Raw genomic sequence first — 112,427 nt, 5'->3', positions numbered from 1 at the left:
CGGCCGCGGCCTTCAAGCCCGCCGTTGACGCCGGCGTCAAGCTCGTCGTGATGACCACCCCGCCGAAGGACTACAAGTCCGGGCAGCAGATCGTCGGCATCGTCACCGCCGACCTGACCGCGTTCGGCAAGGCCAACGCGGAGATGCTCGGCAAGGCGCTCGGCGGCAAGGGCAAGGTCGGCTACGTCTACCACGACGCCGACTTCTGGTTCACCAACCAGCGGGACAAGGCGTTCAAGGACTGGCTGGGCTACCTCTACCCGGACATCGAGATCGTCGAGGAGGCCGGGTTCTCCGACCCGGCGCGCACCGAGGACATCGCCACCGCGATGCTGACCCGCCACGCCGACCTCAAGGGCGTCTACGTCGCCTGGGCCACCGCCGCCGAGGGCGTGCTCGCCGCGACCCGGCAGCAGGGCCGCACCGACGTCAAGATCGTCACGAACGACCTGGAGGCGAACCTCGCCGCCGACATGGTCAAGGGCGGCAACGTCGCCGGCATCGTCGCCAACGGCTCGACCCGCCTCGGCGAGAACCTGGGCATCGTCGCCGCGTACGGCCTGCTCGGCAAGAAGGCCCCGGAGCTGGTCGTCGGATCGCCGATGGCCGCCACCAAGGACAACATCGCCGACGCCTGGCGCGACGACTACGGCCAGGAGCCCCCGGCCGAGGTGCTCGGCAACTGACGCCGGGCGGCGAGGTCCGGGGCCTCCCCGAACGGGCCCCGGACCTCGCCGGACGCGACCCGGCCCACCGCCGGGTCCGCGACCACCGCGAGACGAGAGGAAGAAACACATGGGGTACGTCCAGACAGTCCTCGGACCGGTGTCTCCCGAGTCGCTCGGGCGGGTGCTGAGTCACGAGCACCTCGGCGCGCTGGTGCCCGGGCCGTGGCTGTCCGGCGGCGCCGCCGACGACCGCGCGGACCTCGCCGCCGGGGCCGTACGCGACCTGCCCGAGCTGGGCTTCGGCACGATCGTGGACCTGTCCCCGTACGAGGTCGTGGGGCACGACGTGACCCTGCTGCGCGAGGTGGCCCGGCGTACCGGCCTGCACGTGGTCGCCGGATCGGCGATCTACCTGGAGCCGTACTCGCCCGGCTGGGCGCTCTCCGCGAGCGTCGACGAGATGCGGGAACGCTTCGTCGCCGACGCCACGATCGGCGTCGGGGACACCGGCATCAAGGTCGGCATCTTCGGCGAGCAGGCCACCGGCCTGAACGAGATCACCGCGCACGAGGAGAAGTGCCTGCGCGCCGCCGCTCGCGCGGCCGTCGCCACCGGCCTTGCGCTGAACACGCACACCACGCACGGCACCATGGCGCTGGAGCAGGTCGAGATCCTGCGCGAGGAGAAGATGGACCCCTCCCGCGTCGTCATCGGCCACCTGGACATCAACCCCGACCCGGACTACCTGCGGGCGGTGCTGGCGACCGGCGTCAACATCGCCTTCGACACGCTCGGCAAGCAGTTCTGGGACTTCGTGCTCGCCCCGCTGCCGGAGAACCCGCCGGAGGGCGAGTTCGGCAAGCGGGCGTACCACCGGCCCGACCGCGCCCGGCTCGACATGCTCGCCGGGCTGGTCCGGGACGGTTACGCCGACCGGATCCTGCTCTCGATGGACCTGACCGGCGCGGAGGCGTACCTGAACCCGCGCACGCACGGCCGGCTCGGGTACTCCTACCTGGGCCGCGAGATCGTGCCGGGTCTCGCCCGACTCGGTGTGCCGCAGGAGGCGATCGACCAGATGCTGGCGGTCAACCCGGCCCGACTCCTCACGGTCGGCTGATGGCCGCGCATCCGCATCCGTCCGGCCACGTCGCCGGCGTCGACCTCGGCGGCACCAAGCTGCGGGCCGCGCTGGCGAACCTCGACGGACGCGTCGTGAGCGAGAAGGTGCAGCCGACCGACCCCCGGGGCGGGGTGGCGGTGGCCGCGCAGATCGACACGCTGCTGCGCGAGCTGGCCGCCCGGGCCGGTGTCGACTGGTCCGACGTCCGGGCCAGCGCGATCGGCCTGCCCGGCGTCCCCGACCCGTCGACCGGCGCCATCGAGCTGTCGCCGAACGTCTCCGACCTCGAAGCCCTCGACGTCCGGGCCGAGCTGACGCGCCGCCTGGGGCATCCGGTCGTGCTGGACAACGACGTCAACATGGCCGCCGCCGGGGAGCGGTGGCTGGGCAGCGGGCGTACCCACCGGCACTTCGTGTTCGTGGCGGTCGGCACCGGAGTCGGCATGGGCATCGTGTCGAACGGTGAGCTGGTCCGCGGCGCGCGCGGCGCGGCGGGGGAGATCTCCTACCTGCCGTTGGGCACCGACCCGTTCGACCCGGGCAACCAGGTGAAGGGCGCGCTGGAGGAAGCTGTCGCCGGCGCCGCCCTCGCCGCCCGCTACCGGGCGGTCAGCGGCGAGCAGGCGAGCGTGCCCGACGTCTTCGACCGGGCCGCGGCCGGCGATCCGCTCGCCCTGGCGGCCATCGACGAGGAGGCCCGGCTGATCGCGCTGGCCGTCGCCGCGGTCACCGCCGTCCTGGACCCGGAGGCGGTGATCCTGGGCGGCGGCATCGGCTCCCGGATCGAGCTCGTCGAGCCGGTCCGGCGCTGGGTCGCCGCGCTGAGCGCGGACGTCCCGTTGATCAAGACCAGCCAGCTCGGCGACCGGGCCGGCCTGCTCGGCGCCATCGCGGTCGCCCGCCAGGAGGCCGGCGTCCACGCCGGCGGGCCGGCGGACCGGAGCACCTCTTTCCAGACAGCGGAGGGACGATAGATGACCCACACCGATGCGGCGGTGAAGACCAGCGCCGTCCCGGCCTGGCGCCGGATCAACTGGCGCGACTACGTGGTCTACATCGGCTTCGCGGTCGTGTTCCTGTTCTTCGCCATCACCCAGGGCGGCAACGGCTTCCTGACCACGAGCAACCTCACGAACATCGTCATCCAGACCGCGCCCATCACGATCATGGCGGTCGGGCTGGTGTTCGTGCTCGCCGCCGGCGAGATCGACCTGTCGATCGGCTCGGTCGTCGCGCTCTCCGCGCTGGTCGGCGCGGTGACGTTGCGCGAGACCGACAGCATGCTGCTGGGCGTGGCCGCCGGTCTCGCCGCCGGCGCGGCGGTCGGCCTGGTCAACGGCGTCTTCGTCACCCTCGTCCGGCTGCCCTCCTTCCTGGTCACGCTCGCCACCATGGGCGCGGTGGCCGGCCTGGCCCGCGAGGTCACCGGCCTGCAGTCGGTGCCGGTCAGCAACGACGCGTTCCTGTCCTTCTTCGGCCAGGGCGAGATCTTCGGCATCCCCGGGCTGGTGCTCTGGTCGGTGGCGGCGGCGGTGGTCGGATACCTGGTGCTGCGGCAGACCCGCTACGGCGCGCACACGCTCGCGATCGGCGACAACGTGGCAGCGGCGCGGGTCAGCGGCATCAAGGTGATCCGCGTCAAGATCATGGTGCTGATGGGCAGCGCGATGTGCGCCGCCCTGGCCGGCCTGCTGTACGCCGGGCGCCTCCAGGGCGCCCGCTACACCCTCGGCGAGGCCGACCTGATGTCCGTGATCGCCGCCGTGATCGTGGGCGGGACCAGCCTCTTCGGCGGCAAGGGCTCGATCATCGGCGCGGTGCTGGGCAGCCTGCTGATGGGCATGCTCAACAACGGCCTGATCCTGGCCGGACTGTCCGTGTCCCAGCAGATGATGGCGCGCGGCGTGATCATCCTGGTGGCCGTCTCCCTCTCGCTGCGCGAGCGGCGAAGCTGACCCGGAAGGAAGCAACCGCATGTTTCTGGACCTGCTGAGACGCCGCAACCCGGGCCTGCTGGCCGCCGCCGCGAGCCTGCACGCCAGTGGCGACCTGCCGGCCAACTGCTACGCGCTGGACCTGGACACGGTCGCGGCCAACGCCGCCGCCATCCGGAGCGAGGCGGACCGGTTCGGGCTCTCGGTCTACGCGATGACCAAGCAGGTCGGGCGCAACCCCGACTTCTGCCGGACGGTCCGCGACGCGGGCATCACCGAGGCGGTCGGCGTCGACCTGCAGTGCGCGCTCGCCGACCGGCACGGCGGGCTCGGCATCGGTCACCTCGGCCACCTGGTGCAGATTCCCCGGCACGAGGCCGCGGTCGCCGCCGCGCTCGCGCCCGCGTACTGGACGGTCTTCAACGACACCAAGGCCGCCGAGGCGGCGGCCGCGAGCGCGGCGGCCGGGCGGGAGCAGGCGCTGCTCGCCCGGATCGCGGCGCCCGGCGACCGCTTCTACCGGGGCCACGAGGGCGGCTGGGCGGCCGACGAGATCGTCGCGGTCGCCGACCGGCTCGACGCCCTTCCCGGCGCCCGGTTCGCCGGTGTCACCAGCTTCCCGACCCAGTTGTTCGACACGGCCGCCGGACGGGTGGTCCCAACGCCCAACCTCGGCACCCTGCAACGCGCCGCCGCCGCGCTGCGCGCCGCCGGGCGGTCGCACGTCGAGATCAACGCCCCGGGTACGACGTCGACGGCGATCCTGGCGACGCTGGCCGAGGCGGGCGTGACGCAGGTCGAGCCCGGCCACGGGCTCACCGGCACGACGCCCTGGCACGCGGTGACCGACCTGGTCGAGGAGCCCGCCGTGCTCTACGTCAGCGAGGTGTCCCACCTGTGGGACGGCCGGGCGTACGTCTTCGGCGGCGGCCTCTACGTCGACCCGGTGCTCGGCCTGGGCGGCACCCGGGCGCTGATCGTGCCCCGGGGCGGCGGTCTCGACGACGCGTACCTGGTCGACGTGGAGATGCCGGCACCGGAGGCGATCGACTACTACGCGATGGCCGACGTCACCGCGGCGCCGGGGTGCGCTCCGGGTGACACGGTCCTGTTCGGCTTCCGGCCGCAGGCGTTCGTCACCCGGGCGCTGACCGCCGGCGTGACCGGCGTCCGGTCCGGCGCCCCCGCCGTGGCCGGGGTGTACGCGGCCGACGGCTCGGCGCCGATCGGGCTGGACGACCTCGCCGCGGGCGACGGCCCCGGCAACCAGGCGGCTCGCAGCGCAGGGAGGGCATGATGAGCACCGTCACCCACAAGGACGACGCGACCCGGGCGGGCGCCCCGCCGCTGCGGCTGAGCGGCATCCGCAAGCAGTTCGGCGGCGTCGTCGCGATCGAGCGCTTCGACCTGGAACTGGCCGCCGGGGAGATCACCGCCCTGGTCGGCGACAACGGCGCAGGCAAGTCCACCCTCGTGAAGATCATCTCCGGCGTGTACCAGCCCACCGAGGGTGAGCTGGAGATGCACGGGCGGCCGGTGACGTTCCGGGACGCCTCCGACGCCCGCCGGCAGGGCGTCGAGGTGGTCTACCAGGACCTGGCGCTGGCCGACTCGCAGCCGGTCTACATGAACATGTTCCTGGGCCGGGAACTCACCCGTGGCCCGCTGCGTCTGCTCGACCGGCGCCGGATGGCCCGGGAGACCCAGGAGCTGGTGGACGCGCTGGACGTGCGCATTCCCAGCGCGAAGGCGACGATCCGGGACCTGTCCGGCGGCCAGCGGCAGGCGGTGGCGATCTGCCGTGCCACCCACTGGGCCAGCGGCCTGGTGCTGATGGACGAGCCGACAGCGGCGCTGGGCGTGGCCGAGACCGCCAAGGTGGAGCAGCTGATCCTGCGGCTGCGGGAGCGGGGCGCCGCCGTGCTCGTCGTCAGCCACAACCTGGACCAGGTGTTCCGGATCGCGGACCGGGTGGCGGTGTTGCGCCGGGGACGCCAGGTCGGCGTCCGCGGCATCACCGAGACGAGCCGCAACGAGATCGTGTCCATGATCACCGGCGCCTCCGAGGAGACCGCCCGCCCCTGAACCGCGCGGACCACCGCGCGCACGATGACCCCGGGTGTCCCTCCCGGGGTCATCGGCGTTCCGCGTCCTGTTCCCCTCCCGCCGATGGTGCGCTCGCGGTCCCTCCGAGGTCCCGCTCGGGGCTTTTGCCGGGGCGGCAACCCCCATGATCGACGCCGATGCGGGGCAGGTCTCGCGTAACGGTCGTGTGAACTTGTGTGAACGCCATTTCGTGCGTTGTCCCGCAGTTCGGGAGCGTTACCAAGCCGAGTCCGTGAGGGAGCGGTGAACGCCGTTCACCCTATTGTTCACTGCTGCTAAATCCGGTAGAACTCCTGATAGGTCCGCTGCTCGGGCCATCTGCCTCGTGCTTCTAGGAGGACTTCTCATGGCTCGTTCACCCCGTCCGGGCGCCTCCTCGCCCGCGCTCTCCCGCCGCGGCGTCCTGCAGCTGGGAGGCAGCGTCGCGCTCCTCTTCGCCACCAGCGCCTGCGCCGCGGACAGCGGCGACAAGTCCAAGGACGGCAAGTCCGACGGCGCCGCCGCCAAGACGCTGCGCATCGCCGTCTCCAGCTACCTGTCGAGCTGGGACCAGGACTTCGTCGGCTTCGACCTGACCGCTCTGATGCTCTACAAGAACGTCTTCCCGTACCTGATCGACTACGGCGTCACCAACGCCGCCGGCAGCCAGATCCTCGACACCCAGAACATCACCCCCACGTTCGCCGAGTCCTTCGAGCCCGACGCCGAACAGAAGGTGTGGACGCTCAAGCTGCGCCGCGGCGTGAAGTTCGCCAGCGGCAACGAGATGAAGGCCGCGGACGTGAAGTGGTCGAAGGACCGCGCGTTCGCCGCCCAGGCCAATGTCGCCGGGGTCTACCGCACCATCGGCCTGACCAGCGCCGACCAGGTCAAGGTCGTCGACGACTACACGGTGGAGTTCCACCAGGCGTTCCCCAGCGCTCTCACCCGGCAGATCCAGGCGATCTCGCTGTACGTCTTCGACTCGGTCGAGGCGAAGAAGCGCGCCAGCGCCAGTGACCCCTGGGCCAAGGAGTGGTTCGCGAAGAACCCGCCGACCGGCGGCTACTTCAACGTCGCCAAGGCCACCCAGGGCCAGGAGATCGAACTCAGCGCGAACACCGACTACCCCGGCCCGGACCCGGCCAAGACGCCGACCATCCGGATCTCGGTCGTGCCGGCCGCGTCCAACCAGCGACTCCAGCTGCAGGCCGGTGACATCGACATCGCGCTGGGCATCAGCCAGCGCGACATCCAGGACCTCAAGAAGGCCCCGGGTATCAAGGTCATCTCGGCGGCCAGCAACCGCCAGGTCGCGATCCAGATGTCGGTCACCGCCGCGCCGTTCAACGACGTGAACGTGCGCAAGGCGCTCGCCTACGCGGTGCCCTACGAGCAGATCATCAACAACGTGTACGGCGGCGACGCCCGCGCGGCCAAGAGCCCGGTCCCGCTGGACATGGCCGGGTACGACGAGAGCGGCTACCCGTTCACCTACGACCTGGACAAGGCGAAGGCCGCCATGGCCGCCGCCGGCCGGGCGTCGCTCGACTCCGAGCTGGTCTTCGAGGCCGACAACGAGGAGCAGCAGAAGATCGCCGTCCAGGTGCAGAGCGAGGCGGCCAAGGCGGGCATCCGGCTCAAGCTCACCCCGCTGGACCCGGCCACCCTGGGCGAGCGGCGGGCGAAGAAGAACATCCCGCTGCAGGTCACCTCCGGGCAGCTCTGGGTGGACGACGTCGAGTACCTGCTCGCCACGAGCCTCGTCAAGGGCGCCAACCTCAACTACTCCAACTACAGCAACCCGGAGATCGAGCAGATCTACGAGAAGTCGCACACCACTGTCGACACGGCCGCCCGCAACGCGCTCTGGAAGCGGGTCCAGGAGATCCTCGCCGCCGACGTGCCGTGGGTGGTCATCTGCCAGCCCAACTTCAACCTGCCCGTCCGGGAAGCCGTCGCCGGCTGGGTGCAGCCGATGGACGGCCTCGCCCGCCTGCGCTACCTGAGCGCGTCGGCCTAGGAACGTCAACCGCCCATGCGAATCTTCCGCTTCGTCGTCAGGCGACTGCTCCAGCTGATCCCCGTTCTGCTCGGAGTGGTCGTCCTGGCGTTCCTCCTGGTCCGGGTGCTGCCGGGCGATCCCGTCCGCAGCATCCTCGGGCAGAACGCCACCGAGGAGGACGCCGCCGCCGCCCGGGCCCGCTTCGGGCTGGACCAGTCACTGTGGCAGCAGTTCCTCGACTACCTCAAGGGACTGTTCACCGGTGACTTCGGGACCTCCATCCAGAGCGGCAACTCCGTGGGCTCGGAGATGGCGCTGCGGGTGGGGCCGACCCTGGAACTCGTCGTCATCTCCGTGACCATCGCGCTCGTGGTGGCGACACTGCTGGGCATCTGGTCGGCCAAGCGGGCCAACCGGGTCGGTGACCACAGCGCGCGGATGTTCGCCCTGGTCGGCAACTCGATCCCCGAGTTCTGGCTCGGTCTGGTGCTGGTGCTGGTCGGCTACAGCGTCCTCGGCTGGTTCCCGGCGCCGAACGGGCGGGTCGACCCGGACACGGACCTGACCCCCCTCACCGGGGCGGATCTCATCGACGCCGTGCTCACCGCGAACGGCCCGGCGATCGCCTCCGCCGCGGCGTACCTGGTGCTACCCGTGCTGACCCTCGTGGTCGGCGTGGTCGCGCCGCTGTTGCGCAGCGTCCGGGCCTCCGCGCTGGAGGTGCTGCACTCGGAGTCGTACGCCGCGGCGAAGGCGCACGGGCTGCGCGAGCGGACCCTGCACTACGGCTACCTGCTGCGGGCGACGCTGGTCCGGCTGCCGTCGCTGGCGGCGCTGGTTTTCGGCACGGCGATCGGCTCCACAGTCCTCGTCGAGTACGTGTTCTCGTGGCAGGGCTTCGGCCAGTGGGCCCTGCGCGGCCTGCTCTACCGGGACTACCCGGTGGTTCAGGCGTCGGTGCTGGTCATCGCGCTGTGCTACGTGCTGGTGTTCCTCATCGCCGACGTGGTCCACGCGATCCTCGACCCGAGAGTGAGGCTCTGATGGCCGAGTTGCGCTCCGCCGTCGGCGGCGACTCCGCGCAGACGCCGGTGGTCGTCGCCGGCGGCGACCGGGACAGCCGGTTCGCCCGCCGCATGATCATCGTCGGTGCGACCATCCTGTCGGTGGTCGCGCTGGTGGCGGTGTTCGCGCCGCTGCTGAGCCCGTGGGGCGAGACCGAGATCGACCCGGCGAACACCCTGGTGGCGCCGGGCGGCAACCACCTGCTCGGCACCGACGGCAACGGCATGGACATCTGGAGCCGGGTGCTCTACGCCGCCCGGCTCGACCTGGGCATCGCCCTGGCCGCGGTCGCGCTCGCGGTCGTCGTGGGCACGCTGCTCGGCCTGGTCGCCGGCTACTTCGGCGGCTGGCTCGACGACGTGCTGATGCGGGTGGTCGACATCTTCCAGTCGTTCCCCACGTTCATCCTGGCGCTGGCGGTGGCCGCGCTGCTCGGCAACGGCACGATCAACCTGATCATCACGATCGCGGCGGTGAACGCGCCGGCGTACGCCCGGCTGGTCCGCGCCGAGGTGCGGTCGCTGCGGGAACTGCCGTTCGTGGACGCCGCGATCACCTCCGGGGCGTCGCCGGCGGGCGTGCTCTGGCGGCACCTGCTGCCCAACAGCCTCACTCCGGTCCGGGTGATCGCGCCGCTGAACTGCGGCTGGGCGATGCTCACCCTGGCCGGGCTCTCCTTCCTCGGCCTGGGCGTGAGCATCCCCGAGGCGGAGTGGGGCGCCATGATCAGCCTGGGCGCCGCGGACGTGGTCGGCGGCCGTTGGTGGACCTCGGTCCCACCCGGCCTGGCACTGTTCGTCTGCGTCCTGGGGTTCAGCCTGCTCGGCGAAGGCCTGCAGGACCGCGCCAACGCGAAGCGGCGGTGACCATGCTGTCGATCGAGAACCTCTCGGTGACCATCCGGCGACCCGGCCGGCAGGTGGCCGCGCTCAGCGGCGTCACCTTCGCCGTACGCCCCGGCGAGGTCGTCGGCCTGGTCGGGGAGAGCGGCGGCGGCAAGAGCATGGTGGCCCGCGCCATCGTGGGGCTGCTGCCCGGCGGCTCGCACGCCACCGGCCGGGTGCTGTTCGGCGACTCCGACGTGCTGCGCATGGACGACGCCGCGCTCGCCGCGCACCGCGGGCGCGGGGTGGCGATCTGCTTCCAGAACCCGCGCGGCGCGCTCAGCCCCACCCGGACCATCGGCAAGCAGCTCGTCGACCGGCTCGCCACCCACCAGGACATGTCCGGCGACCGGGCCCGGGAGGCGGCGCGCGAGCTGTTCGAGGCGGTCGGCATCCGCAGCCCGCAGCGACGGCTCGACGCGTACGCCCACGAGCTGTCCGGCGGCATGGCCCAGCGGGTGATGATCTCGCTGGCCACCGGCTGCGCCCCGGACCTGCTGATCGCCGACGAGCCGACCACCGGCCTGGACGTGACGCTGACCCGGGAGATCCTGCGCCAGTTCCGGCACGCCGCCGACACCGACGGCCGGGGCGTGCTGCTGATCTCGCACGACCTCGCCTCGATCGCCGAGGTCTGCGACCGCGTGGTGGTGCTCTACGCCGGCACGGTGGTGGAGAGCGGCCCGGCCGCGCAGGTGCTGCGGGAGCCCGCACACCCGTACACCCGGGCGCTGCTGCGGTCGGTGCCGGACGTCGGCGGCCGGCCGGTCGTCGCCACCCCCGGCGCCATGCCCCTGCTCACCCAGGCGCCGGAGAACTGCCCGTTCGTCGCCCGCTGCGCGCACGCCGACCGCACCTGCTCGTCCCGGCGGCCGGGCACCCAGCCGATTCCCGGCGGCCGCGACTGGTCGCTGGCCTGCTTCCACCCGCAGACCCGGCCGCTCGACGCCGACGTGCCGTCCGCGCCGCACACGCCGGCCGGCGCCCAGCCGGCCGACGCCGGCCCGAAGCCCGCCGTGCTGGAGATCGAGGACGCGCACGTCGTCTATCGCAGCCGGTTCGGCTCCGGCGGGCACCACGCGCTGCGTGGCGTCACGCTGCGGCTCGCGCCGGGTGAGACGCTGGGCGTGGTGGGCGAGAGCGGCTGCGGCAAGAGCACGCTGGCCAAGCTCGTCATGGGCCTGGTCGCGCCCACGTCCGGCACTGTCACAGTCGCCGGCCAGGCCCTGGTCAAGCAGCCGGGCCGGCCCCGCCCACGCGGCCGGGCGCTGCGCCGGGCCCGGACCCGCGCCCAGCTGGTGTTCCAGGACCCCATCGGCTCGCTGAGCCCGCGCCGGCCCGTCGGCGACTCCATCGCCGAGCCGCTGCGGGCCGCGGGCCTGTCCCCGGCGGAACGCGTCGAGCGCGTCGCCGCCGTGCTGGACCGGATGGAGCTGGACCGCTCGATCCTGCAGCGGTACCCGCACGAGCTGTCCGGCGGCCAGGCCCAGCGCATCGGCATCGCCCGCGCGCTGGTGGGCGAACCGGACCTGATCGTCTTCGACGAGCCGACCTCGGCCCTGGACGTCACCGTCCAGGCGCAGATCCTCGACGTGATCGCCGACGTGGCGGCCGACGCGGACCGCGCCTCGGTCTTCATCTCCCACGACCTGGCGACCGTGCGCGGCTTCGCCGACCGCGTCGTGGTGCTCTACCTCGGCCAGGTGGTCGAGGAGGGTCCGGTGGACGTCGTCTTCGACACGCCCCGGCACCCGTACACCCGCGCGCTGCTGGGCAGCGCCCCCCGCCTCGGCGGGACGGCCGGGTCCGACGGCGAAGCCGTCGAGCTGGTCAAGGACCTGGAGGAAGCCGACGCCGCAACCGGGTGCCCACTGGCCGCCCGGTGCCCGTTCGTCACCGACCGGTGCCGATCGGAGCAGCAGGAGCTTCAGTCGTACGGCGAGAGCCGGGCCGCCTGCTGGCGCGTTCCCGAGCTTCCCGCCCTCATCGGAAGGCAGGCTGTCACGCCATGACCCGTCGCCCCATCCGGCTCGCTGTCGACATCGGCGGGACCTTCGTGGACGCCATGGAACTCGACACGCGCACCAACCGGGTCCGCTTCCGCAAGGCGGCGACGACCCCGGCCCGGCCCGCGGACGGTGTCCTCAACGCGATCACCGCGCTCGGCACCGACCTGTCCGAGGTGGAGCTGTTCATCCACGGCACCACGCTCGGCCTCAACGCGGTGCTGGAACGCCGTGGTGGCCGCACCGGCATCATCACCAACGAGGGCTTCCGGGACATCTTCCTGATCGGTCGCGGCAACGTGCCGTCGGACCACATGTACAACTTCCAGTACCAGCGGCCGGAGAGCCTGGTGCAGCGCCGCTTCACCGCCGGGGTGCGGGGCCGGCTCGACTACCGCGGCCGGGTGGTGGAGCCGCTGGACCCGGACAGCGTCCGGGAGGCCGCCCGCGCGCTCGTGGTGGACCAGCAGGTCACCTCGATCGCCATCTGCTTCCTGCACTCGTTCCTCGACCCGAGCCACGAGCGCGAGGCCGCGCGTCTGATCCACGAGGAGTTCCCCGAGGTCAGCCTGTCGCTGTCGACGGACATCGTGCGCGAGTACCGGGAGTACGAGCGGACCAGCACCACGGTGCTGGAGGCGTACATCCGGCCGATCTTCGAGCGGTACGTGGACGAGCTGGAGGCCGGCCTGGCCGAGCGGGGCTTCTCCGGGCGCTTCCTGATCATGCGCTCCGGTGGCGGCTCGATGACCAGCGCGGTCGCCAAGACCGCCCCCACCCACACCGTGCTGTCCGGTCCGGCCGGCGGCATCGTCGGCGCCGCCTACGTCGCCTCCGAGCTGGGCCGCGACAACGTGCTCACGTTCGACATCGGCGGCACCTCGCTGGACGCCTGCGTGATCGAGCGGGGCAACCCGGTCGCCGCGTACGAGGCGCAGCTGGAGCACTTCCCGCTGCTCATCCCGACGTACGACATCCGGACCATCGGCGCCGGCGGCGGCTCGATCGCCTGGCTGGACCACGGCCTGCTCAAGGTCGGCCCGCAGAGCGCCGGGGCAGACCCGGGACCGGTCTGCTACGGCCGGGGCGGCACCAAGCCCACTGTCACCGACGCGGCGGTGGTGCTCGGCTACATGGACCCGGAGCGCTTCCTCGCCGGCACCATGGGGCTGCGCGACGCCGAGGCGCGCGCCGCGATCCAGGAGCAGCTCGCCGACCCGCTCGGCCTCACCGTGGAGAACGCGGCGGCCGGCGTGTTCGACGTGCTGCTGGCCCGCACCGTCGGCGCGGTCCGGCAGATCACCGTCGAGCGGGGTCACGACCCCCGGCAGTTCGCGCTGCTCGCGTTCGGCGGCGCCGGGCCGCTGCTGGCCCCGCTGCTGGCCCGCGAGATGGGCATCGGCGAGGTGATCGTGCCGTTCGCGCCGTCCGGCTTCTCCGCCTGGGGCATGCTCTCGGCCGACATCGTCAACGACTTCAGCCGTACCGTGATGGCCACGCTCGACGACGCCGACCTGGCGGAGCTGGAGCAGCTGTTCAAGGCGGTCGAGGCCGAGGCGGTCGCGTCGCTGGTGGCGCAGGGCGTACCGGCCGGCGAGGCGGTGCTGGAGCGGCAGTTCGAGCTGCGCTACCTCGGCCAGGAGCACAGCCTCATGGTCACCGTCGGGCGCGAGCTGGACCGCGACGCGATCCGCGCCGCGTTCGACGAGACGCACCGCGCCCGCTACGGCCACACCATGGGCAACCCGCTGCAGATCCTCAACCTGCGGGTGCGCGGCATCGGGCGCACCGACCGGCCCGAGCTGCAGACCCTGCCGCGCGGCGACGGCGACCCGTCGCAGGCGCTGCTGACGCACCGCGACGCCTACGACTTCGGGCAGCACGCGGTGGTGCCCTTCGCGGTCTACGACCGCGCCCGCCTGGAGCCGGGCGACACCTTCGACGGACCGGCGCTGATCGACGAGGGCACCTCCACCACTGTGGTGCCCAGCGGCCAGCGCGTCACCGTCGACGACCACGGATACCTGCTCGTCACCCTGGAGGAAGCCGCATGACCACGCTGGACGGAGCCCAGGTCGAGGTCGTTCGCAGCTATCTGCTGTCGGCCGCGGAGGAGATGCGGGCCACCCTCATCCGTACCTCGTTCAACCCGGTCATCTACGAGGTGCACGACTTCGGCCTGTCGATGTACGACGCCGACCTGCGGCTGGTCGCCGAGGCCACCGGCCTGACGTTCTTCCTCGGCGCGAACGACTTCTCGCTGCGCAAGGGCGTGGAGTACGTGGGCCGGGAGAACCTGCACCGTGGTGACGTGGTGCTGCTCAACTACCCGTACTGGAACGCGGCGCACGCGTACGACGCGACGCTGTTCGCGCCGGTGTTCCGGCCGGACGAGGCCGACCCCGACGCGGACGGCGACCTGGTCGGCTTCCTCTGCGTCCGCGCGCACTGGATGGACCTGGGCGCCAAGGACCCCGGTTACGTGCTGGACTCGACCGACATGCACCAGGAAGGGCTGATCTTCCCGGGCACCAAGGTCGTCTCCCGGGGCGAGCCGGTGCGCGAGATCCACGAGCTGATCCGCTTCAACTCGCGGATGCCCGACGCGGTGCTGGGTGACCTGCACGCGCAGATCGCCGCGCTGCGCACCGGCGAGCGCCGGATGCTGGAGATCATCGAGAAGTTCGGCCGGACCACTGTGGACCAGGCGATCGACCGCATCATCGCCGACGGCGAGGCCCGCGCCCGCGCGGCGCTGGCGACGCTGCCGCAGGGCACCTGGACCGCCGAGGACTGGGTGGACGACGACGGCATCACCGACGATCCGGTCAAGATGCGCGCCACGGTGACCATCGCCGACGGGCGCTTCATCGTCGACTTCGCCGGCTCGGCGCCGGCCACCCGCGGCCCGATCAACATGCCGTTCGGCGCGACCGAGGCGATCTGCAAGGTCGTGCTGAAGTCGCTCACCTCCCGCGACGAGCCGTCGAACGCCGGCACCGTCGCGCCGCTGGAGGTGCGGGCCGAGCCGGGCACGCTGTTCCACGCCGTCTACCCGCAGCCGACGTTCACGCTCTGGACCGGCATCGTCGCGGTGGAGCTGATCCTCAAGGCGCTGGCGCAGGGCATGCCGGACCTGCTGCCGGCCTCCTCCGGCGGCGACGTGCCGGGGTTCATGATGGTCGGCCTGCACCCGGATACCGGCAAGATGTTCGCGGTCAGCAACAACGACCTGGTGGGCTGGGGCGGCACCGCGCAGCACGACGGCATGGACGCCGCCACCCACGTCTCCGGCAGCACCGGCCGGGGCACCCCGATCGAGGTCATGGAGGCCAAGACCGGGATGTTCTTCGAGCGCTGGGAGATCCGCGCCGACTCCGGCGGCGCCGGCCGGTTCCGGGGCGGCTGCGGCCTGCGCCGCGACATCCGCTTCCTGACCCCGGGCGAGTTCCTCACCGTGATCAAGAAGACCAAGAGCGCGCCGTGGGCGCTCGACGGCGGCGAGCAGCCGGAGCCGAACCAGATCGTGGTGTTCCCGGGCACCGACCGCGAGCACCGGGTGAGCACCAAGCGCACGACGGTGGCCGCGGGCGACCGGGTCACGCTGCTGACCGCCGGTGGCGGCGGGCACGGCGACCCGCGCAGCCGCGACCCGGAGGCGGTGCGGCGGGACGTGGCCGAGGGCTACGTCTCCCGGGAGGCGGCCCGGGACGTCTACGGAGTGGACGTCGATGGGTGAGCCGACGGTCGACGGGGCAACCGTCGAGGTCGTCCGCAGCCATCTCGTCTCGGCCGCCGAGGAGATGCGGGCCGCGCTCGTGCGCACCGCGTTCAACCCGGTGATCTACGAGGTGTACGACTTCGGCATCTCCATCTACGACCGGCAGTTGCGGCTGGTCGCGGAGTCGACGGGGTTGTCCCGCTTCCTCGGCGCCAACGACTACTCCCTGCGCAAGGGCGTGGAGTACGTCGGCCGGGAGAACCTGCGCCGCGGCGACGTGGTGCTGCTGAACTACCCGTACTGGAACGCGGCGCACACGTACGACGCGACGATGTTCGCGCCGGTCGTGCTGCCCGGCAGCGAGGAGCTGATCGGCTACCTGTGCATCCGGGCGCACTGGATGGACCTGGGCGCCAAGGATCCCGGGTACGTGCTCGACTCCACGGACATGCACCAGGAGGGGATCATCTTCCCCGGCACGAAGGTGTACGACCGGGGCGAGCCGGTGCGCGAGATCCACGAGCTGATCCGGTTCAACTCGCGGATGCCGGAGCTGGTCATCGGTGACCTCAACGCGCAGATCGCCGCGCTGCGTACCGGCGAGCGGCGGATGACCGAGCTGTACCGCGAGTACGGCACGGCCGTGGTGGACGCGGTCGTCGACCGGGTGATCGACGTCGCCGCGCAGCGCGCCGGTGAGGCGGTGGCCGCGCTGCCGCAGGGCAGCTGGACCGCCGAGGACTGGCTCGACGACGACGGCGTCACCGACGAGCCGATCCTCATGCGGGTCACGGTCACAGTCGCCGACGGCGAGTTCACAGTGGACTTCGCCGGCTCGTCGCCGGCGGTGCCCGGGCCGGTGAACCTGCCGCTGGGCGCCACCATCGCCACCTGCCGGGTCGCGTTCAAGGGCGTCACCACCCCGCACGAGCAGACGAACGCCGGGCACTTCGCGCCGCTTCGGGTACGCGCCGAGCCCGGCACGCTGTTCCACGCGCAGTACCCGGCCGCCACGTTCACCCAGTGGACCGGCACCGTCGCGCTGGAGCTGATCCTCAAGGCGCTGGCGCAGGGCATGCCGGACCGGCTGGCCGCCTCCTCCGGCGGCGACGTGCCGGGGTTCATGATGGTCGGCCGCCACCCGGACACCGGCGACATGTTCGCCGTCAGCAACAACGACCCGGTCGGCTGGGGCGGCACGCCCCGGCACGACGGGATCGGACCGGCGAACCACCTGTGCCAGACCCAGGCGCGCAACACGCCCGTCGAGGTGCTGGAGTCGAAGACCGGGATGTTCTTCGAGCGGGTGGAGATCCGTACCGACTCCGGTGGCGCGGGCCGGTTCCGGGGCGGCTGCGGCCTGCGGCGGGACATCCGGTTCGTGACGCCCGGCGAGTTCCTGACGGTGATCAAGAAGACGAAGAGCGCGCCGTGGGCGCTGGCCGGCGGCGCACAACCGGAGCCGAACCAGGTGGTCGTCTTTCCGGGCACGGACCGGGAGCACCGGGTGAGCACCCGGCGGACCGCTGTGGCGGTGGGGGACCGGGTCACGCTGCTGACCGCCGGTGGCGGCGGGCACGGTGACCCGGGGAGTCGGGATCCAGAGGCGGTGCGACGGGACGTGGCCGAGGGCTACGTCTCCGCCCGGGCCGCCCGAGACGTTTATGGAGTGATCGCGTGAGTGCCGCCTATTCGCCCGAGCAGCCGAGCATGCTGCTCGGCAACTGCACAGTGCTGGACGCCCGAGTGGTGGACGGCATGGCGCCCGTGACCGGCGCCGGGGTGTGGGTCCGGGGTGACCGGATCGCCGCCGTCGGCCCGTACGCCGAGGTGGCCGCGCAGGCGCGCGCCGCCGGCCGGCTGACCGAGGTGGACCTCGACGGCGCGTACGTGACGCCGGGCCTGGTCAACATGCACACCCACTTCTCGCTGTCGCTGCCCGGCTCCGGGGGCGACAACGTCAAGGGGATGGGCCCGTACGACCTGGCGCACTACATGGCCGACGGCGCGCGGCGCACGCTGCACGCCGGTGTGACCACGGTGCGCTGCGTGGCGGAGAAGGACCACGCCGACTTCGCGTTGCGGCGGGCGGTCAACGCCGGGCGCGTGCCGGGTCCGCGCATCTACACGGCCGGCCGGGCGCTGGTGTGCACCGGCGGGCACGGGCACGAGAGCAACGACACGCTGGAGTGCGACGGCCCGGTGGGCTTCCGGCACGGCGTACGCAGCCAGATCAAGGCCGGCGCGGACCTGATCAAGGTGATGATCTCGGGCGGCATCGCCGGTGAGCACGAGAGCATCCACACGCCGCAGCTGTTCGCCGACGAGATGACCGCGGTGATCGAGACGGCGCACGCGTGGGGCCGCAAGGTGACAGCGCACGCCGGGCCCGCCGAGGTGATCGGCGCGGCCGTGGAGCTGGGTCTGGACTGCGTGGAGCACGGCTACCAGCTCACCCCGCAGGTCGCGGCGCGGATGGCCGAGCGCGGCACGGCGCTCGTGCCGACGCTGCTGGTGACCCGCTGCAAGGAGTTCTTCGACGAGCTGGGCGTGCCGGAGTGGATGCAGTGCCGTTCGCTCGGCGCCGGCCCCCGGCACCTGGAGAGCTTCGACATGGCCATCGCCGCCGGGGTGGAGGTCCTGCTCGGCAGCGACATGCCCCCGTTCTGGGAGTTCGAGGGCACCACCGCCTCGATCCGGGAGCTGGAGTACATGTCCGAGCGGATCGGCACCGCTCGGGCCATCCACGCCGGCACGCTGGGCCCGATCCGGTGGCTCGGCGCGGAGTCCGACCTCGGCACCGTCGAGGTCGGCAAGCTGGCCGACCTGATCGCGACGGACGCCGACCCGCTGGCCGACACCTCGGCCTTCCGGGACGTGCGGTGGGTGATGAAGGGCGGGCAGATCGCCCGCGACAACCGCAACCAGGAGGAGACGCGATGACCTTCGCGCAGGCAGGCGCGGCGGAGATCGCCGCCGGCATCGACGACATGTACGACGCGTTCCTCGCCGGGGACCAGCAGCGGTTCGACACGCACCTGGACCCCGACGTGACCACCTGGGAGACGCACCTGCCCGGGCCGCTGCGGACCCGGGCCGAGCTGGACGAGTACCGCGCCCAGCGGGACGCCGCGGGACAGCGGCCCCGGTTGGCGGTGCTCGCCCCGCGCGGCAAGCGCATCGACGTCTGGGACGACTTCGGCGTCGCCCGGTACGAGCTGGTCGCACAGCTCGGCCCGGACGACGAGCCGGAGATCACCCGGGTCACCGACGTGGTGCGCCGGGTCGACGGCCGCTGGGTGATCGTGCACCACCACGCCGAGCTGGTGCGGGATCCGGTGGTCGCGGCATGATCCGGCGGCTGGTCGCCGAGCGGACCGGTGAGCCGGCGGACGTGCTGTCGGTCGCCGAGCTGCCCGACGACCCGCCGCCGGGCCCCGGACAGGTGCGGCTCGCCGTCCGTACGGTGGGCCTGAACTTCCTCGACGTCATGCTCTGCCGGGGCGAGTACCCGGTGCGGCCGGACCCGCCGATGACGCCGGGGGTGGAGGCGGCCGGGCGGGTCGTCGCCGCCGGCGCCGGCGCGGGGCACCTGCTGGGTCAGGAGGTGCTGGCCTGCCCGGCGCTGCCGCGCGGCGCGCTCGGCACGACTGTGACAGTGGACGCCGCGGTGGTCGTGCCGCGGCCGTCCACAGTCGACCCGGTGACCGCGGCGGCGCTGCCGGTCACCTACCAGACCGCGTGGTTCGCGCTGGAACGGGCGGGCGTCACCGCCGGGCAGACGGTGCTGGTGCACGCCGGCGCGGGCGGTGTCGGCATCTCCGTCATCCAGCTCGCCGTCGCCCGCGGCGCCCGGGTCCTCGCCACCGCCGGTGGCCCGGCCAAGACCGCGATCTGCCGCGACCAGGGCGCCGAGGTGGCGATCGACTACTCGGCGGAGGACTTCGTGGCCGCCGTGCGGGAGGCCACCGGCGGCCGGGGCGTGGACGTCGTGGTGGACCCGGTGGGCGGCGACGTCTTCGCCCGCGCCTGGGAGTGCCTCGCCTTCGAGGGCCGCCTGGTCGCGGTGGGCGCCGCCGGTGGCGCGCCGCCACCCGTCGACCCGCTGCGGCTGATGGCGGCCAACGCGACGCTCGTCGGCCTGTCCTGGGGCTCGCAGTACCCGTGGCAGCGGGCCGGCGCCGTCGAGTCCGCGTACCAGGAGTTGTTCGACATGTGCGCCTCCGGCGCGGTCCGGACGCCGGTCAGCCGCGTCGTGTCGCTCGACGAGACGCCCGCGGCGCTCACCGAACTGGCCGAACGCCGGACCACCGGCAAGATCATCGTACGGATCGACGAAGGGGAGGGGCCGTGAGCGACACCGCCGACGGCGACATGGAGATCTACGACCTGAAGGTGACAGTCGACCGGATCGAAGGCCGGTCGGTGTGCGGCATGGCGGTCGGCGATCACTTCGAACTGACGAACAGCGCGCACCTGCGGCTGCCCGAGGGAAAGCACTTCTGCGTGTACGCGCTCGCGTCGGTGCTGCCGTTCCTCGCCGCGAAGCAGCGTGACCTGGCGCCGGGGGACTGGCTGGCCCAGGACTCGCACTTCATCTGCCCCGACCCGGAGGAGCGGCTCGTCATGAAGGTGGAACGGACCTGCCGGCGCACGATGAACTCGGCGGACCTGACATGACCGTCGAGATCGGACTCGGCCTGCAGAGCGACAAGCCGGCCGGCGCGTACGCCCGGCTGGCCCGCGCCGCCGAGTCGCACGGCTTCGACGTGCTCACCGTCTTCGGCGACCTGATGTACCAGCCGCCGATCTTCCCGCTGCTGGAGATGGCGCAGGCGACCGAACGGGTACGCCTCGGCGCGGCCTGCCTGAACCCGTACTCGATGGCCCCGTACGAGATCGCCGGTCAGGTCGCCGCCCTGGACCTGGCCTCGCACGGACGGGCCTACCTGGGGCTGGCCCGGGGGACCTGGCTCGGCGCTGTCGGCCTGCCGCAGCCGCGGCCGCTGACCACCATCGAGGAGGCCGTCCAGGTCGTCTACCGCCTGCTGCGCGGCGACCGCAGCGGCTTCACCGGAAAGGTCTTCTCGCTGGAGGCCGGCACCGCGCTGCGCTACGACGTGCAGCGGCCCGACCCGCCGCTGCTGCTCGGCGCGTGGGGTCCGCAGGGCGCGGCGCTGGCCGGCCGGATCGCCGACGAGATCAAGGTGGGCGGCAGCGCAAACCCGGACATGGTGCCGGTGATCCGCGAGCGGCTGCGGGCCGGCGCGGAGAAGGCCGGACGCGACGTCGCCGACGTCGGCATCGTGCTGGGCGCGGTGACGGTCGTCGACACCGACGGCGAGGCGGCCCGCGCGAAGGCCCGCACCGAGGTGGCCATGTACCTGGCGGTGGTGGCGGAACTGGACCCGACCGTCGTGCTCCCCGACGACCTGGTGAAGCGGGTCGGCGACCTGGTCGACGCGGGCGAGGACGAGGCCGCGGGCCGGCTGATCCCGGACGACGTGCTGGACCGGTTCGCCTTCTCCGGCACCCCGGAGCAGGTCGCCGCGCAGGCCCAGGCGCTCATCGACGCCGGCGTGCGCCGGGTCGAGTTCGGCACGCCGCACGGCCTGACCGACGAGCGCGGCGTGGACCTGCTCGGTTCCGCCGTCCTGCCCCTGCTGCGCAGGTGAGTACGGTGCGGCTCACCGTCGTGGTCGGCCCCGGCCTGGTGGCCGACACCGAGCTGCTGGCGTCGCTCGTCGCCGGCAGCTGCGCCGAGCTGGACGTCACCGGCGAGGTCGTCACCGCCGCGTCGGCCGACGAGCTGCGGTCGCTGCTCGCCGCCGCGCCGGGCCCGGCCGTGGTGCTGCCCGGCCCCACGCCACCGGCCCGCGCGCTGATCGGCGCGCAGCCGCCGCACGCGGTCTGGTACGACCTCACCGTCGAGACGCCGGCGCCCGGCGCGGTCCATCTGGCCGGCCGAGGGCTGTGGGGCGTGACGTGGGCGATCCGGCACGCCGTGCACCGCTTCCGCGCGCCCGCCGACCGGATCGCCTACGGTCCCGACCCGGAGCAGTGGGGCGACCTGCGGCTGCCGTCGGCTCCGCCCGCCGGGCCGGCGCCGGTCGCGGTGCTGCTGCACGGCGGGTTCTGGCGGTCCATCTGGGGCGCCGACCTGATGGACGCGCTGGCCGTCGACCTGACCGCCCGCGGCTACGCGTCCTGGAACCTGGAGTACCGGCGCCCGGACCGGCACGGCTGGGACGCGACCACAGAGGACGTCGAAGCCGGCCTCACCGCGCTGCGGGACCTCGCCGCCGACCGGCCGCTCGACCTGGAACGGATCGTGGTGCTGGGCCATTCGGCCGGCGGGCAGCTCGCGCTGCGCGCCGCGGCGGACCTCGCCACGCGTACCGGCGGGCCGCGTGTCGCGCTCGCGGTGTCGCTGGCCGGGGTGCTCGACCTCACCGAGGGCGAGCGGCGCTACCTCGGCGACGGCGCGGTCGCCGCGGCGCTGGGCGGCTCACCGGCGACGGCCCCGCGCCGGTACGCCGAGAGCGACCCGATGCTGCGGCTGCCCACCCGGGTGCCCACCCTGCTCGTGCAGGGGACCGGGGACAGTCCCGACCTCGTCGACGCCAACCGGCGCTACGCCGCGGCGGCGGCAGCCGCTGGTGACGAGATCCGCTACCTCGAACAGCCGGTCGACCACTTCGCCGTCATCGACCCGGCGTCGGTCGTCTGGCGGGACACGATGACAGCAGTGGACGCCCACCTCGGTCGCTGACGCCACCCAGGCGAATCGCCCTCCGTGTTCACCTGCGTGAAACCGGAGGGCGATTCGTGGTGCCCGGGCGCGCTCGTCAGAACAGACGGGGCGTGACCACCGAGACCACAGTGGTCACCGAGTCGGTGTCGTTGTACATCTGGTGCGGCACCGACGAGCGCAGGTGCACGCTGTCACCCGGGCACAGCCGGTGCTCCACGCCCTCGACCTCGTAGAGCAGCTCACCGGAGATGACGTACGCGAACTCCTCGCCCCGGTGGCCGTACGCGTTCTCCCGCCGCCCGCCGGGCGCGATGTGCACGAGCATCGGCTCCAGCACCAGGTCCGGCCCCCGGTCGGAGAGCATGCGGTAGGTCTGCTGCCCCGACACGTACTGCGTGGCCGACGTCTCCGCCCTGGTCAGCGTGAAGTGCCGGGGGAGCTGCGAAACGTTGCTGTCGGACGTGCCGTTGCCGGCGTCGAAGAAGTCGGCCACCGACTTGTCGAGCGCCTTGGCGACGCTGCCCAGCGCGGTCAGGCCGATCGAGGAGATGCCGCGCTCGACCTGGGACAGGAAGCCGATCGACAGGCCGGAACGGGAGGCGAGGCCGCGCAGCGTGAGCCCGCGCTCCTTGCGGTAGCGCCGGATCCGGGCGCCGACCACGCCGGCCGGGGTGCTCTCGTCCGCGGCGCCACCGGGGGCGGCCTGCTCCGACGGCGGCTGACTGTCCATGGACCGCACGAGGACCTCCTGTTGCGGTGGCGGGGGGATCCGCCCGGGATGTTCGATCCTATCGAACATGCCCGCACTTGTGCGAGGGGTGGCGGTGCCGATTTCCCCACGTCATCCCGGGTGGACCGGTGGGCCGACGGTCAGCCGGCGCGACGCAGCCGGCCGAGCATCCCGGCGAGGTCCTGGACGAACAACTCGTGGCGGAAGTAGTGGCCGCCCGGCACCTCCCGCCACTCGTGCGGGATGCCGGCCCGGCCGAGCAGACTGCGGAACTCGCGCTGCCCGGCCAGCACCTGGCCCTCGTTGGCCTGGTCGAACCAGTTGATCGGGTCGGGTGAGGTGCCGGCGGCCAGGAAGATCCGCTTGTTGCGGTAGCTCTCGATGCGCTCGACCGGGTTGTCCGCGCTGACCCGGGCCTCGTCCCACAGCGGTGCGCCGTAGACGGTGCCGCCGCCGAGGTCGAACGCGGCCGAGGTGGCATTGGCCCAGTGCACGACGAGACCGAAGTCCCGGCGGAGGCTCGCCGGTCCGGAGTGTGAGCTGACCGAGCAGAAGTGGCCGTAGTACTTCGCGGTGTACTTGAGCGCCCCGAAGCCGCCCATCGAGAAGCCGGCCACCGCGCGCCCGTTGTACTCCGGGAACGTGCGGAAGTTGGCCTCGATCCAGGGCAGCAACTGGGCGATGTGGAACGTCTCCCAGTTGCGCGGCCCGACGTTGCTGCTGACCGGGTTGGAGTACCAGCCGGTGGAGGCGTCCGGCATGACCACGATGATCTCGCGGCCGGCGGTCAGGTTGATGATGTTGTCCTGAAGGTGGAAGGTGCGGAAGTCCTGCCGGCCGCCGTGCAGCAGGTACAGCACCGGGTAGCGCTTGCCGCTGGTGTGGTAGCCGTCGGGCAGCAGCACGTTCACCGCGGGGTCCCACTCGATCGCGTCGGTGGCGAAGCGGAAGTACTGCAACCGGCCGCCGTTCTCGTTGCGGGCGACGATGCGCAGGCCGTACCCGTCGCGGGCGGCGGCGCCGGCCGCTGACGGCGCGGTGAAGGCGCCGGCGAGGGCGCCGGTCGCCGCGACCGCGGCGGCGCCGGTGAGCAGCCGACGGCGGCTCACGGTGGAGGGAGCGGTCCGGTCGTGCGACATGGGTCCTCCTGGGACTCGTTGGCGTTCGGGGGGTTCAGAGTGTGGTTTCGTCGGTGAGGCCGAAGTAGTCGTGCCATTTGGTGGAGGGGGCGAAGGTGGTGCCGGTGGAGAGGGCGACGTAGATGTCGTTGGTGGTGTTTTTGGTGAAGACGATGAGGTCGTCTTTGCCGTCGCCGTTGGTGTCGCCGAGGTAGGGGAATTCGCCGGTGAGGCAGAAGAAGTCGTGCCATTTGATGGTGGTGCCGGTGAATGAGGTGCCGGTGGAGGTGGCGGCGTAGACGTCGGCGTCGGGGTTGCAGGTGAAGGTGACGATGTCGTCGCGTCCGTCGCCGTTGATGTCGCCGACGCGGGGTTGTTCGGTGCCGACGGCGAACAGGTCGTGCCATTTCTGGGGTGGGCCGAAGGTGGTGCCGGTGGAGAGGGCGACGATGACGTCGGAGGCGGTGGCGGGGCCTTGGGTGAAGGTGATGATGTCGTCGCGTCCGTCGCCGTTGACGTCGCCGATGGCGGGGAACTCTCCTGTGATGGAGAAGTAGTCGTGCCATTTGACGGCGGTGCCGGTGAAGCTGGTGCCGGTGGACAGGGCGACGTAGACGTCGGCGTTGGTGTCGTGGGTGAAGGTGATGATGTCGTCGCGTCCGTCGCCGTTGACGTCGCCGATGGCGGGGATTTCGGTGCCGGGGGCGAACCAGTCGTGCCATTTCTGGGATGTGGTGAAGGAGGTTCCGGTGGACAGGGCGACGTGGACGTCGGCGGTGGTGCCGTGGGTGAAGACGATGGCGTCGTCGCGTCCGTCGCCGTTGACGTCGCCGGTGAGGGGGGTTTCTCCGGTCAGGGCGAACCAGTCGTGCCATTTCACCGACGTGCCCGCGAACGACGTGCCGGTGGAGGTGGCGACGTAGGCGTCGGCGAGTGGGCCGTGGGTGAACGCGACCACGTCGTCACGGCCGTCGCCGGTGAAGTCGGTGGGCGACCCACCGAAATACCGGGCCGCGGACGGTGGCGCTGTCCCGCAGTTGTCGCTGACCAGGAACCGCTGGTTGTACTGGCCGGGATATGGCGCGAGTGAGACCCCGTTGATCGAGATGACCTGGCCGACACCGTTGTAGAGCTGCTCGTAGTGCACGTGCGCCCCGGAGGAGTTGCCGGTACTGCCGGTGATCCCGATCTGCTGCCCCTGTTGCACGTAGGCGCCGTCCGGCACGGAGTAGGCGCTGAGGTGGAAGTAGTAGGTGGTCCATCCGCCGCCGTGGTCGATGACGATGTAGTTGCCGGCGCCGCTGGGCTGCGAGTAGTGCCGGGCGACGCCGGCCGCGGACGCCACCTGCGGCGTACCGCCTGTGGTGCCGTCGGTGCGGACGAAGTCCAGCGCCTGCCGCACCTCGGAGCTGTGGTGGCTGTACGTCCACCGCTGCCCGCACGGGAACGGCGCCTTGAAGTTCGGCGCGGCCAGCGCCGGTGACGGGGCGGCAGTCACCGCGGCGAGGGTGGCCGCAGCCACTGTGAGCAGCGCGACGATGGCGTGCCGGGTGGCACGTGTCGGGAACCAGGACATGCGGTGACTCCTCACCGGAGGGTGATGCGCGGTCGGAAGCGCGCGTGGGCGCGTGGGGGCAGGGGCCGGTGCCGCGACGGGCGCGGGCCCTGACAGGTCACGTCGGAGGAGGCGGGGTCTCGTCCCGATCGGCGGGACGGGCGGCGCTGAGGAGAAGTGAAACCGCAGACTTCGGCGTCTGTCAATACCCGCCGGGGTGGCCGGGTCGGCGGAAAACTTCCTTCAACGCCGGCTTCGCGCGGCGTGGCCCGCCCGGCTCGGGAAGCCGGCCGGGAAAGCCGGACCAGAGGTATTGACAATCATGGAAGCCTCGCAGTTAACTCGCCAGCAATCGATTTCTCGTCGCTCTCACGGCAGCTCGGAAGGGACACCGATGAGGCTTCGCATCCCCCGATGGGCCGCTGCCGCAGCAGTCGCGGTGCTGGCCGTCGCAGTGCCCGCGACCTCGTCCGCCGCCACCCCGGCCGCCGCATCGGCGCCCGCTCCCGCCGTGGCCGCTCCCGCCGTGGCCGCCGACAAGGGCCCGGTCGGCTGGGACGCCTACCGGCGGCTCGACCGTCTGCCGGAGCTCGCCGCCGGCACCCGTACGCACCAGTTCTCCAGCTTCGGCCGCGACGGCTCCAACGACGACGGCTTCGTCGGCACCTGGTCCTGTCTGCGCCGAAGCGACGGCTGTGTGATCGCCGAGGCGCGCGGTCCCGGCGAGGTGCAGTCGATCTGGTTCACCCGCGACGAGGGTGACGTCCGGTCCACCGGATGGATCCGCGTCGAGCTCGACGGTGTCGTGGTCGTCCAGGCCGACCTCCAGTCCCTGGTGGACGGTCGGCTCGGCAGCCCGTTCGTCGCGCCGCTCGTCAGCAACGCCGACCAGACCTCCGGCGGCGTCACCGTCAAGGTGCCGATGCCCTACCGGGAATCCATGCGGATCACCACCCAGAACAACCCGCTGTTCCACCACGTCACCTACCGCACCTTCGCCGACGCGGTCGGGGTGTCCCGGTTCGACCCGGCCGACCCTGCCGCGGACGTGGTGGCCCTGCTCCGGGCCGCCGGCACCCGCGACCCGAAGCCCGCGCAGGCCGGCGCCTCCACCACCCGCGCCACGGTGACCGCCCCGGCGGGCGGTCAGGTGTCACTGGCCGCGCTGACCGGGCCGCGGACGATCACCGCGCTGCGACTGCGCGTACCCGACGCCGCGGCAGGCGCGCCGACGCTCGCCGGCCTGCGGCTGCGCATGACCTTCGACGGGCGGGCCACGGTGGACAGCCCGGTCGGGGAGTTCTTCGGCGGCGGGCTGGGCGAGCGGCGTGTCCGGTCGCTGATGTTCGCCATGGAGTCCGCGCCCGGCGGCTGGTACAGCGCCTGGTGGCCGATGCCGTTCCGCACCGCCGCCGCCCTGACGCTGGTCAACACGACCGGCGCCACCGTCGGCGGCGTCGAGGTCGAGGTGACGTCGGCGCCCGGCGCCGAGTGGACGTCCCGGCTCGCCGCCGACGGCAGCGCCGGCTACTTCACCACCCAGTCGCGGCGCGCCGAGACGGTCGGCGGCGCCGACTGGATCATCGCCGACCAGTCCGGGCGGGGCCGGTTCGTGGGCGTCTCACAGACCATGCGCGGCCACATCGTCGGCGGCAACACCCGTAACTACCTGGAGGGCGACGAGCGGGTGTACGTGGACGGCTCGCCGACGCCGCAGATCCACGGCACCGGCACCGAGGACTTCTACGAGTCGGGGTGGTACTTCAACCGCGGCGAGTACAGCGGCGTCTTCACCGGCAACACGGCGCACCTGGTACGCGGCGGCGGATGTACCGACGAGTGCGACGCCGCGTACCGGCTGATGATCGGTGACGCGGTGGCGTACGGCACCGCGCTGCGCTTCGGCATCGAGCACGGGCCAGCGAACGACATGCCGGCCGAGTACGCCTCGACCGCCTTCCTCTACACGCAGCGGACCGTGACCACGCGCCGGACCGACACCGTCGTCACCGGCGACGCCGCGAGCCGGGCCGCACACGCCTACACCGACTCGGCCGCGACCCAGACCACGCTCACCGCGAGCTACGAGGGCGACGACGACAACGTCCCGCAGACCGGCCAGGTCCGCGCCACCACGGCCACGGTCCGCTTCCGGCTCGCGATCGACGCGGCCAACCAGGGGGTACGGCTGCGCCGCCACGGCGATCAGACCGGCGGCTACCAGCAGGCGGCCGTGTCGGTGGACGGCAACCCGGTGGGGGTGTGGCTCCAGGCGCCGGGCAACGACAGGCAGCGCTGGCTGGCCGACGAGTTCGTCCTGCCCGCGGCCCTGACGGCGGGCCGGTCCTCGGTGGCCGTCCAGCTCACCCCGGCGGCGGGCGCTCCGGCCTGGACCGCCGCCCGGTACGTGGCCGACAGCATGGTGGCGCCGTTCGCCGACACCGTCGCCCCAGCCCCGGTCGCCGGCCTCGTCCTGGCCGGCGGCCGCGTGCACGCCCTCGGCCTGTCCTGGTCCCCGTCGGCCGACGACGTCGGCGTCGTCTCCTACCGGGTCTACGCGTCCCCGAGCCCGGCGGCGACGCCCACCGCCGCCAACCTGGTGGGCACGACGCGCGCCACCGCGTTCCGGCACGGGCCGCTTCCGGCCGGCCAGACCCGCTACTACCGGGTGGTGGCCGTCGACGGGTCGGGCAACGCCGCGGCGCCGTCGGCCGAGGTGTCCGCCACCACCCGCGGCCGCAACACGAGCGACGCCGACGGCGACCGGCGTGACGACGCCGTCGACTTCACCCGCGGCGCCGCCGCCGACGTGTTCACGTCGCTGTCCGACGGCACCCGTTTCGTGCCGGACAGCCGGCCGTGGAACGACTTCTTCGCCGTCGACGCGGAGATGCCGCTCACCGGCGACGTCAACGGTGACGGGCGCGCCGACGTCATCACCTTCACCCGGGGCGACAGCGCCGACGTGTACGTCGGCCTCTCCACCGGCACCGGCTACGCCGCCGGAGCGAAGTGGCACGACTTCTTCGCCGTCGGCGCCGAGATCCCCGCCGTCGGCGACGTCAACGGCGACGGGCGTACCGACATCATCACCTTCACCCGCGGCGCCGCCGCCGACGTCTACGTGGCGCTCTCCACCGGCTCCGGCTTCGGACCCGGCGTCAAGTGGCACGACCACTTCGCGCTCGGCGACGAGTTCCCGGCCGTGGGCGACGTCGACGGCGACGGACGCGACGACATCCTCACCTTCACCAGGGGCGCCACCGGCGACGTGTTCGTGTCGCTGTCCGACGGCACCCGCTTCGTGGAGGACGGCTGGAAATGGCACGACAGCTTCGCCCTCGGCGACGAACTGCCGGCGGTGGGCGACGTGGACGGAGACGGACGCGACGACGTCGTCACGTTCACCAGGGGCACGACCGGCGACGTGTTCGTGTCGCTGTCCGACGGCGCCCGCTTCGTGCAGCACTCCTGGAAGTGGCACGACCACTTCGCCTTCGGCGACGAACTTCCCGGACTGGGGGACTTCACCGGCGACGGACGCGCCGACCTGGTGACGTTCACCAGGGGACTGACTGCCGACGTGTACGTCGCGCCCTCCACCGGCGGCGGGTTCGGGCCACCCGGCAGCCGCTGGCACGACCAGTTCGCCCCCGGCGCCGACCTGCCCCGCCCGAGCGTTTCGTGATGCGCGCCCGACGAGTGCTCGCGGTGCTCCTGCTCGGGGCCGCCCTTGCCGCCGTCCCGGCTGCGCCCGCCCCGGCCGACGACCCGGTACGCCTCGAAGCCGAGTCCCTCGCCGTCGTCTCCGCGACGGCGCCGGTCGAGGCGCAGGCCGACTGCTGCGGAGTGAGCTGGTCCGGCGGACGGCAATTGTGGTTCCGCGCCGGCCGGGCCGGCGACTCGGTCACCCTCACCCTGCCGGCGGTTCCGGCCGGGCAGTACGACCTCGGCGCCGTGCTCACCCGTGCCGCCGACTACGGCACGGTGCGTTTCGCCGTCGACGGGGTGGCGGTCGGCCAGCTCTTCGACGGGTACGCGGGCGCGGTGCAGCGTACCGGCGCGGTGCCGCTGGGCTCGGCGTCCCTGTCGACCGGCACGCACCGCCTCACGGTCACCGTGACCGGCCGCGCGGGGGCCTCGACCGGCCTCTTCGCCGGCCTGGACACGGTGAGCCTGCGCCGCGTCGGCCCGCTCGCGGCGGTCACCACCACGGCGTACGAGACGCTCGGCGAGACACCGGCGCGGGGCGGGTCCACCCGCGTCTACGACCCCGGCGTCGGCGAGTCGACGACCTGGTACTACAACGACCACACGCTGGTGCGGCACCAGCAGACCGGCGTGTGGCACCTGTTCGGCATCACGCACGCCGAGCCCGGAGCGCCGCAGGACGAGAAGGTGTTCGGGCACGCCACCGCGCCCACCCCGACCGGCCCGTGGACGAAGCGGCCGGTGGCGCTGGCCGCCGACCCGGGCGCCGGGGAGCAGTGGATCTGGGCGCCGCACGTCGTCCACCACAACGGCGTCTACTACATGTTCTACGCGGCCGGGAACCCGGACTACGCCCGGTACCGCATGCACCTGGCCACCTCGACCGACCTGTTCACCTGGACCCGCAGTTCGGCCAACCCGCTGTTCACCGACGGGTGGGAGGGTCGCGACCCGATGGTGGCCCGGGTCGGCGACCGCTGGGTCATGTACTACACGGCGACGTCGGACCCGTCCGGCGGCAACCACGTCGTGGCGTACCGGACCAGCACCGACCTCCTGTCGTGGAGCGGCCGCGCGACCGCCTACACCTCGCCGTACACCGGCCGGGCGGGCGGGCAGACCGAGTCGCCGTTCGTGGTGCGCCGGGGCGACTGGTGGTACCTCTTCGTCTGCTGCGACGGCACGGACTACGGCGCCGCGTACCGGCGCACTGCCGTCTACCGCAGCCGCGACCCGCTGCGTTTCGACGGCGCGGAGAAGGTGACGGTGCTGGACGCCCACGCCGCCGAGGTCGTGGTGGACGGCTCGAACTGGTACCTGACCCACGCCGGCTGGGGCCAGGGCGGGCTGTGGCTGGCGCCGCTGACCTGGTCCACCGGCGTGGTGGCGCGCGGCTACACGGTGACCACCGGTTTCCTCCGCGCCGACGTGCGGACCTGGCCCAGCGCCCGGATCGCCGCGCTCGCGGTGGACCCGGCCGGGGCGGGCAACCACCGGCCCGCGCTGGACTCGTCGCACCGCGGCACCGGGCCGTATCTCGCGGTCGGCCGGTTCGACGTGACCGACCGGGCCGGCGCCCCGGCCCGGGTCGACGTGTCCGCCGACGGCTCCCGGATCAACCTGGTCGGCATCCCGTTCGGCGACGAGCCGGTCACCGCCGACTGGTTGCTCACCGTCGCGCCCCGGTGGACCGGCCCCGCGTTGCAGAGCGACGTCACCTGGTCGGTCAACGGGTGGCCGACCGCGGCGGTGTGGGAGGTGGCGTTCAACATCGACGGCGCGTCCCCGGCGGTCGGCGACCCGGCGGTGGAGGCCCGGCCGACCGGTGACGTCACCGGGATGCCGCGCTGGACGATGAGCACCGGCGACGGGCTGTCGGTGGTGGCGGTGCACAGGTGGGGCTCGGCCTGGCGCGGCGACAACACCTGGTACGACGCCGGCCATGCGATGGCAGCCTGGCAGCCGCTGTGGCGCTCGGGCGGCCTGTCCTGGGCGCCCGGTCAGTACGCGGGCGGCACCTGGCGCCTCACCGCGAGCGGGGTCCGGCGGGACGTGACGTTCGCCGACGCCGCACACGCCGCGATCAACGCGATCCCATGACGGGCGCGGGCGCCGGCGGCGTGCCGGGCACGAGCGGCCGGGTGGTGGTCGCCGCGACCGGCCTGGCCAAGCGGTTCGGTGGCGTGACCGCCCTCGACGGAGTCGACTTCGACGTTCGGGCCGGCGAGGTGCACGCGCTGCTGGGGGAGAACGGCGCGGGCAAGTCCACGCTGATCAACATTCTCTCCGGTGTCGTCACCGACTACGACGGAGCTGTCACAGTCGACGGGACGCCGGTACGGTTCACCGGGCCCGCCGCCGCCCAGGCCGCCGGGATCGCGACCATCCACCAGGAGCTCGACCTGGTGCCCGGGCTCTCGGTCGCCGACAACCTGGTGCTCGGTCGCGAACCCCGAACCCGGATGCGCACCGTCGACCGGCGGGCCACGGTCCGTACCGCGCGCGAGCACCTGGACCGGCTCGGCGCCGACATCGACCCGCGCCGCCCGGTCGGCTCGCTACGTGTGGGCGAGCAGCAACTCGTCGAGATCGCCAAGGCGCTCGCCCTCGACGCCCGCGTGCTGGTCATGGACGAGCCGACGGCCGCCCTCGCCGACGGGGAGGTACGGCGGCTGTTCGCCACCATCGACGGCCTGCGCCGCCGGGGAGTCGGCGTCGTCTACATCTCCCACCGGATGGAGGAGATCGAGGTCGTCGCCGACCGCGCGACGGTGCTGCGCAACGGCTGCGTCGCCGGTGTCGTGCCCGCCGGCCGGATGGACCGGCGACGGATCGTCACGATGATGGTCGGCGAACGGGCCACCTCGCTGTTCGCCCCCGCCTCCGGCGACGCGGCCGGTCGGGCCGGTCGACGCGAGCCGCTGCTCGACCTCACCGACCTGGCCGTGCGCCCCCGCTCACCCCGGCCCGGCCGCTGCGAGCCGGACGGCATCAGCCTGACCGTGCGGACCGGCGAGATCGTCGGCCTGGCCGGCCTCATGGGCGCGGGCCGCACCGAACTGCTGGAGACGCTGTTCGGCGCGGGGCCCGCCGGCCGTCGCGCCGGCACGGTCCGGCTGGCCGGCCGGCCGTACGCTCCGCGCAGCCCTCGCGCGGCGCTGCGCGCCGGCGTCGGTTTCGTCCCCGAGGACCGGCGCCGCGCCGCGCTGGTCCTGGAACATCCCGTCGGCCGGAGCATCGTGCTGGCGGCGCTCGCCCGGCTGACCACGGCCGGGATCGTCCGGCGCGGCCGGGAACGGGCCGCCGTCGCGCGGTCGGTCACCGGCCTGGCGATCAGGACGGAGTCGACCGCCACACCGGTCGGCGCGCTCTCCGGCGGCAACCAGCAGAAGGTCGTCTTCGCCCGGCACCTGCTCACCGAACCCCGGCTGCTCCTGCTGGACGAGCCGACCCGCGGCGTCGACATCGGGGCGAAGGCGGAGATCTACCGGCTGCTGCGCCGGCTCGCCGACGACGGCGTGGGCATCCTGATCGCCTCCTCGGAACTGCCCGAACTGCTCGGCGTCTGCGACCGGGTGGTGGTGCTGCGCCGCGGGCGGACCGTGGCCGACCTCGCCACCGACGGCTGCACCGGCGCGGACGTCCTCGCGGCGGCGATGGGCGGCCCGGCCGCCGGAAGGGACGACCGATGACCGACACCCGGGTGCCGTCCCCCGAGCCGGCCGCGACCGAGGCGCCGCCCGCCGCCGGCACCGTGGGGCTGCGCGCCGCCACCGCCCGCTGGCTGCGCCGACCGCGCAGCCGCCGGGACCTGGTCGACCGGCTGTTCGCGGCGCAGAGCATCTTCGCGCTGCTCGTGGTCTTCACCGTGGCGGTCCTCGCCTCACCGCGCCGCGACGGCGAGATCCTCTTCCTCACCACCGGCAACCTGGGGAACATCGTCCGCGCTGTCTCGGAGATCGGCATCATCGCGATCGGGATGACCTTCGTCGTCCTGCTGGGCGGCATCGACCTGTCGGTCGGGGCGATCCTCGGCCTGTCGGCCGTCGGCACGGCGACGCTCATGGTCGACTCCGGGTTCGGCATCCTGCCCGCCGTCGCGGCCGTGCTCGCGATCGGCGCGCTCTTCGGCGCGCTCCAGGGATACGCCGTGGCCCGCCTCGGCATCCAGTCGTTCATCGTTACCCTCGCCGGGCTCCAGGTCGCCCGGGGCATCGCCCGGATCTGGTCCGGCGGTCTCGGCGTCCCGATCGCGTACGGCGACGGACCGCAGGAGGCGCCGCCCGCCTTCGAACTGCTCAACGGATCGATCAACGGGGTGCTTCCGGTGCCGGCGGTGCTGTTCGTGCTGATCGGGGTGGCCGCGGTGGTGGTGCTGCGGACGACGGCGTTCGCCCGGCACGTCTACGCGATCGGCGGCAACGAGAAGGCGGCCCGGCTCTCCGGCGTACCCGTGACCCGGGTCAAGGTCGCCGTGTTCGCGGTCGCCGGCCTCCTGGCCGCGGTGGCCGGTGTGGTCCACGCCGGACAGCTCAATCAGGGCAGCCCGAACGACGGCGCCGGATACGAGCTGGACGCGATCGCCGCCGTCGTCATCGGCGGGACCAGCCTTGCCGGCGGTGCCGGCTCGATGGGCGGCACGCTGGCCGGCGCGCTGCTGCTCGGCATCCTCAACAACATCCTCGCGCTCAACAACATCGACGCCAACGTCCAGTTACTGATCAAAGGACTGGTGATCGTGCTCGCGGCGGCGTTGCAGAAGCTGCGCCGCGGCCTCGCCTGACCGGACCGACTCCGAGGAGCCACCCCTATGGACAAGCGAACCCGACTGTTCGCGCTACTGGTCGCCGGCGTGCTGGCGGCTACCGGATGCAGCGTCGAGAAGCGGTCCGGCGACGCCGGGCAGGCCCGTGCCTGCGGCGCCGGCAAGGACTTCCTGATCGGCATGTCGCAGGCCAACAACGCCGAGCCGTACCGGCAGGTGATGAACAACGACGTGCAGGCGGCGGCGAAGTCGGTGCCCGGCTTCCGTGTGGTGGTCTCCGACGCCGCGCAGGACAACAGCAAGCAGGTCGCCGACGTGGAGAACTTCCTCACCCAGAAGATCAACCTGCTGATCATCTCGCCCAACGAGGCCAAGCCGCTCACCGCCGTGGTGAAGAAGGCGTACGACCAGGGCGTGCCGGTGATCGTGCTGGACCGCAAGGTCGAGGGCGACGCGTACACCGCGTTCATCGGCGGCGACAACGTGGCCATCGGCAGGGCGGCCGGCGAGTTCTACGCCACGACGCTGCTGCCCGACGGCGGCAAGGTGATCGAGATCGCCGGGCTGCCCGGCTCGACGCCCGCCGCCGAGCGCGCGCAGGGCTTCCGCGACGGCATCACCGCCAACCCGAAGATCCAGATCGTCGCCTCCCAGCCCGGCGACTGGCTGCGGGAGAAGGGCCAGTCGGTGGCCGACGCGCTGATCAAGGCCCACCCGGACGTGTCGGCGATCTACGCGCACAACGATCCGATGGCCGAGGGCGCCTACCTGGCCGCGAAGTCGGCGGGCGCCGAGCGGCGGATCAGGTTCACCGGAATCGACGCGCTGCCCGTGCCCTCCGGCGGGATCAAGGCCGTCGAGCAGGGCCGCCTCGCCGCCACGTTCCAGTACGCCACCGGCGGCCGGGAGGCGGTCGAGCTGGCCCGGAAGATCCTCGTCGACTGCGCCGAGGACGTCCCGCGCAGCACCACGCTGGACACCATGCGGATCACCAGGGAGAACGCCGCCGAGGCGTACGCGAAGCTCGGCGGCCTCTGAGCGCCATGTCCCGTCCCGCCGACCGAGGGAGCTGCCCGTGACCCGTTACACCCTGCCCGTGCCGGTCGAGCGTCCGACCGCGCCGCCCCGCACCGTCTACACGGTGGCCAGCGGCGACCTGCGGCTGAGCGCGAACGTCACCTGCTGGCCGGTACAGCGGCAGCTCGAAGCGGACCTGGTCGCCGCCGTCGCCGCGCTGGGCTGGCACGTGCGGCGCGGTCACGACGTCGACCCGGCCACCGGTCACGGCTTCATCGACAGCCAGCGCGCCGGGATCGAGGTCTTCCGGGGAATCCCGGCCGACGTACCGCTGATCGTGGTCGAGGCGGTCTGGCAGTACAGCCACCACGTCCTGGCCGGGCTGCGCGCCCATCGCGGGCCGATCCTGCTGGTGGCGAACTGGAGCGGGCAGCACCCGGGCCTGGTGGGCCTGCTCAACCTCGCCGGCAGCCTCACCAAGGCGGGGGTGCGGTACTCGGCGCTGTGGAGCGAGGACTTCACCGACGAGTGGGCACGCGACGGACTGAAGCGGTGGCTGGAGACCGGCGAGGTGGTGCACGACGAGAGCCACGTACGCCCGCTGCCCGCCCTGCGGCCGGACCCGGAGGTCGAACTCGGCGTGGCGCTGGCCCGGCAGCTCGTCGCCGAGCGGGCCGTCATCGGCGTCTTCGACGAGGGCTGCATGGGCATGTACAACGCGATCATCGACGACGAGCTGCTCAACCCGATCGGCGTCTTCAAGGAACGCCTCTCGCAGAGCGCGCTGGTGGCGGAGATGGCGCGGGTGCCCGACGCGGAGGCGGAGGCGGTGCTGGCCTGGCTGGAGACCGCCGGGATGACGTTCCACACCGGCGCCGACGAGGCCACCGAACTGACCCGGGCGCAACTGCTGAGCCAGTGCCGGATGTACGTGGCCGCGCTGCGCATCGCCGACGACTTCGGCCTGGACGCGGTCGGGATCCAGTACCAGCAGGGACTCAAGGACACCGTCCCGGCCAGTGACCTGGCCGAGGGGCTGCTGAACAACGTGGCACGTCCGCCGGTGACCAGCCGGGACGGCTCCCGGGAGCTGTACCCGGGCGCGGCGCTGCCGCACTTCAACGAGGTCGACGAGGGCGTCGCGGTGGACTCGCTGATCACCAACCGGATCTGGACCGCAATGGGCCTGGACCCGGCGACCACGCTGCACGACATCCGCTGGGGACAGCGGTACGGCGAGCACTTCGTCTGGGTCTTCGAGATCTCCGGATCGGTGCCCGCGTCGCACAACGGCGGCTACCACAGGTCCTACAGCATGCGTCAGCCGCCGATGTACTTCCCGCTCGGCGGTGGCACCCTCAGCGGCGTGTCGAAGCCGGGGGAGATCGTCTGGTCGCGGGTGTTCCTGATGGACGGCGGCCTGCACGTGGACCTCGGGCGCGGCACCGTGGTGGAGCTGCCCGAGGCGGAGACCCGGCGGCGGCTGGACGCCACCACGCCGCAGTGGCCGATCATGCACGCCGTGCTGCACGGCGTGGGCCGCGACCAGTTGATGGCCCGGCACAAGGCCAACCACGTGAACGTCGTCTACGCCCCGGACGCGGACACCGCGGACCGCGCGCTACGGGTCAAGGCCGCGTTCTTCGCCGAGCTGGGCGTACGCGTGCACCTGTGCGGGGAGGTCACGATCTGAGCGACCCGGCGGCCGCGCCGCGCGGCCGGGGCCGGTCGGCGGCCCGGGCGGAGCTCTCGCGTACCCGCAGCTCGGTGCGGAGCACCACGGTCGAGGGCGCCTTGGCCGGTTCGGCGATCCGCTCGACGAGCAGCGTGGCCGCGGTCCGCCCGAGGTCGTACGTGGGCTGCGCGACGGTGCTCAGCGAGGGCCGGACCAGATGTGCCCAGGGGATGTCGTCGAATCCGACGATGCCGAACCGGTCGGGCACGCCGATGCCGTTGTCGACGAGGCACTCGACAGCGCCGACCGTCATCAGGTTGTTCGCCGCGAACACCGCGTCCGGCGGTTCGCCGGCCGCCAGCAGCGACGCCATCGCCCGATAGCCGCCCTCCTCGCGGAAGTCCGCGTACCGGATCAGGTCCTCGGGTGCGGGACGACCGGTTGCCTTCAGCGCCCGCTGGTAGCCGCGCAACCGCTGCACCGCGGTGGAGATCCGGCGCGGGCCGGTGATACAGGCGATCCGTCGGTAACCGGCCTCCACCAGGTGCGCGGTCGCCTGCTCGGCGCCGTGGGTGTTGTCCACGAGCACGGTGTCCACCGCGACGCCGCGCGGTTGCCTGTCGATCGCCACGACAGGGATGCCTGCCTGCACCAGCCGGTTGATCAGCGCGGGTCGTCCGGAGGAGGAGATGATCACGCCGGCCATGCGTTCGGCCAGGGCCGCCGCGACGTAGCGCGCCTCCTTCTCCGGGTCCTCGTCGCCGTTGCACAGCACGACCGAGAAGCCTGCCTCCTGCGCGACGTCCTCAACGCCACGGACCATCGAGGTGAAGAACGGGTTGCCGATGTCGGAGATGATGACCGCCCAGAGGCTGGTCCGGCTCCGGCGCAGGCTGCGGGCGACAGCGTTCGGGCGGTAGTCGAGGTCCTGCGCGGCCTGCCGTACCCGGGCGGCCATCTCCGGGTCGACCGAGGACCGTCCGTTGAGGACGCGGGAGACGGTGGCGGGCGACACCCCAGCGCGACGCGCCACGTCGTAGATGGTCGTCATCACCGCTCCCGTCGTCGGTTGCCGGGTCTGGTCCGGCCGGCCCATGGCGGTCTGCCCGTCGGATCGTGACCCACCGGAGGGAGACCGCCACCGCGGGAGATCGCCCGGAATCCTATACCGGTCAAGCAATCGATTTCCGGCCGGGTCGCCACTCCTCTTGACATCGACATAAGTGACTACGACACTCGTCAGCAATCGATTTCTCACGGCCGTGCCGCCTGGCCATCCCGGTCGGCGGGCCATCTCCGGTTCCTTCCTCCGACACCCCCGAGGAGCACGGTGAGACGAACCCTGCCGACGATGCTCGTCGCGCTCTGCACGGCCGTGGCGGCCGTCGTAGCCGGCGCGCCCGCAGCCGCCGAACCGATGGACACGCTTGCCTGCCCGTCGATCCCGGCCACCCACGACCCCGCCGTCACCGTGATCGTCCTCCGGGTGGCCCGGTCGTACAACGTCAACGACAAGGTCATGCTCTCCACCTTCGAGGCGGGGTGGGTCGAGTCCCGCATGAACAACCTGCCCTGCGGCGACAAGTCCAGCCTCGGCGTGTTCCAGCAGCGCTGGGACTACGGGTGGGGCACCCCGGAGCAGATCATGGACCCGGTCTACGCCACCCAGCAGTACGTCACGCGCGCGATCACCTGCGACCGCAACAACCCCGGCTACACCGCCGGGCAGGTCGCCCAGTGCGTCCAGCGGTCGGGCTTCCCGGACCGGTACGACCAGGCGGCCGGGACGGCGCGGACACTGCTCAACCAGGCGGCACGTACCCACGGCATGGCCGGCGGCTCGTCGACCGACGTCAACGGCGACGGCCGCGACGACGTCCTCACCTTCACCCAGAACGCCTCCGCGGACGTCTACGCGAGCACCTCCACCGGCACCGGCTTCGCGGGCACCTCGGTGAAGTGGAACGACTTCTTCTCCATCGGCGGGGAGACCGCGTCGACCGGTGACGTCAACGGTGACGGGCGCGACGACATCGTCACGTTCGCGCACGGCAACACCGGCGACGTGTACGTGGCGTTGTCGAACGGTTCGGCGTTCACGTCGCCGGGCAAGTGGCACGAGTGGTTCGCCCCGGGCGCGGAGATCGCCGCCGTGGGCGACGTCACCGGCGACGGCCGGGACGACATCGTGGCCTTCACGCACAACGAGACGGCTGACGTCTACGTCGCGGTGTCCACCGGCGCGGGCTTCGCCGGAACAGCGGTGAAGTGGCACGACTTCTTCTCCGTCGCGGGGGAGTTCCCCGCGCTCGGGGACGTCAACGGCGACGGACGCGACGACATCATCACCTTCACCCAGGGCCCCGCGTCAGCCTCCGACGTCATCGTCGCGCTGTCCACCGGCAGCAGCTTCGGAGCGCCGCAGAAGTGGCACGACCTGTTCGCCGTCGGCACCGAACAACCCCGCGTCGGCGACATCAACGGCGACGGGCGCGACGACATCGTGACGTTCACCTGCAACGCGGACGCCGACGTCTACGCCGCCACCTCCACCGGCACCGGTTTCGCCGGCACGACGGTGAAGTGGCACGACTTCTTCTGCCTCACCGGCGAATTCCCCTACCTGGGCGACGCCAACGGCGACGGCAAGGACGACCTCATCGTCTTCACCAAGGGCGCCACGAACGACGTCTACGTGGCCCTTTCCACCGGCACCACGTTCGGTGCCAGCAGCAAATGGCACGACTACTTCGGTCTCACCGGCGAGGTGACGCTGTGACGTCAGGATGGGAGGCCCTCGTGGCCGGAACACGACAGGGAGGGCGGCGCGCTGGTGTCGCCCTGCTGGCCGCGACGATCGTCGGCGCGGTGGCGGTCCAGCCCGCGCCGGCGTCCGCGACGCCGCCGGGACGTACCGCGATGGACGCGGCATTCGTCCGGGCGGCGCAGGAGTACGACGTGCCGCGGGACGTGCTCGTCGCGGTGGGCTACGGCGAGTCCCGCCTGGACGCGCACGGCGGCAAGCCGAGCCAGGCCAATGGCTACGGGGTGATGCATCTGGTCAGCAATCCCACCCAGCGCAGCCTGGAACGGGCCGCGGCGTTGACCGGCGAGCCGGTGGCGCGCCTGAAGGTCGTCACGCCGGTCAACATCCGCGGCGGCGCCGCGGTGCTGCGCGAGCTGGCCGACGCGGAAGGGCTGACCGCGCGTGACCGGGACCGGGTCACCGCCTGGTATCCGGTGGTGGCGAGGTACGGCGGCGCGTCCGACGACGCCACCGCCCGGCTGTACGCGGACGGGATCTACGAACTGGTGCAGCAGGGCATCCCGGGCGCGGTGCCGGTCCGGGCGCACCGGGTCGAGCCGGAGCGGGGCCGCTACGCCATGGTGGCCCCGGCCGGCGCGTCGTCCCGTACGCTCGCCGCAGCCGTGCCGGAGTATCCGGCGGCGCGGTGGGTGGCCGCGAACGGCGCGAACTACGGCGTCGGGCGGTCCAGCCGGATCACCACGGTGATCCTTCATGTCACGCAGGGCTCGTACGCTGGCACGATCAGCTGGTTCCAGAACCCGTCGTCGGGCGTCAGCGCGCACTACGTGGTGAAGTCCAGCAACGGCGAGATCACCCAGATGGTCCGCGAGGGCGACACCGCGTACCACGCCCGGTCCGGCAACGCGTACGGCGTCGGCATCGAGCACGAGGGCTATGTCGACAACCCGGCCTGGTTCACCGATGCGATGTACCGCTCCTCGGCCGCGCTGACCCGGTACCTGTGCGACAAGTACGGCATCCCGAAGAACCGCACCGGCATCAAGGGGCACAACGAGATCCCCGGCAACGACCACACCGATCCGGGGCCGAACTGGAACTGGAACTACTACCTGTCACTGGTGAACCAGGGCGGCGGAGGCTCGGCCGCCCGGTATTTCGGTGGGTCGCCCACCGACTTCACCGGCGACGGCCGTGACGACGTGGTCGCGTTCACCCACGGCCCACTCGCCGACGCCTACGTCGCCACCTCCACCGGCACGTCGTTCGCGGGCACGTCGGTGAAATGGCACGACTGGTTCGCCCTGACCGGAGAAACCCCCCTCACCGGCGACGTCAACGGCGACGGACGCGACGACGCCATCGTCTTCACCCACGGCACCACCGCCGACGTCCACGTCGCCCTGTCCACCGGAACCTCCTTCACCACATCCCAGAAATGGCACGACTGGTTCGCCCCCGGCACCGAAATCCCCGCCATCGGCGACGTCAACGGCGACGGACGCGACGACATCATCACCTTCACCCACGACACCAACGCCGACGTCTACGTCGCCCTGTCCACCGGCACCAGCTTCACCGGCACCGCCGTCAAATGGCACGACTACTTCTCCATCACAGGAGAGTTCCCCGCCATCGGCGACGTCAACGGCGACGGACGCGACGACATCATCACCTTCACCCAAGGCCCCGCCACCGCCTCCGACGTCATCGTCGCCCTCTCCACCGGCACCACCTTCGGCCCACCCCAGAAATGGCACGACCTGTTCGCCGTCGGCACCGAACAACCCCGCGTCGGCGACATCAACGGCGACGGACGCGACGACATCGTCACCTTCACCTGCAACCCCGACGCCGACGTCTACGCCGCCACCTCCACCGGCACCTCATTCACCGGCACCACCATCAAATGGCACGACTTCTTCTGCCTCACCGGCGAATTCCCCTACCTCGGCGACACCAACGGCGACGGCAAAGACGACCTCATCGTCTTCACCAAAAACACCACCAACGACATCTACGTCGCCCTCTCCACCGGCACCACCTTCGCCCCCTCCACCAAATGGCACGACTACTTCGGCCTCACCGACGAAACCACACTCTGATTTCGCAGCCGCCGACGACGCCGGCCCTCGGTCCCAGGGCCGGCGTCGCCCGCCGCTCACTTGACGGCGAGCGCGTTCGGCGGCGACCCGACGCCGCCGGGCAGGTTCAGCGGCTTGCAGGTGAGGAAGAACTCGTAGACGCCGTCGGCGGCGCAGTCGTCGGCGAGGTCGTCGAGTTTCCACAGCTCGCCCAGGGCCATCCCGAGCAGCGCGATGAGCGGCCGGTGCAGCATGCCGCTGTGGTCGACCCCGCGCTCCGGCGGCCGGTCGTCGGCCGTGCGGAAGTCCGACTCCAGCACCGGGTCCGCCTCCACGGCCAGGTTGTCGGCGGCGACGAGCGCGATCTCGTGGTCCCACAGCCAGCGCAGCACCGACTCGCGCTGGGCGAGCCCGGGGGAGCGGTTGCGGGTGTTGAACTCGACCCGTTCCTCGACGGACTTGGCGAGGTAGTTCCCGGCCCATCCGGTACGCAGCAGCAGCATGTCGCCGCCGCGCCAGGACACGCCCTGCGCCCGCGCGACGGCGTCCAGCACCGTCTCGTCCAGCGCGATCGTCTGCTCGCAGTCGTACGGGCGGCCCTCCCGGGCGAAGTGCCGGGGGATGTCGAGCAGCACGCCCCGCCCGGCGATTCCGGCCTCCGCCCAGTGGTGGATGCCGAGCGCGGTCGAGTCCTGGTTGTTGTCGGCGGCGGGCAGGCCGCCGTAGAAGCCGTGGGCGGGGTGCCCGATGTGGCGCAGCGAGTCGAGCTGCGAGGTGGACTGGAGGTAGAACGAGTCGATCCAGTCGTCGCGGTGCAGCGGGTTGTTGGCGAAGACGTGGTGTTCGGTGGGACGTCGGGTGCCGGTCGGGTAGGGCTCGAAGGCGTTGACCGGGTAGTCGAGGTTGAACCGCTCGCCCCGGCGGACCAGGCGGGCGGCGGCGGTCACCCGCTCCGGCGTCAGCCGGTTGATGCTGCCGAGCTGGTCGCCCGGTCCGAAGACGTCCCAGGCGGCGCCGGGCACCGCGGCCGTGGAGAGCTCGTCGTAGGTCGGCACGGTGATTCCTTTCGGGCGGCTCAACGGAAGGTCAGCGGCTCGCCCCGGTAGGGCGCCAGCGCCTCGCGTTCGGCGCCGGTCAGCGGCCGGGGCCGGCGGTCGGCCAGGTCGCAGACCACGAGCGTGGTCTGCGCGAGCAGGTACGTCGACGTGCGGGCCTCGTCGACGAAGCGGAAGCTCAGGTCGAGGCTGCGGGAACCGGTACGGGACAGCCAGACGTCGGCGAGGATCGACTGCCCGTGGTAGGCGAGCTCGCCGGTGAACTCCAGCCGGGCCGCCGCCGTCATGGTGAACGTCGCGGCGCCGAGCACGGCCAGCGCCGGCGGCCGGTCCGGATCGAACGTGCCGGGCAGGTCCGGCAGCCCGAACGTGCGGATCCGCGCCTCCTCGACGTAGCGCAGCCAGGTGACGTTGTTGACGTGGCCGTAGTGGTCGGTGTCGGCCCACCGCAGGTGCAGCGCCGTCGTCAGGGGTGCCACGGCGTGCCTCAGCGCCGGTACCGCACGGCGCGGCCCGCCTCCACGGCGGCCCGGGCCGCCGCGCCGAGCAGGCTGGCGTCGTTGCTCAGCAGGGTGAAGGTGAAGCCGGCGTCGGCCGCCCGCCGGACCGCGTCGGCGTCCGCGCCGCCGGCGTTGCCGATGGGTACGCCGGCGGCGAGGCAGTCCTTGACGGCGGCGGCGACGAGCGCGACGACCCGGGGATCGTCCTCGGTGGTGCCCTCGGACGTGGACAGATCCGCGGCCCCGACGAGCAGCGCGTCGACGCCGGGCACCGCCGCGAGGGCGCCGGCCGACGAGGCGGCCCGGGCGCTCTCGATCTGGACGACGAGCACGACCTCCTCCTGGCCGTAGCGCAGGTACTCGGTGCGGGGCATGGCGCCCCACGCGCCGGCCCGGCTCGTGCTGCCGACGCCGCGGGCGCCGAGCGGCGGGAACCGGACCGCCGCGACCGCGGCCCGCGCCTGCTCCACGGTGTCCACGTGCGGAACCATGACGCCCTCGGCGCCCGCGTCGAGGATCCGCTGCGTGATGCCCGGGTCGAGCGCCGGGATCCGGACGATCGGGGCCAGCCCGAGGTGGTTGGCGGTGCCGATCAGCTGATAGGCGGTCTGGAGGTCGATCGGGGCGTGTTCCAGGTCGACGACGACGAAGTCGAATCCGGCGAGCGCGAGCAGTTCCACGCTCTCCATCACCGGCAGTTTCACCCACGTGCCCAGCGCCGGGGCGTCCGGGCGGGCGAGCGCGGCCCGGAACCGGCTGCGCCTCGGGGCGGCCACGTCGGCGCTCATGCCGGCGTCGGGTAGTCGTCGGCGTTGCGTACCCACCCGGTCTTGGCGGAGAAGTCCGCGCGCGGCGGCGCGAACATGTCGATCAGCTGCTGGTGGTCGCCGACGCCCTGGGTGGTGTGCACCGTCGGCGGCGGGATGACGCAGAGCGAGGGCACGCCGAGGCGGCCGTGGTCGTCCGGGCGCCATCGGGTGGAGTCGGGCCCCCAGGGGTAGCGGATGTGGTGGACGAACTCGCCCTTGACGCCGAACGAGAGTTGCTCGAAGTCGTCGTGCGAATGAGGGGAGAGGTGGACCGGGTCCCGCGGCGTGGGTTCCTCGGCCAGAAAATTGATCATCATGTTGGTGGTGCGGAAGATGCGCCCGAACCGGCCCGGCTCGATCGGGTGCTCGGCGAGCGGGTACACCCGCAGCCGGAACCCGTCCACCGGGTCGGGCCAGGCGACGAGCGGCGCGCACCGGGGGTCGGGCTCGCGGTAGGCGGCCGCGTTGGCGGCCGCCCGGGCCAGGTCCGGGGCGAGGGTCGAGAACACCCGGATCACCGGGCCGTCGGCGAGCGCCTCGACCACGCTGTCGCCGGGCGGCACCACCACGAACGCCTCCTGCGTCACCTCGGCGGAGCCGCCGTCGGCGCTCACCCGCACCGGGGCGCTGCCGGAGTACATCAGCACCGCGTACTCGTCCGGCTGCGCGGAACGGGCGAAGCGGTCGCCGGCCACCGCCTCGGTCCAGGAGAGCACGAGGTGCTGGCCGCGTACGAGCCACGTCCGGCTGCCCGGCTCGCTGACCGCTGTCGGCGGCATGTCGTACAGCGCGAGGTACTGGGCCGGCCGGACGGGCGTGGAGGGGTCGACCGACCGCGACGGGGCCGCCGCCGCCAGTTGCGACCGGATGTCGTCCTTGGCATACATGGTCATGTCATCAGTCCCTGCGATGTGTCGGTGGCGTCAACGGCTGATGTTGCGGCCGCCCTTGAGACCGAGGATCGCCCGGGCCTCGTCGGGCGTCGCGATCGTGCGGCCCAGGTCCTCGACGACCGACCGGACCTTGTGGACCTGCTGCGCGTTGCTGGTGGCGAGGTCGCCCTTGCCGATGTAGAGGTTGTCCTCCAGACCCACCCGGACGTGCCCGCCCAGCCACGCGCTGTGGGTGCAGAACTGCATCTGATGCCGGCCCGCGGCGAACGCGGAGAAGTGGTACTCGGTGCCGAACAGCTTGTCGGCGATGGCGATCATGTGGGTCAGGTTGGCGTGGTCGGCGCCGATGCCGCCGAGGATGCCGAAGACGCCCTGGATGAACAGGGGCGGCCGGGCGAGACCGCGATCCACGAAGTGGGCCAGGGTGTAGAGGTGCCCGATGTCGTAGCACTCGTACTCGAACCGGGTGCCGCCCTTGTCGCCGATCTCGCGCAGCGTGTACTCGATCTGGGCGAACGTGTTGATGAAGGGCTGCCGGTAGGTGTTCTCGACGTAGGGCTTCTCCCAGTCGTGCTTCCACCGGCTGACCCGCTCCGCGATGCCGGAGTAGACGAAGTTCATCGATCCCATGTTCAGCGAGGCGAGTTCGGGGCTGAACCGGGCCGCGGCGGCGAGCCGTTCCTCGATCGTCATCGACGAGGCGCCCCCGGTGGTGATGTTGACGACCGCGTCGCACTGCTCGACGATCGGCGGGATGATCTCCTCGAACGTGGCCGGTTCGAACGCGGGTCGCCCGTCCGGATGCCGCGCGTGCAGGTGGATGATCGCGGCGCCCGCCTGAGCCGCCTCCAGCGACGACCGCACCACCTGCTCGGGGGAGAGCGGAAGGTGGTCGCTCTGCGAGGGCACGTGCACGGACCCGGTGACCGCCGCGCTGATGATGACCCTGTCCGCCCTGATCACGACGGGCTGTCCTCCAGGCCGAGCAGGTAGGCCGGGTTCCCGGCGATCATCCGCCGGACGTCCTTCTCGGACACCCCGTGGTCGAGCAGGCACTGCACGATGTAGATGTAGCCGTCGACCGGCAGCGGGTTGCCCTGCTGGCCCAGGTCCGAGCCGATGGTGGTGCGCTCGGGCCCGACGCGCTCGATCCAGCCCACGAGCTGCTCGATCGGCCAGCCCGGCTTCGGGACGCCGGGGTGGTACATCGCGATCTCGTGCTCGACGTACGCCCCCATCCGCAGCAGTTCCTCGATGTCGCCGTCCGAGGCGCCCACGATGAAGTCGGGGTGCTGCACGAGAAGCCGGCGTACGCCCTTGGCCACGGCGACGGTGAACAGCGCCTTCATCGACTCGGCGTCGAGGTGGCCGCCGGTCAGCAGCGCGTCGGCGTCCGCGACGACCTCGACGACCTGCTCGGTCTGCGCGGAGACGGACCCGCTGTCGTCGAACACCGAGACCTCGCTCTCCAGCAGGTCCAGGCCCGAGGTCGGGAATCCGTGCTCGTGGCTGTGGTGCTCGATGTGCTGGCGCGCGGACACGGTGGGCGCCCACACGCACCGGCCGCCCATCCGCAGGCTCATCGCGACGGCCGAGGGGTTGATGCCGCCGACCTCGGAGTTCAGCGCGACGCCTCCGTAGACGGGTGTCGGCGCCTCCTTCAGCCAGGGCCCCATGGCCAGCAGGTCCATGACGGTGTTGTGGTGGTGCGACTTCACCAGCAGCGCCCGCATGCCGACGCGTGCGGCGTCGTACGACGCCTCCACGTGGTTGATCCGCCGCGGGAAGGGGCTCGGGCCGGAGTGGCAGTGCAGGTCAACCGTGCCGTCCAGGACCTTCAACAGCCCTGGCGGGACCGGCTGGCCATCCTTCGAGACGCCCATCGACTCCTCCTGTTCGTCCCATGAACTTGTCGTTCAGCATACGGACGAGCGCAGCTCGTGTCCATGGGCGGTCGAACGGCGTAATGGCTGCGCCAGGCCCGCGAAAGGACCATTGTGTTGCGTGCGGGTTACCGGTTATCGTCCGCATACCGAAAGCGGTAGCTCGCAAAACGAACGCCCAGTCTCGGTCAACCATCGGTCGTGCCGGATCCGCCCAGCGCTCGCGCCTCGTCGGCGTGCCCGTCGAGGCGTCGAGCGGAAGAGCCCTCGTTCGCATCGTGCATGACTCTGCTCGCATGTGAACTTTTGCTTGCCCTGGACCGGGTCCCGGAAGGACGCGTCCGGCAAGGAGGTGACGATGAGCGCCGATCCCGACGACCAGCGAGCCGGCCCCGGACCGGCGACGGTGGACACGGACCGCACCATGATCCAGTCCATCGACCGGGCCGCGAACGTCCTCGCGCTGCTCGACGAGCACACCCGGAGTCTCGCCCCGGGCCTGGTGGCCGAGCGTCTCGGCCTCAACCGGACGACCGCGCACCGTTACCTCCAGTCCCTGCAACGGGCCGGCTTCCTGAGCGCCTCGTTCGGCCCCGGCCCGCTGCTGGACCAGCTCTTCGCTCTCGTCTCGGTCCGCCAGCAACTCCTCACCCTGGCGCCGGCGGTCATGCGGCAGCTCTCGGACACGACCGGCCTCACCACAGTGCTGAGCTTCCTCGGACGCTCCGGCGCGGTGGTGACGCTCGTCGAGGAGCCGCACCAGGGCACCATCGTGCTGACCGCCCGGGTCGGGACGGTGCTGGAGCTCAAGGCCGCGCAGACCCGCGTCCTGCTCGCCTTCCAGGCCGATCCGGCCGCCGTGACGCGGGCCCACGCGAGCCTGACCCCGGCCGAGGCGGCAGTGGAGCGCCAGGCGCTGGCCCGGGTACGGCGGCACCGGATCGCCTGGGCGGACCTGGACCGGGCCGGCCTGGCCTCGGTGGCGGTGCCGATCTTCGCCACCTACGACGTGCAGGCCGCGATGGGCCTGCTCGGCACGACCGAGATGCTCAACCCCGCGGACCGGCCCTCGGCGCGCGTCGCCGCGCTGGAACAGGCGGCCGAGACCCTGGGCTCCATGATCGCGACCAGCCATGCATGACAGGCGAGCCCGGGACGCCGGGCGGAAGGCGGAAACAGAAATGCCAGGTCTCCTACGGCGGCTCCGGCCGCGTCCGCAGTGGTTGCTCCTCGTGCCGGCGCTCACCCTGCTCGCCTGGATCCTGCTCGTGCCGCTCGGCAACAGCTTCCTGCGCAGCGTCGGCAACGGCGACTGGACCCTGCGGCACTACGAGTCGCTCTTCACCGACGGCGTGACGATGCGGGTGCTCGTCCGCACCGCGATGACGGCGGCCGCGGTCACCGTCATCGCCTTCCTGCTCGGCTATCCGTACGCCTACCTGATGACCCGCGTCGGGCCACGCATGCGGGGCGTCCTGCTGGTCATCGTGCTGATCCCGTTCTGGACCTCGGTCATGGCCCGCAACTACGCCTGGATCGTCATCCTGCAACGCAACGGACCGGTGCACTCCTTCTTCGAACTGTTCGGTCTGGACGTCGTGCTGTACGGGACGGTGGCCGGCGTGACAGTCGCGATGAGCCAGGTGCTGCTCCCGTTCATGGTGCTGCCGTTGTTCAGCGCGCTGTCCGGCATCGACCGGCGGCTCCTGCTGGCCGCGCGCGGTCTCGGCTCCCACCCGCTTGTCGCGTTCTGGAAGATCTACTGGCCGCTGTCACGCGCCGGCGTGGTCGCGGGACTGATCCTCGTGTTCACCCTGAGCCTCGGCTTCTATGTCACGCCGGCCCTGCTCGGGTCGCCGCAGCAGTCCCTCGTCGCGCAGCTGCTCGGCCAGCGCACCACCCTGCTGCTCGACTTCTCGGGCGCCGGCGCGCTGGGGATGCTCGTGCTCGTCGTCACCCTCGTGCTCGTCGCCTGGGCGAACCGCCTCGGCGGCACCATCTCGGCGATCGGCGTCGTCACCGCCGCCAGGACGAAGGACCAGCCATGACCGCGACGAAGACCGACCTTCCTCCGCGTACGCCCCGGCGACCCGCACCGGCCCGCAAGCGTCGCCGCGCCACCACAGTCGACCCGATCCCCTGGTGGCTCAAGCTCGTCGGCGCCCTGGTGGCGCTCTACTTCATCCTGCCGACGCTGTTCGTCATCCCGATGAGCTTCAGCACGGCGTCGACGTTCCAGTTCCCGCCCACCGGCTTCTCGCTCCAGCTGTACGAGAACTTCTTCACCGATCCGACCTGGCTCGCGTCGCTGCGTACCTCGGTGCTGGTCGGCGTGCTCGCCGCGGCGCTCGCCACTGTGGTCGGCACCGCCGCCGCCATCGGCCTGCACAGCCTGACCGGGCGGCTCGCGCGGCTCGCTCGGACGCTGCTGATGGTCTCGATCGTCACGCCGTCGATCGTGATCGCGGTCGCGGTCTACATCTCGTTCCTCAAGTGGCAGCTCGTCGGCACGCTGAGCGGCTACGTGTTCGCCCACGCCGCGATCGGCGTGCCGTTCGTGCTGGTGTCGGTGACGAGCGCGCTCAGCGGCTTCGACCCGAAGCTGCTGCGGGCGTCGGCGTCGCTGGGCGCGACGCCGATGCGGACCTTCCTGTTCGTGACCATGCCGCTGATCAGCCGGGGGATCGTCACCGGCGCCATCTTCGCGTTCGTGACCTCGTTCGACGAGGTGGTGATCGCGCTGTTCCTCCGCGCTCCGACGTTCCAGACGTTGCCGGTGCAGATGTACAACAGCGTCACCGTCGAGATCGACCCCACCATCGCCGCGTCGTCCAGCCTGGTCGTCGTCGCGGTCACCGCCATCTGCCTCGTGCTGTTCGTGGGCAACCGAAAGAGCCGATAGGAGCATCATGTCCGCATCCACGTTCCGTACGGCCGCGCCCGCGCCGACGTCCACGGCAGCCGGGACCCAGATCCGGCTCAGCAACGTGACGAAGGACTTCGGACTGAGCCACCCGGCCGTCGACGACGTCTCTCTGACCATCGAGCCGGGCGAGTTCATGACCCTGCTCGGGCCGAGCGGTTCGGGCAAGACCACCACGCTCAACCTCATCGCCGGGTTCGAGACGCTCACCACCGGCGCCATCTCGTTCGACGGCGTGGACGTGAGCCGGCTGCCGCCGCACCGGCGCAACCTCGGCATGCTCTTCCAGAACTACGCGCTCTTCCCGCACATGACGGTCGCCCAGAACGTCGCGTACCCGTTGCGGGAGCGCCGCATGTCCAAGCCGGACATCACGCGCAAGGTCGCGGAGGTGCTCGAACTCGTCCAGCTGACCGGCCGCGACGGGCACTACCCGGCGCAGCTGTCCGGGGGGCAGCAGCAGCGGGTCGCGTTGGCCCGGGCCATCGTGTTCGGCCCGACCGCGCTGCTGCTGGACGAGCCGCTCGGTGCACTGGACCGCAACCTGCGCGCCACGCTGCAACTGGAGATCCGCCGCATCCACCGGGAGGTCGGCTCGACGTTCGTCTTCGTCACCCACGACCAGGAGGAGGCGATGAACCTGTCCGACCGGATCGCGCTCTTCAACGACGGGCGGATCGAGCAGCTGGGCCACCCCGAGGCGCTCTACCAGTCTCCCGAGACGCTCTTCACCGCGCGGTTCCTCGGCGACTCGACAGTCTTCGCGCTGTCGCAGGCGACCGGTACGACGGCCGTCTGGGAGGGCGAGGTGTGGTCGGTCGACAGCCGTACCGTGTCGGGCCTGGTGCGCGAGGGCCACCCGGCCGCCCTGGTGGTGCGGCCGGAGGACGTCCGGATCGCGGCCGGCCGGGACGCGGTCCCGCCGGACGCGAACTGCGCGGCGGCAGTGGTCCGCGACATCGAGTACATGGGGGCCTACCGGACCGCCATGCTGGCGCTCGGCGGCGCCGGCGACGTGATGGGCCGCGCCCGGCTGGATGCGCTGGAGAGCGACCTGCGGATCGGCCAGCCCGTGGTCGCCTGGTGGCGAGTGGAGCGGCAGCGCATCGTCGCAGGGTAACTACGTTCACCATCCGCACATTCGACCGCACGCTTTGGTAACGAACTCGTTCCACGCTCTTGTTGGGCACGTTACGCCCTCGCTACTGTTCACTATACGAAGCACCAATCCATATTCCGAACAGTACGCCCGCGTTGGCGGGCCATAGCCGAAGGAAGTGACATGGTGTTGAGAACATCCCGCGTTCTCGCGGTCCTCGTGGCGACCGCCGTCGTATCGATGACCGCCGCCTGCGGCGGAGACGAGCCGGCCGCCGCGGTGGACCCCGAGGGGGACGTCAAGCTCACGTTCGTCGCCTACGGCGGCGTCGGCCAGGATGCGATGATCAAGTACTACCAGGAGCCGTACACCAAGGCGCACCCGAACGTCACCTTCACCAACACCTCGCCGCCCGACGTGGCGCAGGTGAAGGCCCAGGTCGAGAGCGGGGCGGTGCTCTGGGACGTGGTGGCGACCGCGCCGGCGGCGGCCACCCAGAACTGCGGGACGCTCTTCGAGCCGCTCGACTTCTCCGGCGTCGACAAGAGCAACCTGGCGGAAGGCGCGATCGGCAAGTGCTACATCGGCAACTTCATCAACGCTTCGCCCTTCGCCTACCGCACCGACGCGTTCCCGGACCCGAGCAAGGCGCCCAAGAGCATCAAGGACTTCTTCGACGTCCAGAACTTCCCCGGCCAGCGCGGGATCCTGACCAACCTGCAGAACGGCATCCTTGAATACCCGCTGCTCGCCGACGGTGTGGAGCCGGATGCGCTCTACCCGCTCGACGTCGACCGCTCACTGAAGAAGCTCAACACGATCCGCAAGGTGACCACGTTCGCCCCGAACGTCGGCGCGCTCCAGCAGGCGGTCGGCGCCAAGCAGGTCGACATGTTCCTGCTCGCCGACGCGCGGCTCGTGCCGTTGATGGACGAGGGCGCGGACATCACTGTGGTGTGGGACGTGACAGTGGCGTCCATCAACTGCTTCGCCGTACCGAAGGGGTCGCCGAAGAAGGTGGCCGCGGAGCGGTTCCTGGCCACTGTGGTCAGCCCGGAGGCGGTGGCCGGCATCTCCGAGGCGCTCGGCACCGCGCCGGTGAACCTGGCCGCCAAGCCGAACCTGTCGGAGAACGCGAAGAAGGTCGAAGTCTACGGCGACGCCAACACCGGCAAGACCGTGCTGCAGGACGTCCAGTGGTACGCCGACAACTTCAACGAGGTCACCGCCAAACTCACCAACTGGCTCGCCGGCTGAGGTCACCCCGGTAGCGACTCGTCCGTCATGTGAACTACGCTTCGGGGGTGGCGAACTTTGATCCGAACGAAGCCTCGAACTCGGACATCCGGGCGGTTGCGCGCGTGGGCCAGATCTGCGCGCTCTTCGGTCCCCGGGTCGTCGAGCTCACGGCCGCGGACGTCGCCGAACGGACGGGTCTGAACCGCACCACCGCCTATCGCTACTGCGCGTCGATGACTGCCGCCGGCATTCTCGAACGGGGGACGCGCCGCGGGACGTTCGCCCTCGGCGGACTGATGCTGGAACTGGGAATTCGGGCGCTGGGGCGCCAGCGGATCGTCGAGATCGCCGGGCCCCACCTGCGGAAGCTGAGCACCGATGCGCGGATGACGGCGGTGCTCAGCGTCCGCGGCGCCCAGGGGCCGGTGGTGACCCTGGTCGAGGAGGACACCAGCCGCCAGGTCGTGGTCACCGTGCATCCCGGCACCAAGCTCGACGCGACCGCCGCGCAGACGCACGTGTTCCTCGCGTACGCCGACGCGGCCGCGATGGACCTGCTGGCAGCCGGCATGTCCCCGGCCGAGCGCGCCCGGCTGGACTCCGAGGTCTACGCCGCGCGCCGGCAGGGGTACAGCGTGGCCCGGCACAGCGGCGGCCTGTTCGCGGTGGCCGCCCCGGTCTTCGACGAGAAGGGGCTCTGCGCCACTGTCGCCATCCTCGGCGCCGGTGACATCGCCGAGCTGACCAACGCCATCGAGCTGCTGGTGGCCACCGCCACGACCCTGACCAGCGAACTCGGCGCTCCCGCCGACGGCGCCCCGCCCGCCGGCGAGTAGCGACCCGGGGCCGTCCGCGGCCCGCTCACTCGGCGCTCCCCGGCCGCTCCCAACTCTTTGATCACCGGCAGCACGGCGCGCTCCCACCCGCCGAGGCGCGCGGACGCACGCGGACGCGCGCGGTGATCATGAGGTTGGCCGGGAGAAAAAGGGCGAAAATCGCGGTCAACTTCATGATCGACGGGGCCTGGCCGACGCCCGGCCCCGGCGGAAGTTCGTATGCCGGAATGGTTCTTGCGGCTGGTGAACACGTCGCGTACGTTCACCGCATCGCCCTCCGGCCGGACCTGGCGATGCCAGAGCTCTCCCTCCACCCGTCCGCGCGGGATTCCGCGCGGCATCAACGGATAGGGATGTGACGATGAAACCTCTGACAACAAGACGGCTGACGGCGGCGGCGACCGGGCTCCTGCTGGTGGTCGGCGTGAACATCGCGGTACGGGCGCCGCACGCGGCGGCGAGCGGAACCGCCCCGGTGAGCATCGACTCGCTGGCCCGGGACGTCGAGCGGGTCGAGTCGCTGCGCGAGGTCAAGGACGTGCAGCGCTCGTACGCCCACCTGGCCCAGTTCGGACGCTGGGCGGACATGGCGAAGCTGTTCAGCGCGAACGGCACGTTGCAGTGGGGCAGTCAGGTGGTGAGCGGGCACCACGCCATCAAGGGGTGGCTCGCGGCGGAGGCCGGGGACATGAACGGCGCGCGACCGGGCGCGCTGCACACCACCGTGATCGACCAGCCGCTGGTGAACCTGTCGGCCGACGGCCGCACCGCGAAGGGCCGCTGGTCGGGTCTCCGGTTCCTGGGCGACGGGGCCGGCGCTGCGCGCATCGACGGCGGCATCTACCAGAACGAGTACGTGCTGGAGAACGGCGAGTGGAAGATCTCGCTGCTGCGCTACTACCCGCTCTACGAGGGGGACTACGCCACCGGCTTCCGGACGATCAACCGCCAGCCGGTGCCGGTCGTGCCGTACCACTTCACGCCCGACGTCGCCGGCGTGCCGATCCCCGCGGCGACCGGGCCCGCGCCGAAGACCCGGTTCAACGCGAAGGAGCTGGCCGACCGCATCACCGCCCTCAACGACGAGGACTCGGTGCGCAACCTGCAGCACGCGTACGGCTACTACGTCGACCGCCGCATGTGGAGCGACGTGGTCGACCTGTTCACCAACGGCGCGAAGGTCACCATCGACGGCGTGGGCGTGTTCCGCAACGCCGCCGGTGTCCGCCAGGCGATGGAGCGGATGGGGCCGGAGGGCCTGACGCAGGGCGTCCTCAACGACCGGCCGTTGTTCGACACGATCGTCGATGTTGAGGACAACGGCAAGAAGGCGACCGCCCGGGGCATCGAGGTCGGCATGCTCAACGACTCCGGTGGCGCGTCGTGGGAGTTCTCCGTCTTCACGAACCACTTCGTGAAGCAGGGCGGGCTGTGGAAGCTCAAGGAGATGCACCTGACGCCGCTGGTCACCGCGCCGTACAACACCGGCTGGGGCGACGGCGGCACCGGTCCGGTCGCGTCTGCCAAGCCGCCGAAGTTCCTCGACGTGGCCGGTCGTACCCCGGCGCCGAAGCCCGGCAAGGCGGCCGGCGCGCCGAAGGGCCCGAAGGCGGACCTGGCCGACCTGCAGCGGAGGCTGAACCGCTCGGTCGCGTTCGACGGGGCGGAGAACGTCTCGGCCGCGTACAGCTATTACATCGACGACAGCAGGTGGCCGGAGATGGCGGCCGTGCACGCGGTGAACGGCCACAAGCTGTCGCCGTTCGCGGGCTGGAACGTGACGCGCGAACGGATCCTCGGCTCGGTCGTCTCGACGTACGGCAACACGCCGCCGCCGACGCAGAAGTCCTTCCTGGTGCTGCACTGGCGCCCGCAGCCGGTGATCGACGTGTCGCACGACGGCCGCTCGGCGTCGGTACGGGCCCGGCTCATGCACGTCAACGCCTCGACCGCCAACGCGGGGTACATCAACGGCGCGATGTACAACGACCAGTTCGTGCTGGAGGACGGCATCTGGCGGATCTGGAGCCTGGACATCGACGAGTTCTACTGGCAGTCGGCCAACTGGGCGCGGGGTTGGGGTGACGCGGTCCCGCGTGATCCGAGCCTGCCGGACCCGCCGCCGAGCAACCTGGTGAACACCTACCCGCCGGACGTGCTGCACAGCGCGCTGGGCGAACGGTCGCGCGGCTTCCGTGGCGGCAGTCCCGGATACATCCAGTGGCCCGACATCGTGCCGATGTGGTTCCACTACCGCAACCCGGTGAGCGGGCGGGTGCCGCCGCACTTCTGGTACGACTGCGCGCCCTGCGAGGTGCGGCCGGAGTGGAGCATGACGCGGCACGGCTACCAGCTGCCGCCGACCGGGCCGCAGATCGACGGGCTGGAGGTGGGTTGATCCGTCCCTGACGGCGGACCGGCCGTCGCGACCGTCCCGAGGCGCCTCTTCCCGCATCCCGCGGGGAGGGGCGCCTCCGCGTACCTGCCGCACTCGGGCGTCCTCCAGTCGATGGCGAGATGGTGCGGGTTGGGCAAAGTTCATCTGACGTAACTGCCCTTGCGTCCTGCGAACATGTCCCGTACGTTTCCGGCAACTGCCTCCGGTCGTGACCTCCGCGGCCGCCCGCCGACCCACGGGGAATCCGCATACGACAGCAACGGATAGGGATGGGAAGATGAGACGTCTGACAAGACGGCTGACCGCGACAGCCTCCGCGCTGCTGCTGGTCGCCGCCGGAATGGTCGCCCTCCAGGCGCCCCCGGCCGCGGCGACCACGCCGACGATCACCCTCGACACCCTGGCCCGGGACCTCGTTCGCGTCGAGTCGCTGCGCGAGGTCAAGGACGTGCAGCGCACGTACGCGCACCTGGCGCAGTACGGCAGATGGTCGGACATGGCGGCGCTGTTCAGCACCGACGCCACGTTCCGCTGGGGCGACGAGATGGTCACCGGCCGGCCCGCGATCCGCGACTGGCTGGAGGCCGACGCCGGCGCGATGAACGGCGTCAACCCGGGCTCACTGCACACCGTCATCGTCGACCAGCCCCTGGTGAACCTCTCCGTCGACGGCCTGTCCGCGAAGGCGCGCTGGAACGGCTTCCGCTTCCTCGGTGACGGCGCGGGCGCGGCCCGGATCGAGGGCGGCATCTACGAGAACGAGTACGTGTTCGAGAACGGCCGCTGGCGGATCTCCCTGCTGCACTACTACCCGCAGTACGAGGGCGACTACGCCACCGGCTGGCGCAACAAGGACCTGGCGCTGCTGCCGATCGTCCCGTACCACTTCACCCCGGACGAGGCGGGCGTGCCGATCCCGGAGCCGGTCGGTCCGGCCCCGCGGGCCGGCACGACGGTCAACAAGGTGGCGGCCCGCATCGACAAGCTCAACAGCGAGGACGCGGTCCGCAACCTCCAGCACGCGTACGGCTACTACGTCGACCGCCGGATGTGGTCCGACGTGGTCGACCTGTTCGCCAACGGCGCCACGGTGTCCATCGACAACGTGGGCACGTTCCGGGGCGCCGCCGGTGTCCGCCAGGCGATGGAGCGCATGGGCCCGGAGAACCTCAGCCAGGGCATCCTCAACGAGCGGATCCAGTTCGACACGATCGTCGACGTGCACACCAGCGGCACGCAGGCGACCGCCCGGGGCATCGAGTTCGCCATGGTCGGCGACGCCAACACCCGCGAGGCGTCGTGGGAGATCTCCGTGTTCCACAACCACTTCGTCAAGCAGGGCGGGTTGTGGAAGCTCAAGGACATGAACATCACGCCGCTGGTGATCGCCCCGTACTCCACCGGCTGGGGTGACGGCGGCATCGCGCCGGCGCCGACCCGGGTGCCGGCCTTCCTCGACGTGGAGGCGCGCAGCCAGCAGAACGCCGGTGGCGCGGCGTCGTCGAACCGGAACCTGGCCGACCTCGACCGCCGGCTGGCCCGCTCGCTGGCGTTCGACGGGGCGGAGAACGTCTCGATGGCGTACACCGCCTACCTGGACGACCTCCGGATCTACGACATGGCGCAGATCCACGCCGAGTTCGGCCACAAGCTGTCGCCGTTCGCGGGCTACTTCCAGGGCCCGGACCGGATCCGGCAGGCCGGGGTGACGGTCTACGGGACCAACCCGTCGACGATGCGCGCCAGCATCTCGTATCACTGGCGTCCGCAGCCGGTGATCATCGTGTCGGAGGACGGACGGTCGGCGACGATGCGCGCCCGGCTGCTCCAGCCGCGTACGTCGAGGACCAGTGCCGGCGCCTTCAACGGCGCGATGTACAACGACGAGTTCGTGCTCGAGAACGGCATCTGGCGCATCTGGAGCCTGACCATCGACGAGTTCTACTGGCAGTCGACGAACTGGGCCGGCGGCTGGGCCGCGGCGAACCCGCGTGACCCCAGCCTGCCGGATCCGGCACCCAGCGCGCTGGCGACCAACTATCCGCCGGACGTGCTGCTCAGCAGCATGGGTGAGCGCTCGCGCGGGTTCCGGGGCGGTTCGCCCGGATACATCCAGTGGCCCGGGATCGTGCCGATGTGGTTCCACTACAAGAACCCGGTCAGTGGCCGTGAGCCGCAGTTCTACTGGCCGCAGTGCGCGCCGTGCGAGGTGCGGCCGGACTGGCGGATGTCCGAGCACGGCTGGCAGGAGCCGCCGCTGGGCCCGCAGGTCGACGGGGTGGACCTGGGCTGAGCCGGGCGGCACCGCGCCGTCCGTGGGGGAGCGCCTCTTCCGACTCCGGTCGGGAGGGGCGCTCCGCCGTCCCGACGACTGTGGACACCTGAGGTCGTGATCCGTAATATGAACTTCGGTTGCGCTATCCGAACATCGCCGCCCACTGGCGGCCGTCGAGAAGAGGGATAGAGAAGCCATGCCGGACCCGCAGAACCGCCCCCTTCCGTTGGCGGGCAAGGTCGTCCTCGTCGTCGGCGCCAGCGCGGGCATCGGCGCCGACGCCGCCCGGGTGTTCGCCGCCGACGGCGCCTCACTGATGCTCGTCGCCCGCTCCGAGGGGCCACTGGAGAAGGTCGCCGTGGAACTCGCCTCGGCCGGGCACGACGTCGACCACGTCACCGGCGACATCTCCGTGGCCCGCGACGTCGCCCGCGTCGTGGACCGGACCGTCGAGCGGTTCGGCCGGCTCGACGGCGCCTTCAACAACGCCGCGATGACGCAGGGCGGCCGGCTGGACCAGGTCCCCGAGGAGGACTTCGACCGCATCATGGCGGTGAACGTCAAGGGCACCTGGTTGTGCGTCCGCGAACAGGTGCGGGTGATGCTCGGCCGGGGCGCCGGCTCGATCGTCAACGTGAGCAGCATCGGCGGGCTGCGGGGCAGCTCCGGCCTGGGCGCGTACCAGGCGACCAAGCACGCGGTCATCGGCCTGACCCGCACCGCCGCGCACGACTTCGGCCCGCTCGGGATCCGGGTGAACGTGATCGCGCCCGGCCCCACCGAGACGCCGATGCTGGCCCATACCCGGCTGGCGATCCCCGGCGGGGTCGAGGCCCGGATCGCGGCGACCCCGCTGCGCAAGGCGGGCACCGGGACGGAGGTCGGCGCGACCGCGTCGTTCCTGCTCAGCGACCGGGCGAGCCACATCAGCGGGGCGGTCCTCCCGGTGGACGGTGGCTTCAGTGCCTGACGAGACCGCGGTGGCCGAGCCGACCGGCGACGACCTCCGCTCCGCCGCCGTGGGCACGCTCCGCCTTCCCCCGAGAATCCACTTCGGGTACGGCGCCCGCCGGCACCTGCCGGAGGTCGTCCGGGTGCACGGTCGGCGCGTGCTCGCCGTGGTCGACCCGTTCCTGGTGCGGACGCCGATCTTCCGCGAGACGGTGGATGCCCTGACCGAGGCCCGGCTGGACGTGCTCGTCCACTCCGACATCACGCCGGAACTCCCGGTCGACACCCTCGAAGCCGCGGTCGCGACCGCCCGCGACTACCGGGCGGAGGTGGTCCTGGCGATCGGCGGCGGCAGCGCGCTCGACGCCGCCAAACTGATCGCGCTGCTGTCGGCCTACGGCGGGCCGGCGCACCGCTACTACGGCGAGAACCTCGTGCCCGGGCCGATCGTGCCGCTGGTGGCGGTGCCGACGACGGCGGGCACCGGGTCGGAGGTGACACCCGTCGCGGTCGTGTCCGACCCCGACCGCGAGCTCAAGGTGGGCATCTCCAGCCCGTTCCTGGTGCCCTCGGCCGCGGTGGTCGACCCGGAGTTCACGCTCGGGACGCCCGCCACGGTGACCGCCTGGTCCGGCATCGACGCGCTGGTGCACGCGGTCGAGTCGTTCACGGCCCGGCCGGTCGACCTCGACTGGTCGGGCCTGCTCCCGGTGTTCACCGGACGCAACGTGCTGAGCGAACCGTTGGCGTTGCAGGCGGCGGCGCGCCTGGGCCCGTGGCTGCCGGTCGCGGTCCACCGGCCCGGCGACCGGCAGGCACGGCGCGAGGTGGCGCTGGGCTCGCTGCTCGGCGGGATGGCGTTCGGCGCGACCGGCACCCACCTGTGCCACGCCCTGCAGTACCCGATCGGCGCGCTCACCAAGACCCCGCACGGGCTCGGCACCGGGCTGATGCTCCCGTACGTCATCGACACGCTGATGACCCAGCCGGCGGTCGCCGCGCAGCTCGCGGCGCTCGGCGCGGCGCTCGAAGCGATCCCGGCCGCGGACGCCTCCGCGGCGCGGACGCTCGCCCGGGTGGTCGAGATCAACCGGGAGATCGGCGTGCCGCGCACGCTCGCCGAGATCGGGCTGACGCGCGGTCAGCTCCCGCAGATCGCCGAGCTGGGGCTCCGGTCCACCCGGCTGATCGCGGCCGCGCCGGTGGACCCGTCCCGCGAACTGCTGCTCGACATCCTGGAACGCGCCCACGACGGCGCCCTGGCGAATGGGAGTCTCAGGTGAACCTGCTCGCGGACCTCTTCATCGACGGGCAGTGGCGGCCCGGCTCCGACGGCCGCCGGTTCGACGTGACCGACCCCGCCGACCTCTCCACCATCGCCGAGTTCGCGGTCGCCACGGAGCGGGACTGCATGGACGCTGTCGACGCCGCGGCGGCGGCCCGGCCCGCCTGGGCCGCGACCGCGCCGCGCGAGCGCAGCGAACTGCTGCGCCGGGCGTACGAGATCCTCACCGACGAGGTGGAGGTCTTCGCCGAGCTCATGGTGCGCGAGAACGGCAAGTCGTGGGCGGACGCGATCGGCGAGGCCACGTACGCCAAGGAGTTCTTCCGCTGGTTCGCCGAGGAGGCCGTCCGGGTGCCGGGCGACTACCGCCTCTCCCCGGCGGGGGACAAGCGGATCGTCGTGGACCGGCAGCCCATCGGCGTGTCCCTGCTGATCACGCCGTGGAACTTCCCGGCCGCGATGGCCACGCGCAAGCTCGGCCCGGCGCTGGCGGCCGGGTGCACGACGATCCTCAAGCCCGCCCGGGAGACGCCGCTGACCGCCGCCTACGTGGTGGAGGTCCTGCGCCGGGCCGGCGTGCCGCGCGGCGTGGTCAACCTGGTCACGCCGGTGCCGACCGGCCCGCTGGTGAAGCGGATGATCGACCGCCCCGAGGTCCGCAAGCTCTCCTTCACCGGCTCCACCGAGGTCGGCCGCGAGCTGCTGCACGCCTGCGCCGACAGCGTGGTGAGCACGTCGATGGAGCTCGGCGGCAACGCCCCGCTCATCGTGCTGCCGGGCGCGGACCTGGACACCGCCGTGGAGGGCGCGCTGCTTGCCAAGATGCGCAACGGCGGGTCCGCCTGCACCGCGGCCAACCGCTTCTACGTCCATTCCTCCGTCCATGACGAGTTCGTCGCCCGGATGGACGCCGCCCTCGCCGCGGTGTCGGTCGGGCCGGGGCTCGACCGGGCGAACGACCTCGGCGCGCTCGTCTCGGTGGCCGAGCGGGACAAGGTGGCGGACCTGGTCCGGACCGCGGTCGCGGAGGGAGCCACAGTGGTACGCGGCGGACGGTCCGCGGCCCACGGCGCGTTCTACGACGCGACGCTGCTGACCGGCGTGGCGCACGGCTCCACCATCACCACGACCGAGATCTTCGGGCCGGTCACCGCCGTGGTCCGCTTCGACCACGTCGACGACGCGGTCCGGATGGCGAACGACACCATCTACGGCCTGTTGGCGTACGTCTTCGGCGAGGAACGGGAGGCGATGGCCGTGGCCCGGCGCCTGGAAGCCGGGATGGTGGCCGTGAACCGTGGTGTCGTCAGCGACCCGGCCGCCCCGTTCGGCGGGGTCAAGCAGAGCGGCCTCGGCCGGGAGGGCAGCTCCGAGGGCATCCTGGAGTTCCTGGAGGAGAAGTACATCGCGCTCACCGCTTGACCAGGTTGCGCAGCGCCGACAGCAGCGACCGGTGGCTGACCTCGGCGTAGATCTTCTTGTCCGGCCCGTACAGGACCACGTACGGGCACTGCTGGTCGTCGCCGCCCATGGTCTTGTCCAGCACCCGGCGCCCGGTCGCCACCTCGTACACCCGCAGGCGGTAGGTGGCCTTCAGCAGCGTCAGCGTGTCCGGCTTCGGGTCGTCGTAGCGGCACTTGCGGATCGTCGCGCCGGTACTCGTCCGGTCCAGGCAGGCGACCATCTGCACGACCTTCGGGTCCTCCGACGCCCAGGTCCGTTCCACCCGCTTCGACAGACCCTCGTCGTAGAAGTAGACCTGGTCGTGGCGGCGGCCCGTGCCCATGTCGGTGCCGACGAGCAGCGCCACCGGGTGCGGCGCCGCTCCGGTGCGCTTCGGCGACTGCGGGAAGTAGCGGACGCCGTCGCACACGTCGTTCAGGTCGGAGATCTGCGCCGCCGGGAAGTCGCTGGGCTGCGGCCCGCGCGTCGACGGCTCCGCGCTCGCCGTGGCCGCAGGCGTGGGCGTGGCGCCGGACGACCGCCAGGGCGCGACCGGTGGCGCGGCGGGCTCCGGCTCGGACGCCTGGCGCGGCGAGGAACCCAGCAGGAACGCGCTGCCGATCAGGCCCGAGCACGTCACCAGCAGCAGCACGCTCAGCGCCGCGACGGCAATGACCAGACCACGGCTGCGGCCGGTCGACGGCGGGCCGGGCGGCGGGTACGGCCCGTACGGCGGGGCCGACGCGAACGACGCCCCTGCGGTGGGCGGCGGCCCGTAAGCCGGACCCGCGGTGGGCGGTCCGTAAGGCGGACCCGGCGTGGGCGGCGGTGGCGGGCCGGTAGCGGCCGACGGCTCGCCGGCCGGCGGCATCCAGGCGGTCCCGGCCGGCTGTTCCGCGTCCCCCGCGGCTCCCTGATCGGATCCGGCCCCCGTGTCGGACATGCGCATTCCCCCGTCGAACCCGTGCGGAGCGCGCAATTTATCAGGATCCGCCGCCCGCAGATGCCCGTACTAGATGGTTGCGCTACCTAGATGGCGGCGCTACCGTCGTCCGCTGTAGACGTCGCGTCAGGAGCGGGATGAATCAGGAACGGCGGGCGCAGTGGCTGCGCGGGGTGCTCGATCTCTGCGTGCTCGCGCTGCTGAGCCGGGGCGAGTCCTACGGCTACGAGCTGTCCCAGGCGCTACGGGCCCACGGCCTGGGCGCCGTGCAGGGCGGCACCCTCTACCCGGTGCTGCTGCGGTTGCAGCGCTCCGGCCTGCTCACCGCGCACTGGCGGGAGGGCGGCACCGGCCCCGCGCGCAAGTACTACCGGATCAGCCCGGAAGGCAGCGCGGCGTTGCGGTCGGCCGCGATCGACTGGAGCGCCTTCGCGTCGAGCGTGGGCACGATACTGAGCGAGGAGCCGAAGCGGTGAACCACGACCTCTGGCTCGCCGCCCTCACCGGCGAGCTGCGCCGGCACGGGGTGGGGCCTGATCTGACCGGTCACGTCGTCGCCGAGGCGGCCACCCATCTGCTCGACAGCGGGGAGCCGCCGCTGCGGGTCTTCGGCGCGCCGCAGGCGTACGCCCGGGCGGTGGTCGACAGCCTCGGCGGCCCCGACGTACGGCCGCCGCGCCGCCAGCCCGGACCGGTACGGCTCACCGCCCGGGGCATCACGAAGCGTTATCGCGGGCGGACCGTCCTGGACCGGGTCGACCTCACCGTCCGGGCGGGCGAGATCGCGGCGGTGGTCGGCGCCAACGGCGCCGGCAAGAGCACGTTCCTGCGGATCTGCGCCGGCCTGCTCAGCCCGGACGCGGGCACCGTCGAGGTCCACGGCACGCTCGGCTACTGCCCGCAGGACGGCGGCACCGCCGAGTTCCTCAGCTCCGACGAGCACTTCGTGCTGATCGGCGCGGGCCGAGGGCTGGGCCGGGCGGCGGCCCGGCGCGCCGGGCGCGCGGAGGCGGCCGGTCTGGAGTGGACGCCGCCGCGACGCACCCAGGCCCGGCACCTGTCCGGCGGTACCCGGCAGAAGCTCAACCTGGTGCTGGCCCGCCTCGGCGAGCCGGACGTGCTGCTGCTCGACGAGCCCTACCAGGGGTTCGACCGGGGCACGTACCTCGACTTCTGGCACGAGGTGTGGCGGTGGCGCGACGCCGGCAAGGCCGTCGTGGTCGTCACCCACCTGCTCAACCAGCTCGACCGGGTCGATGTCGTGCTCGACCTGGCCGGGGAGCGTGACGCGTGAGCCGGACCCTGGTGGTGGCCGAGGCCGCCCTGCGCGAGCTGCTGCGCCGCCGTACCGTGCTGGTCATCCTCCTGCTGATGCCGCTGGCCTTCTATCTGAGCCGCCGCGGGGACCACCTCGGGCAGTCGATCCGCTTCGTCTGCCTCGGCCTGGGCTGGGCGCTGAGCACCGCCGCGCTGTTCGCGGGCAGCGCGGCGCGCGGCATCGAACCCCGGCTGCGTCTCTCCGGCTACGGCAGCCGGCATCTGGTGCTCGGCCGGCTGCTCGCCCTCTGGACCGTCGGCGTCCTGCTCTCCACCCCGTACTTCCTGCTGATCCTGGCCGACCAGCGCGACGTCCGGTACGGCGCGATCGCGCTGATCATGGCGCTGACCGTGTTCGTGGCGGCGCCGTTCGGCCTGCTGCTCAGCGCCGTGCTGCCCCGCGAGTTGGAGGGCACGCTGGTGCTGCTGACAGTGGTCGGCCTCCAGATGGTGATGGACCCGGCGGGCAGCGCCACCCGGGCGCTGCCGTTCTGGTTCAGCCGGGAGCTCGCCACGTACGCCATCGACCACACCGGCGGCGGCTACCTCACCCGCGGGCTGGCACACGGGCTCTTCTTCGCGACCGCCCTCACCCTTGCGGTCGTGGTGGCCGCCGCGGTACGGCTGCGGCAGCGCCGGCACCTGCGGCTGGCCACCTGACCCTCGCGCCCGGCGGACGGGACCGGGCCGCCGGGCGTGGCAGGATCGGCCGGGTGCAGATCGGGTTGCTCGGGCCGTTCCAGGTCACCACGGACGGCGGCGTCCCGGCCGACGTGCCGGGCGCACGGCTGCGAGGGCTGCTGGCCGCCCTCGCGCTCCAGCCCGGCCGCGTGGTCCCGAAGTCGGCGCTCGTCGACTGGATCTGGGGCGACCAGCCGCCCGCCGACGCCGCGAACGCGCTGCAACGCCTGGTGTCCCGCCTGCGTAAGGCGCTGCCGGCGGGCGCCGTCGACGGGCTGCCGGACGGTTACCGGCTCGCCGTCGAGCCCGACGCCGTCGACGCCGTACGGTTCGAACGTCTCCTGCTCCGGGCCCGCGACGCCGACCGGCCGCAGCGGGTACGGCTGCTGCGCGAGGCGCTGGACCTGTGGCGCGGCGACGCGTTGCGCGACGTCGGCCTGCCCGGCAGCGCGGCGCTCGACGCGGCGGCCATCCGGCTGGAACGGCTGCGCCTGAGCGCGACGGAGGACCGGTTCGACGCGGAGGTCGGACTCGGCGACGAGACCGGCCTGGTCGCGGAACTGACCGACCTGGTGGCCGCGCATCCGGTGCGCGAGCGGCTGGCCATGGCGCTGATGCGCGCGCTCGCCGCGACCGGCCGCGACAGCGAGGCGCTGCTCGTCTACCGGCGCACCGCGGACGCGCTCGCCGACGCGCTCGGCGTCGACCCGTCACCGGAGCTGTCGGCGCTGCACGTCGCGTTGCTGCGCGGCGAGACGGGACGCCGGGACCGGCCCCGCCGGAGCAACCTGCGCGCCGAGCTGACCAGCTTCGTGGGCCGCGACGACGACCTCGCCGCGGTCGGGGCGCTGGTGACCGAACACCGGCTCACCACGCTGACCGGCCCGGGTGGCTCGGGAAAGACCAGGCTGGCCACCGAGACCGGACGCCGGATGACCGGCGACCTGCCCGACGGCGTGTGGCTCGTGGAGTTCGCCAGCATCGGTGCCGACGGCGACGTGGTGCAGGCGACGCTGACCGGGCTCGGCCTGCGCGACGCGCTGCTGGGCGAGCAGCCGGGCACGGAACCGGTGGACCGGCTGATCGCGGCGATCCGGGACCGGGACATGCTGCTGATCCTGGACAACTGCGAACACGTCATCGGGCCGGCGGCGGCGCTGGCCCACCGGCTGCTCGGCGAGTGCCGGCGGCTGCGGATCCTGGCCACGAGCCGGGAACCGCTCGGCATCACCGGGGAGGCGTTGTGGCCGGTCGCGCCGCTGGGCCTGCCGGACCCCGACGCCGGGCCCGCCGAGATCGCGTCCTCGCCCGCCGTGCGCCTGCTGCGGGACCGGGCCGGCGCGGTACGCCGCGACCTGGTGTTCGACACCCGCACCGCTGCGACGATGGCGCGTGTCTGCCGCGCTCTCGACGGCGTGCCGCTGGCCATCGAGCTGGCCGCGGCGCGGCTGCGCACCATGTCCGTCGAGCAGTTCGCCACCCGGCTCGACGACCGATTCGTCCTGCTCACCGGCGGCAGCCGGACCGCACAGCCCCGGCAGCGGACGCTGCGCGCGATGGTCGACTGGAGCTGGGAACTGCTCACCGACGCCGAACGCGCGGTCCTGCGCCGCCTGTCGGTGTTCTCCGGCGGGGCGAGCCTGGAGGCGGCCGAGCGGGCCTGCGCCGGCGGCGCCGTCGAGCCGGGAGACGTGCTCGACCTGCTCACCGCGCTCACCGAGAAGTCGCTGCTGGTCGCCGCCGGGGACGCCGGGCCGCGCTACCGGATGCTCGGCACGATCAAGGAGTACGCCGCGCAGCGGCTCGCCGAGGCGGGGGAGTCGGACGCGACCCGCCGCGCGCACCTGGCGTACTTCACCGAGCTGGCCGAGACGGCCGAGCCGCGGCTGCGCCGCGCCGACCAGCTCACCTGGCTCGCGCGGGTGGAAGCCGAGCACGACAACATCACCGCCGCGATGCGCGGCGCGCTCGCGGCCGGCGAGGGGCGCGAGGCGATGCGGCTCGCGGCCGGGGCCGGCTGGTACTGGTGGCTGGGCGGCCACCGCACCGAGGGCATGGAACTGGTCGTCGCGGCCACCGCGACGCCGGGCGAGGCGCCCGACGACACCCGCGCCGTGGTGTACGCGCTGGTGGTGCTCTTCCTCAGCTCCGGACCGGGCGACGCGCAGCACGCGGCGGAGTGGATCCACAAGGCGTACCGGTTGAGCGGCGAGGGTCGCGGCGGCCACCCGGAGCTGGCCCTGGTCGTGCCGATGGAACGGATGCTGCGGGAACCGGACGCGCTGCTGCCCGCCTGGGAGTCGCTGCTCGACCACGAGGACCCGTGGGTACGCGCGCTGGCCCGCCTGCACCTGGGCAAGCTGCGGGTCATCCTCGGCATCGAGGCGGCGCACGCGGAGGCGTGCCTGCGGCAGGCGCTCGCCGAGTTCCGGGCGGTGGGCGAACGCTTCGGCATCTCGTTCGCGCTCAGCGAGCTGGCCGAGCTGATCGTCGTACGCGGGGACGTCGCCGCCGCCTGCGACTACTACGAGCAGGCGGTCACGGCGGTCACCGAGGTCGGCGCCGTCGAGGACGTGATCCGGATGCGGGCACGGCTGGCCTGGCTGTACCGGCTGGGCGGCGACGAGGCGGCGAGCGCCGCCGCGCTGGCCGAGGCGCACCGGCTTGCCGCCGGGGTCGCCTGGCCGGGCGCCCTGGCCGAACTCGCGCTGGTCCGGGCGTACCTGGCCCGCCACGACGGTGACGCGGACGAGGCGTACGCGCAGCTGCGGTCGGTGTCGGCGCTGCTCGGCGACGAGGCGGACCTGGCCAGTGTCCGGGCGGGCACCCAGGATCTGCTGGGCTACCTGACCGACGACGTCGAGCTGTCGCGTACCCATCGGGCGGCGGCGTGCCGCGCGGCGCGCGAGGGCGGCTACGCGCCGCTGACCGCGCAGGTGCTCGTCGGTGTCGCGGACCTGGCGGTGCGGCTGGACCGGCCGGACCAGGCGGCGCGGCTGCTCGGCGCCGCCACGGCGGTACGCGGGCAGCCCGACCGCACCCACCCCGACGTGCCCCGGATCGAGGCGGCGGCGCGGGACCGCCTCGGCGACGCGGGGTTCGCCGAGGCGGTTGCACAGGGCCGGGAGACCGGCTGGGAGCGGCTGGCCGAGGTCACGCTCGCTTCGTGAACGTGGACCGCGCCCACAGGTAGCCGACCACCGCGATGCCGGCGCACCAGGCGAGCGCGGGGATCACGTCGCCGGCCGACGGCGCGCCGTCGAGCAGGCCGCGCAGCGTCTCGATGATCGGCGTGAACGGCTGGTACTCGGCGAACTGCCGCACCCCCGGGCCCATCTTGTCCGCGGGCACGATGGCGCTGCTGAAGAACGGCAGCAGGACCAGCGGCACGGCGGCCATGCCCGCCGACTCCGGCGACTTCGCGAACAGGCCCAGCGCGACTGTGAACCAGCTGACGGCGACGCTGAGCAGCACCACCATGCCGGCCACGCCGAGCCAGTGCAGGGGGTCGGCGGCCGGGCGGAAGCCGAGCAGGAACGCCACACCGACCAGCGCCGCGACCGCGAGGACGTTCGTCAGCACGGTGGCGACGACGTGGCCGGTCAGCACCGCGCCCCGGGAGACGTGCATGACCTTGAACCGGTTGATGACGCCCTTCGTCATGTCGGAGCTCACCGACGTGGCGGTGCCGCCGAGGCCGTAGCAGACCGCCAGCAGCATCAGGCCCGGCGTCGCGTAGTCGACGTAGTCGACGCCGACGGAGAACGCGTCGCCGAGCATGTACACGAACATCAGCATCACGATGATCGGCATCAGCACGGCGTTGAACACCGAGGTCGGGTTGCGGCGCAGGTGCGTCAGGTTGCGGCGCAGCATGACGACCGAGTGGTTGCTGCTCATTTCGCGGCCACCTCCGGGGTACGGCCCGTCAGGGCCAGGAACACGTCGTCGAGGTCGGGGGTCTGCACGGACAGGTCGTCGGCGTTGATGGCGTGCGCGTCGAGCCGGTCGAGCAGGGCGCGCAGCGAGGCGGTCCCGCCGTCGCCCGGCACCCGCAGGGCCAGCGCCTCGTCGTCGCGTACCGCGTCGGGCAGCACCCGCGCGGCCGCGTCGAGTTCGGCGGCGCTGCCGAACCGCAGCCGCACGTGCGTGCCGGGGATCCGGCGCTTCAGTTCCTCCGGCGTGCCCTGGGCGACCAGCCGGCCCTGGTCGAGCACCGCGATCCGGTCGGCGAGGCGGTCGGCCTCGTCGAGGTACTGGGTGGTGAGGAAGACGGTCACGCCACCTGCGACCAGTTCCCTGATGATCGACCACATGGTGCGCCGGCTGCGCGGGTCCAGCCCGGTCGTCGGCTCGTCCAGGAAGATGATCCGCGGCTCGCCGACCAGCGTCATCGCCAGGTCCAGCTTGCGGCGCATGCCCCCGGAGTACGTCGACACCAGTTTGTCGGCGGCCTCGACCAGGTCGAACCGTTCCAGCAGTTCGGCGACGACCCGCTTGCCGGTCACCCGGTTGCGCGGGCCGAGGTCGACCATCAGTTGCAGGTTCTCCCGCCCGGTGAGCAGTTCGTCCACCGCCGCGAACTGCCCGGTCACGCCGATCGCCGCGCGGACCGCCCGGGCCTCGGTGACCACGTCGTGCCCGGCGACCCGCACCGACCCGGCGTCGGCGCGGATCAGCGTGGTCAGGATGTTGACGGCCGTCGTCTTGCCGGCGCCGTTCGGGCCGAGCAGGCAGAAGATCGTGCCGGCGGGAACGTCCAGGTCGATGCCGTCGAGCACCACCTTGTCCTTGTACGCCTTGCGCAGTCCGGAGACCGCTATCGCTGAACTCGTCATGCGACCACCATGGGCGGCCGTGCCGCCACCGCACTGACACGGCGCTGACACGGCCGCTGACAGCTTGTCGGTGGGTCGTCGTACGGTCCCGCCGTGGATCGAGAGACGTTCTGGAAGATCGTGGAGCGGGCGCGTAGCGCCGCGGGAGGCGAGACGATCACTGCCGAGGGGGCCGACGCGGTGGCCCGGCACCTGGTCGCGGAGCTTTCGGCGCTGAGTCCGGCGGCGATCGTGGGCTTCCAGCAGGCGTACGACGACGTGAATCTGGAGGGGTGGCGCTGGGACCTGCGGGCGGCGGCCTATCTCCTGCGCGGCGGCTGCTCGGACGACGGGTTCGACTACTTCCGCGGCTGGCTGGTCGCGCAGGGCCGGGCGGTCTGGGAACGGGCCGTCGCCGATCCCGACTCACTCGCCGACGCCGGTGTCGACCCGGACGACGACGCGGTCGAGTGTGAGGCGGTGCTGGGCGCGGCGGGCGACGCGTACGCCGAGGCGACGGGCGGTGGCACCGACACGTTCTGGGAGGCGCTCGACGCCGCCGGCCGGGCTGCTCCCGACCGGACACCGGCCGACCCTGCCGGTGAGGACTTCGACTTCGACGACGACGAGCAGATGCGCCTCCGTCTGCCGCGCCTGGCGGCGATCTACCGGCCGGTGGAGTGAGGTGGCTCGACCCGATCCGGTTAACCGCTGGTCCGCCGCGGGCCGGGTGGGCGAGCATTGTCGGCATGGCCGGGACGACGGGTACGAGGCTGCCGCTGCAGGGCGGTCTGCCACCCGGCGAGGCGCTGACCGGCGCGGTGCTGGAGATCGCCTGCGACGAGTCGGGGTTCTCCGGCACCAACCTGCTCGACCCGGCCACGCCGGTGATCGTGCACGCCAGTGTCGACCTGAGCCGCGACGAGGCCGCCGAGCTGATCCGTACGCTGCGGTCCGGGTTCCGGTTCTCGCCCGACGAGGTCAAGTCCCGGCAGTTCCTGCGCCGCCGCGAGGCCGCCGAGGTGGTGGAGTGGTTCCTGGCCGCGCTGCGCGGCCGGGCGCACGTGCACCTGGTCGACAAGGAGTTCTTCCTCGCCACCCGGGTCGTCGACCTGCTGCTGGCGCAGCCGTCGTACGCGGCGGGCACCCGCCTGACCGGCGACCGGCGTCCGGCCGCGGCGGCGCTGCACCGGGCCGGGCGGGCGGCCGGGCCCGACTGGGCCGGCTTCCTCGCCGCCGTGGTCGAGATGCTGCGCACCAAGCGACGGGACCGGGCGGACGACCGGAGCGTGCAACGGTTCTTCGCCGCGCGGGACGCGCTGCGGCGCAACGTCGGCGACGAGGCGGCCGGCGCGGTTCTCGACGCGCTCGATGCGGCCCGGGTGGCAGCCGTGCAGGCCCGGTTGTACGCGGGCGACCGGACGATCCCGCCGCCGCTGGAACCGCTACTGCCGGCGCTGGCCGAGACCGTGCTGCACTGGAGTGCCGGCCGGCGGCGGGTGCTGGTGATCCACGACGAGCAGAGCGCGCTCACCGGGGACCGCCTGCGCCGCCTTCAGGCGGCACTGGCCGCGGGCGACCCGGCCGGCCCGTCGCCGCTGGCCGGGCTGGTGATGACCGACTCGCGCGACGACCCGCGCGTGCAGGCCGCCGACCTGCTCGCCGGGGTGGCCCGCCGCATGCCCGGCGTCCCCGGCGACGGGCCGCTGCGCCCACTGCTGTCCCCGCCCACCCCGAACGCCGTCGCCGTGGCGGCGGAGCAGGAGCCGGCGTGATCCTCGACGGCGTGACGCCTCGCCTCGGAGCGCACTGCGAAACCACCACGCTCGGCGTGCTGACCCGGCACGCCGGTCTGGACCTGTCCGAGCCGATGCTGTTCGGCCTCGGCGAAGGGCTCGGCTTCGTCTACTGGGACGCCAAGGGCATGGACGTGCCGTTCCTCGGCGGGCGTACGAAGCCGCTGTGCGTGACCCGGGCCGCCGCCGACCGCCTCGGCCTGGACCTGCGGGTACGGGAGACGACGTCGGCGGCCAGGGCGTGGCGCAACGTCACCGACGCGCTGGACGCCGGGCAGCCGGTCGGCCTGCAACTCGACTCGTACCACCTGGACTACTTCACCACGAAGGTCCACTTCGGCGGGCACACCGTCGCGATGTACGGCTACGACGACACCCACGCCCACCTGGTCGACACCGCCCAGCAGGGCGGCGCGGTGACCACCACGCTGGACAGCCTGGCCCGGGCCCGCGCCGCGCGGGGGCCGATGACCGCGCGCCACCTGTCGTACACGCTCACCGCGCCCGCCGGCCCGCCGGACCTGGCCGCCGCCGTCCGCGCGGCGGTACGCGCCAACGCCGAGGCGTTCCTCCACCCGCCGATCGCCAACCTCGGCCACCGGGGGATCGCCACCGCCGCCGCCCGGGTGACGCGCTGGCTGGACCGCGCCGCCGACCCGGCACGCGACCTGCCGCTGGCCGCGACGCTGATGGAACGCGGCGGTACCGGCGGTTCGCTGTTCCGCGCCATGTACCGGGACTTCCTCGCCGAGGCCGCCACCGTCACCGGCGACGCCGATCTGCGCCGGGCGCAGCTGAGGTACGCCGAAATCGCCCCGCTGTGGACCGCCGTCGCCGACCAGATCGCCACCGCCGGACGGACCGGCGACGCGGTCCACCTGACCCGCGCGTCGGCGATCCTGGCCGACCTGGCCGTCCGTGAACGCGAGGCGATGACGGTGCTGGCCGCAGTGGACGCCGGGTAGCCGTCAGCCCAGCTGCTCGGCCAGCGCCACGATGACGCCCGCCGGGCCGCGCAGGTAGCAGAGCCGGTAGACGTCCCCGTAGTCCGCCACCTCACCGATCAGCTCGCCGCCGTGGGCCCGCAGCCGGGCCACCGTGTCGTCGACGTCGTCCACGGCGAACATGACCGACCGCAGGCCCAGCGTGTTCGGCGGCGCGTCCGCCGGTTCGGCGGCGACGAGCGCCGGCGACCGGAACCGCGTCAGTTCGAGCTTGCCGTGGCCGTCGGGCGTCCGCATCATCGCGATGTCGACACGCACGCCGTCGATGCCGTTGACCCGGTCCACCCACGGCCCCTCGACCGGCATCTCGCCCTCCACCTCCATCCCCAGTTCGGTGAAGAAGGCGATCGCGGTCGGCAGGTCGTCCACCACGACGCTGACGTGGTCCATCCGCTGAAGCGTCACGCCCCGAGCATAGGGCGACGCCCGGCCCGGTCAGCTCATGTCGAGCGTGTACGCGGCCTCCCGCACGTCCGCGTCCGGATGGCGGCGCAACCCGATCAGCAGGTCCCGCCACGGCGTCTTCCAGCCGAAGACCGACCCGTGCGCGACGAGCGCCACCGCGAACAGCCCACCGGCGAGGTCGCCGCGCCCGCCGAGGTGCGCCACCGTGTCGGCGAGGACCGCCGGGTCGGGCCGCTGCCGGATGTCGCGCAGCCGGTAACCGACGTGTTCGGCGGTGCGGACCGCGACCACCGGCCGGCCCGCGCAGAGCGTGGCGATCTCGTCCAGGTTGTCCAGCCGGCCGAGGTCGACGAGCAACCGGGTGGCCGTACCCAGGAAGCCGTCCTGACCGGCGAGCCACCGCGCGGCCGCGACCAGCCCGGCCCGGTCGGCGTCGGCGGGCCGGGTGCCGGACCACAGGGCCGCGCCTACCGCGAGCAGGTCGACGCGCCGCCGGGCGGGTCGGTCCGCGGCCGGTCCGCCCGGGTCCTCGTCGGCCGCGTCCCGCTCCACCAGCCGTTGCAGCGGGGCCCGGAACACCTCGTCCCCGCCGGCGCGCAGCAGGTTCGCCACACCGATGCTCGGCGTCGTCTCGTCCGGGTCGGTGAGCCGGTCCACGATCAGGTCGGTGACGCCGGTCAGCCACTGCCACCAGTTCCCGAACGCGGCGAACGCGGCGCGCCGGACCTCCCGGTCGTCGGCCCGGCACGCCGCCACGATCAGCGCGGCGTAGTCGTGTCGGTGGCGTTGCGAGATCCCGGACGGGTACGCGCCGAGCACCGCCCGCCGTTCCTCGCGGCTGGCGTGCACCGCCGTGCGCAGCACGGTCCAGCTCGCCTCGGGCCCGAGCCGCTGCCGCGCGGCGGACACGATGGCGGCGCGCACGTCGCGGTGCGCCTGCGGATCGGCGTACACGTCGGCGAGCGTCGCCAGCGCGTCCACCGGCGCGTAGCGGGCCAGGAGCCGGGCGGCCTCCTTGCGGCTGGTGACCTTCGCGGCGCCGGTCAGCACCCCGCCCAGCAGTTCGGCGAGCCGGGTCGGCGGGACGTGCCGGGCGGCCCGCCCGGCGGCGTACAGCGCGACGCGCGCCCGGTCGCTGTCGGCGTAGCGGAGCAGCAGCGGGAACGCCTCGTCCGGCCGGTCGGTCCGGACCAGCGCGCCGAGCGCCGCCTCGGCGACCGGCACCTCGGACGCGTCGAGGTGGCGCAGCACCAGCTCCCGTCCGGCCGGGCCGGCTCCGGCGGCGGCCTGGATCGCTGCCGCCCGCTGCCACACCCGGTGACCGGAGTCGGCGATGAGGCGGGCCTGCAGCGCCACGAAGCGTTCCTGCTGGCGGGGGAGCCACCGCTGGGCGTGCGGCGCGGTGTCGGGCACCCACCGCTTTCCCTTCTCCACGAACCGGCCGCGTGGGGGCCGGTTCAGCACCCGGTCGAGCAGATCGGTGCGGGACGTGCAGATCGTCGTCCACACCTCGTGGATCGTCACCGTCGAGGCGTCGATGTCGAGGACCTTCTCGACGCGCCGGGACCGGGTGCGCCGGTCGGCGAGCCAGAGTCCGACCGCCGTACGGGCCACCGGGTGCACCGTGTTCGGCCCGATCGCCCGGCGCAGCAGGTCCTGCAGCTCGGGCAGGCGCCAGGCCCGCCGGCCGAGCGCGTGGGTGAGCGCGAACAGCAGCCCGTACCGGGCGCGTGCCATGCCGGCTTCGAGCCGGCCGCGCAGCCGGTCGAACACCACCGTCTCCTGGCCGCGCCGCAGCACCGTGTCGAGCCGGCGCAGGATCGGCACGTTCGCGTCGCTGCTCACCAGGTCGATCGTGAGCAGCGCCCACTCGGCCAGTTCCGGCACGTCGACGTGGTACGTGAGCGTGTCGGCCGCGAGCCGGCTCAACGCGTTGGTGGTGGCCGCCGAGGTGTCCCGGGCGTCGACCACGTCGGTGGTGAGCCCGGTCAGCCCGCCCGCGTTCGTGGCGGTGAGCAGCGGCGCCACAGTCGTCAGCGCGGTGAGCGCGGCGGCGCGTACCGGGTCCTGCTCGTTGCGCAGCCGGCCGAGCCGGACCACCACCTGGGCCACCGTGCGCGGGTCGCGGGAGCGTCGCGCGGCCGCCACCAGCAGCCGCCAGCCGTCCGCCCGTTCGTCCGCGTCGCCCGAGCGCAGCGCCGCGCTCGCCGACGCGGACGCCTGCGGCCACGGCAGGTACGCGCTCCAGAACCGCACCTGCTCCTCCCGCTCGCGGACGGCCGGCAGGGTCAGTACCCGGGCCGCCTCGCGCGCCCGCACCGCAGCCGGCAGCGCCTCCATCACCTGGGCGCCGGGCAGCAGCGCCGTGGTGTCGGTGTCGGCGAACGCGGCGTCGTACAGCTCGGCGCGCCGGCTGGGCGCGACCGCGCGCAGCAACGCGGCGAACGCGTGGTCGTGCTCCCGTAGCCGGGCGGCCAGCGGGACCAGCTCCCCGGTGGGCACCGGGGCGAGGCGGCGCAGCAGCGCCCGGGGCAGCGCGGTCCGGGCCAGCCATGCCGCCCGGGCCGGCGGCGTGAGCAGGCGTACGACCCGGCTCGCGTCGTGTGCGGCGAGCCGCCCGTACGCGACGAGCGGGCCGGGCAGCGACTCCTCGGGCGCGTACCGGTCGAGCAGGTCCAGCGCCCGTGCCGGGTCACCCCGCAGCACCGCGCCCGCGACCTCGGTCCAGATCTGCGAGCGCGACTCGGGCGGGGCCGCGGCCAGCCGCTCGTCGGCGCGCGCCAGCACGATGGCGGGGTGCGCCCGCATCAGCCGTTCCGGGTTCAGCGCGTGTTCCAGGTCGGGCAGCCAGGCCCGTACCGTGTCGGGGCCGCAGGCCGGCAGCAGCGCGACGGCCTCGTGGTCGCCGAACCGGTCGCGCACCGCGGTGATCAGCGCGTCGGCGACGGCCGGCGCCGGACGTCGGCGCAGCGCCCGGTAGACCCGCCGCCGGGCGATCGCCGGGCGGTCGGTCAGGTCGGTGGGCGGCGCGCCGGCCCGCACGGAGGCGGTCAGCGCGGCGGCGCTGATCGAGGGGTCCGGGTCGCCGATCGTGGCGACGACGGCTTCGATGTCGCGGGTGACGGTCGCGGCGAGCAGGGCGAGCCGCCGTTCGTAGGGGCCTTGTGCGCGCAGGTCGGCGCAGACCTGCCGGCGGTCGGGGGCGGTGCGGGCCCATGCCACGAGGCGCCGGGTTCGCTCGCGGTGCGACAGCGGATCGAGCGACGACAGCAGAGCGCGGGTGGCGGTGAGCACGGCGCCCATTGTGCCGGTGGAGCGGCCCGCGCGGGTGCCCTCGACGGCTATTACGCAATTCCTATTGGAATTGTAGATTTTCAGCGTACTCCCAGGTAGTCGGGATTGACATCAAAAGGACCGTCGGGGATATTCCTAGCGGCGCGTCGGGGCGCGGGGCGGAGCAGGCGGAGTCTGCGGATTTCACCTGCGTGACGTGCGTGAAGCTGTCGTGCTGCCCCTGTTCGCCGGGGGTCCGGATGAGGTTGGACAATGATTAATCGGGCCGTCGAATTCGCCAAGCACAATTCGCCGAATTCCCTGCGCGTCAAGGCCCGGCGGGCGCAGATGGAAGCGCGCAACGCCCGCATGCGGCTCACCGTGCCGGTGGTGGCGCGCAGCGAGTTCGACAACATCTTCCACTGCACCGTCCGTAAGACCGGCAGTCAGTGGATCAAGGCGTTGTTCAGCGACCCGGCCGTCTACCGCCACTGCGGGCTGCTGCCCTACGACCCGCGCTTCTACTCCGGCGGCGCGACCGCGCCGGTGCCGGCCGGCCGCGTCGGCCTGGCCATCTTCCTCTCCCACAAGCGGTTCGAGGCCGTCCCCAAGGCCGGCACCTACCGCGCGTTCTTCGTGATCCGCGACCCGCGCGACGTGGTCGTGTCCAGCTACTTCTCGCTGCGCAACTCGCACGCCCCGATGGGCGACATCCCGCAGGCGCGCAAGGCCCTCCAGGAACTGCCGAAGAAGGAGGGCATGCTCTACGTCATCGACCGGCTGCGGGACAAGAAGCAGTTCGGGCAGATGCGATCCTGGGCGGTCGCGCCGAGCGCGGAAACCTTCCGGCTGTTCCGCTACGAGGACCTGACCGGCGAACGCCAGACCGAAGAGGTCGACCAGCTTCTGCGGCACTGCGGGATCACGCTGCCGCCGGCCGAGCTGGAGGCGCTGCTGGCCCGCTACAGCTTCACCAAGATGAAGAAGTCCAAGGAGACCCCGGGGCGGATCTCCCACTACCGCAAGGGCGCGTCGGGGGACTGGCGCAACCACTTCGACGACGACATCTACGCCGCGTACACGGCCGCCGCCGGTGACCTCGCCGAGATCCTCGGCTACCCCGCCCGCGACGAGACCCCCGCCCGCTGACGACCGCCGTATGCTCCTGCCGTGGAGCTGCGGTTCACCACGCGGGCGTCCGACTCGGCCTGGATCGACACCGTGTGGACCTGCGTCAGCGACCGGGTCGACGAGATGACCTCGGTGGCGACGCCGTGCTGGGGACTCGTGTTCTGGCAGCGTGACGGGCGCTCCTACGCGGCCGTCTCCGGCCCCGAGACCGCGACCGGCGCCGCGCCGGTGCCCGAGGGTGCGACATTCGTCGGCATCGAGTTCGCGGTCGGCACCTCGCTGCGGCTCGTACCCACGCCCGCGCTCGTCGACAGCGGCGCCGAACTTCCCGACGTGACCCGCCGGACGTTCCGGCTCGACGGCGGGCGGTGGGAGACACCCGGCCCCGACGACGCCGAGACCCTGGTCGAGCGCCTGGTCCGCGCCGGCGTGGTGATCCGCGACCCGCTCGTCACCGAGACCCTGCGCGGCGGCCGTCCGCCCGCCTCACCCCGCACCCTCGAACGCCGGTTCCGCGCGGCGACCGGGCTGACCCGGGGCGCGGTGCGACAGATCGAGCGGGCGCGCCGCGCCGCCGTGCTGCTGGCCGCCGGCGGCCCGCCCGCCGACGCGGTCACCACCTTCGGGTACGTGGACGAACCGCACCTGGCCCGCGCGCTGCGCCGGTACGTCGGACGGACGGCCGGTGAGCTGCGCGCGGGCGCCGGTGGCGCGATCGCGCTGGACCCGGCTCAGCGGGTCACGTCGTAGATCAGCTTGACGACGCCGTTGGGGTAGGCGGCGCTGTCGCGCAGACGCAGCGTCTGCCGGTCCCGGTCCGCCCGGGTGAACAGGCCCTTGCCGGCGCCGAGCAGCACCGGGAAGACGAGCAGGTGGTACCGGTCGATCAGGTCCGCCTCGGCGAGCCGGCGGGCGAGTTCCGCGCTGCCGTGGATGAAGATGTCGCCGCCGTCGCCCTGCTTGAGCGCTGCGACGTCGGCGGTCGAGCGCAGGATCGTCGCCGGTCCCCAGCCGTCGACCAGCGCGTCGTCGGGCAGGCCGGACGACACCACGTACTTCGGCAGGTCCCGGTAGGCGGCGTGGTCCTCGGAGTCGCGCCAGGTGGGCGCGAACGCCTCGTAGCTGCGCCGGCCGAACATCAGCGCGCTGGTCTGCGCCAGCTCCTCGCCCTTGAGCGAGAACGCCTCCGGCAGGAACTCGACGTCCTTGACGACCCAGCCGCCGCTGCGGTGCTCCTCGCCCGGCCCGCCGCCGGGGGAGTCCACCACGCCGTCGAGCGACATGAATCCGGTGTACACAAGATCACGCATGCGGCCATGCTAGGAACGCCCGCGACGTGCTGTCTTGTACGGAACCGACACGGCTTCAGCAGCCGCACGACGCCCCGGCCGGCGCGGTGAGGTCGTCGGCAGGCCGCCGGACGAGCCCCGCGACGGCGCGTACCGGGAAGCCCTCCCGCACCCAGTACTCGTATCCGCCGATCATCTCCTTGACGGGGCGGCCGAGCCGGGCGAACTCCAGCGCCGCGCGGGTGGCGCCGTCGCAGCCCGGCCCCCAGCAGTAGGTGACCACTGTGGCGTCCGCCGGGATCAGTTCGGCGGCCCGGTCGGCGATCTGCGCGGTGGGCAGGTGGACGGCGCCGGGGATGTGCCCCTGCCGCCACGCCGCAACGGAGCGCGAGTCGACCACGACCAGGCCGGTCACGCCCGCTTCCAGATCGGCGTGCACGTCGCTGACGTCGGCCTGGAAGGAGAGCCGGGCCGCGTAGTGGGCGACGGCGTCGGCGGGGCGGGCGGCGGGGATGCGCAGGACGTTCGACATGGCACCCATCGTGCCGACCGTCGTCCGGCCGCCCCAGTGGCGTGAGCGCCGCCCTTCGCTAACATCCCGCCATGAGCCGTGCGACCGTGTCGGTGCTGGCGTACGAGGGCATGTCGGCGTTCGAGACCGGCATTGTCACGGAGGTCTTCGGCCTGCCCCGCCCGGAGTTCGACGTCGGCTGGTACGAGCTGACCGTCTGCGCGGAGACACCCGGCGCGGTGCGGCTGGTCGGTGGCGCCACGCTGCACACCGACCACGGCCTCGACGTGTTCGCCGCCGCCGACACGCTGATCGTGCCGGGCGTCGCCGACGTGCACGCCGACCCGTCACCCCGGCTGACCGGCGCGTTGCGTGCCGCCCACCGGCGTGGCGCACGGATCGTGTCGATCTGCTCGGGCGCGTTCGCGCTGGCCGGCGCGGGCCTGCTGGACGGCCGGCGGGCCACCACCCACTGGCGGTACGCCGACCTGCTCGCCCGGCGTCACCCGGCGGTCCGCGTCGACCCGGACGTGCTGTACGTGGACGACGGGGACGTCCTCACCGGCGCGGGCAGCGCCGCCGGTCTGGACCTCTGCGTCCACCTGGTACGCCGCGACCACGGGCCGACGATCGCCAACGCGGTCGCCCGCCGGCTGGTCGTGCCGCCGCACCGTGACGGCGGTCAGGCGCAGTTCATCGAGGCGCCGGTCCCGGACGACCCCGGCGACGACCGGCTTGCCGCCAGCATGTCGTGGGCGCTGGCGAACCTGACCGCCGAGATCACCGTGGCCCGGCTGGCCCGGCAGGCGCACATGTCGCCCCGCACGTACCTGCGGCACTTCGCGCGGGCCACCGGCACCACCCCGATCCGCTGGCTGATCGACCGGCGCGTCCAGGCCAGCCTGCCGCTGCTGGAGACGACAAGCACGCCGATCGAGGAGATTGCCGCCACTGTGGGGTTCGAGACGGCGGTGACGTTCCGGCACCACTTCACCGCCGCGATGCGGACCTCGCCGTCGGCGTACCGCCGGGCCTTCACCGGGGTGTCCGGTGGTGCTCACGCCCCGGGCAGCGGGACGACGTAGGAGTCGACGCGGGCGATGAGCCCGTCCCGGAACGTGAACAGGTCGTTGAAGGCGAACCGGAACGGCCCGTGCGCGACGGTGGCGCCCCGACCCTCGCCGGTGACCACGACGACCGGCCCGTCCTCGAGCACGCGCTCGACGTCGAGCTGCGGGCTGCCGGTGAACGCCGGGTTCTCGATCTCGCCGTCGAACTCCGCCCGGCCCCGGGTGGTCCGGTGGCCGTGGATGACCCACTCGACGTCGTCGGTGAGCGTGGCGAGGATGCGCTCGTGGTCGCTGGCCCGGAAGCCGTCGAAGTATTCGGCCACCAGGTCACGCTGGGTTGTTCGGGGCACTGCCGCCTCCGTCGTCGTCGGGTCGCAGGTGCGCGGCGAGCGCGTCGAGGATGGACGCGAGCCCGTCGGCCGCCTGGTCGGTACGCAGCTCCGGCGGGAGCTTGCGCTGGTGCACAGTGAGATCCGTGCCGTCGCGCGCGGGCCGGAGCGTGACAGTCGTGCGCAGGCCGGTGACCGGCTCGTCGAAGACCAGCTCACGCGGCGGGTCCACGCTGACGTAGACGAACCGCAGCCGCCCGGTCCGGCCGTCCGGCGCCCGGGTGTCGAGCGCGAACTCGCCGCCCGGCCGCAGGTCGACGGTCACCGAGTCCGGCGGCACGTCGGCGTGCGAACCGCCCCAGAACGCCGCGATGCTCGCCGGTGAGGTGAAGGCCTCCCACACCCGTCCGGGCGCGGCGGGCAGGTGCCGCCGGGCGATCAGCTCGTCGCCGTGCCGTTCGGTACGGGTCCTCACCGGGTCGCCTCCGGCCCGGCGAGGTGCTCCTCCAGCGCGTCGAGTCGGTCGTCCCAGGCGCGGCGCTGCTCGTCGATCCACGAGCCGAGCCGGGTGAGCTGGTCGACGCGCAGCCGGCAGGGCCGCCGTGTGCCCTCCCGTCGCTGCTCGACCAGTCCGCAGCGGCGCAGCACGCCGACGTGGTGGGAGATGGCCTGCGGTGTCAGGTCGAACGGCTCGCCCAGCTCGCCCACTGTGGCCTCACCGCGCGCGAGCCGGGTCACCAGGGCGCGGCGGACCGGGTCGCCGAGCGCGGCGAAGGCGAGGTCGAGGTCGAGGTCCGGATCGGACTGCATGGCCTCACGCTATCGCAAACACTCGTTTGCGCAAACAACCCCTTGCAGAAGAGTCGCAGCGCGGGTGGCGTCAGAGCGCGCCGTTGCGGACGGCCTCGTAGATGGTGCTGATCGTCGGCGTGAAGCCGAGGCTGCGGGCGAGGCTGACGTCCATCTGCCCCTTCCACGGCTGACTGAGCGGTTCGGCGGAGGAGCCGTAGGAGTAGCCGACGAGCTGGGACATCTCGTAGATACTCAGGGGCGATTCATCGGCGATGTTGACAGTGCGGTTGTCGAACGCGCCCGTGAGGGCCAGTGCGAACGCCGTGGCGATGTCGGCGTGGTGGCAGACGCTCAGCCTCTGTGCCGGGTGCCACCCCATGCCGGCCGCGAGCTCGGGCAACGATTCGAGGTGCCCGTCCCCGTCTCCGTAGATGAATGGAAGCCGCAGGACGCCCCAGGTGAGCCCGCTGGCGCGAAGCAGCTGCTCGGCTTCGATCTTGCTGGCGGGGTAGGCGAGCGCCGGCGCGACGGTGTCGTCCTCACGCCCGGGGTGCGTGCTGTCGGCGCCGTAGACGTTGGAGGTGCTGGCCAGCAGGAACCGGGCCTGCGGCGCGTGCTTCTCGACGGCGGCGATCAGGTTGCGGGTGCCGTCACGGTTGACGGCCCAGATCCGGTCGTCGTCGCGGGTGCGGAAGACGGCGGCCAGGTGGATGATCGCGGTGATGCCTTCCACGGCTGCCGGCAGGGATTCGGGGCTGAGGACGTCGCCCTCGACGCGCCGTACGCCTTGGGGTACCGCTTTTCCGGGACGGACGAGGGCGCGGCACTCGATACCCGCCGCGGTGAGTCGCCCGAGCAGGCGGGGGCCGACGAGGCCCGTTCCGCCGGTCACGAGAACGGTCATGATCCGTGCTCCTTCCGGTAGTCGATGAGTCGTCTGGTCGCGCCGCTGAGGACGCGATTCATGGTCTCGATGTCCGCGGGGTCGACTCCGTCGAAGGCGACTTCCGCGATCAACGCCATCGGATCGGGGAGCGAGTTCCACAGGTTCAGGCCGGCCGGCGTGATGTGCAGCTGTTTCTGTCGCTGGTCGTCCGGGTCGGGCACCTGTTCGATCAGCCCTTTGCGTACGAGCGCTGCGATGACCGCGCTGAGGGTCGCCCGTTCGACCTCGAGTTCGCGGGTGAGGGTGCGCTGGCCGACCGGTCGGCCCTCACTCAGCCGGTACAACACGTACCACTGGGTGTTCCCGAGATCGTAGGGGCGTAGCACGGACTCCATGAGGGCCCGGCTGGCGAGGAAGTACTTCTTCGCCCAGACGCCCGGAGCGTCCAGCTCGTAGGCGTTCATTTCGTTAGGCACCTGACAACATTGTCAGGTGCCTAACGAAATGTCAAGAGGTGGCTGCGCGCCGGAACGTGGCGGGGTGCCCGGCAGTTGGGGGAGCAGGGGGACGGGCGCGCCGTTTCGGGCGGCGTGGCATCGGGAACGTCGTCGGGACGGGCACGGGACGGAGGTCGACATGAGGACACCGAGTCGCCGTAGGCGGATGCTTGGCGTACCCCTGCTCGTCACCACGCTGCTGGCCGGCGCGTGCGGCGACGGCGGCGGGAACGACGGCGGCGACGCCGCCCCGACCTCGACGGCCCCGGCTCCCTCGTCCGCGACGCCGTCGGCGTCGCCCTCACCCGGCGGGCGCGTGACGATCCCGACGTCCGCCTTCGCCGACCTGCCGCCGCAGCTGCGCAAGACCGACGCGCAGCCGATGGAGGCCACCGACGCGCTGCCCGAGTTGTGCGACCAGGAGTTCCGCAGCGGCGGACGGTCGGTCACCGCGAGCGCCGCCATGACGAGCGCCTACAAGCAGCCGAAGGACCCGCCGGAGAACGTCCCCTACGGCACTCTGCACCAGACCGTCTTCGCCTTCGAGGGCACCGGCGCCGCCGACTACCTGCGCCGGGTCCGCGGGGCGATGGAGTCCTGCCGGTCGTTCAAGGAGTCGGGCGGCACCGTCACCGTCCGGTCCGAGCCGATGGCCCGGACCGGGGACGAGGCGCTGCTGGTGACCGTCACCCGGCCGGCGACCGGCCTCGACGGCAGCCCGGCCCAAGGGCAGGCCACCAGCCAGATCGTCGTGATCCGGGTCGCCGACGCGGTCACCGTCGTGCACGACCAGGGCTGGGAGGGCACGAGCAACGACCCCGCCCTGATCGACGACATCGCCGCCGCCGCGGTCCGCGGCCTCGACTCTTGGCAGCGCTGACCGTCTAACCGCGTCGCGCCACCCGGCGTACGAGCAGGTACGCCACGCCGCCGGCCAGCAGCCACGGCGCGGCGACCACGATCGGGTCCAGCGGGTGGTGTACGCGGTCGACCCGGTTGCCGCGCAGCCGGGAGGCGAGCCCGTGCCCGGTGATCTCAGCGCGTACACCGGTCTCGGCTACGAGGTTGTCCGGGTGGCCGCGCAACAGCGACCCCAGCCTGCTCTCCGCCGTGTCGACCCGGTCGGCGGCGAGCAGCAGCAGCCAGTGCGCGGCGCGGCCCTCGCTGAACCGGCGGTACGAATAGCGGCGGATCACGCCGGAGAGCCCCTTGGGCGGGCACGAGGTGCCGAAGACCGGAGTGAGGAACTTGTGCTCGATCGACCGCTCGCGCGGCCACTTCTCCGGCTGCCGCTCGGGGAACTCCCAGTGCGCGCCGGTGACCTCCGGGGCGAAGCGCTCCTGCGGCACGGAGGGCCGGTCCGCCGGGTCGAGGTCGGCGCCCCACCCGGGGATACGGGCCCGCAGCTCGTCCGGGGACTCGGTGAGTTTCGGCTTGTCCGGCGTGTACGGCATGGTCGGCTCCCGGTCCTCTCAGGCGGCGTTCGGGACGATGAGCGGCTTGATGCAGCCGTCGAGCTTGGCGGAGAACATGTGGTACGCCTCGGCGACGTGCTCCAGCGGGATGCGGTGGGTGACGATGTCGCTGGGCTTGAGGTAGCCGTTGCGGATGTGCTCGAACAGGCGCGGCCACTGCCGCTTCACCGGGCACTGGTTCATCCGCAGCGTGAGTCCCTTGTTCATCGCGTCGCCGAACTTCACCGCGCTGAACATCGGCCCGTACGCGCCCATCACGGAGATCGTGCCGCCCTTGCGTACCGAGTCGATGGCCCAGTTCAGCGCCACCGGCGAACCGCCCTGCAACTTCAGCTTCGCCGCGGTGACGTGCTGCAGCAGGTTGCCGTCCGCCTCGGCGCCGACCGCGTCGATGGCGACGTCCGCGCCCAGGTGGTCGGTGATCTTCTTCATGTGCACGACGATGTCGTCGTACTCGGCGAAGTTGTACGTCTCGGCGTGCGCGAACGACGCCGCCTTCTCCAGCCGGTAGTCGAGGTGGTCGATGACGATGACCCGGCCGGCGCCCATCAGCCACGCCGACTTGGCGGCGTAGAGGCCGATCGGACCGGCCCCGAAGACGACCACCACGTCCCCCTCGGCGATGTCGCCGAGCTGCGCGCCGAAGTAGCCGGTGGCGAGCGCGTCGGTGAGCAGCACCGCGTCGTCGTCGTCCATCCACTCCGGAATCAGGCTCGGCCCGACGTCGGCGAACGGCACCCGCACGTACTCGGACTGGCCGCCGTCGTAGCCGCCGCACGTGTGCGAGTAGCCGTAGATGCCGCCCACCGCCGTGGCGTTCGGGTTCACGTTGTGGCAGTTGCTGTAGAGGCCCCGGGCGCAGAAGAAGCACGACCCGCAGTACACGTTGAAGGGCACCATCACGCGGTCGCCCGGCTTGACGTTGCGCACCGACGGCCCGACCTCGTCGACCACGCCGACGAACTCGTGACCGAACGTCATCCCGACCCGGGTGTCGGGCATCATGCCGTGGTAGAGGTGCAGGTCGGAGCCGCAGATGGCGGCCCGTGTCACCCGTACGATCGCGTCGTTGGGGTGTTCCACGACGGGCCGGTCCTTCTCCTGCACCCGCACCCGGTACGGACCGCGGTAGACCATTGCTCGCACTCGACGCCTCCCGGATGCCCGTGCCGCTGTTCGACTCGCCCCGGATCGTCCGGTGCACTGGAAGGGCTACCCCCGAGGATGAGGGCCAAACGGGAGCGGGATCGCCGGGCAGAATGGGCTGGCGACCGCAGCCGTGACGCGATGGGGGCCCGCCATGACCGCACGTCCGGACGTCCTCGTCATCGGCGCCGGGGTCAGCGGTCTCAGCACCGGTATCCGGCTGGCCGAGGCCGGCGCCCGGGTGCTCGTCCGCACCGCGGCGCCGCCCGAGCGGACCACGTCGGCGCTGGCCGGGGCGATGGTCGGCCCGAACCTGTCGCCGCCCGGCGATCCGCAACGCGCCTGGACCGACGAGTCGCTGCGGGTGTTCGGCGCCGAGCCGATGCCGGGTGTGGCGTGGCGCGACGGCACGCTCGCCGCCCGGCCGGCCGGTGCGACGCCCCCGTACGCCGAGCAGACGCCGGGCTTCCGGCAATTGGGCGACGACGAGCGGCCGGCCGGCTTCGGCACCGCGTTCACCGTCCGCCTGCCGCTCGTCGACATGCCGGTCTATCTCGCGTACCTCCTGGAACGCCTGCGCGCGGCGGGCGGCGAGGTGCGCCAGGAACCGGTCGGCTCGCTGGACGAGGCGGCGACGCTGGCCCCGGTGGTGGTCAACTGCGCCGGGCTGGCGGCGCGGACGCTGACCGGCGACACCGGCCTGCACCCGGTGCGCGGCCCCCGGATCGTGGTGCGCAACCCCGGCCTGGCACGGTTCTTCATGGAGGCGCCGATGGCGCCGGCCTGGGCGTCGATCTTCCCGCACGGCGACCACGTGGTGCTCGGCGGCGGCCAGCGACGCAGCGACGACACCACCCCCGATCCGGCCGAGGAGGCCGACGTCCTCGCCCGGTGCGTCGCGATCGAACCCGCACTGGCCGCCGCCGAGGTCCTCGAACACACCGTCGGGCTACGTCCCGGCCGGGCGGCGCCCCGCGTGGAGGCCGAGCGGCGCGGCGACGCGCTCGTCGTGCACAACTACGGCCACGCGGGCAACGGCGTGATGCTGTCCTGGGGCTGCGCGCGCGACGCCGCCGCGCTCGCCCTCGGCGCCGCGCCGCCCGCCTGACCACGGTCAGGACACGGCGGTACGCACCAGCTCGGCGACCTTCTTCTCCACCTCCGGGCTCCACCTCACCAGCGCGAACGACGCCGGCCACATGTCGCCGTCGTCGAGGTTCGCCGCCTCCTGGAAGCCGAGCGTCGAGTAGCGGTACTTGAACTTCCCCGCGTCCTGGAAGAACACGACGATCTTGCCGGCCGCGTTGGCGTACGCGGGCATGCCGTACCAGGTCTTCGGTGCCAGCTCCGGCGCGGCGGACATGATCGTCATGTGCACGCGCTCGGCCAGCTCGCGGTCCTCCGGCGCCATCTGCGCGATCCGGTCGAGCACCGCCTGGAGGTCGTCGGCCTTCTTCGCGCCCTTGCGGCCCTCGGCGCGCAGCTCGGCGGCGCGCTCCTTCATCGCGGCGCGCTCCTCGGCGCTGAACCCGTCGGACATCTCGATTCCCCCTCGTGACTCGCGGTCCGCGTGCTGCCGACCGCCCGACGACAACGCTAGGGCGCGGCGGTGACGGCGCGCTTCTCGATTCCTGATCACCTGCCGGGACCACGGCGACGAGGCGCGGCACCTACTATCGCCGCCATGGCAACCCGGCTCGTACAGATCAACATGAAGGCCCACGACGAGGTGGCGCTCGGCGGCTTCTGGGCGGAGGTGCTCGGCTGGGAGATGTCCAGCGAAGAGCCCGGCGTGACCAACCTCGAACCCGCGGGCCTCACCTACCCGGACCCCCGCGCCCTCTACGTCGACCTGGTCGTCTCCACCGAGCCCAAGACGGCGAAGAACCGGGTCCACGTCGACCTTGCGACCACCTCGGCCGCGCACCACGCGGAGCTGGTCGCCCGTCTGACCGCCCTCGGCGCCACCCCCACCGACGTGGGCCAGGGCGACGTGCCGTGGACAGTCCTGGCGGATCCGGAGGGCAACGAGTTCTGCGTACGGGAGCCGAACCCGCTGTACGCGGACACCGGTCCCATCGGCGCGGTGGTGGTCGACTGCGCCGACCCGCGTGCCATGGCCGACTTCTGGAGCCGGGCCACCGACTGGACCGTGCACGAGGTGACCGACCAGCAGGCGGTGCTGCGCTCCGCCCAGGGCGTCGGCCCCTACCTGCGGTTCGCCCGCAGCGCCGACGCGAAGACCGGGTGGAACCGGGTGCACCTCGACGTCCGCCCGTACCCGTCGGACGACCTGGACGCCGAGACCGCCCGCCTGCGGTCGCTCGGCGCCACCGACGCCGACCTGGGCGGGGCCGACCTCCGGTGGCGGGTGCTCGTCGACCCGGAGGGCAACGAGTTCTGCGTCCTCACCCCGGCCTGAACTCGTGGATCACCTCGATCGGCCCGACGATGTGCCGGTTGAACTCGTCCAGCTCCTCGGCTGGCACCCACAGCTCCAGGATGTCCCGGCCACCGACCTGCCGGACCGGGTAGCGGGCGGCGAAGGCCCGGTCGACGTGGAAACGGGTCACGTAGCCGACGCCGGACGCCGGCACGTTCCAGTCCCGGGCGATCATGACGGCGTACTCCTCGTTGAGCACCGGATAGAAGATCGGCTGGTCCGGCAGGCGCGGCGGCCAGGCCCGCCAGCCGGAGGCGCGGACGAGGTCGAGCTCCCGCGGCCCGGTCGGGCGCCACAGCGTCGTCGTCTCCGTCATCGCGTACCCCTCTCGCGTCCCGTCCCGCGCACCGTACCGGCGGACCGGCGCCGCCCCCCACGGATTTCGCCGGCTGCCTACGCTTCGCCCGGCGCGCCGGGTGACGTCGTCGCGGGCCGATGAGTTTGACACGGTGCGGCGGTCAACCCGTCGAACCCACTGACAAGGAGCACCGCGATGGCCAAAGTCATCTCCACGCTGTTCATCTCGGCCGACGGTGTCGCCGAGATCGACCCCGACTGGCACTTCCCGTACTTCGACGAGAACATGGGCCGCGCCGTCACCGAGGACTACGACACCTCCGACGTGCTGCTGATCGGCCGGGAGACGTACGACAGCTTCGCCGGTGCCTGGCCGGACCGGGAGGCCGCCGGCGGCGAGGACGCGCCGTTCGCCAAGCAGCTCGGCGACATGCGCAAGGTGGTCGTCTCGCGCCAGCCGCTGGAGTTCTCCTGGCGCAACTCGGAGCTGATCCAGGGTGACCTGACCGACGCCGTGCGCGCGCTCAAGGCCGACGCCGGCATCAAGGGCATCCTCATCCCCGGGTCGATCTCGGTGGTGCAGCAACTGCTCGCCGCGGGCCTGGTGGACGAGCTGCGGCTGCTGGTGCACCCGGTCGCCGCCCGCAAGGGCCGCCGGCTGTTCGACGACGGCGACGCGCCGTACCACCTGCGGGTGGCCGCGACCGAGGCGTACCCGACCGGCGTGATCCGGGTGATCTACACCCCGGCGCCGGCGCCGGGCGCTGTTGGCTACGACGACGTCAAGGACCAGGTGCCGGCCGGCAGTTGACGATCACGGGGCGGCGGCGGCCCGGTGTGTCGTGAAAGGATCCGCCGGTGCGTCGTGCTCCGCTGCTGTTGATCCTCGCGGCCGTGTCCGCCGTCGCCCACGTCGTCGGCGTCCTGGTGGCCGCACCGCTTTGGCGCGGCGCGGAGGTGCTGAGCCTGGCGCTGCTGCTCGCGTACGCCGTCGCCGCCGGACTGCCCGCCCCGCGCTGGGCGGTGCCGGCGGCGCTCGTGCCACTGCTCGTGGACGCGGTCCGCACCATGCCGGCCGAGGCGGGCGCCGGGGACTTCAGTTGGCTGGTGTACGGCAGCATTGACGGCGGCTTCGACAGTACGGCCGGCTTCGACGCGGCGTTCGCCGGAAGCGGGGCGGCGCTGGTGGCGGTGGCGGTGCTGCTGGTCGCGTTCCGGGGCCCTGGACGACGCCGGCACCTGATCGCCGGGGCGGTCGCCGCCGCGCCCGTCGTCGGGTACGCGGCCGTCCGGGTCACCGACATCGGCGTCGCCGTCGCTGCCAGTCACCGGGTGGTGGAGACCCGCACCCGGACCACGCTGACCCGGGTGGACGGCCCCGGGTACTACGACCAGGTCGATGTCGTGCCCGCGCTCGTCCTCGCGGTGCTGCCGCCGCTGGCGCTCGCCCTCGCCGCGCTGGCGCTCGCCGTGCTGCTGGCCGGGCGGGGCCGACGTCTCGCCGCGACCGGCGCGGCACTGCTGGCGGTGCTCGCGTTGCCGCTGCTCGACGCGGGCATGGAGGCCGTGCCGCTGCCCTCCTCGGTCGACGGCACCGCCCTGTTCGCCTGGTACGCCATCACACCCACGCGGATGCTGCCGCAGCCCGTAGCGGCCCTCACGGCGGCGGTGGAGCTGGCCGCGTACCTGCTGCTCGTGGCCGGCCTGACCGGCGCGAACCGCGCCGCACCGGCGGTGCCCGCGCCGGCGGAGGCCGGCTGACGTCAGGCTGTCGACTCCAGCTCGTCGAAGGCCACGTTCCACCACGACTCCGGCTCGGCGAACGCGGCCGGGTCGACCGGGCGCAGGTCGTCGCGGATCGCCGCCGCCCGTGCGGCCCGCTCCCGGCCGCCGGGGTCGGTGGCGATGAGCTGCCCGAGCCGGTAGAGGAACTCCACGAACGCGGCGAACGTGCTGTTCACCGTCTCCAGGTTCGGCGTCTCCAGGTCCAGCAGGATCACCGCGCCGGTGCCCGCGTCCAGGCAGAACAGCAGCGCCGCGTCCTCCGGCGAGGCGCCCAGCACGATGTACGGGCGGGAGCCCTGGTCACCCAGCTCGATCGACAGCGTGGAGAACAGCTCCACGTCGGGCACCGTCACGTCCACAGTGAACAGGATCGGCACCTCGACCGGCAGCGCGCCGTCGGGCGGGAAGACCTCCGGCCCGAGCGGCCCGAGGATCGCGTCGAAACGCTGGTCGGGGAAGTAGATGACGCCCCGCTCACCCCAGAGCGCGGTGAGCTGTTCGCGGGTGACGGTCACGGCTGCGTCTCGTCCTCGTCCGTCTCGTCGAGCAGGCCCTGCCGGTCGAGGAACGCGTACCACCCGTCGTCGTCGGTGACCAGCTCGGCGTAGCCCGGGCCGAGCACGTAGTAGTGCACGAACGAGTCGAGGTCGGGCGCCAGCTCCTCGAACGCGTCGCCCATGAACCACTCGGTGCCGGTCGGCGGGAAGTACCACACCGCGCCGGTGGCGCGCTCCAGGAAGATCGGCTCGTCGCTGCGCGTGCCGACGACGAGCCAGCCGCCCTTGTCCTGGCCGATGGGGGAGAAGTCGGGCGCGTAGTCGAGGAAGTACTGGACCCCGGCCAGCCGGGCGGTCGAGGCCAGCTCGAACGCGCCGGCCCGCAGGCCGTCGGCGGCGAGCAGGAACTCGCGCAGGCCGGCCGGCAGCTCCGCCGGCACGTCACCGTCGTCGGCGGGGTCGCCGATCTGCGCGTACGCGAGACTGGCCGGCTCGTCCGCGGCCAGGTCGCCGCGGAGTTCGTCGAGAAGCTGCGCGAGATCGGAAGTCAATCCACTACCTCTATTCGGATCGGGGTTCCGTCCGGCAGATTCTGGATCTGCCCCCAGATCTGGGAGCCGATGTCCGTGTTCGTTCTACCATGCAGCAACTTGAGGTTGTCGACGGTGTCCGGCCCGCCGAGCTGCAGTTCCCACACGTGGTCGGGATGGTAGTCGCTGAGTCGTTGACTGAGCCGGTTGGCGAGATCCTTGTCGTGCGGCCAGTACTTGTCCCAGATCTTCTGCCGGATCCGTTCCTTGTACCCGTCGGTGATGCTCTTGTCGCGTGCCACCGGGTTGGTGGCCTTGTAGAGCTTGCCCTCGTCGCTGAGTTTCTTCAGCGCGGCCATCTTGCGCCGGAACTGGGCGGTGGCGTGGAAGTCCCGGCGCTGCACCCGGATCACCTTCGTCGGCAGGGCGCGGTTGGGCCCCGTGACCCGGACGATCGGCTTCTCCAGCTTCTCGACCGCCTTGCGGACGATCTTGCCGGCCGCCGGTTTCGCGGCGGCGCCCCGGCTGCGCCTCGGGCTAGGCATCGAGCAGTCTTCCGATGACCTGGTCGATGAGCGCGCCGACGATCTCCCGGGTGATGATCTGGAAGATCGGGATCTCGGCCAGCGAGGCGCCGAACGTGACCACGGCGGTGGCGATCGCCTGGGCGACCTGGAACGCCAGGATGGCGAGCTGCACGATCACCGCGATCTTCAGCGCCAGGACGATCGCCGCGCAGATGATCAGCCCGGTGCCGAGCAGCATGGCCGCGGGCATGCTGTCGTGCAGCACGAGCGGACCGTTCTGCTCGCCGCCCCACCACTTCTGGAACGCCGCGATCGCCGGGCCGACGTTCTGCGTCCACACCTGGGCTGCTGCCGCGTCCGCCGCGCCGGCCGCCGCCCCGATCCGGCCGCCGAACTCCAGCCACGCCTGGCCCATCTCGAAGAGCTTCTCCTCGTCGGCCTGCGGCCAGGTGTAGCCGATCCAGCCGAGCGCGGTGATCAGCTCACCGGGTAGTTGCAGTCCCACGGCTCACCCCAGCCCGCCGGCCAGCGAGCGCATGGCGCCCGCGCCGTCCTCGTCGACCCGCTCGTACGCGTCGGCCATCCCGGCGATGTCGGCGCCGGCGGAGGTGAACTCCTCGGCGGCCATGCCGAGGCAGTCGAAGATGTAGTTCGCCACCTCGGTGTACGCGATGCCGATGAGCGACCCGATGTCGTCGGCGCCCCACGGCTCGCCGTAGCCCTGCATCCGCGCCTCGAACGCCTCCAGCTCGCCGCCGAACCGCTGGGCGGCGTCGGTGACGCCGCGCCCGGCGGCCCGGATCAGCGGCGGGTGCACCTCGAAGCCGTCGCCGCTCATCGCTGCCCGCCGCGTGCGATCCGCTCCTGCGCCTCGGTCAACGCGTCGAGGAACGACCCGAGCCGGGGGACGGCGGTGTCCCGTACCTCCTGCAACTGCTCCCGCAACTGCGACATGTCCGCGACCTGCGGGGCTGGGCCGGCCCGCAGCCCGTCGATCGCCGCGTTGACGGCGGTGACGATGTGCGCGGTCAGCTCGTCGGAGCCGAGCCGCATCAGCCGCGGCTCGACGTGCAGCGAGTGGAGCTTGCCGTCGCGCCCCATCTCGGCGCGTACCTGCCCGTCGGCGGCCTCGCCGACCGCCGGTGTCTCCGCCTCGTCGGCGGGCGGCGGACCCACCGTCCGAAGTGCCGCCATCGTCGCGTCGAGCATGCGGGTGAAGTCGCCGCTCATCGAAGGATCCGCGCTCATGAGCCCTCCCCAAGGCCAAACGCCCCGAGCGTAACCGAGACGGACAAAGCGGTTTGTCCCGTGCGCCGCCCGATCCGTCTTGGACACCGCGCGCCCGGACGGCCACCATCGGCAGGAACACGTCGGTACGGGGACGGGAGCGGAACATGACCGAGGCGGACGTGGTGGTGGTCGGCGGTGGCGTCGTCGGGATGACGACGGCGCTCACGCTCCAGCGGCGGGGCGCCCGGGTCACCGTGCTGACCGCCCACGACCCGGCCGACACGGTGTCCACGGTGGCCGCCGCGGTCTGGTACCCGAGCCACACCGAGGAGGACCCGAGGGTGCTGCGCTGGGCCCGGGACACCCACGCCGAGCTGCGCCGCCAGGCGGCCGACGGCGTGCCGGGAGTGGTCGACCGGCCCACCCGGATGTGGCTGCGCCACCCGTTCGCCGGGCCGCCGTGGTGGGCCGACGCCTGCGGGGACCTGGTGGTCGAGCCGGCGGCGCCGCCGTACACCGCGCTGCTGCGGTTCACCGCCCCGACGGTGGAGATGACCACGTACCTCACCTGGCTGCGGGAGCGTCTGGAGGCGGGCGGCGGCCGGGTCGTCCGCCGCGCGCTGGGCGCGCTCGCCGAGGCGTACGACGTGGCGCCGGTCGTGGTCAACGCGACCGGCCTGGCCGCCGGGCGGCTCGCCGCAGACCCGGCCGTGTACCCGGCGCGCGGGCACGTCGTGCTGGTGGCGAACCCCGGCCTGACCGTCTCCGTGCGCGACGAGGACGACCCGGCCGGCATCACGTACGTGCACCCGCGCCGCCACGACGTGGTGCTCGGCGGCACGTACGAGGAGGGGGTGTGGGAGACCCGCCCCGACCCGGAGGAAGCGGCGGCGATCCGGCGCCGGTGCGTGGCGCTCGTGCCGCAGCTCGCGGACGCGCCGGTGCTGGGGGAGCGGATCGGGCTGCGACCCGCCCGGCACGGCGGCCCCCGGGTCGAGGTGGACCCGGCGGACGGGCGGCTGGTGCACGCCTACGGGCACGGCGGCGCGGGGGTGACGCTGTCCTGGGGCTGTGCTGCCGAGGTGGCGGATCTCGCGCTGCGTGTCTGACCGCCCCGGCACGCGACGGTCCACCGTCAGGGCTCGACGGACGGTAACCTCGGCCCGGTGTCCGCCCGCCGCGCCGCACTCTTCGCCCTCGTCGCCCTGATCGCCGTCCACATCGGCTGCACGCTGGTCGCGCTCGCCGCCTACAGCCACCGGATCGGCCTGGTGACCCACGACGGCTCCGGTTTCCTGGTGGAGCTGCTCGACGCCGTGGTGCCTCTCCGTGACCTGCTGCCCGCCGTGCTCTGGCTGCTGCCGGTCACGCTGCTCGTCACGTTCGCGGCCCTCGGCCGGTGGGCCGCCCGGCGGACCGCCCGCCCCGACGGCGAGCGGCTACCGAGAGCGGCGTGGACCGCCGGCATCGCCGCGGTGCTGCTCAACCCGCTCGCGGCCGTGCGCTACGCGTCCGCGACCGCGAACGGCGGCGAGTACATGCGTACGGTGCAGGTGGAGACCACCCTCCTGGTGCTCGCCGCTGCCGCGGCCACCACGATGAGCGCGCTCGCCGTCGCCGGGTTCGTCCGGCGCTCCGACACGGTGAGCCCGGCGGCGCGGCGGATGCGGGTGGACGGCTGGTCCGCGGACGCGGCGGGACGGGAGTGACCTGTCCGCTCACGAGTGTCTCGTCCAGGCGACGAACCGGTGGAACAGTTCGTCGGGGCGAGGGCCCGGATCTGGGTTGAGTCTCAGCAGGTCGGCGGCGGCGTCGAACAGGCAGCCGGCCATGTAGATCGACAGCGCCACCCGGTCGCGGCGGTACTCCAGCAGCAACAACAGGCGTGCGGGCTGACACGGCCACGGGCCGGCACAGACCCGGCACAGCCACAGCGGCCGGATCGCCACGTGCGGCCGGATCGCTCTGGGCGGGCGGCCCTGGGGCGGCGAGGAAGTCGGCATACCCCATACGGTGACCGAGGCGTTGACCCGAGTCAAGGAGTCGGGGCAACTGTCTAGCGTCCGGCTTATGGAGCTGGTGGGCGCAGCCGAGATCCGCGTGATGCTGGGTGGCATCAGCAAGCAGCGCGTCTACGTGATCACCAGTAACCGCAACTTCCCCGAGCCGGTGGCTGACCTTGTGCAGGGCAAGGTCTGGTTGAAGTCGGACGTCCAGGAGTGGATCAGGAAGCACCGGCCGGAACTGGCCGCTGACTGACCAGACCCTTCCGTCAGGATCGCGGCACGGACCGGTCAGGAATCGAGAAGCCTCGCGCGGGTCGGCGGACCTAGCGTCTGCGGTACGGGCCACCCACCGGGGCGGCCACCGGGGAAAGGGGCGCCGACCCATGGACCTCCGCATCCGTCAGCTCCACCGCTGGTTCTCGATCGCCTTCACGGTGACCGTCGTGATCACGTTCGTCGCGCTGGCCCAGAAGGACCCGATCGTGTGGGTCTCCTACGTGCCGCTGCTGCCGCTCGCCCTGCTCCTGATCAGCGGCCTCTACCTGTTCGCGCTGCCGTACCTGCGGCGTCGCCGCGTCGCCGCACGTCCGCGCTGACCAGGGGGATTACCGGGGCCGGTCAGCGGGCACCACTGGCCAATGGACCAGAAGGTGATGGTGTTCGCCCCCGCGCCGCTGTTGACGGTGACCATCGAACAGCAGGGCGAGGCGACCGAGCTGCATCTGCACCCGGGCGGGCAGGGGGTGTGGCAGAGCCGCATGATCGCGGCGCTCGGCGTGCCGGTGACCATGTGCGTGGGCCTCGGCGGCGAGGTCGGCGACGCGGTGCGCAAGCTGCTCGACGACGAGGACGTCACGGTACGGATGGTGCGCCGCGAGTCCGGCACCGGCTGGTACGTGCACGACCGGCGCGACGGCGAGCGGACCGAGATCGCCGAGCACCCGGGCGTGCCGATGGTGCGGCACGACATCGACGAGCTGTACACGGTGACGCTCACCGAAGGGTTGCGCGCTCCGGTGAGCGTGCTCAGCGGGCCTGCCGACCCGTGCGTGGTGGACCCGGACATCTACCGGCGGCTCGCCGCCGACCTGAGCGCCAACGGCGGGACGGTGGTGGCCGACCTGTCCGGGCCGTACCTGGAGGCGGTGCTCGACGGCGGCGTGAGCGTGCTGAAGGTCAGCCACGAGGAACTGCTCGACGACGGCCTCGCCAAGGACGACAGCGTCGAGGCGCTGCGCGACGCCGGCCGCCGCTGCCAGGAGCGGGGCGCGCGGACGGTGCTCATCAGCCGCGCCGGGGAACCCGCGCTGGCGCTGCCGGAGGACGGCGAGGCGCTGCTGGTGCACGCCCCGCCGCTGGAGCTGGCCGACCACCGGGGCGCCGGTGACTCGATGACCGCCGGGGTGGCGGCCGTGCTGGCCCGAGGCGGCGACATGCGGGAGGCGCTGCACATCGGCGCCGCCGCGGGCGCGCTCAACGTGACCCGGCACGGGCTGGGCACCGGCCGGGCCGAGGCGGTACGCGAACTCGCCGGCCGGGTCCGGCTGACCCCGCTGGACGGTGGCGACGATGACGGCTGACCGGCCGCCCCGGGTGCTGGTGACGAACGACGACGGCGTGCACGCCCCCGGCATCCGGGCGCTGGCCCGGGCCGCGTACGAGCGCGGGCTGGACGTGGTGGTCGCCGCGCCGCAGCACGAGGCGAGCGGGATGAGCGCGGCGCTGTCCGCGGTGACCGACGACGGGCGGCTGGTGTTCGGCGAGACCGAGCTGGACGGGCTGCCCGGCGTGCCCGCGTACGCGGTGGCCGCCTCCCCGGCGTACATCGCGGTGCTGGCCGGGCTCGGCGTGTTCGGGCCGGTGCCGGACCTGCTGCTGTCCGGCATCAACCGGGGCGCGAACGCGGGCCACGCGGTCCTGCACTCCGGCACCGTCGGCGCGGCGCTGACCGCCGGCAACAACGGCATCCGCGCGCTCGCCGTGTCGCTCGACGTGCTCACCGCGGCGGCGGCGAGCGCCGGCAGCGGCGGCGCGGCGATCGCCGTGCTGGACAGCGTCGACGACGAGTCCCGCCACTGGTCGACCGCCGCCGAGCTGGCCGCGGCGCTGCTGCCCTGGCTGGCCGAGGCGGACCCGGGCACCGTGCTCAACCTCAACGTCCCCGACCGGCCGGCCGACCAGGTGGCCGGGCTGCGGCAGGCGACGCTGGCGCCGTTCGGCCAGGTGCAGATGTCGATCGCCGAGCGCGGTGAGGGCTTCGTGCGTACGGCGGTGGAGGAGAACGCGGTCCGGGCGGTCCCGGGCACCGACATCGCGTGGCTTGCCGACGGGTACGCCACGGTGACCGCGCTACGGGCGCTGGGCCACCTGCCCGACGTGGAGCTGCCTGTCGACCGGTGAGCACGGTTCCGCCCCGCCACCTCGTACGGGTGGCGGGGCGGAACGCGTCACTCGCCGGCGGCGCGCCGGCGGTCGGCCTCGGCGTCTGCGGCGCCCACCGGGGTGCCGTCGCTGTCCCGGTCGGCCCGGGACAGGTCCACGTCGGCACCGGCCCGGGCGGCGTCCGCCGCCGCGTCGTCGGCGCCGACGACCTCGCCGCCGTCGGTCTGTCCGTCGTCGGGGACCAGCTGCCCGGCGGTGGCCAGCCCGATCGGTGCGTACCTGGGGTCGGTCATCTCGTCCTCCTCACCGGTGTTCCTTCGGTAGCGGTACCCCGGGAGTGGACGCGGCACACGCGCGGGTCAGCGCCCCCGGTCGAGGAAGTCCAGGGTGACCGCGGCGAACAGCGGCGACTGGTCGATGTCGTAGTGGGTCAGGCCGGGCAGGATCGCCAGCGCGTGCCCGCCCGCCGGACGGCCCTCGCCCGCCCAGCCGCCGTCGCGCCGGCCGCCGTCGAGCAGCTCGAACACCTCCACGAAGTGGCTCGGCGGGGCCATGTCGGCGTCGGCGGCGACCACGAGCGTCGGCACCCGCAGGGCCCGCACCTGGTCGGTGAAGTCGAAGTCCTTCCGCATCGCCTCGCCGATCTTGTCGAGCAGCCGGGGGAAGTCCTCCGGGCGTGGCGCGACCCGCTGGTACAGCTCGTACATCGGGGTGTCCTTCATGTACTCGGCCGCCGCGCCGGTGACCTGACCCTGCTGCGCCAGCAGTTCCGGGTAGACGGCGTCGCGGCGGATGTGCGCGGACGCGGCGACCAGCCGGCCGACCTTCTCCGGATGGCGGAACCCGACGTGCAGGGCGACGCCACCGCCGAGGGAGAAGCCGACCACGTCCGGCCGGTCCAGCCCGAGGTGGTCGATCAGCGCGGCGACGTCGTCGGCCATCAGCGCCATGTCGAGCGGCCGGTCCACATCGGCGGTGCGGCCGTGTCCCTGCAGGTCCACCACGACGACCTGGTGTTTCGCGGTGAGCATGGGCAGGATCGGCGCGAACATCTCGCCCGAGCAGAGCCCGCCGTGCAGCAGGATCATCGGCCGTCCGCTGCCGTGCGTCTCGTGGTAGAGGCGTACGCCGTTGACGTCGGCGTACCGCCCCGGGGCGTGGGTCTCGTCGCGCTGGGCGGTGGTCATCGGTGCTCCTCCGGTGCGGTGACCTGACGACTGTTGGACCGGCCGCGCGCGGCGAACTCATCGGCGCGCGCCGAAGGTGCTCGCGTTCATGCAGCATGTGGGCTAGTTTCGGCGGGGTGAGCGAGGTGGCGAGCATTCCCGTCGAGGCGCAACTTGAGGCGTACCGGTCGGAGCTGACCGGCTACTGCTACCGGATGCTGGGTTCGGCCTTCGAGGCCGAGGACGCGGTGCAGGACACCTTCGTCCGGGCCTGGCGCAACTTCGACAAGTTCGAAGGGCGTTCCGCGCTGCGGACCTGGCTCTACCGGATCGCCACGAACGTCTGCCTCACCATGGCCACGAGCGCGCAGCGCCGGATCCGGCCGATGGACCTCGGCCCGGCGGGCGTCGGCACGGCCACCCATCCCGGCGAGCCGCGCCCCGAGCAGATCTGGCTCGGCCCGGTGCCCGACGACCGGGTGCTGCCCGAGGCCGGTGACCCGGCCGAGGTGGTCGCCGGCCGCGAGTCGGTCCGGCTGGCGTTCGTCGCGGCGTTGCAGCACCTGCCGCCCAAGCAGCGGGCCGTGCTCATCCTGCGCGAGGTGCTCGCCTGGTCGGCCCAGGAGGTCGCCGACCTGCTCGACACGTCGGTGGCGGGCGTCAACAGCGCGCTGCAACGGGCGCGGGCCACGCTCGCCTCGGCCGACACCGACGCCGACGTGAGCCGTCCCCTCGACTCCGAGCAGCAGGCGCTGCTCGCCCGGTACGTGCGCGCGTTCGAGGCGTACGACCTGACGGCGCTCACCGCGCTGCTGCACGAGGACGCGACGCTGTCGATGCCGCCGCTGCCGCTTTGGCTGCGCGGCCCCGAGCACATCGCGGCCTGGATGGCCGGCACCGGCAGCGGCTGCCGCGGCTCCCGGCTGGTGCCGACCGCCGCCAACGGGATGCCCGCTTTCGGGCACTACCGGTGCGACCCCGACGGCTCAGGGCACGTGCCCTGGGCGCTGATCGTGATCGGCGTCTCCGGCGGCCGGATCACGTCGCTCAACAACTTCCTCGACGTCGACCGCCTGTTCCCGCTGTTCGGGCTGCCCGCCCGGCTGGAGGAGGGCGCCGGCCAGCCCGAGCAGGCCCGCGAGCTCGCGTAGGTCGTCACCCGCCCCGCGTACCTCCAGCCGCCAGCCGAACCGGCGCGCGGTCAGGCGCAACCGCGCCAGCACCTCGACCGTGACCAGGTCCGGCGTCGCCACCCCGGACACGTCGCAGACCACCACCCCCCGGTCGCGGCCGCGCAGCGCCTCGGCCAGTTCGGCGCAGCGGGCGGCGATGTCCGCGCGGGTCGGCGTCCCGCCGGCCAGGGAGAGCATGTGCGTGATCACACGCATTGGACCGGCGTACGTCCCGGCTCTCATCGGTACGCGCGTGCCGAAACCGGACCCGGCGCCCTCATGCCCCGGTCACGTTGTCGCATGCAGTTACATCGACGTTAACTGCTATACCAATCATCGGTGCTCGGCTATATGATCCCGGTAGTTCACCCCGAAGCCTCACGAAACCGCAGCTCCCGCACCCCTCGGGTCGAACTCCGCAAGCCAGGTGCCCCGCATCGTCGTGCCTGGCGACCGCCCGGCGTTGCGGTTCAACCCTGCCGGAAAGGTGGGAACGGATGACAGGGATGCCGTCCTTGGTCATCGGCGTCGCGTCCTCGTCCGCCGAGCGCCGGCAGCTCGCGCAGCTGCTCGGCGGCACCGAGGCGTTCCTGATCGTCTCCAGCGTCCACCAGGCCCGCCGTTTCCTCGATCTGGTCCGTCGTCCGGCCGGCGCGCCGGCGCCCCGGCCGCAGCCCGCCGGTGAGCCGCCCGCCCCGTCGTCCGTCCCGTCTTCCGGTCTTGAGCTGGGTGTCGACTCCGACCGGCGGGTGCTGCGCTGGCGGGAGCGGGAGGTGGGGTTGACGCCGCTGGAGCACGACCTGCTGGTCTGCCTTGCCGGCACGCCCGGTCAGGTGTGGACGTACGCCCGGCTGCACCGCGAGGTCTGGGGCAATGACCACCTGGGCCGGGGCTCGGACATGCACTCGGTGGTGCGCCGCATCCGGCGCAAGCTCGCCCGCCTCAACGTCCCCGCGACGATCCACGCCGTCCGAGGCGTCGGCCTCCGCCTGACCCCACCCTGACCCCCTCTCCCTCCCTCCCTCCCTCCCTCCCCGCCCGGGCCCGCGCCGTTGATCTTGCACTTGCGGCCCCTCGGGTGGGGCTTTTGTGTGCCTTGCCGGGGCGGTAAGTGCAAGATCGCGGGGGAGGGAGGGGTGGGGGCGCGGGAAGGCCCGCCCGGCGCGGAGCGCCGGGCGGGCCTTCCCTGTCGGGTGCTGGGTCAGCAGCGGGTGGGGGAGAGGGTGAAGTCCTCCACAGTGGGCGTGCTGCTGTTGATCTTCGTCTGGCGCGTCTGAGGCTTCCAGCCGTCCTTCGCGACGATCAACGTGAGCGGGTTGTTGCGCCGGTCCATCCAGTAGGCGTACCGGCCCTGGGCGTCGGTGGTGAAGGTGTAGGAGCTCGCCCAGGAGTCGACCTGCACGGTCACGCCCGCCAGCGGCGCCGTCGCGCCCTGGCAGCTCGTGCCCGAGACCGTGCCGGACAACTTGCCCCAGGTGGTCGGCGGCTGCGCGATCATGGTCACCGCCACCGGCTCCACGGTGTACGGAGTGTCCTCCTTGATCGCCACCGACGCCGAGTACGTGCCCGGCTGGTCGACGTTCGCCGTCATCGTGACGGTGACAGTGACCTTCTCACCCGGCGCCAGCGTGACCTTCGACTTGTCGACGGTCAGCCAGCTCACGTCCGCGGCGGCCTCCGAGCACTCGGAGAAGCCGGGCAGGACCTCGCTGTCCTTGGTGGCCGTGAAGCTGCCCGACGACCCGCCGATCTTGTAGAACCCGCACGCCGCGCCGCCCCGGTAACGGGCGGTGTTGGCGTTGGGCAGGTTCGCCCACGAGTTGGTCGCCGGGTCGAAGGCGAAGCCGGCGTTGGTGATGGCGCCGCCCTGCGACCCGCCGACGACCAGGAGCTTGCCGTTGGCCACCGCGTACGAGGAGGCCCAGCTGTCGGCCGGCGCGTCCGGGATGGCGGTCCAGGCGTTCGCCGACGGATCGAAGGCGTACCCGACCTTCTGCGACGTGGTGCCGTCGTTGCCGCCGGTGCAGTAGACGGTGCCGTCGATCCCGCCGCAGGACAGGAACGCCACCGACTTCGGGTACGCGGGCAGCGTCTCCCAGCTGTCCGCGCCGGGGTCGTAGCGGACCACCGAGTTGGACATCGGCGTGCAGCTGGCAGTGGTGCAGCCGCCGATCGCGTACAACTTGCCACCCGCGACCGCCTGGCCGGCCGCCGAGCGCGGCGCCGGGTTGTCGGCCTTGCGGGTCCAGGTGTTCGCCGCCGGGTCGTACGAGAAGGTTCCGGCGTCCGGACCGGCGGCGCCCCAGCCGCCGGTGGCGACGATCTTCCCGTCGATCACCCCGACCGTCATGGCGTTACGCGCGCCGGGCAGGTCGGCGATGCCGGTCCACGTCTGGGCGATCGGGTCGTACCGGTAGTTCTTGGCGCTCGACGCGGTGCCGTCGCCACCGGCGATGGAGTAGACCTTGCCGTCGACGCTGACGACCCGGTTGTCCATCACGTTCGACGGGTAGCCCGGGATGGCGGTCCACGGGTCCGCCTGCGGGGCCGCCGCCGCGATCGCGGTGGACGACTTGCCGGACGAGCGGGCGGCGAACGACGTCGCGGCGGTCAGCCGCTGGACCGGCGCGCCGGTCGAGCCGAGCAGCGCCTGCTGGGACAACTGGGAACCGTCGGCCCGTTGCAGCACGAACCCGCCGTCGCGCTCGCTGAACTCGGCGGTCACCGGCGCCCCGCCGGTGTTCGTCACGGTGAAGGTCTTGCTGACCTTCCCGCTGGGCATCCGGACCGTGCCGGTGATCGAGGTCGGCTTCACCGACAGCCGGCCGGCGGCGAGCTGGAAGTTGGCCGCGGTGGCCCAGTCCTCCTCGACCGTGACCTGCTTGGTCTGGCTCACGTAGTTGCCGGCGCTGGCCGTGAACGGGTGCGTCCCGGTCAGCGACGAGAACATCCAGTAGAAGCCGTCGGGCAGCTCGGTGTCGTCCGGCGTGGCCACCGTGGTGGCCTTCTCCGCCGGGCGGTCCTTGCTGGTCACCGTGGCGCCGTTGACGTAGCCGTTGTCGTTCTTGTCACGGACGTGGCCGAGGACCAGGCCGCCGTTCACCGGCTTGCAGACGAGCTTGCTGCCGATGAGGACGTTGTCGACCTGCCACCACCATTCCCAGCTGGCCTCGTAGTAGTGGAAGCGCACCCGCACCTGCGACTGGCCGGCCGCCTGCGGGATCGGCACCTCGGTCACCCGCGGGCCGCGTACGTCGGCCGCCTGCCGCAGCACGTTGGTCCAGGTGGTGCCGCCGTCGAGGCTCAGGTCGACGTCCGCGCGGTCGCTGTTGAGCCAGTTGTAGTCCTGGTTGAACCGGACCACCGGCGCGGTCACGCCGGTCAGGTCGACGACCGGGCTGACCAGCGAGGTGTCCTGCCGTCCGCCGCTGCCGTAGTTGTCGCTGTCGATGATGGCGAAGTTGCCGCTGCCGCCGGTCAGGTTGCCGCGCTCACCGGCGTCGGTGAACTCCCAGACCTGGCCGGTGCCGGCGTTGTCCACCACGGTCCAGCCGTCCGGCACGCCCGTGCCGTCGAACGTCTCGTACTCGCCGTCGGAGCTGACCGTGTAGCCGGGGGCGGTGGCGCACGCCTCCGGGTTCGCCTGCACGGCGATGTTGGCGACGGTGTTGCCCGTGCCGACGGTGACCTCCTTGGTGGTGGTCAGGTAGCCGGCGTACTGCGGTTCGACCTTGAGCCGGTAGGTCGCCCCGGACGGCAGCGACAGGCTGTAGCGGCCGGTGGTGGGCGTGGTGTAGTCGGAGATCGGCGTGCCTTCGACGCTCACCTTCGCGTACAGCGGCCAGCCGTGCCCGGACCCGTCGGTGACCTGCCCGCTGACCGTCACGCTCGGCACCGCGGTGAGCGCCACGTCCAGCGTGGTGGTCGTGTTCGCGGTGACGGTCGCGGACAGCGTGCGGGTCGCGTACCCGAAGGACGAGACGACGACCTGGTAGTCGCCGGCTGGCAGCAGCGAGGAGTACGTGCCGTCGGCGGCGGTGGTCAGCGTGCGGTCCGCCGCGCCGGACAGCGTGACGGTGGCGCCGGCGATGCCCGCGCCGGTGGCCGCGTCGGTGACCTTGCCGGCCAGCGTGCCGTTGTCCCCGATCGGGGCGGCGGCGAGCAGCGCGAGCGCGTCCAGCCGGCCCTCGCCGTAGACGTTGTTGTCGTCGGTGGTGCCGCCGCACTGGGCGTCGGCCTTGTCGACAGCCGTGTCGTTCAGCAGCGCGCGGGTCGCCGTGACGTCGCCGACCAGTGTGGGCGCCGCCGACCAGAGCAGCGCGATCGCGCCGGCCAGGTGCGGCGCCGCCATCGAGGTGCCGCTGATGCTGGCGTACGAGTTGGTCGGCACGCTGGAGCGCACGTTGACGCCGGGCGCCGAGATGTTCGGCTTGATCTCGCCGTTCTGCCCGGTGCCCCGGGACGAGAAGCTGGCGATGTTGTTGTTGACGTCGTACGCGCCGGTCGAGTAGTTGCTGGCCAGGCTGCCCGGGGAGCCGCTGGTCTGGCAGGACGGGCCGTTGTTGCCGTTGGACCAGACGCCGAAGATGCCGGAGGCGGTCCAGGCGTTCGTGACGTCCTCCATGAACGGCTGGTTGGACGGCGCCGTGGTGCCCCACGAGTTGTTGATGATGTTCGGCCGCTTGCTGGCGTCCGGGTTCTGCCCGTTGAGGTCGGTGGGCTCCAGCATCCACTGGCCGGAGGAGATCAGCGCGGCGTCGGTCGGGCAGCACCCGTTCGCGGCGATCCACTTGACCTCGGGGGCGACACCGATCTGGTTGGCCCCGTCGGCGCCGGCCATGGTGCCCATGGTGTGCGTGCCGTGGCCGTCGGAGTCGCACGGCGCGGTGGCGCACTCGTCGGCGGCGTCGAACCAGTTGTAGTTGTGGTCGAAGGTGCCGTCACCGTTGTTGCCCCGGTACGAGTTCACCAGCGCCGGGTGGTTGTACTGGACGCCGCTGTCGATGCTGGCCACCGTGATGCCGGCGCCCTTGACGCCGTACTGGGACCAGACGTCGTCGGCGTTGATGTTCGCGATGCCCCACTCCAGCGCGTTCGCCGACTTCTCGTCGGTGCCCGGCGTGGTCTCGGGGAGCTTGTACTCGACCGGCGCGTACAGCCCGTCCACCTCGGAGTGGGCGGCGAAGTTCTGCGCCATGGTCAGCGAGCCGTCGGTGACCTTGATGGCGTTGGTGGCCCAGAAGCTCTGGTACTTCGTGCCCGAGCGGTCCAGCTCGGCGCGGATCTTGGCCTGGCTCTCCGCGGCGGTCTTCTTCAGGGCCGCCGCGACGGCGGCGCCGCGGTCGTTCCAGTCCTTGACCGCGGCGGCCTTGCCCAGATCCGCCTTGCCCGAGAAGTGGATCCAGAAGTCGCCCTCGCTCTTGCCCTGCAGCTGCCGGGTGAGTTCGGGGCGGATCTTGTCGCCGGCCGACGCGCCGGCGCCCGTGCCGGCCTGCGCTCCCGTGCCGGTGGCGGCCAGCGCGGTCGCGGCGAGCACCAGGGCGGCGCCCGCGCTCACCAGCCGCCGGGCCGGGCCCCATCTGTGTGGACGTCTCAGCATCGGTGCTGCCTCCTGTTCCGATGACCCGCGGATGATCGAGCCATGGCAGAAGGGCCAGGAGATGTGCTCTCCCGACTGGTCGCACCGGTATTACTAGAACCCCCCAGGCCCCCTAGGCGTCCGTGCGGGTCTGCGCCGGTCACCTGTTTGGACACTATGATCGACATGAGGGAACGATCAATGACCGTACGTGAGCAACATGTCACCAACAGGCCCCCGGATCGGATGGCTTGTTGACAGTTTTTGTCACGGTGGGGCGCGGTGACGACTGACGGCACGAACGCGGCGAACTCCGGCACCGAGCCGCCGGAGCGGCCCTTCTCGCTCGTCATCGGCGTGACGTCGTCCCCGGCCGAGCGGCTGCGGCTGACCGAGCTGCTCGACGGCGTCGCGCCCCTGTTGATGGTCGCCGATCTGGACGAGCTGCGCGAGTTGATCACGGCGGACACGCCGGCCCCGGCCGACGCGCCGGCCCCACGGGACGCGCCGCGTCCGCCCGTACCCGGGGAGGAGCCCGCGCCGGACGGCGCCCTGGTGATCGACGCGGCCCGCTCGACCGCCCGGTGGGGCGACCGCGCGATTCCCCTGACCCGGCTGGAGCGTGACCTGCTGACCTGCCTGACCGCCGAGCCGGCACGGGTGTGGAGCTACGCCGAGCTGCACCGGGCGGTCTGGCGCGACGCGCCGACGCACGGCCGGGCCGACGTGCAGTCCCTGGTGAAGCGGTTGCGACGCAAGCTCGACGAACTGGGCACCGGCGTCACCATCGCGGCGGTACGCGGTGTCGGCCTGCGGCTCACCGACCACCGCGACCCCCGGGTGCGGGGCGACTGAACGGCGCGGCGGCCGGACGGCGGAGCGGGTGGCCCGATCGGAGGAGCGGGGCTGCCGGTACGGCCGGAATCGATGGCGACCGGTCGATTACCGGTGCGGCACGTATCGCGAGATGTCTTTGCCTCCTACGGTGGCGTCCGGCACGCGGACGGAGGGACCCGGGAATCACCCGAGGGGGGCCGTCCCGGCGGACAGGGAGAGTTGTCTCGATGCGAGTTTGGAGTCGCGCGGTGGCGGTCATCGCCGCCGGCGCGGTCGTGGTGGTGGGCGTACCGGCGCTCGCCGGCACCGTCGTCGTGCGGGACGCCGGCGCGGCCGGCCGGACCGGCGCCCAGGCGACCGGGAACAGCGCCGCGCTCGGCGCCGCGCGTACCACCGCGACCCGGGCGCTGGTCACCCCCGGGGACACCCGGCTGATGCCGACCACGCCCCGCACCGACACGCCGCGGATCACCAACGGCGAGATCACCGACATCGAGGTGATCGGCAACCGCGTCTTCATCGCCGGCACGTTCACCTCGATCGCGAACGTCGGCGGATCCGCGATCGCGCAGAAGTCCCTGGCGTCGTACAACCTGGACACCGGCAAGGTGGACACCGGGTTCAAGCCGGTCATCGACGGCGCGGTCGCCGCGGTGGAGGCGTCGCCGGACGGCTCGTCGCTCTACATCGCCGGCGCGTTCAACACCATCAACGGCGTCACCAAGCGCAAGATCGCCCGGCTGAACCCGACCACCGGCGCGCCGGTCGCCGCGTTCACCGCCACCGCCAACGCGCGGGCCACCGCGCTCGCGGTCAGCGGCAACGCCGTCTACGTCGGCGGCCAGTTCGCCACCGTCAACGGGGTCAGCCGTAGCGGCCTGGCCGCGCTCAACCCCACCACCGGCGCCGTCGACACCGGCTTCAACCTGCCGCTGACCGGCGGCATCGGCATCGGCGGCATGCTCACCGTGCAGCAGCTCAAGCTCACCCACGACCGCAGCAAGCTGCTGGTCGTGCACACCGGCCGCCAGATCGCCGGCCAGGACCGCTACGGCGTGGCCCTGATCGGTACGGCCAGCAAGGCGCTGCTGCCGTGGCGTACCCGGCTGTGGGAGGACAACCTCTCCTTCGTCGGCGGCATCCAGCGCGTCTTCGCCGGCGACATCGCGCCGGACGACTCGTACTTCGTCGTCACCAGCGGCTCCGGCGGCGACCGCCCGCCGATCAACGACACCGCCATCGCGTACCCGCTGACCGGAAACGACAACGTCGAGCCACTCTGGATCTCCCGGCACTTCGACAGCATCTACTCGGTGGCGATCACCGACACCGCCGTCTACGTCGGCGGGCACTTCAGCTGGCAGGAGTCGCCCACCTCGAACGTGCCGTGGCCCGGCCTGGACAACGTCGGCTACGGCACCGGCCAGGGGCTCAGCGGCTACGGCCTCGGCGACCAGGTGGTCCGCCGCGACCACATCGGCGCGCTGGACCCGCTCACCGGCACCGCGCTGGAGTGGAACCCCGGCTCCAACTCGTACGAGGGCGAGAAGGCGATGCTCGCCACCTCGCGCGGCCTGCTCGTCGGCGGCGACGGCAACGTCAAGGGCGGCAAGACCACCGGCCGGGTGGCCTTCTTCGACCTCTCCAAGGAGCCCGCGCCGGCGGCGCTGGACACCACAGTCACCACGCCGATCGAGGGCGCGGTGAAGCCGGCCGGCGAGTCGTTCACCATCAGCGGCCAGGCGCTCGCCCCGGCCGGCGTGGCCCGGGTCCAACTGGAGATCCAGGACCGCAACAGCGGTAAGTACCTCCAGGCCGACCTGACCACCTGGGGCGCGTTCAAGGCGATCAACACGACTGTGGCCGCGCCGAACGCCACCTCCACCACGTGGAGCCTGCCGGTGACGCTGCCGGCCGGGGTCTACCAGTTGCAGGCCAAGACGTTCGACCGCAACGGCGCCGGCGACACCACCAAGGCGGTCAAGAAGATCGAGACGTTCCGCTTCGACGACCTGCCGCCGTCGACCCGGATCAGCTCACCGTCGGCCGGCCTGCTCGCCACGCAGACGTTCGTGGCCTCCGGCACCGCCACCGACGACAAGGGCGTCAACTCGCTGATCTTCTCGTTCCGCACGCCGGACAACAGGTACCTGCAGGACGACGGCAGCGTCGCCGCCGTCTACAACACCTTCCGCGGCGAGCCGGACGTGATCGGCGCGACGTCCGCCACCTGGCAGTACGAGGTCACGCTGCCGATCGAGGGGCAGTGGAAGATGACCGCCACCGCCGTCGACACGACCGGGCAGAGTGACCTGCGCGGCGACACCCGCGACTGGACCGTCTCGGCCAACGGCGTACCGCCGACAGTGGCGATCACCTCGCCGGTGGCGATGACCCCGCCGGGCAACCCGGCGCCGTTCACAGTCGCGCCCGGCGGCACGATCACGTTCGCCGGTACGGCGAGCGACGACGACGCGCTGAAGTCGGTCGAGATCTACCTGCGCAACAACACCACCCGTGAGGCGCTGGCCAGCGACGGCACCTGGGGCGCCGACTCGGTTGCCGGCTATTACCGGATCTCCCCGACCAACCTCGACGCCGCGACGTTCGACTGGTCGTTCACCACGGTGCCGCTCACCCCCGGCGTCTACGACTTCCGGGTACGGGCGACCGACAAGCTCGGCCTGACCACGTCCAGCAACAACATGGGCCGGCTCACCGTCACCGCCCAGGTGCCCGGCGACGCCTTCCCGAACGGGCTGCTCAGCTTCACCGGCACCAACCAGGACATCGACCGGCTGCACCTGGACCTGACCGGCACCGCCACCGACGACAAGGGCGTACGGGCGGTCCGGATCGCGCTGCGCGACCTGGACACCGGCCGGTACGTGCAGCCCAACGGCACCATGGCCGCCGCGTTCGCCACAGTCGACGCGACGCTCGCCTCGCCCGGCGCGACCAGCACCGGGTTCACGCTCTCGATCGACCTGCCCACCCGGGGCACCTACAGCGTCGAGGCGTGGGCCGTGGACACCGCGGGCCAGCAGGACAACTCGACCAGCGGCGCGACCGCCCGTTACCTGGTCTACCCCGGTGACACCGACCCGACGCTGGAGCCGAGCATCACGCCGGTCGAGGGTCAGGCGTACACCGGTGGCCGGATCGTGATCACCGGCCGGGCCGTGGACGACGGCGGAATGCAGAAGGTCGAGGTGCAGATCGGCAACAGCGCCGGGCAGGGCATGAACTCCGCCGGCACGTTCGGCCGGGCGGGCGCGCCGGCCAACTGGCCGTGGATCGCCACGTTCCTCACCAGCCCGGGCTCGCCGGGGTCGAACTTCGCGTACACGTCGCCGGTGATCCCGGCCGGCACGTACACGGTGACGATCCGCGGCATGGACAACCGGGGGCAGTACCAGCAGCCGCCCCGGAGCGTCACGGTGACGGTCACCGACTGACCGGACGGCCTCGCGGGCCGGTCCGCGCCGGGTCTCCCGGCGCCGGGCCGGCCCGCACCCGTTCTCAGGGCCGGATCAGGCACATCCCGGCAACGGCCGGCCGGTCCATCGTGGCCAGCGCCTCGGGCGCGGCATCCAGGTCGACGGTGCGGGTGACCAGATCGGCGGGGCGCAGCACCCCGGCGGTGACCAGCCGCAGCATCTCCGGGTACGCGTGGGCGGGCATGCCGTGGCTGCCGAGCAGCTCCAGCTCGTACGCGATCACCAGGTCCATCGGCAGCGCCGGGCGGCCCTGCGCGGCGGGCAGCAGCCCCACCTGCACGTGCCGGCCGCGCCGGCGCAGGCCCTCGATCGACGCCACGCAGGTGGCGTGACTGCCCAGCGCGTCCAGCGACAGGTGTGCGCCCCCGCCGGTGGCGTCCCGGATCGCGGCGGCCACGTCGCCCGGGCCGCCCAGCGTGCTCGCGTCCAGGCAGACCGCGCCGCCGAAGCTCCGGGCCAGCTCCAGCGCGGCGGGCGACACGTCCACCGCCACCACCCGCGCCCCACCGGCGGCCGCGATCATCACGGCGGACAGGCCGACGCCGCCGCAGCCGTGCACGGCCACCCACTCGCCGGCGGCCACCCGGCCCTGCGCGATCACGGCCCGGAACGCGGTGGCGAACCGGCAGCCGAGCGCGGCGGCTGCTGCCTCGTCCAGCTCGTCCGGCAGCCGGACCAGGTTGACGTCGGCGTGCCGCACCGCGACCAGCTCGGCGAACGAGCCCCACCCGGTGAAGCCCGGCTGGGTCTGCCGCTCGCAGACCTGCTGGTCGCCCGCCAGGCACGAGGGGCACCGCCCGCACGCGCAGACGAACGGCGCGGTCACCCGGTCGCCGGGCCGCCAGCCGCGTACGTCCGCGCCTGCGGCCACGACGACGCCGGCGAACTCGTGCCCCGGCACGTGCGGCAGGCGGATGTCCGGGTCGTGGCCCTGCCAGCCGTGCCAGTCGCTGCGGCACAGTCCGGTCGCGCCGACGCGGACGACCACCCCGTCCGGCGCCGGCGCCGGGTCGTCCACGTCCCGGACCTCCGGCCGCACCCCGAACTGCTCAAACACCACCGCACGCATGCCCCCGATCCTCACACCCACCCGTCCCACCCCCCACCCCACCCCACCCGTATCCCGCCCCCGCCCCGCCCTCCCGCCCCGCCCGCTCCCGGTGATCTTGCACTTGCGGCCCGGTCGATGTCGTAAATGCCCCGGTCTGACCGGGCGCGAAGAGCAAGATCGCCGATGAGGGTCGGTCTGAGATCCGTGGTCCATATCCCGGGAGCAGCCGTAGATCTTGGTACGAAAGCGCCCTCATAGGGGCTACTTCGCACCAAGATCTACCGGCCGCTGGGGCGGGGAGGGTGCGCGGGGCGGCGCGGATCGGCGAATCAAAGAGCTCGGGGCGGATCGGCTCTCACCCCCGCCCGGGTGATCAAGGAGTTTGTGTGTTCGCCAGGGCGGTGTCAGACCGCAAACTCCTTGATCAACGGGAAAAAGGGGGAGGAGGGGGGAGGGGAGAGGGGGCGGTTACAGGCGGCGGCCTTGGGGGTCGCGGGCGGTTATGCCGTCCAGGGGGGTGCCGGGGGTGAGGGTCTTCGGGTCGAACCAGAAGATCACCAGCTGGGGGTCCTCGCTCCACCGGGCCAGCCTCGCCTCGACCTGGCGGCCGTCGACAGTCCCGACGATGCGCGCCGCCGGGCCGACGAAGTAGCCGAACGTCGGAACGGACGTGTCGGTGGGAATGCGCTGCTGGTCGTACCCGATCTCGTGGAACCCCGGCCGGCGGTCGCTGCCGGACACGTCGTTGACCAGGAAGTCGGTGGTCAGGCGGCCGTCCGGCGCGCGGCGGCCGGCGACCAGGCCGATCGACACGCGCGGCAGGTCGGGCACGTCGACCGGCACGACGTAGAACACGCGCTCGTCGGCGCCGTACCGGATGCCGCTGGCCACGATGGTCCCGAGCGGTTGCGGTGGCGGCTCCGTCGGGGTCGGCGCGGCGGTCGGCGTGGGCGGGGGAGCGCCGGTGGACGCGGTGACGGCCGGTTCCCCGGCCGGGAGGTCCGGCGGGCCGGTCCGGGTCACCACGGCCTCGACGCCGAACGCCACTGCGACCACCGCCGTCACCGCCGCCGCGGCGGCGCCGATGCGTCGCCGCCGGCGCAGCCGCCGTCCCCGGCGCATGACGTCGTCGAGGTCCAGGCCGCCGGCCCGCTCGGTGGCCCGCATCGCCCGGCGCAGCTCGTCCACCTCGTTCACCGGCACGTCCCCTGCGGCTGGGGCGCGGTCCGATCGGCGGTACGCAGCTTCTCCAACGCCCGGGACGTGGTGCTCTTGACGGTGCCGACCGACACGTCGAGTTCGCGGGCCACCTGGGCCTCCGGCAGGTCGAAGTAGTGACGCAGGACGACGACGGCGCGTTCGCGCGGGGTGAGCGCGCCGAGCGCGGTGAGCAGCCAGCGCCGGGTGGCCACCTCTTCCGCCACGTCGCCGCCGTGCTGCTCGGGCAGATCCTCGGTGGGGTATTCCCGGATCGGCCGTCGCCACGTGTCGACGAGGTGGTTCACCAGCACCGACCGGGCGTAGCCGTACGGGTCGCCGTTGCGGATCCGGGCCCACGACGCGTACGTGCGTACCAGCGCGGTCTGTGCGGCGTCCTCGGCGTGGTGGTGGTTGCCGGTCATGAGGAACGCGGCGTGCGTCAGCCGCGCGGACGCCGACCGCGCGAATTCGACGAACTCCGCGTCACCCCGGGCCATGGCGGCCCTCCGCACCTCTCACCTCGACAAGGACGTGCCAGGGGCACGAAAGGTTGAGTCCTGGCCGGACCAACTTCGGCAGCCGGTCACCCGTCCTCTTCCCTGCGCCCCGGACCGGGCGCCGAGGGGAGACGAGATGACCAGGATCGCGGACCGCACGCGCGGCGGCGCGGCCATGACAGTGCTGGCCGCGTTGCTGGCCGGCTGCGCGCCGGCCGTGGCAGACCCGCCGGCCGCCGGGCCCGCTGTCACACCGGTCGAGCAGCCCGCCGTCGCGCCGGCGGCGGCGCCCGCCCGTTCCCAGCCGGCGCGGATCGGCTATCCCGCCGACGGCGGCAACCGGTGGCGGTTCGCCGCCGCCGAGCCGGCCACTTCCGGGGGTACGGGCCGGCTGCTGCGCTACCGGGTGGCGGTGGAGCGCGACATCACCGGCCTGTCGCCGGCCGAGTTCGCCGCGCAGGTCACCGGCATCCTCTCCGGGCCGGGTGGCTGGACGACCGACGGGCGGCTCGCCCTGCGCCGCGTCGGGCCGGGCGGTCCCGCCGACTTCACGGTCTACCTGGCCACCCCCGGTACGCGCGACGACCTGTGCGGGGACGGGCCGGACCGGTACACCTCCTGCCGCCGGGGCGACCGGGTGGTGGTGAACGTGGCCCGCTGGGTGCGCGGCGCGCCCGCGTACCGGACCGACCTCGCCGCGTACCGCAGATACGTGGTCAATCACGAGGTCGGTCACCGCCTCGGGTACGGGCACGAACGCTGCCCGGGGCGGGGACGCCCGGCGCCGGTGATGCAACAGCAGACGCTGGGCCTGCACGGCTGCGCCCCGAATCCGCTGCCGTTCCTGCGCGGCGAGCGGTACGCGGGACCGTCCGGGGCGTACGACGACGCGCTGCCGCCGCCGGAGGGCGGCTCGCCGGACTGAGGCGCGCCGGACGGTTCGCGCGCGTGTTCAGAACAGCGTCGCCGGGCCGACCGGCGCCGGTTCCGGCAGCGGCGCCAGCGCGGGCACACGCGCGCGGACCTGGTCGTGGAATCGGCGGGCCAGTTCGGGCGCGTCGGCGTTGTCCGGCGTGTGCACGAACACCGTCGGCGAGCGGCCCTCCCGCAG

General features: G+C 72.5%; 104 protein-coding genes and 1 pseudogene (2 of these 105 cut by a window edge). 64 read left to right on the top strand and 41 right to left on the bottom strand.

The annotated features are described in order from the left end of the window. The 19 genes from ACSDG8_RS07830 to ACSDG8_RS07740 form a co-directional block, all read left to right on the top strand. Positions 1–686 carry the 3' portion of a substrate-binding domain-containing protein gene (locus tag ACSDG8_RS07830; RefSeq protein ID WP_210895923.1) on the top strand. It extends 430 nt beyond the left edge of the window, so the window shows 686 of its 1,116 coding nt (coding positions 431–1,116); the start codon falls outside the window, past its left edge; the stop codon is at positions 684–686. A gap of 109 nt (positions 687–795) precedes the next feature. Next, on the top strand, positions 796–1,788 hold the full coding sequence (locus ACSDG8_RS07825; protein WP_210895921.1) for a phosphotriesterase family protein: 993 nt from the start codon (positions 796–798) through the stop codon (positions 1,786–1,788). Beyond that, positions 1,788–2,765, top strand: coding sequence for an ROK family protein (locus ACSDG8_RS07820; RefSeq protein WP_210895919.1), 978 nt, complete (start codon positions 1,788–1,790; stop codon positions 2,763–2,765). The genes ACSDG8_RS07825 and ACSDG8_RS07820 overlap by 1 nt, the downstream gene beginning before the upstream one ends. Then, a complete protein-coding gene (locus ACSDG8_RS07815) occupies positions 2,766–3,746 on the top strand; it encodes an ABC transporter permease (RefSeq protein ID WP_073827344.1) in 981 nt (326 codons plus the stop codon). 19 nt (positions 3,747–3,765) lie between these two features. Further along, entirely contained in the window at positions 3,766–5,022 is a 1,257-nt protein-coding gene (locus ACSDG8_RS07810; RefSeq protein ID WP_210895917.1) for an alanine racemase, read from the top strand. Further along, on the top strand, positions 5,022–5,810 hold the full coding sequence (locus tag ACSDG8_RS07805; protein WP_210895915.1) for an ATP-binding cassette domain-containing protein: 789 nt from the start codon (positions 5,022–5,024) through the stop codon (positions 5,808–5,810). Before ACSDG8_RS07810 ends, ACSDG8_RS07805 begins: the two co-directional genes overlap by 1 nt. A 367-nt stretch (positions 5,811–6,177) precedes the next feature. After that, the gene (locus tag ACSDG8_RS07800; protein WP_210895913.1) at positions 6,178–7,833 is read left to right on the top strand and encodes an ABC transporter substrate-binding protein; all 1,656 of its coding nucleotides are present in this window, start codon (positions 6,178–6,180) and stop codon (positions 7,831–7,833) included. 15 nt (positions 7,834–7,848) lie between these two features. Then, the gene (locus ACSDG8_RS07795; protein WP_210895911.1) at positions 7,849–8,859 is read left to right on the top strand and encodes an ABC transporter permease; all 1,011 of its coding nucleotides are present in this window, start codon (positions 7,849–7,851) and stop codon (positions 8,857–8,859) included. Then, positions 8,859–9,746, top strand: a complete 888-nt coding sequence (locus ACSDG8_RS07790; RefSeq protein WP_210895909.1) for an ABC transporter permease — start codon at positions 8,859–8,861, stop codon at positions 9,744–9,746. Before ACSDG8_RS07795 ends, ACSDG8_RS07790 begins: the two co-directional genes overlap by 1 nt. Positions 9,747–9,748: 2 nt before the next feature. Next, a complete protein-coding gene (locus ACSDG8_RS07785) occupies positions 9,749–11,776 on the top strand; it encodes an ABC transporter ATP-binding protein (protein ID WP_210896152.1) in 2,028 nt (675 codons plus the stop codon). After that, the gene (locus ACSDG8_RS07780) at positions 11,773–13,824 is read left to right on the top strand and encodes a hydantoinase/oxoprolinase family protein (protein ID WP_210895907.1); all 2,052 of its coding nucleotides are present in this window, start codon (positions 11,773–11,775) and stop codon (positions 13,822–13,824) included. The genes ACSDG8_RS07785 and ACSDG8_RS07780 overlap by 4 nt, the downstream gene beginning before the upstream one ends. After that, positions 13,821–15,509 (top strand): hydantoinase B/oxoprolinase family protein, encoded by a 1,689-nt coding sequence (locus tag ACSDG8_RS07775; protein WP_210895905.1) that lies wholly within the window; start codon positions 13,821–13,823, stop codon positions 15,507–15,509. Before ACSDG8_RS07780 ends, ACSDG8_RS07775 begins: the two co-directional genes overlap by 4 nt. Next, entirely contained in the window at positions 15,502–17,172 is a 1,671-nt protein-coding gene (locus tag ACSDG8_RS07770) for a hydantoinase B/oxoprolinase family protein (RefSeq protein ID WP_210895903.1), read from the top strand. Before ACSDG8_RS07775 ends, ACSDG8_RS07770 begins: the two co-directional genes overlap by 8 nt. Continuing rightward, positions 17,169–18,434 (top strand): amidohydrolase family protein, encoded by a 1,266-nt coding sequence (locus ACSDG8_RS07765; protein ID WP_210895901.1) that lies wholly within the window; start codon positions 17,169–17,171, stop codon positions 18,432–18,434. The genes ACSDG8_RS07770 and ACSDG8_RS07765 overlap by 4 nt, the downstream gene beginning before the upstream one ends. After that, positions 18,431–18,844: a nuclear transport factor 2 family protein gene (locus ACSDG8_RS07760; RefSeq protein ID WP_210895899.1), complete on the top strand. Its 414-nt coding sequence runs from the start codon at positions 18,431–18,433 to the stop codon at positions 18,842–18,844. Before ACSDG8_RS07765 ends, ACSDG8_RS07760 begins: the two co-directional genes overlap by 4 nt. After that, the gene (locus ACSDG8_RS07755) at positions 18,841–19,845 is read left to right on the top strand and encodes a zinc-binding dehydrogenase (RefSeq protein ID WP_210895897.1); all 1,005 of its coding nucleotides are present in this window, start codon (positions 18,841–18,843) and stop codon (positions 19,843–19,845) included. Before ACSDG8_RS07760 ends, ACSDG8_RS07755 begins: the two co-directional genes overlap by 4 nt. Then, complete coding sequence (locus ACSDG8_RS07750) at positions 19,842–20,171, top strand: TIGR04076 family protein (RefSeq protein WP_073827356.1); 330 nt, start codon at positions 19,842–19,844, stop codon at positions 20,169–20,171. The genes ACSDG8_RS07755 and ACSDG8_RS07750 overlap by 4 nt, the downstream gene beginning before the upstream one ends. Continuing rightward, entirely contained in the window at positions 20,168–21,166 is a 999-nt protein-coding gene (locus ACSDG8_RS07745; protein ID WP_210895895.1) for an LLM class flavin-dependent oxidoreductase, read from the top strand. The genes ACSDG8_RS07750 and ACSDG8_RS07745 overlap by 4 nt, the downstream gene beginning before the upstream one ends. Positions 21,167–21,171: 5 nt before the next feature. Beyond that, positions 21,172–22,263 (top strand): alpha/beta hydrolase, encoded by a 1,092-nt coding sequence (locus ACSDG8_RS07740; protein ID WP_307856290.1) that lies wholly within the window; start codon positions 21,172–21,174, stop codon positions 22,261–22,263. Positions 22,264–22,339: 76 nt separating this feature from the next. Here the strand turns inward: ACSDG8_RS07740 and ACSDG8_RS07735 are convergent, their stop codons facing one another. The 3 genes from ACSDG8_RS07735 to ACSDG8_RS07725 form a co-directional block, all read right to left on the bottom strand. Continuing rightward, positions 22,340–22,975: a helix-turn-helix domain-containing protein gene (locus ACSDG8_RS07735; RefSeq protein WP_225980847.1), complete on the bottom strand. Its 636-nt coding sequence runs from the start codon at positions 22,973–22,975 to the stop codon at positions 22,340–22,342. Positions 22,976–23,115: 140 nt separating this feature from the next. After that, complete coding sequence (locus ACSDG8_RS07730) at positions 23,116–24,114, bottom strand: alpha/beta hydrolase (protein ID WP_210895890.1); 999 nt, start codon at positions 24,112–24,114, stop codon at positions 23,116–23,118. 34 nt (positions 24,115–24,148) lie between these two features. Next, on the bottom strand, positions 24,149–25,669 hold the full coding sequence (locus ACSDG8_RS07725; protein WP_439427751.1) for an FG-GAP-like repeat-containing protein: 1,521 nt from the start codon (positions 25,667–25,669) through the stop codon (positions 24,149–24,151). A 373-nt stretch (positions 25,670–26,042) separates the two neighbouring features. Between ACSDG8_RS07725 and ACSDG8_RS07720 the strand changes: the two genes are divergently transcribed. Genes ACSDG8_RS07720 through ACSDG8_RS07695 form a run of 6 tightly spaced genes read left to right on the top strand, consistent with a single transcriptional unit; the run spans position 26,043 to position 36,834 of the window. After that, positions 26,043–29,336, top strand: a complete 3,294-nt coding sequence (locus ACSDG8_RS07720) for a DUF2961 domain-containing protein (RefSeq protein ID WP_210900609.1) — start codon at positions 26,043–26,045, stop codon at positions 29,334–29,336. Next, the gene (locus ACSDG8_RS07715) at positions 29,336–31,459 is read left to right on the top strand and encodes a family 43 glycosylhydrolase (RefSeq protein WP_210900606.1); all 2,124 of its coding nucleotides are present in this window, start codon (positions 29,336–29,338) and stop codon (positions 31,457–31,459) included. Before ACSDG8_RS07720 ends, ACSDG8_RS07715 begins: the two co-directional genes overlap by 1 nt. Beyond that, positions 31,456–33,051, top strand: coding sequence for a sugar ABC transporter ATP-binding protein (locus tag ACSDG8_RS07710; protein WP_210900603.1), 1,596 nt, complete (start codon positions 31,456–31,458; stop codon positions 33,049–33,051). Before ACSDG8_RS07715 ends, ACSDG8_RS07710 begins: the two co-directional genes overlap by 4 nt. After that, a complete protein-coding gene (locus ACSDG8_RS07705) occupies positions 33,048–34,142 on the top strand; it encodes an ABC transporter permease (RefSeq protein WP_210900600.1) in 1,095 nt (364 codons plus the stop codon). Before ACSDG8_RS07710 ends, ACSDG8_RS07705 begins: the two co-directional genes overlap by 4 nt. 27 nt (positions 34,143–34,169) lie before the next feature. Further along, positions 34,170–35,162 (top strand): substrate-binding domain-containing protein, encoded by a 993-nt coding sequence (locus ACSDG8_RS07700; protein ID WP_210900597.1) that lies wholly within the window; start codon positions 34,170–34,172, stop codon positions 35,160–35,162. 37 nt (positions 35,163–35,199) lie between these two features. Further along, positions 35,200–36,834, top strand: coding sequence for a fucose isomerase (locus tag ACSDG8_RS07695; protein WP_210900594.1), 1,635 nt, complete (start codon positions 35,200–35,202; stop codon positions 36,832–36,834). Here ACSDG8_RS07695 and ACSDG8_RS07690 read toward each other — a convergent pair. After that, positions 36,824–37,867, bottom strand: a complete 1,044-nt coding sequence (locus ACSDG8_RS07690; protein WP_210900591.1) for a LacI family DNA-binding transcriptional regulator — start codon at positions 37,865–37,867, stop codon at positions 36,824–36,826. The two genes, ACSDG8_RS07695 and ACSDG8_RS07690, sit on opposite strands and share 11 nt — an antisense overlap. A gap of 279 nt (positions 37,868–38,146) precedes the next feature. Between ACSDG8_RS07690 and ACSDG8_RS07685 the strand changes: the two genes are divergently transcribed. Further along, a complete protein-coding gene (locus ACSDG8_RS07685) occupies positions 38,147–39,595 on the top strand; it encodes an FG-GAP repeat domain-containing protein (protein ID WP_210900588.1) in 1,449 nt (482 codons plus the stop codon). A gap of 20 nt (positions 39,596–39,615) precedes the next feature. Continuing rightward, positions 39,616–41,688: an N-acetylmuramoyl-L-alanine amidase gene (locus tag ACSDG8_RS07680; protein ID WP_439427750.1), complete on the top strand. Its 2,073-nt coding sequence runs from the start codon at positions 39,616–39,618 to the stop codon at positions 41,686–41,688. Between the two features lie 56 nt (positions 41,689–41,744). Here ACSDG8_RS07680 and ACSDG8_RS07675 read toward each other — a convergent pair whose 3' ends face one another. Genes ACSDG8_RS07675 through ACSDG8_RS07650 form a run of 6 tightly spaced genes read right to left on the bottom strand, consistent with a single transcriptional unit; the run spans position 41,745 to position 46,807 of the window. Next, complete coding sequence (locus ACSDG8_RS07675; RefSeq protein WP_210899372.1) at positions 41,745–42,722, bottom strand: cyclase family protein; 978 nt, start codon at positions 42,720–42,722, stop codon at positions 41,745–41,747. A gap of 20 nt (positions 42,723–42,742) precedes the next feature. Further along, entirely contained in the window at positions 42,743–43,201 is a 459-nt protein-coding gene (locus ACSDG8_RS07670; protein WP_210899371.1) for an acyl-CoA thioesterase, read from the bottom strand. 8 nt (positions 43,202–43,209) lie between these two features. Next, positions 43,210–44,010 carry an HpcH/HpaI aldolase family protein gene (locus ACSDG8_RS07665; RefSeq protein WP_210899370.1) on the bottom strand — a complete coding sequence of 267 codons (801 nt, stop codon included), beginning with the start codon at positions 44,008–44,010 and terminating at the stop codon, positions 43,210–43,212. Continuing rightward, positions 44,007–44,924: a hypothetical protein gene (locus ACSDG8_RS07660; protein WP_210899368.1), complete on the bottom strand. Its 918-nt coding sequence runs from the start codon at positions 44,922–44,924 to the stop codon at positions 44,007–44,009. The genes ACSDG8_RS07665 and ACSDG8_RS07660 overlap by 4 nt, the downstream gene beginning before the upstream one ends. A gap of 30 nt (positions 44,925–44,954) precedes the next feature. Continuing rightward, the gene (locus tag ACSDG8_RS07655; RefSeq protein ID WP_210899366.1) at positions 44,955–45,887 is read right to left on the bottom strand and encodes a 3-keto-5-aminohexanoate cleavage protein; all 933 of its coding nucleotides are present in this window, start codon (positions 45,885–45,887) and stop codon (positions 44,955–44,957) included. After that, entirely contained in the window at positions 45,884–46,807 is a 924-nt protein-coding gene (locus ACSDG8_RS07650) for a DUF6282 family protein (RefSeq protein ID WP_210899364.1), read from the bottom strand. The genes ACSDG8_RS07655 and ACSDG8_RS07650 overlap by 4 nt, the downstream gene beginning before the upstream one ends. A gap of 358 nt (positions 46,808–47,165) precedes the next feature. On the opposite strand from ACSDG8_RS07650, the gene ACSDG8_RS07645 reads away from it, so the two are divergent. The 11 genes from ACSDG8_RS07645 to ACSDG8_RS07595 all read left to right on the top strand — a co-directional run bounded on the left by ACSDG8_RS07645 (position 47,166) and on the right by ACSDG8_RS07595 (position 61,235). Continuing rightward, positions 47,166–47,948 carry an IclR family transcriptional regulator gene (locus ACSDG8_RS07645; RefSeq protein WP_210899362.1) on the top strand — a complete coding sequence of 261 codons (783 nt, stop codon included), beginning with the start codon at positions 47,166–47,168 and terminating at the stop codon, positions 47,946–47,948. A gap of 91 nt (positions 47,949–48,039) precedes the next feature. Continuing rightward, positions 48,040–48,855: an ABC transporter permease gene (locus ACSDG8_RS07640; RefSeq protein ID WP_210899360.1), complete on the top strand. Its 816-nt coding sequence runs from the start codon at positions 48,040–48,042 to the stop codon at positions 48,853–48,855. Beyond that, positions 48,852–49,709: an ABC transporter permease gene (locus ACSDG8_RS07635; RefSeq protein ID WP_210899358.1), complete on the top strand. Its 858-nt coding sequence runs from the start codon at positions 48,852–48,854 to the stop codon at positions 49,707–49,709. The genes ACSDG8_RS07640 and ACSDG8_RS07635 overlap by 4 nt, the downstream gene beginning before the upstream one ends. A gap of 7 nt (positions 49,710–49,716) precedes the next feature. Beyond that, the gene (locus tag ACSDG8_RS07630; protein ID WP_210899356.1) at positions 49,717–50,850 is read left to right on the top strand and encodes an ABC transporter ATP-binding protein; all 1,134 of its coding nucleotides are present in this window, start codon (positions 49,717–49,719) and stop codon (positions 50,848–50,850) included. A 162-nt stretch (positions 50,851–51,012) separates the two neighbouring features. Continuing rightward, positions 51,013–52,086 carry an extracellular solute-binding protein gene (locus ACSDG8_RS07625; RefSeq protein WP_439427749.1) on the top strand — a complete coding sequence of 358 codons (1,074 nt, stop codon included), beginning with the start codon at positions 51,013–51,015 and terminating at the stop codon, positions 52,084–52,086. Between the two features lie 104 nt (positions 52,087–52,190). Further along, positions 52,191–52,904 carry an IclR family transcriptional regulator gene (locus ACSDG8_RS07620; RefSeq protein WP_210899352.1) on the top strand — a complete coding sequence of 238 codons (714 nt, stop codon included), beginning with the start codon at positions 52,191–52,193 and terminating at the stop codon, positions 52,902–52,904. Positions 52,905–53,265: 361 nt separating this feature from the next. Continuing rightward, positions 53,266–55,302, top strand: a complete 2,037-nt coding sequence (locus ACSDG8_RS07615) for a nuclear transport factor 2 family protein (protein ID WP_210899350.1) — start codon at positions 53,266–53,268, stop codon at positions 55,300–55,302. A gap of 277 nt (positions 55,303–55,579) precedes the next feature. Then, entirely contained in the window at positions 55,580–57,595 is a 2,016-nt protein-coding gene (locus tag ACSDG8_RS07610; protein ID WP_210899348.1) for a nuclear transport factor 2 family protein, read from the top strand. Positions 57,596–57,773: 178 nt separating this feature from the next. Continuing rightward, complete coding sequence (locus ACSDG8_RS07605; protein ID WP_210899346.1) at positions 57,774–58,547, top strand: SDR family NAD(P)-dependent oxidoreductase; 774 nt, start codon at positions 57,774–57,776, stop codon at positions 58,545–58,547. Beyond that, positions 58,540–59,811, top strand: a complete 1,272-nt coding sequence (locus tag ACSDG8_RS07600; protein WP_210899344.1) for an iron-containing alcohol dehydrogenase — start codon at positions 58,540–58,542, stop codon at positions 59,809–59,811. Before ACSDG8_RS07605 ends, ACSDG8_RS07600 begins: the two co-directional genes overlap by 8 nt. Next, entirely contained in the window at positions 59,808–61,235 is a 1,428-nt protein-coding gene (locus ACSDG8_RS07595; protein WP_307856291.1) for an NAD-dependent succinate-semialdehyde dehydrogenase, read from the top strand. Before ACSDG8_RS07600 ends, ACSDG8_RS07595 begins: the two co-directional genes overlap by 4 nt. Here the strand turns inward: ACSDG8_RS07595 and ACSDG8_RS07590 are convergent. Beyond that, positions 61,225–62,199 (bottom strand): hypothetical protein, encoded by a 975-nt coding sequence (locus tag ACSDG8_RS07590; RefSeq protein WP_210899342.1) that lies wholly within the window; start codon positions 62,197–62,199, stop codon positions 61,225–61,227. The two genes, ACSDG8_RS07595 and ACSDG8_RS07590, sit on opposite strands and share 11 nt — an antisense overlap. A 137-nt stretch (positions 62,200–62,336) precedes the next feature. Here ACSDG8_RS07590 and ACSDG8_RS07585 point away from each other — a divergent pair, with 137 nt between their 5' ends. The 4 genes from ACSDG8_RS07585 to ACSDG8_RS07570 are packed head-to-tail and all read left to right on the top strand — an operon-like array spanning position 62,337 to position 67,367. Beyond that, complete coding sequence (locus ACSDG8_RS07585; protein ID WP_073827383.1) at positions 62,337–62,675, top strand: PadR family transcriptional regulator; 339 nt, start codon at positions 62,337–62,339, stop codon at positions 62,673–62,675. After that, positions 62,672–63,493: an ABC transporter ATP-binding protein gene (locus ACSDG8_RS07580; protein ID WP_210899340.1), complete on the top strand. Its 822-nt coding sequence runs from the start codon at positions 62,672–62,674 to the stop codon at positions 63,491–63,493. Before ACSDG8_RS07585 ends, ACSDG8_RS07580 begins: the two co-directional genes overlap by 4 nt. Beyond that, positions 63,490–64,176: a hypothetical protein gene (locus tag ACSDG8_RS07575; RefSeq protein ID WP_210899338.1), complete on the top strand. Its 687-nt coding sequence runs from the start codon at positions 63,490–63,492 to the stop codon at positions 64,174–64,176. Before ACSDG8_RS07580 ends, ACSDG8_RS07575 begins: the two co-directional genes overlap by 4 nt. A 53-nt stretch (positions 64,177–64,229) precedes the next feature. Then, positions 64,230–67,367, top strand: a complete 3,138-nt coding sequence (locus ACSDG8_RS07570; RefSeq protein WP_210899336.1) for a BTAD domain-containing putative transcriptional regulator — start codon at positions 64,230–64,232, stop codon at positions 67,365–67,367. Here ACSDG8_RS07570 and ACSDG8_RS07565 read toward each other — a convergent pair. Further along, a complete protein-coding gene (locus tag ACSDG8_RS07565) occupies positions 67,351–68,097 on the bottom strand; it encodes an ABC transporter permease (protein ID WP_210899334.1) in 747 nt (248 codons plus the stop codon). The two genes, ACSDG8_RS07570 and ACSDG8_RS07565, sit on opposite strands and share 17 nt — an antisense overlap. Beyond that, positions 68,094–69,035: an ATP-binding cassette domain-containing protein gene (locus ACSDG8_RS07560; RefSeq protein ID WP_210899332.1), complete on the bottom strand. Its 942-nt coding sequence runs from the start codon at positions 69,033–69,035 to the stop codon at positions 68,094–68,096. Before ACSDG8_RS07560 ends, ACSDG8_RS07565 begins: the two co-directional genes overlap by 4 nt. Before the next feature lie 93 nt (positions 69,036–69,128). On the opposite strand from ACSDG8_RS07560, the gene ACSDG8_RS07555 reads away from it, so the two are divergent. The 3 genes from ACSDG8_RS07555 to ACSDG8_RS07545 all read left to right on the top strand — a co-directional run bounded on the left by ACSDG8_RS07555 (position 69,129) and on the right by ACSDG8_RS07545 (position 71,775). Next, a complete protein-coding gene (locus ACSDG8_RS07555; protein ID WP_210943258.1) occupies positions 69,129–69,698 on the top strand; it encodes a DUF4240 domain-containing protein in 570 nt (189 codons plus the stop codon). A gap of 65 nt (positions 69,699–69,763) precedes the next feature. Next, positions 69,764–70,789: a DUF3800 domain-containing protein gene (locus ACSDG8_RS07550; protein WP_210899328.1), complete on the top strand. Its 1,026-nt coding sequence runs from the start codon at positions 69,764–69,766 to the stop codon at positions 70,787–70,789. Next, on the top strand, positions 70,786–71,775 hold the full coding sequence (locus tag ACSDG8_RS07545) for a BtrH N-terminal domain-containing protein (RefSeq protein ID WP_210899326.1): 990 nt from the start codon (positions 70,786–70,788) through the stop codon (positions 71,773–71,775). Before ACSDG8_RS07550 ends, ACSDG8_RS07545 begins: the two co-directional genes overlap by 4 nt. A gap of 3 nt (positions 71,776–71,778) precedes the next feature. Here the strand turns inward: ACSDG8_RS07545 and ACSDG8_RS07540 are convergent, their stop codons facing one another. Further along, positions 71,779–72,204, bottom strand: coding sequence for a VOC family protein (locus ACSDG8_RS07540; RefSeq protein ID WP_210899376.1), 426 nt, complete (start codon positions 72,202–72,204; stop codon positions 71,779–71,781). A 45-nt stretch (positions 72,205–72,249) separates the two neighbouring features. Next, positions 72,250–75,522: a hypothetical protein gene (locus tag ACSDG8_RS07535; RefSeq protein WP_210943257.1), complete on the bottom strand. Its 3,273-nt coding sequence runs from the start codon at positions 75,520–75,522 to the stop codon at positions 72,250–72,252. Positions 75,523–75,765: 243 nt separating this feature from the next. Here ACSDG8_RS07535 and ACSDG8_RS07530 point away from each other — a divergent pair, with 243 nt between their 5' ends. Together ACSDG8_RS07530 and ACSDG8_RS07525 are read left to right on the top strand one after the other, a co-directional pair. Continuing rightward, positions 75,766–76,641 (top strand): sulfotransferase domain-containing protein, encoded by an 876-nt coding sequence (locus ACSDG8_RS07530; RefSeq protein ID WP_210899322.1) that lies wholly within the window; start codon positions 75,766–75,768, stop codon positions 76,639–76,641. Between the two features lie 21 nt (positions 76,642–76,662). Beyond that, positions 76,663–77,373 (top strand): helix-turn-helix domain-containing protein, encoded by a 711-nt coding sequence (locus ACSDG8_RS07525; protein WP_210899320.1) that lies wholly within the window; start codon positions 76,663–76,665, stop codon positions 77,371–77,373. Here ACSDG8_RS07525 and ACSDG8_RS07520 read toward each other — a convergent pair. Next, positions 77,355–77,933 carry a dihydrofolate reductase family protein gene (locus ACSDG8_RS07520; protein ID WP_210899318.1) on the bottom strand — a complete coding sequence of 193 codons (579 nt, stop codon included), beginning with the start codon at positions 77,931–77,933 and terminating at the stop codon, positions 77,355–77,357. The two genes, ACSDG8_RS07525 and ACSDG8_RS07520, sit on opposite strands and share 19 nt — an antisense overlap. Positions 77,934–77,988: 55 nt before the next feature. Beyond that, complete coding sequence (locus ACSDG8_RS07515; protein WP_210899316.1) at positions 77,989–78,453, bottom strand: rhodanese-like domain-containing protein; 465 nt, start codon at positions 78,451–78,453, stop codon at positions 77,989–77,991. A 62-nt stretch (positions 78,454–78,515) separates the two neighbouring features. Between ACSDG8_RS07515 and ftrA the strand changes: the two genes are divergently transcribed. Further along, entirely contained in the window at positions 78,516–79,508 is a 993-nt protein-coding gene (gene ftrA, locus ACSDG8_RS07510; protein WP_210899314.1) for a transcriptional regulator FtrA, read from the top strand. Here ftrA and ACSDG8_RS07505 read toward each other — a convergent pair. From ACSDG8_RS07505 to ACSDG8_RS07485, 5 genes are all read right to left on the bottom strand, one after another. Beyond that, the gene (locus ACSDG8_RS07505; protein ID WP_210899312.1) at positions 79,481–79,843 is read right to left on the bottom strand and encodes a nuclear transport factor 2 family protein; all 363 of its coding nucleotides are present in this window, start codon (positions 79,841–79,843) and stop codon (positions 79,481–79,483) included. The two genes, ftrA and ACSDG8_RS07505, sit on opposite strands and share 28 nt — an antisense overlap. Then, positions 79,821–80,297, bottom strand: a complete 477-nt coding sequence (locus ACSDG8_RS07500) for an SRPBCC family protein (RefSeq protein WP_210899310.1) — start codon at positions 80,295–80,297, stop codon at positions 79,821–79,823. Before ACSDG8_RS07500 ends, ACSDG8_RS07505 begins: the two co-directional genes overlap by 23 nt. Next, on the bottom strand, positions 80,294–80,632 hold the full coding sequence (locus tag ACSDG8_RS07495) for an ArsR/SmtB family transcription factor (protein WP_210899308.1): 339 nt from the start codon (positions 80,630–80,632) through the stop codon (positions 80,294–80,296). The genes ACSDG8_RS07500 and ACSDG8_RS07495 overlap by 4 nt, the downstream gene beginning before the upstream one ends. 70 nt (positions 80,633–80,702) lie before the next feature. Then, positions 80,703–81,518 carry an NAD-dependent epimerase/dehydratase family protein gene (locus ACSDG8_RS07490; protein WP_210899306.1) on the bottom strand — a complete coding sequence of 272 codons (816 nt, stop codon included), beginning with the start codon at positions 81,516–81,518 and terminating at the stop codon, positions 80,703–80,705. Further along, positions 81,515–81,964 carry a MarR family winged helix-turn-helix transcriptional regulator gene (locus ACSDG8_RS07485; protein WP_210899305.1) on the bottom strand — a complete coding sequence of 150 codons (450 nt, stop codon included), beginning with the start codon at positions 81,962–81,964 and terminating at the stop codon, positions 81,515–81,517. The genes ACSDG8_RS07490 and ACSDG8_RS07485 overlap by 4 nt, the downstream gene beginning before the upstream one ends. 172 nt (positions 81,965–82,136) lie before the next feature. Here ACSDG8_RS07485 and ACSDG8_RS07480 point away from each other — a divergent pair, with 172 nt between their 5' ends. Next, positions 82,137–82,877, top strand: coding sequence for a hypothetical protein (locus ACSDG8_RS07480; protein WP_439427748.1), 741 nt, complete (start codon positions 82,137–82,139; stop codon positions 82,875–82,877). 4 nt (positions 82,878–82,881) lie between these two features. Here ACSDG8_RS07480 and ACSDG8_RS07475 read toward each other — a convergent pair whose 3' ends face one another. Continuing rightward, complete coding sequence (locus tag ACSDG8_RS07475; protein WP_210899303.1) at positions 82,882–83,451, bottom strand: hypothetical protein; 570 nt, start codon at positions 83,449–83,451, stop codon at positions 82,882–82,884. Between the two features lie 18 nt (positions 83,452–83,469). Then, positions 83,470–84,609: a zinc-dependent alcohol dehydrogenase gene (locus ACSDG8_RS07470; RefSeq protein ID WP_247679574.1), complete on the bottom strand. Its 1,140-nt coding sequence runs from the start codon at positions 84,607–84,609 to the stop codon at positions 83,470–83,472. Between the two features lie 163 nt (positions 84,610–84,772). Here ACSDG8_RS07470 and ACSDG8_RS07465 point away from each other — a divergent pair, with 163 nt between their 5' ends. Continuing rightward, a complete protein-coding gene (locus tag ACSDG8_RS07465) occupies positions 84,773–85,726 on the top strand; it encodes an NAD(P)/FAD-dependent oxidoreductase (RefSeq protein WP_210899301.1) in 954 nt (317 codons plus the stop codon). 6 nt (positions 85,727–85,732) lie between these two features. On the opposite strand, the gene ACSDG8_RS07460 is transcribed toward ACSDG8_RS07465, so the two are convergent. Further along, positions 85,733–86,158 (bottom strand): iron chaperone, encoded by a 426-nt coding sequence (locus tag ACSDG8_RS07460; RefSeq protein ID WP_030499653.1) that lies wholly within the window; start codon positions 86,156–86,158, stop codon positions 85,733–85,735. A 144-nt stretch (positions 86,159–86,302) separates the two neighbouring features. Between ACSDG8_RS07460 and ACSDG8_RS07455 the strand changes: the two genes are divergently transcribed. Further along, a complete protein-coding gene (locus ACSDG8_RS07455; RefSeq protein WP_210899300.1) occupies positions 86,303–87,040 on the top strand; it encodes a VOC family protein in 738 nt (245 codons plus the stop codon). Here the strand turns inward: ACSDG8_RS07455 and ACSDG8_RS07450 are convergent. Continuing rightward, a complete protein-coding gene (locus tag ACSDG8_RS07450) occupies positions 87,027–87,377 on the bottom strand; it encodes an ADP-ribosylation/crystallin J1 (protein ID WP_439427747.1) in 351 nt (116 codons plus the stop codon). The two genes, ACSDG8_RS07455 and ACSDG8_RS07450, sit on opposite strands and share 14 nt — an antisense overlap. Positions 87,378–87,554: 177 nt before the next feature. On the opposite strand from ACSDG8_RS07450, the gene ACSDG8_RS07445 reads away from it, so the two are divergent. Beyond that, complete coding sequence (locus tag ACSDG8_RS07445; protein ID WP_210899297.1) at positions 87,555–88,169, top strand: dihydrofolate reductase family protein; 615 nt, start codon at positions 87,555–87,557, stop codon at positions 88,167–88,169. Between the two features lie 47 nt (positions 88,170–88,216). Further along, on the top strand, positions 88,217–89,119 hold the full coding sequence (locus ACSDG8_RS07440; RefSeq protein ID WP_210899295.1) for a hypothetical protein: 903 nt from the start codon (positions 88,217–88,219) through the stop codon (positions 89,117–89,119). 2 nt (positions 89,120–89,121) lie between these two features. Here ACSDG8_RS07440 and ACSDG8_RS07435 read toward each other — a convergent pair whose 3' ends face one another. Genes ACSDG8_RS07435 through ACSDG8_RS07410 form a run of 6 tightly spaced genes read right to left on the bottom strand, consistent with a single transcriptional unit; the run spans position 89,122 to position 91,945 of the window. Further along, positions 89,122–89,658: an SUKH-4 family immunity protein gene (locus tag ACSDG8_RS07435; protein ID WP_210899293.1), complete on the bottom strand. Its 537-nt coding sequence runs from the start codon at positions 89,656–89,658 to the stop codon at positions 89,122–89,124. Further along, the gene (locus tag ACSDG8_RS07430; protein WP_210899291.1) at positions 89,655–90,191 is read right to left on the bottom strand and encodes an SUKH-4 family immunity protein; all 537 of its coding nucleotides are present in this window, start codon (positions 90,189–90,191) and stop codon (positions 89,655–89,657) included. Before ACSDG8_RS07430 ends, ACSDG8_RS07435 begins: the two co-directional genes overlap by 4 nt. Further along, positions 90,188–90,715, bottom strand: coding sequence for an endonuclease (locus ACSDG8_RS07425; RefSeq protein ID WP_210899289.1), 528 nt, complete (start codon positions 90,713–90,715; stop codon positions 90,188–90,190). Before ACSDG8_RS07425 ends, ACSDG8_RS07430 begins: the two co-directional genes overlap by 4 nt. Continuing rightward, positions 90,708–91,202 (bottom strand): hypothetical protein, encoded by a 495-nt coding sequence (locus ACSDG8_RS07420; RefSeq protein ID WP_210899286.1) that lies wholly within the window; start codon positions 91,200–91,202, stop codon positions 90,708–90,710. The genes ACSDG8_RS07425 and ACSDG8_RS07420 overlap by 8 nt, the downstream gene beginning before the upstream one ends. Positions 91,203–91,205: 3 nt before the next feature. Further along, entirely contained in the window at positions 91,206–91,535 is a 330-nt protein-coding gene (locus ACSDG8_RS07415) for a hypothetical protein (protein WP_210899284.1), read from the bottom strand. After that, positions 91,532–91,945 (bottom strand): YbaB/EbfC family nucleoid-associated protein, encoded by a 414-nt coding sequence (locus ACSDG8_RS07410; protein WP_210899282.1) that lies wholly within the window; start codon positions 91,943–91,945, stop codon positions 91,532–91,534. Before ACSDG8_RS07410 ends, ACSDG8_RS07415 begins: the two co-directional genes overlap by 4 nt. A 146-nt stretch (positions 91,946–92,091) precedes the next feature. On the opposite strand from ACSDG8_RS07410, the gene ACSDG8_RS07405 reads away from it, so the two are divergent. After that, complete coding sequence (locus ACSDG8_RS07405; protein WP_210899280.1) at positions 92,092–93,036, top strand: FAD-dependent oxidoreductase; 945 nt, start codon at positions 92,092–92,094, stop codon at positions 93,034–93,036. 57 nt (positions 93,037–93,093) lie between these two features. Next, positions 93,094–93,636: a hypothetical protein gene (locus ACSDG8_RS07400; protein ID WP_210899278.1), complete on the top strand. Its 543-nt coding sequence runs from the start codon at positions 93,094–93,096 to the stop codon at positions 93,634–93,636. Positions 93,637–93,645: 9 nt separating this feature from the next. Here the strand turns inward: ACSDG8_RS07400 and ACSDG8_RS07395 are convergent, their stop codons facing one another. Next, on the bottom strand, positions 93,646–93,930 hold the full coding sequence (locus ACSDG8_RS07395) for a hypothetical protein (protein WP_210899276.1): 285 nt from the start codon (positions 93,928–93,930) through the stop codon (positions 93,646–93,648). 67 nt (positions 93,931–93,997) lie between these two features. On the opposite strand from ACSDG8_RS07395, the gene ACSDG8_RS07390 reads away from it, so the two are divergent. The 4 genes from ACSDG8_RS07390 (at position 93,998) to surE (ending at position 96,333) form a co-directional block, all read left to right on the top strand. Beyond that, on the top strand, positions 93,998–94,186 hold the full coding sequence (locus ACSDG8_RS07390; protein WP_210899274.1) for a hypothetical protein: 189 nt from the start codon (positions 93,998–94,000) through the stop codon (positions 94,184–94,186). Between the two features lie 130 nt (positions 94,187–94,316). Next, positions 94,317–94,529 (top strand): hypothetical protein, encoded by a 213-nt coding sequence (locus tag ACSDG8_RS07385; protein WP_210899272.1) that lies wholly within the window; start codon positions 94,317–94,319, stop codon positions 94,527–94,529. Between the two features lie 42 nt (positions 94,530–94,571). Further along, positions 94,572–95,513 (top strand): 1-phosphofructokinase family hexose kinase, encoded by a 942-nt coding sequence (locus tag ACSDG8_RS07380; protein ID WP_247688430.1) that lies wholly within the window; start codon positions 94,572–94,574, stop codon positions 95,511–95,513. After that, positions 95,503–96,333, top strand: a complete 831-nt coding sequence (gene surE / locus ACSDG8_RS07375; protein ID WP_210899270.1) for a 5'/3'-nucleotidase SurE — start codon at positions 95,503–95,505, stop codon at positions 96,331–96,333. Before ACSDG8_RS07380 ends, surE begins: the two co-directional genes overlap by 11 nt. A 47-nt stretch (positions 96,334–96,380) precedes the next feature. Here the strand turns inward: surE and ACSDG8_RS07370 are convergent, their stop codons facing one another. Then, entirely contained in the window at positions 96,381–96,608 is a 228-nt protein-coding gene (locus ACSDG8_RS07370) for a hypothetical protein (protein WP_210899268.1), read from the bottom strand. 66 nt (positions 96,609–96,674) lie between these two features. Beyond that, entirely contained in the window at positions 96,675–97,502 is an 828-nt protein-coding gene (locus ACSDG8_RS07365) for an alpha/beta fold hydrolase (protein WP_210899266.1), read from the bottom strand. Positions 97,503–97,597: 95 nt separating this feature from the next. Between ACSDG8_RS07365 and ACSDG8_RS07360 the strand changes: the two genes are divergently transcribed. Continuing rightward, positions 97,598–98,632 (top strand): sigma-70 family RNA polymerase sigma factor, encoded by a 1,035-nt coding sequence (locus ACSDG8_RS07360; RefSeq protein WP_210899264.1) that lies wholly within the window; start codon positions 97,598–97,600, stop codon positions 98,630–98,632. Positions 98,633–98,662: 30 nt separating this feature from the next. Here ACSDG8_RS07360 and ACSDG8_RS07355 read toward each other — a convergent pair. Further along, a pseudogene (locus ACSDG8_RS07355) lies at positions 98,663–98,851 on the bottom strand (hypothetical protein); the annotation flags it as partial. 299 nt (positions 98,852–99,150) lie between these two features. Here ACSDG8_RS07355 and ACSDG8_RS07350 point away from each other — a divergent pair. Further along, the gene (locus ACSDG8_RS07350) at positions 99,151–99,657 is read left to right on the top strand and encodes a winged helix-turn-helix domain-containing protein (protein WP_210899262.1); all 507 of its coding nucleotides are present in this window, start codon (positions 99,151–99,153) and stop codon (positions 99,655–99,657) included. Between the two features lie 197 nt (positions 99,658–99,854). On the opposite strand, the gene ACSDG8_RS07345 is transcribed toward ACSDG8_RS07350, so the two are convergent. Beyond that, positions 99,855–104,210 (bottom strand): S8 family serine peptidase, encoded by a 4,356-nt coding sequence (locus tag ACSDG8_RS07345; RefSeq protein WP_439427746.1) that lies wholly within the window; start codon positions 104,208–104,210, stop codon positions 99,855–99,857. Between the two features lie 303 nt (positions 104,211–104,513). Here ACSDG8_RS07345 and ACSDG8_RS07340 point away from each other — a divergent pair, with 303 nt between their 5' ends. Next, a complete protein-coding gene (locus ACSDG8_RS07340; protein ID WP_210943255.1) occupies positions 104,514–105,086 on the top strand; it encodes a winged helix-turn-helix domain-containing protein in 573 nt (190 codons plus the stop codon). A 209-nt stretch (positions 105,087–105,295) separates the two neighbouring features. Continuing rightward, a complete protein-coding gene (locus ACSDG8_RS07335) occupies positions 105,296–108,526 on the top strand; it encodes an Ig-like domain-containing protein (protein WP_439427745.1) in 3,231 nt (1,076 codons plus the stop codon). Positions 108,527–108,590: 64 nt separating this feature from the next. On the opposite strand, the gene ACSDG8_RS07330 is transcribed toward ACSDG8_RS07335, so the two are convergent. From ACSDG8_RS07330 to ACSDG8_RS07320, 3 genes are all read right to left on the bottom strand, one after another. Continuing rightward, positions 108,591–109,637 carry a zinc-dependent alcohol dehydrogenase family protein gene (locus ACSDG8_RS07330; protein WP_210899253.1) on the bottom strand — a complete coding sequence of 349 codons (1,047 nt, stop codon included), beginning with the start codon at positions 109,635–109,637 and terminating at the stop codon, positions 108,591–108,593. 450 nt (positions 109,638–110,087) lie between these two features. Continuing rightward, a complete protein-coding gene (locus ACSDG8_RS07325; protein ID WP_439427744.1) occupies positions 110,088–110,816 on the bottom strand; it encodes a hypothetical protein in 729 nt (242 codons plus the stop codon). Continuing rightward, positions 110,813–111,316 (bottom strand): SigE family RNA polymerase sigma factor, encoded by a 504-nt coding sequence (locus tag ACSDG8_RS07320; protein WP_210899475.1) that lies wholly within the window; start codon positions 111,314–111,316, stop codon positions 110,813–110,815. Before ACSDG8_RS07320 ends, ACSDG8_RS07325 begins: the two co-directional genes overlap by 4 nt. A 136-nt stretch (positions 111,317–111,452) precedes the next feature. Between ACSDG8_RS07320 and ACSDG8_RS07315 the strand changes: the two genes are divergently transcribed. Further along, a complete protein-coding gene (locus ACSDG8_RS07315; protein WP_210899473.1) occupies positions 111,453–112,241 on the top strand; it encodes a DUF3152 domain-containing protein in 789 nt (262 codons plus the stop codon). A gap of 27 nt (positions 112,242–112,268) precedes the next feature. On the opposite strand, the gene ACSDG8_RS07310 is transcribed toward ACSDG8_RS07315, so the two are convergent. Beyond that, positions 112,269–112,427, bottom strand: the end of a protein-coding gene (locus ACSDG8_RS07310) for a DUF72 domain-containing protein (protein ID WP_210899483.1). Its footprint extends 669 nt past the window's final position; the window shows 159 of its 828 coding nt (coding positions 670–828); the start codon falls outside the window, past its right edge; its stop codon occupies positions 112,269–112,271.

Origin of the sequence: Micromonospora sp. LA-10, assembly GCF_051853095.1 — a bacterium.
GTDB classification, from domain to species: domain Bacteria; phylum Actinomycetota; class Actinomycetes; order Mycobacteriales; family Micromonosporaceae; genus Micromonospora; species Micromonospora echinospora_A.
Note: the sequence above shows the minus strand (reverse complement) of the source record. Positions and strands in the feature narration are given on the sequence as shown.

What these genes read in the sequence shown, in the direction of transcription:
- ACSDG8_RS07335 (WP_439427745.1), top strand. Translation starts at nt 105,296, where the DNA reads ATGCGAGTTTGGAGTCGCGCGGTGGCGGTCATCGCCGCCGGCGCGGTC.
- ACSDG8_RS07330 (WP_210899253.1), bottom strand. Translation starts at nt 109,637, where the DNA reads ATGCGTGCGGTGGTGTTTGAGCAGTTCGGGGTGCGGCCGGAGGTCCGG.
- ACSDG8_RS07780 (WP_210895907.1), top strand. Translation starts at nt 11,773, where the DNA reads ATGACCCGTCGCCCCATCCGGCTCGCTGTCGACATCGGCGGGACCTTC.
- ACSDG8_RS07665 (WP_210899370.1), bottom strand. Translation starts at nt 44,010, where the DNA reads ATGAGCGCCGACGTGGCCGCCCCGAGGCGCAGCCGGTTCCGGGCCGCG.
- ACSDG8_RS07815 (WP_073827344.1), top strand. Translation starts at nt 2,766, where the DNA reads ATGACCCACACCGATGCGGCGGTGAAGACCAGCGCCGTCCCGGCCTGG.
- ACSDG8_RS07785 (WP_210896152.1), top strand. Translation starts at nt 9,749, where the DNA reads ATGCTGTCGATCGAGAACCTCTCGGTGACCATCCGGCGACCCGGCCGG.
- ACSDG8_RS07745 (WP_210895895.1), top strand. Translation starts at nt 20,168, where the DNA reads ATGACCGTCGAGATCGGACTCGGCCTGCAGAGCGACAAGCCGGCCGGC.
- ACSDG8_RS07820 (WP_210895919.1), top strand. Translation starts at nt 1,788, where the DNA reads ATGGCCGCGCATCCGCATCCGTCCGGCCACGTCGCCGGCGTCGACCTC.
- ACSDG8_RS07385 (WP_210899272.1), top strand. Translation starts at nt 94,317, where the DNA reads ATGGACCTCCGCATCCGTCAGCTCCACCGCTGGTTCTCGATCGCCTTC.
- ACSDG8_RS07360 (WP_210899264.1), top strand. Translation starts at nt 97,598, where the DNA reads ATGTGGGCTAGTTTCGGCGGGGTGAGCGAGGTGGCGAGCATTCCCGTC.
- ACSDG8_RS07365 (WP_210899266.1), bottom strand. Translation starts at nt 97,502, where the DNA reads ATGACCACCGCCCAGCGCGACGAGACCCACGCCCCGGGGCGGTACGCC.
- ACSDG8_RS07710 (WP_210900603.1), top strand. Translation starts at nt 31,456, where the DNA reads ATGACGGGCGCGGGCGCCGGCGGCGTGCCGGGCACGAGCGGCCGGGTG.
- ACSDG8_RS07700 (WP_210900597.1), top strand. Translation starts at nt 34,170, where the DNA reads ATGGACAAGCGAACCCGACTGTTCGCGCTACTGGTCGCCGGCGTGCTG.
- ACSDG8_RS07520 (WP_210899318.1), bottom strand. Translation starts at nt 77,933, where the DNA reads ATGCGTGATCTTGTGTACACCGGATTCATGTCGCTCGACGGCGTGGTG.
- ACSDG8_RS07470 (WP_247679574.1), bottom strand. Translation starts at nt 84,609, where the DNA reads ATGGTCTACCGCGGTCCGTACCGGGTGCGGGTGCAGGAGAAGGACCGG.
- ACSDG8_RS07445 (WP_210899297.1), top strand. Translation starts at nt 87,555, where the DNA reads ATGGCCAAAGTCATCTCCACGCTGTTCATCTCGGCCGACGGTGTCGCC.
- ACSDG8_RS07805 (WP_210895915.1), top strand. Translation starts at nt 5,022, where the DNA reads ATGAGCACCGTCACCCACAAGGACGACGCGACCCGGGCGGGCGCCCCG.
- ACSDG8_RS07605 (WP_210899346.1), top strand. Translation starts at nt 57,774, where the DNA reads ATGCCGGACCCGCAGAACCGCCCCCTTCCGTTGGCGGGCAAGGTCGTC.
- ACSDG8_RS07635 (WP_210899358.1), top strand. Translation starts at nt 48,852, where the DNA reads ATGACCGCGACGAAGACCGACCTTCCTCCGCGTACGCCCCGGCGACCC.
- ACSDG8_RS07460 (WP_030499653.1), bottom strand. Translation starts at nt 86,158, where the DNA reads ATGTCCGACGGGTTCAGCGCCGAGGAGCGCGCCGCGATGAAGGAGCGC.
- ACSDG8_RS07480 (WP_439427748.1), top strand. Translation starts at nt 82,137, where the DNA reads ATGAGGACACCGAGTCGCCGTAGGCGGATGCTTGGCGTACCCCTGCTC.
- ACSDG8_RS07320 (WP_210899475.1), bottom strand. Translation starts at nt 111,316, where the DNA reads ATGGCCCGGGGTGACGCGGAGTTCGTCGAATTCGCGCGGTCGGCGTCC.
- ACSDG8_RS07705 (WP_210900600.1), top strand. Translation starts at nt 33,048, where the DNA reads ATGACCGACACCCGGGTGCCGTCCCCCGAGCCGGCCGCGACCGAGGCG.
- ACSDG8_RS07790 (WP_210895909.1), top strand. Translation starts at nt 8,859, where the DNA reads ATGGCCGAGTTGCGCTCCGCCGTCGGCGGCGACTCCGCGCAGACGCCG.
- ACSDG8_RS07380 (WP_247688430.1), top strand. Translation starts at nt 94,572, where the DNA reads ATGGACCAGAAGGTGATGGTGTTCGCCCCCGCGCCGCTGTTGACGGTG.
- ACSDG8_RS07585 (WP_073827383.1), top strand. Translation starts at nt 62,337, where the DNA reads ATGAATCAGGAACGGCGGGCGCAGTGGCTGCGCGGGGTGCTCGATCTC.
- ACSDG8_RS07495 (WP_210899308.1), bottom strand. Translation starts at nt 80,632, where the DNA reads ATGCAGTCCGATCCGGACCTCGACCTCGACCTCGCCTTCGCCGCGCTC.
- ACSDG8_RS07515 (WP_210899316.1), bottom strand. Translation starts at nt 78,453, where the DNA reads ATGGGTGCCATGTCGAACGTCCTGCGCATCCCCGCCGCCCGCCCCGCC.
- ACSDG8_RS07720 (WP_210900609.1), top strand. Translation starts at nt 26,043, where the DNA reads ATGAGGCTTCGCATCCCCCGATGGGCCGCTGCCGCAGCAGTCGCGGTG.
- ACSDG8_RS07735 (WP_225980847.1), bottom strand. Translation starts at nt 22,975, where the DNA reads ATGGACAGTCAGCCGCCGTCGGAGCAGGCCGCCCCCGGTGGCGCCGCG.
- ACSDG8_RS07690 (WP_210900591.1), bottom strand. Translation starts at nt 37,867, where the DNA reads ATGACGACCATCTACGACGTGGCGCGTCGCGCTGGGGTGTCGCCCGCC.
- ACSDG8_RS07535 (WP_210943257.1), bottom strand. Translation starts at nt 75,522, where the DNA reads ATGGGCGCCGTGCTCACCGCCACCCGCGCTCTGCTGTCGTCGCTCGAT.
- ACSDG8_RS07775 (WP_210895905.1), top strand. Translation starts at nt 13,821, where the DNA reads ATGACCACGCTGGACGGAGCCCAGGTCGAGGTCGTTCGCAGCTATCTG.
- ACSDG8_RS07450 (WP_439427747.1), bottom strand. Translation starts at nt 87,377, where the DNA reads ATGACGGAGACGACGACGCTGTGGCGCCCGACCGGGCCGCGGGAGCTC.
- ACSDG8_RS07315 (WP_210899473.1), top strand. Translation starts at nt 111,453, where the DNA reads ATGACCAGGATCGCGGACCGCACGCGCGGCGGCGCGGCCATGACAGTG.
- ACSDG8_RS07530 (WP_210899322.1), top strand. Translation starts at nt 75,766, where the DNA reads ATGATTAATCGGGCCGTCGAATTCGCCAAGCACAATTCGCCGAATTCC.
- ACSDG8_RS07565 (WP_210899334.1), bottom strand. Translation starts at nt 68,097, where the DNA reads ATGAGCAGCAACCACTCGGTCGTCATGCTGCGCCGCAACCTGACGCAC.
- ACSDG8_RS07465 (WP_210899301.1), top strand. Translation starts at nt 84,773, where the DNA reads ATGACCGCACGTCCGGACGTCCTCGTCATCGGCGCCGGGGTCAGCGGT.
- ACSDG8_RS07800 (WP_210895913.1), top strand. Translation starts at nt 6,178, where the DNA reads ATGGCTCGTTCACCCCGTCCGGGCGCCTCCTCGCCCGCGCTCTCCCGC.
- ACSDG8_RS07425 (WP_210899289.1), bottom strand. Translation starts at nt 90,715, where the DNA reads ATGCCTAGCCCGAGGCGCAGCCGGGGCGCCGCCGCGAAACCGGCGGCC.
- ACSDG8_RS07610 (WP_210899348.1), top strand. Translation starts at nt 55,580, where the DNA reads ATGAGACGTCTGACAAGACGGCTGACCGCGACAGCCTCCGCGCTGCTG.
- ACSDG8_RS07650 (WP_210899364.1), bottom strand. Translation starts at nt 46,807, where the DNA reads ATGGGCGTCTCGAAGGATGGCCAGCCGGTCCCGCCAGGGCTGTTGAAG.
- ACSDG8_RS07725 (WP_439427751.1), bottom strand. Translation starts at nt 25,669, where the DNA reads ATGTCCTGGTTCCCGACACGTGCCACCCGGCACGCCATCGTCGCGCTG.
- ACSDG8_RS07405 (WP_210899280.1), top strand. Translation starts at nt 92,092, where the DNA reads ATGACCGAGGCGGACGTGGTGGTGGTCGGCGGTGGCGTCGTCGGGATG.
- ACSDG8_RS07715 (WP_210900606.1), top strand. Translation starts at nt 29,336, where the DNA reads ATGCGCGCCCGACGAGTGCTCGCGGTGCTCCTGCTCGGGGCCGCCCTT.
- ACSDG8_RS07370 (WP_210899268.1), bottom strand. Translation starts at nt 96,608, where the DNA reads ATGACCGACCCCAGGTACGCACCGATCGGGCTGGCCACCGCCGGGCAG.
- ACSDG8_RS07760 (WP_210895899.1), top strand. Translation starts at nt 18,431, where the DNA reads ATGACCTTCGCGCAGGCAGGCGCGGCGGAGATCGCCGCCGGCATCGAC.
- ACSDG8_RS07645 (WP_210899362.1), top strand. Translation starts at nt 47,166, where the DNA reads ATGAGCGCCGATCCCGACGACCAGCGAGCCGGCCCCGGACCGGCGACG.
- ACSDG8_RS07475 (WP_210899303.1), bottom strand. Translation starts at nt 83,451, where the DNA reads ATGCCGTACACGCCGGACAAGCCGAAACTCACCGAGTCCCCGGACGAG.
- ACSDG8_RS07730 (WP_210895890.1), bottom strand. Translation starts at nt 24,114, where the DNA reads ATGTCGCACGACCGGACCGCTCCCTCCACCGTGAGCCGCCGTCGGCTG.
- ACSDG8_RS07660 (WP_210899368.1), bottom strand. Translation starts at nt 44,924, where the DNA reads ATGACCATGTATGCCAAGGACGACATCCGGTCGCAACTGGCGGCGGCG.
- ftrA (WP_210899314.1), top strand. Translation starts at nt 78,516, where the DNA reads ATGAGCCGTGCGACCGTGTCGGTGCTGGCGTACGAGGGCATGTCGGCG.
- ACSDG8_RS07395 (WP_210899276.1), bottom strand. Translation starts at nt 93,930, where the DNA reads ATGCCGACTTCCTCGCCGCCCCAGGGCCGCCCGCCCAGAGCGATCCGG.
- ACSDG8_RS07390 (WP_210899274.1), top strand. Translation starts at nt 93,998, where the DNA reads ATGGAGCTGGTGGGCGCAGCCGAGATCCGCGTGATGCTGGGTGGCATC.
- ACSDG8_RS07770 (WP_210895903.1), top strand. Translation starts at nt 15,502, where the DNA reads ATGGGTGAGCCGACGGTCGACGGGGCAACCGTCGAGGTCGTCCGCAGC.
- ACSDG8_RS07795 (WP_210895911.1), top strand. Translation starts at nt 7,849, where the DNA reads ATGCGAATCTTCCGCTTCGTCGTCAGGCGACTGCTCCAGCTGATCCCC.
- ACSDG8_RS07810 (WP_210895917.1), top strand. Translation starts at nt 3,766, where the DNA reads ATGTTTCTGGACCTGCTGAGACGCCGCAACCCGGGCCTGCTGGCCGCC.
- ACSDG8_RS07415 (WP_210899284.1), bottom strand. Translation starts at nt 91,535, where the DNA reads ATGAGCGGCGACGGCTTCGAGGTGCACCCGCCGCTGATCCGGGCCGCC.
- ACSDG8_RS07590 (WP_210899342.1), bottom strand. Translation starts at nt 62,199, where the DNA reads ATGTCCGACACGGGGGCCGGATCCGATCAGGGAGCCGCGGGGGACGCG.
- ACSDG8_RS07630 (WP_210899356.1), top strand. Translation starts at nt 49,717, where the DNA reads ATGTCCGCATCCACGTTCCGTACGGCCGCGCCCGCGCCGACGTCCACG.
- ACSDG8_RS07615 (WP_210899350.1), top strand. Translation starts at nt 53,266, where the DNA reads ATGAAACCTCTGACAACAAGACGGCTGACGGCGGCGGCGACCGGGCTC.
- ACSDG8_RS07410 (WP_210899282.1), bottom strand. Translation starts at nt 91,945, where the DNA reads ATGAGCGCGGATCCTTCGATGAGCGGCGACTTCACCCGCATGCTCGAC.
- ACSDG8_RS07625 (WP_439427749.1), top strand. Translation starts at nt 51,013, where the DNA reads ATGGTGTTGAGAACATCCCGCGTTCTCGCGGTCCTCGTGGCGACCGCC.
- ACSDG8_RS07540 (WP_210899376.1), bottom strand. Translation starts at nt 72,204, where the DNA reads ATGGACCACGTCAGCGTCGTGGTGGACGACCTGCCGACCGCGATCGCC.
- ACSDG8_RS07755 (WP_210895897.1), top strand. Translation starts at nt 18,841, where the DNA reads ATGATCCGGCGGCTGGTCGCCGAGCGGACCGGTGAGCCGGCGGACGTG.
- ACSDG8_RS07825 (WP_210895921.1), top strand. Translation starts at nt 796, where the DNA reads ATGGGGTACGTCCAGACAGTCCTCGGACCGGTGTCTCCCGAGTCGCTC.
- surE (WP_210899270.1), top strand. Translation starts at nt 95,503, where the DNA reads ATGACGGCTGACCGGCCGCCCCGGGTGCTGGTGACGAACGACGACGGC.
- ACSDG8_RS07560 (WP_210899332.1), bottom strand. Translation starts at nt 69,035, where the DNA reads ATGACGAGTTCAGCGATAGCGGTCTCCGGACTGCGCAAGGCGTACAAG.
- ACSDG8_RS07455 (WP_210899300.1), top strand. Translation starts at nt 86,303, where the DNA reads ATGGCAACCCGGCTCGTACAGATCAACATGAAGGCCCACGACGAGGTG.
- ACSDG8_RS07550 (WP_210899328.1), top strand. Translation starts at nt 69,764, where the DNA reads ATGGCCGGGACGACGGGTACGAGGCTGCCGCTGCAGGGCGGTCTGCCA.
- ACSDG8_RS07490 (WP_210899306.1), bottom strand. Translation starts at nt 81,518, where the DNA reads ATGACCGTTCTCGTGACCGGCGGAACGGGCCTCGTCGGCCCCCGCCTG.
- ACSDG8_RS07350 (WP_210899262.1), top strand. Translation starts at nt 99,151, where the DNA reads ATGACAGGGATGCCGTCCTTGGTCATCGGCGTCGCGTCCTCGTCCGCC.
- ACSDG8_RS07485 (WP_210899305.1), bottom strand. Translation starts at nt 81,964, where the DNA reads ATGAACGCCTACGAGCTGGACGCTCCGGGCGTCTGGGCGAAGAAGTAC.